This is a genomic window from Streptomyces sp. NPDC111802 (assembly GCF_055634335.1).
Map to the genome: position 1 here is coordinate 1 of NZ_JBVKCZ010000042.1, position 88,816 is coordinate 88,816.

Annotated in this window: 94 protein-coding genes, 1 rRNA gene and 1 pseudogene; 43 read left to right on the forward strand and 53 right to left on the reverse strand. The window is 70.1% G+C overall.

Annotation, left to right across the window (positions count from 1 at the left end; translation table 11 throughout):
* Both rrf and ACZ7NC_RS35065 read left to right on the forward strand, forming a co-directional pair.
* Positions 1-95, forward strand: a 5S ribosomal RNA gene (gene rrf / locus ACZ7NC_RS35060); the annotation flags it as partial.
* A gap of 60 nt (positions 96-155) precedes the next feature.
* A complete protein-coding gene (locus ACZ7NC_RS35065) occupies positions 156-701 on the forward strand; it encodes a GNAT family N-acetyltransferase (protein ID WP_471494380.1) in 546 nt (181 codons plus the stop codon).
* 37 nt (positions 702-738) lie between these two features.
* Here the strand turns inward: ACZ7NC_RS35065 and ACZ7NC_RS35070 are convergent, their stop codons facing one another.
* From ACZ7NC_RS35070 to ACZ7NC_RS35100, 7 genes are all read right to left on the reverse strand, one after another.
* Positions 739-2,310 carry a type IV secretory system conjugative DNA transfer family protein gene (locus ACZ7NC_RS35070; protein WP_471494382.1) on the reverse strand — a complete coding sequence of 524 codons (1,572 nt, stop codon included), beginning with the start codon at positions 2,308-2,310 and terminating at the stop codon, positions 739-741.
* Positions 2,311-2,319: 9 nt separating this feature from the next.
* Positions 2,320-3,735 (reverse strand): ATP-binding protein, encoded by a 1,416-nt coding sequence (locus tag ACZ7NC_RS35075; RefSeq protein ID WP_471494385.1) that lies wholly within the window; start codon positions 3,733-3,735, stop codon positions 2,320-2,322.
* A gap of 6 nt (positions 3,736-3,741) precedes the next feature.
* On the reverse strand, positions 3,742-5,298 hold the full coding sequence (locus ACZ7NC_RS35080) for an SCO6880 family protein (RefSeq protein WP_471494387.1): 1,557 nt from the start codon (positions 5,296-5,298) through the stop codon (positions 3,742-3,744).
* Complete coding sequence (locus tag ACZ7NC_RS35085; RefSeq protein WP_471494389.1) at positions 5,295-6,623, reverse strand: hypothetical protein; 1,329 nt, start codon at positions 6,621-6,623, stop codon at positions 5,295-5,297. Before ACZ7NC_RS35085 ends, ACZ7NC_RS35080 begins: the two co-directional genes overlap by 4 nt.
* Positions 6,613-7,443: a DUF8175 domain-containg protein gene (locus ACZ7NC_RS35090; RefSeq protein WP_471494391.1), complete on the reverse strand. Its 831-nt coding sequence runs from the start codon at positions 7,441-7,443 to the stop codon at positions 6,613-6,615. The genes ACZ7NC_RS35085 and ACZ7NC_RS35090 overlap by 11 nt, the downstream gene beginning before the upstream one ends.
* A 190-nt stretch (positions 7,444-7,633) precedes the next feature.
* On the reverse strand, positions 7,634-7,942 hold the full coding sequence (locus ACZ7NC_RS35095; protein WP_003991275.1) for a hypothetical protein: 309 nt from the start codon (positions 7,940-7,942) through the stop codon (positions 7,634-7,636).
* A gap of 399 nt (positions 7,943-8,341) precedes the next feature.
* Positions 8,342-8,809 carry a MarR family winged helix-turn-helix transcriptional regulator gene (locus ACZ7NC_RS35100; RefSeq protein WP_471494393.1) on the reverse strand — a complete coding sequence of 156 codons (468 nt, stop codon included), beginning with the start codon at positions 8,807-8,809 and terminating at the stop codon, positions 8,342-8,344.
* 184 nt (positions 8,810-8,993) lie between these two features.
* Here ACZ7NC_RS35100 and ACZ7NC_RS35105 point away from each other — a divergent pair, with 184 nt between their 5' ends.
* Entirely contained in the window at positions 8,994-9,986 is a 993-nt protein-coding gene (locus ACZ7NC_RS35105) for an alpha/beta hydrolase (RefSeq protein WP_471494395.1), read from the forward strand.
* Positions 9,987-10,011: 25 nt separating this feature from the next.
* On the opposite strand, the gene ACZ7NC_RS35110 is transcribed toward ACZ7NC_RS35105, so the two are convergent.
* Positions 10,012-10,614: a TetR/AcrR family transcriptional regulator gene (locus ACZ7NC_RS35110; protein ID WP_471494397.1), complete on the reverse strand. Its 603-nt coding sequence runs from the start codon at positions 10,612-10,614 to the stop codon at positions 10,012-10,014.
* Positions 10,615-10,704: 90 nt separating this feature from the next.
* Between ACZ7NC_RS35110 and ACZ7NC_RS35115 the strand changes: the two genes are divergently transcribed.
* Positions 10,705-11,655 carry an oxidoreductase gene (locus tag ACZ7NC_RS35115; protein WP_471494400.1) on the forward strand — a complete coding sequence of 317 codons (951 nt, stop codon included), beginning with the start codon at positions 10,705-10,707 and terminating at the stop codon, positions 11,653-11,655.
* A 319-nt stretch (positions 11,656-11,974) separates the two neighbouring features.
* On the opposite strand, the gene ACZ7NC_RS35120 is transcribed toward ACZ7NC_RS35115, so the two are convergent.
* Positions 11,975-12,391, reverse strand: coding sequence for a hypothetical protein (locus ACZ7NC_RS35120; RefSeq protein ID WP_471494402.1), 417 nt, complete (start codon positions 12,389-12,391; stop codon positions 11,975-11,977).
* Between the two features lie 129 nt (positions 12,392-12,520).
* Here ACZ7NC_RS35120 and ACZ7NC_RS35125 point away from each other — a divergent pair, with 129 nt between their 5' ends.
* Complete coding sequence (locus ACZ7NC_RS35125; protein WP_471494404.1) at positions 12,521-13,285, forward strand: PIG-L family deacetylase; 765 nt, start codon at positions 12,521-12,523, stop codon at positions 13,283-13,285.
* A gap of 23 nt (positions 13,286-13,308) precedes the next feature.
* Here ACZ7NC_RS35125 and ACZ7NC_RS35130 read toward each other — a convergent pair whose 3' ends face one another.
* The 3 genes from ACZ7NC_RS35130 to ACZ7NC_RS35140 form a co-directional block, all read right to left on the reverse strand.
* Entirely contained in the window at positions 13,309-13,656 is a 348-nt protein-coding gene (locus tag ACZ7NC_RS35130) for a DUF1330 domain-containing protein (RefSeq protein WP_471494406.1), read from the reverse strand.
* Positions 13,657-13,753: 97 nt separating this feature from the next.
* Positions 13,754-14,536 (reverse strand): SDR family NAD(P)-dependent oxidoreductase, encoded by a 783-nt coding sequence (locus ACZ7NC_RS35135; RefSeq protein WP_471494408.1) that lies wholly within the window; start codon positions 14,534-14,536, stop codon positions 13,754-13,756.
* A gap of 90 nt (positions 14,537-14,626) precedes the next feature.
* On the reverse strand, positions 14,627-15,946 hold the full coding sequence (locus ACZ7NC_RS35140) for an RNA polymerase subunit sigma-70 (RefSeq protein ID WP_471494410.1): 1,320 nt from the start codon (positions 15,944-15,946) through the stop codon (positions 14,627-14,629).
* Between the two features lie 57 nt (positions 15,947-16,003).
* On the opposite strand from ACZ7NC_RS35140, the gene ACZ7NC_RS35145 reads away from it, so the two are divergent.
* The 3 genes from ACZ7NC_RS35145 to ACZ7NC_RS35155 all read left to right on the forward strand — a co-directional run bounded on the left by ACZ7NC_RS35145 (position 16,004) and on the right by ACZ7NC_RS35155 (position 18,746).
* Positions 16,004-16,789, forward strand: a complete 786-nt coding sequence (locus ACZ7NC_RS35145) for a trypsin-like serine peptidase (RefSeq protein ID WP_471494412.1) — start codon at positions 16,004-16,006, stop codon at positions 16,787-16,789.
* A 36-nt stretch (positions 16,790-16,825) separates the two neighbouring features.
* Positions 16,826-17,833: a C40 family peptidase gene (locus tag ACZ7NC_RS35150; protein WP_471494414.1), complete on the forward strand. Its 1,008-nt coding sequence runs from the start codon at positions 16,826-16,828 to the stop codon at positions 17,831-17,833.
* Between the two features lie 196 nt (positions 17,834-18,029).
* Positions 18,030-18,746 carry a phosphatase PAP2 family protein gene (locus ACZ7NC_RS35155; protein WP_471494416.1) on the forward strand — a complete coding sequence of 239 codons (717 nt, stop codon included), beginning with the start codon at positions 18,030-18,032 and terminating at the stop codon, positions 18,744-18,746.
* A 33-nt stretch (positions 18,747-18,779) separates the two neighbouring features.
* Here ACZ7NC_RS35155 and ACZ7NC_RS35160 read toward each other — a convergent pair whose 3' ends face one another.
* The 3 genes from ACZ7NC_RS35160 to ACZ7NC_RS35170 all read right to left on the reverse strand — a co-directional run bounded on the left by ACZ7NC_RS35160 (position 18,780) and on the right by ACZ7NC_RS35170 (position 22,256).
* Positions 18,780-20,354, reverse strand: a complete 1,575-nt coding sequence (locus tag ACZ7NC_RS35160) for an FAD-binding oxidoreductase (protein WP_471494419.1) — start codon at positions 20,352-20,354, stop codon at positions 18,780-18,782.
* Positions 20,355-20,629: 275 nt separating this feature from the next.
* Positions 20,630-21,628, reverse strand: a complete 999-nt coding sequence (locus ACZ7NC_RS35165; RefSeq protein WP_471494421.1) for an inorganic phosphate transporter — start codon at positions 21,626-21,628, stop codon at positions 20,630-20,632.
* A gap of 7 nt (positions 21,629-21,635) precedes the next feature.
* The gene (locus ACZ7NC_RS35170) at positions 21,636-22,256 is read right to left on the reverse strand and encodes a DUF47 domain-containing protein (RefSeq protein ID WP_030951199.1); all 621 of its coding nucleotides are present in this window, start codon (positions 22,254-22,256) and stop codon (positions 21,636-21,638) included.
* A gap of 236 nt (positions 22,257-22,492) precedes the next feature.
* Between ACZ7NC_RS35170 and ACZ7NC_RS35175 the strand changes: the two genes are divergently transcribed.
* Positions 22,493-22,873 (forward strand): metal-sensitive transcriptional regulator, encoded by a 381-nt coding sequence (locus ACZ7NC_RS35175; RefSeq protein WP_471494423.1) that lies wholly within the window; start codon positions 22,493-22,495, stop codon positions 22,871-22,873.
* Between the two features lie 23 nt (positions 22,874-22,896).
* On the opposite strand, the gene ACZ7NC_RS35180 is transcribed toward ACZ7NC_RS35175, so the two are convergent.
* Together ACZ7NC_RS35180 and ACZ7NC_RS35185 are read right to left on the reverse strand one after the other, a co-directional pair.
* The gene (locus ACZ7NC_RS35180; protein WP_471494425.1) at positions 22,897-23,076 is read right to left on the reverse strand and encodes a hypothetical protein; all 180 of its coding nucleotides are present in this window, start codon (positions 23,074-23,076) and stop codon (positions 22,897-22,899) included.
* 110 nt (positions 23,077-23,186) lie between these two features.
* Positions 23,187-24,023 (reverse strand): SCO4651 family lipoprotein, encoded by an 837-nt coding sequence (locus tag ACZ7NC_RS35185; RefSeq protein WP_471494427.1) that lies wholly within the window; start codon positions 24,021-24,023, stop codon positions 23,187-23,189.
* Between the two features lie 124 nt (positions 24,024-24,147).
* On the opposite strand from ACZ7NC_RS35185, the gene ACZ7NC_RS35190 reads away from it, so the two are divergent.
* Entirely contained in the window at positions 24,148-24,327 is a 180-nt protein-coding gene (locus ACZ7NC_RS35190) for a hypothetical protein (protein ID WP_471494429.1), read from the forward strand.
* Positions 24,328-24,443: 116 nt separating this feature from the next.
* Here the strand turns inward: ACZ7NC_RS35190 and pstB are convergent, their stop codons facing one another.
* From pstB to mshD, 12 genes are all read right to left on the reverse strand, one after another.
* On the reverse strand, positions 24,444-25,220 hold the full coding sequence (gene pstB / locus ACZ7NC_RS35195; RefSeq protein ID WP_471494431.1) for a phosphate ABC transporter ATP-binding protein PstB: 777 nt from the start codon (positions 25,218-25,220) through the stop codon (positions 24,444-24,446).
* A gap of 47 nt (positions 25,221-25,267) precedes the next feature.
* A complete protein-coding gene (gene pstA, locus ACZ7NC_RS35200; protein WP_471494434.1) occupies positions 25,268-26,326 on the reverse strand; it encodes a phosphate ABC transporter permease PstA in 1,059 nt (352 codons plus the stop codon).
* Positions 26,323-27,327 (reverse strand): phosphate ABC transporter permease subunit PstC, encoded by a 1,005-nt coding sequence (pstC, locus tag ACZ7NC_RS35205; RefSeq protein WP_471494437.1) that lies wholly within the window; start codon positions 27,325-27,327, stop codon positions 26,323-26,325. Before pstC ends, pstA begins: the two co-directional genes overlap by 4 nt.
* A gap of 104 nt (positions 27,328-27,431) precedes the next feature.
* Entirely contained in the window at positions 27,432-28,556 is a 1,125-nt protein-coding gene (pstS, locus tag ACZ7NC_RS35210) for a phosphate ABC transporter substrate-binding protein PstS (RefSeq protein WP_471494439.1), read from the reverse strand.
* A gap of 246 nt (positions 28,557-28,802) precedes the next feature.
* On the reverse strand, positions 28,803-29,225 hold the full coding sequence (locus ACZ7NC_RS35215; protein ID WP_471494442.1) for an NUDIX hydrolase: 423 nt from the start codon (positions 29,223-29,225) through the stop codon (positions 28,803-28,805).
* A gap of 16 nt (positions 29,226-29,241) precedes the next feature.
* A complete protein-coding gene (locus tag ACZ7NC_RS35220; RefSeq protein WP_471494444.1) occupies positions 29,242-30,399 on the reverse strand; it encodes a CHAD domain-containing protein in 1,158 nt (385 codons plus the stop codon).
* On the reverse strand, positions 30,380-32,617 hold the full coding sequence (locus ACZ7NC_RS35225; protein ID WP_471494447.1) for an RNA degradosome polyphosphate kinase: 2,238 nt from the start codon (positions 32,615-32,617) through the stop codon (positions 30,380-30,382). The genes ACZ7NC_RS35220 and ACZ7NC_RS35225 overlap by 20 nt, the downstream gene beginning before the upstream one ends.
* A 336-nt stretch (positions 32,618-32,953) precedes the next feature.
* Entirely contained in the window at positions 32,954-33,874 is a 921-nt protein-coding gene (locus tag ACZ7NC_RS35230; protein ID WP_471494449.1) for a hypothetical protein, read from the reverse strand.
* Entirely contained in the window at positions 33,871-34,869 is a 999-nt protein-coding gene (locus ACZ7NC_RS35235) for an ABC transporter permease (RefSeq protein ID WP_471494451.1), read from the reverse strand. Before ACZ7NC_RS35235 ends, ACZ7NC_RS35230 begins: the two co-directional genes overlap by 4 nt.
* On the reverse strand, positions 34,866-35,753 hold the full coding sequence (locus ACZ7NC_RS35240; protein ID WP_471494453.1) for an ABC transporter ATP-binding protein: 888 nt from the start codon (positions 35,751-35,753) through the stop codon (positions 34,866-34,868). Before ACZ7NC_RS35240 ends, ACZ7NC_RS35235 begins: the two co-directional genes overlap by 4 nt.
* Positions 35,750-36,136, reverse strand: a complete 387-nt coding sequence (locus tag ACZ7NC_RS35245) for a GntR family transcriptional regulator (protein ID WP_148000112.1) — start codon at positions 36,134-36,136, stop codon at positions 35,750-35,752. The genes ACZ7NC_RS35240 and ACZ7NC_RS35245 overlap by 4 nt, the downstream gene beginning before the upstream one ends.
* A 116-nt stretch (positions 36,137-36,252) precedes the next feature.
* Positions 36,253-37,179 (reverse strand): mycothiol synthase, encoded by a 927-nt coding sequence (mshD, locus tag ACZ7NC_RS35250; RefSeq protein WP_471494456.1) that lies wholly within the window; start codon positions 37,177-37,179, stop codon positions 36,253-36,255.
* 145 nt (positions 37,180-37,324) lie between these two features.
* Between mshD and ACZ7NC_RS35255 the strand changes: the two genes are divergently transcribed.
* The 4 genes from ACZ7NC_RS35255 to ACZ7NC_RS35270 all read left to right on the forward strand — a co-directional run bounded on the left by ACZ7NC_RS35255 (position 37,325) and on the right by ACZ7NC_RS35270 (position 45,564).
* Positions 37,325-39,148, forward strand: a complete 1,824-nt coding sequence (locus ACZ7NC_RS35255) for a bifunctional metallophosphatase/5'-nucleotidase (protein WP_471494459.1) — start codon at positions 37,325-37,327, stop codon at positions 39,146-39,148.
* A gap of 106 nt (positions 39,149-39,254) precedes the next feature.
* Positions 39,255-40,514 carry an LmeA family phospholipid-binding protein gene (locus tag ACZ7NC_RS35260; RefSeq protein WP_471494462.1) on the forward strand — a complete coding sequence of 420 codons (1,260 nt, stop codon included), beginning with the start codon at positions 39,255-39,257 and terminating at the stop codon, positions 40,512-40,514.
* A gap of 113 nt (positions 40,515-40,627) precedes the next feature.
* Positions 40,628-40,936, forward strand: a complete 309-nt coding sequence (locus ACZ7NC_RS35265) for a trypco2 family protein (protein ID WP_471494464.1) — start codon at positions 40,628-40,630, stop codon at positions 40,934-40,936.
* 26 nt (positions 40,937-40,962) lie between these two features.
* Positions 40,963-45,564 (forward strand): trypsin-like peptidase domain-containing protein, encoded by a 4,602-nt coding sequence (locus tag ACZ7NC_RS35270; protein ID WP_471494466.1) that lies wholly within the window; start codon positions 40,963-40,965, stop codon positions 45,562-45,564.
* Between the two features lie 49 nt (positions 45,565-45,613).
* Here ACZ7NC_RS35270 and ACZ7NC_RS35275 read toward each other — a convergent pair whose 3' ends face one another.
* The 11 genes from ACZ7NC_RS35275 to ACZ7NC_RS35325 all read right to left on the reverse strand — a co-directional run bounded on the left by ACZ7NC_RS35275 (position 45,614) and on the right by ACZ7NC_RS35325 (position 55,471).
* Positions 45,614-46,381: a carbonic anhydrase gene (locus ACZ7NC_RS35275; RefSeq protein ID WP_471494468.1), complete on the reverse strand. Its 768-nt coding sequence runs from the start codon at positions 46,379-46,381 to the stop codon at positions 45,614-45,616.
* A gap of 265 nt (positions 46,382-46,646) precedes the next feature.
* A complete protein-coding gene (locus ACZ7NC_RS35280) occupies positions 46,647-47,237 on the reverse strand; it encodes a TetR/AcrR family transcriptional regulator (protein ID WP_471494470.1) in 591 nt (196 codons plus the stop codon).
* Between the two features lie 95 nt (positions 47,238-47,332).
* A complete protein-coding gene (locus ACZ7NC_RS35285; RefSeq protein WP_471494472.1) occupies positions 47,333-48,346 on the reverse strand; it encodes an NADP-dependent oxidoreductase in 1,014 nt (337 codons plus the stop codon).
* Positions 48,343-48,639: an alpha/beta hydrolase fold domain-containing protein gene (locus ACZ7NC_RS35290; protein WP_471494474.1), complete on the reverse strand. Its 297-nt coding sequence runs from the start codon at positions 48,637-48,639 to the stop codon at positions 48,343-48,345. The genes ACZ7NC_RS35285 and ACZ7NC_RS35290 overlap by 4 nt, the downstream gene beginning before the upstream one ends.
* Positions 48,640-48,658: 19 nt before the next feature.
* Positions 48,659-49,474 carry an oxidoreductase gene (locus tag ACZ7NC_RS35295; RefSeq protein WP_471494476.1) on the reverse strand — a complete coding sequence of 272 codons (816 nt, stop codon included), beginning with the start codon at positions 49,472-49,474 and terminating at the stop codon, positions 48,659-48,661.
* Positions 49,475-49,771: 297 nt separating this feature from the next.
* Positions 49,772-51,277, reverse strand: a complete 1,506-nt coding sequence (locus tag ACZ7NC_RS35300) for a HAMP domain-containing sensor histidine kinase (protein ID WP_471494479.1) — start codon at positions 51,275-51,277, stop codon at positions 49,772-49,774.
* Complete coding sequence (locus tag ACZ7NC_RS35305; protein WP_471494481.1) at positions 51,274-52,011, reverse strand: response regulator transcription factor; 738 nt, start codon at positions 52,009-52,011, stop codon at positions 51,274-51,276. Before ACZ7NC_RS35305 ends, ACZ7NC_RS35300 begins: the two co-directional genes overlap by 4 nt.
* An 84-nt stretch (positions 52,012-52,095) precedes the next feature.
* On the reverse strand, positions 52,096-52,284 hold the full coding sequence (locus ACZ7NC_RS35310; RefSeq protein WP_471494483.1) for a hypothetical protein: 189 nt from the start codon (positions 52,282-52,284) through the stop codon (positions 52,096-52,098).
* 27 nt (positions 52,285-52,311) lie between these two features.
* Positions 52,312-53,373, reverse strand: a complete 1,062-nt coding sequence (locus ACZ7NC_RS35315) for a S1C family serine protease (RefSeq protein WP_471494485.1) — start codon at positions 53,371-53,373, stop codon at positions 52,312-52,314.
* A 168-nt stretch (positions 53,374-53,541) separates the two neighbouring features.
* On the reverse strand, positions 53,542-54,564 hold the full coding sequence (locus ACZ7NC_RS35320; protein WP_471494487.1) for a LacI family DNA-binding transcriptional regulator: 1,023 nt from the start codon (positions 54,562-54,564) through the stop codon (positions 53,542-53,544).
* A 127-nt stretch (positions 54,565-54,691) separates the two neighbouring features.
* A complete protein-coding gene (locus ACZ7NC_RS35325; RefSeq protein WP_471494489.1) occupies positions 54,692-55,471 on the reverse strand; it encodes a response regulator transcription factor in 780 nt (259 codons plus the stop codon).
* A gap of 182 nt (positions 55,472-55,653) precedes the next feature.
* On the opposite strand from ACZ7NC_RS35325, the gene ACZ7NC_RS35330 reads away from it, so the two are divergent.
* From ACZ7NC_RS35330 to ACZ7NC_RS35365, 8 genes are all read left to right on the forward strand, one after another.
* Entirely contained in the window at positions 55,654-56,523 is an 870-nt protein-coding gene (locus ACZ7NC_RS35330; protein WP_471494491.1) for an alpha/beta hydrolase, read from the forward strand.
* 79 nt (positions 56,524-56,602) lie between these two features.
* The gene (locus tag ACZ7NC_RS35335; RefSeq protein ID WP_383414364.1) at positions 56,603-56,857 is read left to right on the forward strand and encodes a MoaD/ThiS family protein; all 255 of its coding nucleotides are present in this window, start codon (positions 56,603-56,605) and stop codon (positions 56,855-56,857) included.
* A 1-nt stretch (position 56,858) separates the two neighbouring features.
* Complete coding sequence (locus ACZ7NC_RS35340) at positions 56,859-58,238, forward strand: hypothetical protein (protein WP_471494493.1); 1,380 nt, start codon at positions 56,859-56,861, stop codon at positions 58,236-58,238.
* A 158-nt stretch (positions 58,239-58,396) separates the two neighbouring features.
* Positions 58,397-59,134 carry an LmeA family phospholipid-binding protein gene (locus ACZ7NC_RS35345; protein WP_471494563.1) on the forward strand — a complete coding sequence of 246 codons (738 nt, stop codon included), beginning with the start codon at positions 58,397-58,399 and terminating at the stop codon, positions 59,132-59,134.
* Between the two features lie 240 nt (positions 59,135-59,374).
* The gene (locus ACZ7NC_RS35350; RefSeq protein WP_350751515.1) at positions 59,375-59,455 is read left to right on the forward strand and encodes an Ms5788A family Cys-rich leader peptide; all 81 of its coding nucleotides are present in this window, start codon (positions 59,375-59,377) and stop codon (positions 59,453-59,455) included.
* Positions 59,456-59,581: 126 nt separating this feature from the next.
* Complete coding sequence (locus ACZ7NC_RS35355; protein WP_471494495.1) at positions 59,582-60,421, forward strand: sulfurtransferase; 840 nt, start codon at positions 59,582-59,584, stop codon at positions 60,419-60,421.
* A 60-nt stretch (positions 60,422-60,481) separates the two neighbouring features.
* Positions 60,482-60,769 carry a DUF1416 domain-containing protein gene (locus ACZ7NC_RS35360; protein WP_003991226.1) on the forward strand — a complete coding sequence of 96 codons (288 nt, stop codon included), beginning with the start codon at positions 60,482-60,484 and terminating at the stop codon, positions 60,767-60,769.
* Positions 60,770-61,040: 271 nt separating this feature from the next.
* Positions 61,041-61,307, forward strand: a complete 267-nt coding sequence (locus ACZ7NC_RS35365; RefSeq protein ID WP_471494497.1) for a DUF3099 domain-containing protein — start codon at positions 61,041-61,043, stop codon at positions 61,305-61,307.
* Here the strand turns inward: ACZ7NC_RS35365 and ACZ7NC_RS35370 are convergent.
* Positions 61,301-61,663, reverse strand: coding sequence for a DsrE family protein (locus ACZ7NC_RS35370; RefSeq protein ID WP_471494499.1), 363 nt, complete (start codon positions 61,661-61,663; stop codon positions 61,301-61,303). The two genes, ACZ7NC_RS35365 and ACZ7NC_RS35370, sit on opposite strands and share 7 nt — an antisense overlap.
* A 103-nt stretch (positions 61,664-61,766) precedes the next feature.
* Here ACZ7NC_RS35370 and ACZ7NC_RS35375 point away from each other — a divergent pair, with 103 nt between their 5' ends.
* The 6 genes from ACZ7NC_RS35375 to ygfZ all read left to right on the forward strand — a co-directional run bounded on the left by ACZ7NC_RS35375 (position 61,767) and on the right by ygfZ (position 66,477).
* A complete protein-coding gene (locus ACZ7NC_RS35375; RefSeq protein WP_471494501.1) occupies positions 61,767-62,540 on the forward strand; it encodes a hypothetical protein in 774 nt (257 codons plus the stop codon).
* The gene (locus ACZ7NC_RS35380; protein WP_471494503.1) at positions 62,537-63,373 is read left to right on the forward strand and encodes a hypothetical protein; all 837 of its coding nucleotides are present in this window, start codon (positions 62,537-62,539) and stop codon (positions 63,371-63,373) included. Before ACZ7NC_RS35375 ends, ACZ7NC_RS35380 begins: the two co-directional genes overlap by 4 nt.
* On the forward strand, positions 63,370-64,245 hold the full coding sequence (locus tag ACZ7NC_RS35385) for a hypothetical protein (RefSeq protein ID WP_471494506.1): 876 nt from the start codon (positions 63,370-63,372) through the stop codon (positions 64,243-64,245). Before ACZ7NC_RS35380 ends, ACZ7NC_RS35385 begins: the two co-directional genes overlap by 4 nt.
* Positions 64,246-64,472: 227 nt before the next feature.
* Positions 64,473-65,048: a heme-binding beta-barrel domain-containing protein gene (locus ACZ7NC_RS35390; protein WP_471494508.1), complete on the forward strand. Its 576-nt coding sequence runs from the start codon at positions 64,473-64,475 to the stop codon at positions 65,046-65,048.
* Between the two features lie 16 nt (positions 65,049-65,064).
* Complete coding sequence (locus ACZ7NC_RS35395) at positions 65,065-65,502, forward strand: Fur family transcriptional regulator (RefSeq protein WP_471494510.1); 438 nt, start codon at positions 65,065-65,067, stop codon at positions 65,500-65,502.
* A 9-nt stretch (positions 65,503-65,511) separates the two neighbouring features.
* A complete protein-coding gene (gene ygfZ / locus ACZ7NC_RS35400) occupies positions 65,512-66,477 on the forward strand; it encodes a CAF17-like 4Fe-4S cluster assembly/insertion protein YgfZ (protein WP_471494512.1) in 966 nt (321 codons plus the stop codon).
* Positions 66,478-66,489: 12 nt separating this feature from the next.
* Here ygfZ and dtd read toward each other — a convergent pair whose 3' ends face one another.
* Positions 66,490-66,915 (reverse strand): D-aminoacyl-tRNA deacylase, encoded by a 426-nt coding sequence (gene dtd / locus ACZ7NC_RS35405; protein WP_471494514.1) that lies wholly within the window; start codon positions 66,913-66,915, stop codon positions 66,490-66,492.
* Between the two features lie 191 nt (positions 66,916-67,106).
* Here dtd and ACZ7NC_RS35410 point away from each other — a divergent pair, with 191 nt between their 5' ends.
* Both ACZ7NC_RS35410 and ACZ7NC_RS35415 read left to right on the forward strand, forming a co-directional pair.
* Positions 67,107-67,730 carry an RsiG family protein gene (locus tag ACZ7NC_RS35410; RefSeq protein WP_471494516.1) on the forward strand — a complete coding sequence of 208 codons (624 nt, stop codon included), beginning with the start codon at positions 67,107-67,109 and terminating at the stop codon, positions 67,728-67,730.
* A 133-nt stretch (positions 67,731-67,863) separates the two neighbouring features.
* Positions 67,864-69,123 carry a GNAT family N-acetyltransferase gene (locus tag ACZ7NC_RS35415; protein WP_471494518.1) on the forward strand — a complete coding sequence of 420 codons (1,260 nt, stop codon included), beginning with the start codon at positions 67,864-67,866 and terminating at the stop codon, positions 69,121-69,123.
* Between the two features lie 176 nt (positions 69,124-69,299).
* Here the strand turns inward: ACZ7NC_RS35415 and ACZ7NC_RS35420 are convergent, their stop codons facing one another.
* The gene (locus ACZ7NC_RS35420) at positions 69,300-69,479 is read right to left on the reverse strand and encodes a hypothetical protein (RefSeq protein ID WP_471494520.1); all 180 of its coding nucleotides are present in this window, start codon (positions 69,477-69,479) and stop codon (positions 69,300-69,302) included.
* 150 nt (positions 69,480-69,629) lie between these two features.
* Between ACZ7NC_RS35420 and ACZ7NC_RS35425 the strand changes: the two genes are divergently transcribed.
* A complete protein-coding gene (locus ACZ7NC_RS35425) occupies positions 69,630-70,547 on the forward strand; it encodes a winged helix-turn-helix domain-containing protein (protein ID WP_471494522.1) in 918 nt (305 codons plus the stop codon).
* 39 nt (positions 70,548-70,586) lie between these two features.
* On the opposite strand, the gene ACZ7NC_RS35430 is transcribed toward ACZ7NC_RS35425, so the two are convergent.
* Entirely contained in the window at positions 70,587-70,775 is a 189-nt protein-coding gene (locus tag ACZ7NC_RS35430; protein WP_383414318.1) for a hypothetical protein, read from the reverse strand.
* 154 nt (positions 70,776-70,929) lie between these two features.
* On the opposite strand from ACZ7NC_RS35430, the gene ACZ7NC_RS35435 reads away from it, so the two are divergent.
* Both ACZ7NC_RS35435 and ACZ7NC_RS35440 read left to right on the forward strand, forming a co-directional pair.
* The gene (locus ACZ7NC_RS35435) at positions 70,930-71,808 is read left to right on the forward strand and encodes a winged helix-turn-helix domain-containing protein (RefSeq protein WP_471494525.1); all 879 of its coding nucleotides are present in this window, start codon (positions 70,930-70,932) and stop codon (positions 71,806-71,808) included.
* Between the two features lie 29 nt (positions 71,809-71,837).
* Entirely contained in the window at positions 71,838-72,557 is a 720-nt protein-coding gene (locus ACZ7NC_RS35440) for an HAD family hydrolase (RefSeq protein WP_471494527.1), read from the forward strand.
* Here the strand turns inward: ACZ7NC_RS35440 and ACZ7NC_RS35445 are convergent.
* Positions 72,548-72,730 carry a hypothetical protein gene (locus tag ACZ7NC_RS35445; RefSeq protein ID WP_471494529.1) on the reverse strand — a complete coding sequence of 61 codons (183 nt, stop codon included), beginning with the start codon at positions 72,728-72,730 and terminating at the stop codon, positions 72,548-72,550. The genes ACZ7NC_RS35440 and ACZ7NC_RS35445 overlap by 10 nt on opposite strands.
* A 176-nt stretch (positions 72,731-72,906) precedes the next feature.
* Here ACZ7NC_RS35445 and ACZ7NC_RS35450 point away from each other — a divergent pair, with 176 nt between their 5' ends.
* Entirely contained in the window at positions 72,907-73,794 is an 888-nt protein-coding gene (locus tag ACZ7NC_RS35450) for a winged helix-turn-helix domain-containing protein (RefSeq protein WP_471494531.1), read from the forward strand.
* A 3-nt stretch (positions 73,795-73,797) separates the two neighbouring features.
* On the opposite strand, the gene ACZ7NC_RS35455 is transcribed toward ACZ7NC_RS35450, so the two are convergent.
* Positions 73,798-74,646 carry an HAD family hydrolase gene (locus ACZ7NC_RS35455; RefSeq protein ID WP_471494533.1) on the reverse strand — a complete coding sequence of 283 codons (849 nt, stop codon included), beginning with the start codon at positions 74,644-74,646 and terminating at the stop codon, positions 73,798-73,800.
* 118 nt (positions 74,647-74,764) lie between these two features.
* Here ACZ7NC_RS35455 and ACZ7NC_RS35460 point away from each other — a divergent pair, with 118 nt between their 5' ends.
* Positions 74,765-75,880, forward strand: coding sequence for a phosphotransferase family protein (locus tag ACZ7NC_RS35460; RefSeq protein ID WP_471494535.1), 1,116 nt, complete (start codon positions 74,765-74,767; stop codon positions 75,878-75,880).
* 103 nt (positions 75,881-75,983) lie between these two features.
* Positions 75,984-78,155, forward strand: a complete 2,172-nt coding sequence (locus ACZ7NC_RS35465; protein WP_471494537.1) for a phosphotransferase — start codon at positions 75,984-75,986, stop codon at positions 78,153-78,155.
* Positions 78,156-78,180: 25 nt separating this feature from the next.
* On the opposite strand, the gene ACZ7NC_RS35470 is transcribed toward ACZ7NC_RS35465, so the two are convergent.
* Positions 78,181-79,020 carry a nitroreductase/quinone reductase family protein gene (locus ACZ7NC_RS35470; RefSeq protein ID WP_471494539.1) on the reverse strand — a complete coding sequence of 280 codons (840 nt, stop codon included), beginning with the start codon at positions 79,018-79,020 and terminating at the stop codon, positions 78,181-78,183.
* Positions 79,021-79,211: 191 nt separating this feature from the next.
* Here ACZ7NC_RS35470 and ACZ7NC_RS35475 point away from each other — a divergent pair, with 191 nt between their 5' ends.
* Positions 79,212-79,748: an HAD domain-containing protein gene (locus ACZ7NC_RS35475; RefSeq protein ID WP_471494541.1), complete on the forward strand. Its 537-nt coding sequence runs from the start codon at positions 79,212-79,214 to the stop codon at positions 79,746-79,748.
* Here ACZ7NC_RS35475 and ACZ7NC_RS35480 read toward each other — a convergent pair.
* Positions 79,717-80,634 (reverse strand): NAD(P)-dependent oxidoreductase, encoded by a 918-nt coding sequence (locus ACZ7NC_RS35480; protein WP_471494543.1) that lies wholly within the window; start codon positions 80,632-80,634, stop codon positions 79,717-79,719. The genes ACZ7NC_RS35475 and ACZ7NC_RS35480 overlap by 32 nt on opposite strands.
* A 50-nt stretch (positions 80,635-80,684) precedes the next feature.
* On the opposite strand from ACZ7NC_RS35480, the gene ACZ7NC_RS35485 reads away from it, so the two are divergent.
* Positions 80,685-81,032, forward strand: coding sequence for a winged helix-turn-helix transcriptional regulator (locus ACZ7NC_RS35485; RefSeq protein ID WP_471494545.1), 348 nt, complete (start codon positions 80,685-80,687; stop codon positions 81,030-81,032).
* A gap of 136 nt (positions 81,033-81,168) precedes the next feature.
* On the opposite strand, the gene ACZ7NC_RS35490 is transcribed toward ACZ7NC_RS35485, so the two are convergent.
* Complete coding sequence (locus ACZ7NC_RS35490; protein WP_471494547.1) at positions 81,169-82,107, reverse strand: NAD-dependent epimerase/dehydratase family protein; 939 nt, start codon at positions 82,105-82,107, stop codon at positions 81,169-81,171.
* A 100-nt stretch (positions 82,108-82,207) separates the two neighbouring features.
* On the opposite strand from ACZ7NC_RS35490, the pseudogene ACZ7NC_RS35495 reads away from it, so the two are divergent.
* Positions 82,208-82,492: pseudogene (locus ACZ7NC_RS35495) on the forward strand (alpha/beta fold hydrolase); the annotation flags it as partial.
* Positions 82,493-82,632: 140 nt separating this feature from the next.
* Positions 82,633-82,833 (forward strand): hypothetical protein, encoded by a 201-nt coding sequence (locus ACZ7NC_RS35500; protein WP_471494549.1) that lies wholly within the window; start codon positions 82,633-82,635, stop codon positions 82,831-82,833.
* Between the two features lie 31 nt (positions 82,834-82,864).
* On the opposite strand, the gene ACZ7NC_RS35505 is transcribed toward ACZ7NC_RS35500, so the two are convergent.
* Positions 82,865-83,008 (reverse strand): hypothetical protein, encoded by a 144-nt coding sequence (locus ACZ7NC_RS35505; protein ID WP_471494551.1) that lies wholly within the window; start codon positions 83,006-83,008, stop codon positions 82,865-82,867.
* Positions 83,009-83,098: 90 nt separating this feature from the next.
* The gene (locus ACZ7NC_RS35510; protein WP_471494553.1) at positions 83,099-83,674 is read right to left on the reverse strand and encodes a dihydrofolate reductase family protein; all 576 of its coding nucleotides are present in this window, start codon (positions 83,672-83,674) and stop codon (positions 83,099-83,101) included.
* A 175-nt stretch (positions 83,675-83,849) separates the two neighbouring features.
* Here ACZ7NC_RS35510 and ACZ7NC_RS35515 point away from each other — a divergent pair, with 175 nt between their 5' ends.
* The 3 genes from ACZ7NC_RS35515 (at position 83,850) to ACZ7NC_RS35525 (ending at position 85,786) form a co-directional block, all read left to right on the forward strand.
* Positions 83,850-84,497 carry a helix-turn-helix domain-containing protein gene (locus ACZ7NC_RS35515; RefSeq protein WP_471494555.1) on the forward strand — a complete coding sequence of 216 codons (648 nt, stop codon included), beginning with the start codon at positions 83,850-83,852 and terminating at the stop codon, positions 84,495-84,497.
* 116 nt (positions 84,498-84,613) lie between these two features.
* Positions 84,614-85,312 (forward strand): hypothetical protein, encoded by a 699-nt coding sequence (locus ACZ7NC_RS35520; RefSeq protein WP_471494557.1) that lies wholly within the window; start codon positions 84,614-84,616, stop codon positions 85,310-85,312.
* 141 nt (positions 85,313-85,453) lie between these two features.
* Positions 85,454-85,786: a DUF2516 family protein gene (locus ACZ7NC_RS35525; protein ID WP_471494565.1), complete on the forward strand. Its 333-nt coding sequence runs from the start codon at positions 85,454-85,456 to the stop codon at positions 85,784-85,786.
* Between the two features lie 33 nt (positions 85,787-85,819).
* Here the strand turns inward: ACZ7NC_RS35525 and ACZ7NC_RS35530 are convergent, their stop codons facing one another.
* Positions 85,820-87,121, reverse strand: coding sequence for a PP2C family protein-serine/threonine phosphatase (locus ACZ7NC_RS35530; RefSeq protein ID WP_471494559.1), 1,302 nt, complete (start codon positions 87,119-87,121; stop codon positions 85,820-85,822).
* Between the two features lie 283 nt (positions 87,122-87,404).
* Positions 87,405-88,502 carry a C40 family peptidase gene (locus tag ACZ7NC_RS35535; protein WP_471494561.1) on the reverse strand — a complete coding sequence of 366 codons (1,098 nt, stop codon included), beginning with the start codon at positions 88,500-88,502 and terminating at the stop codon, positions 87,405-87,407.
* Between the last annotated feature and the right edge of the window lie 314 nt (positions 88,503-88,816).

The following is an 88,816-nucleotide window of genomic DNA, read 5'->3' on the forward strand; positions in this document are numbered from 1 at the left end:
AAACGCCCGGTTACATTCCGAACCCGGAAGCTAAGCCTTACAGCGCCGATGGTACTGCAGGGGGGACCCTGTGGGAGAGTAGGACACCGCCGAACGATTTTTGGAAAAGGCCCACGCCATTTGGCGTGGGCCTTTTTGCGTTTAAGCTCGGGCGTATGAACTACGTGATCCGATCCATCCGTGCGGATGAATGGCCCGCCACGAAGGAGCTGCGGCTCGCGGCGCTTCAGGACCCGGTCGCGCACCTCGCGTTTCTGGAGACCTACGAGGACGCCCTGGCCCAGCCCGACTCCTTCTGGATGGGACGGGCCGCTCGGGCCTGTGAAGGTGCTGACAAGGCGCAGCAGATCATCGCCGAGGCGCCGGGCGGGCGGTGGGTCGGGACGTTGACCGTGCTGATCGAGGAGCCGGGGACGACCGACTGGGCCGGGTATGCGGTGGAGCGGATACAAGGGCATGTCGTCGGTGTGTTCGTGCGGCCCGAGGAGCGGGGCGGTGGGCTGACCGAGGTGCTGTTCGACGCCGGCCTGGAGTGGGCGTGGGGGCGGGGCGCCGAGAGGGTGCGGCTCATCGTGCACGAGGAGAACGGGCGGGCTCAGCGGTTCTACCGACGGATGGGATTCGTGCCGAGCGGTCTTGTGGTGCCGTTGACCGATAAGCCGGAGGAGAAGGAGCTGGAGTTCGTCCTCGAGCGGCCGTAATCGGAAAACGGGCGGGTTCGGTGGGGAACCCGGCCCGCTACACCGGGAGTTCGTCGTGCGGCCAGCGGGAGCGGGCCTGTTCCCGGGACCGGAGCAGGGCCAGGATCGGCATGCCCCGGTCCGCTCCGGTGGCCAGCAGCTCCGGCAACTGGGGAAGCGGAGCCACGGCGGCGACGTCGTCCAGGACGAGCGTCAGTGGTGGGTCGAGGCGACCGGAGGATGACCGTTCGGCCATGCGCCGGCCGCGCTCGACCACGCTTGCGGCGAGGGCCGTCAGGAGTGGCATGGCGCCAGGGTTGGCTCGGGGATCCTCGATGGATTCACCCACCACATAAAGCGTGCCCCCTTCATGGACGAAGGAATCCAAGGTGAGGGCATCGGTTCGGTTTGGAGTGCAGGACTCCCGGATGTTGACCATGGAGAGCGCGGAGAGCGCCCTGGTGGTCAACTCCTGAGCCATGTCGCGGCGTTCGGGGTGGGCCGTGAGGGCCGCTTCGAGTTCGCCGGCCGAGCCCGGGGCCGCCTTGGGGCTGGTACGGAGGATACGTACGGCGTCCTGGATCTGGGTGCCCTGGGACCAGCGGTGGACATGGCGGATGGTGCGGCCGTCGATGGCGGCGGCGTGGAGGTAGCTGCGCAGGAGCGTTTCGGCCGTGTCGCTGACCGCTTGGTCGAGGCGGGAGGTGGGACGGACCGGGGTCAGCAGCGCGCTCGCCCTGGTCGCCGCCGTTTCCTTGTCCTCACAGGCCGTTGTGGGTGACCAGTGGAGGCGGGCCGGGGTGTCGCAGAGGTGGGTGGGGTCGTAGAGGAGGACCGGGCCCAGTTTTCCGCGGGCGTCTTTGGTGTCCTGCCAGACGGCGGGGTTCGACGTGACCACGAGGGTGGGGCCCTCCGCGTCGCGTACTGCCTGGGTGGCGGTTTGCCGGCGGTCTTCCTTGGGGGCTACGAGGATTCCTTCGCGTCTGCCGACCGGTTCGGCGAGCGGAGGGGTGGGGGGCTCGGCAGCGGCCGGCATCGTCGCTTCCTGCGGCTGATATCGACCGTCCCGTGCCTCTGCCGGCTCCGGCTCCGGCTGCGCACCCCGCCAGTCGCCCGTCGGCTCCGACTCCTTCCGTGGCGCCGGTACTTCGGCTCGTACCGGTACCGCGCGTTCCACCGGCGCGGGAAGCGGCTCGGGGTCCGCGGACCCCGGATCTGCCGCACCGTCCGCCTTCCCCGCGCGCCGTCCCGCCCTGACCGCCCGCCACCGTGCCACCGTCCCCAGCACGAACACTGTCAGCACGACGAGGACCATCAGCTGGCCGATGAACAGGCCCCAGAACAGGCCGTAGCCGGACAGCTGCCCGGCCGGGGTCTCCGGCCAGGCTCCCTGGATGTCGTGGGGCTCGGCGATCAGGGAGCGCATCGCGAGCGGTGTGCGGGCGAACGTGACTCCGGTCGGCCAGGTGCCGTGCGTGAACAACGCCGCCAGGCCCGTCGCCGTCCAGACCAGCAGGGTCATGCCGAGGAGGAAGGCGAGTATGCCGATCAGCAGGCCGTCAGGGATGCCTCCCTGGCCGTCCCGGTGTTCCCGGCGGTCCCGGTACTCCTGGCCGCGGTCCGGTCTCACGCTGCCTCCCTACGCCACCGTCGATTCGGAGTCGCCCAGGTGTTGTTCCACGAAGGCCGCGGCCCGCTCCTCCGCCTCCAGCTCGGCGGCGCGCAGGGCGTCGTCGGCCAGGTCGTGGTCGGCGGACGACTCGGTCATCGCGCGGTCGGTGAAGACGAGGGGGCGTTCGGTCTCGGTGATCAGGTGTTTGACGACCTGGACATTGCCGTTGACGTCCCACACCGCGATGCCGGGGGTGAGGCTGGGGATGATCTCCACCGCCCAGCGCGGGAGTCCCAGGACGCGGCCCGTCGCTCTCGCCTCGTCGGCCTTCTGGGCGTAGATCGTCCTGGTCGAGGCCATCTTCAGGATCGCGGCGGCCTCCTTCGCCGCCGCGCCGTCCACGACGTCCGAGAGATGGTGGACCACCGCCACGAACGAGAGACCCAGGCGCCGGCCGAACTTCAGCAGGCGCTGGAAGAGCTGGGCCACGAAGGGGCTGTTGATGATGTGCCAGGCCTCCTCGACCAGGAAGATGCGCTTCTTCCGGTCGGGGCGGATCCAGGTGTGTTCCAGCCATACGCCGACGATCGCCATCAGGATCGGCATGGCGATCGAGTTGCGGTCGATGTGGGACAAATCGAACACAATAAGGGGCGCGTCGAGGTCGATGCCGACCGTCGTGGGGCCGTCGAACATGCCCCTCAGGTCACCGTCGACCAGCCGGTCGAGCACCAGCGCCACGTCCAGGCCCCACGCCCGTACGTCGTCTATGGCGACGTTCATCGCCTCGGCCGACTCCGGCTCGGGGTGCCGTAGCTGCTCGACGATGTCGGTCAGCACCGGCTGGCGTTCGACGACCGTCTCGTTGACGAACGCGTGCGCCACCTTGAGCGCGAAGCCGGACCGCTCGTCCAGGCCGTGCCCGAGAGCGACCTCGATGATGGTCCTCAGCAGCGCGAGCTGGCCCGTGGTCGTGATCGCGGGGTCCAGGGGGTTGAGGCGGATGCCGTGGTCCAGCGCCGCCGTCGGGTCCAGGCGGATCGGAGTTATCCCCAGCTCCTGCGCGATGAGGTTCCACTCGCCGACCCCGTCCTCGCCCTGTGCGTCGAGGACGACGACCTGGCGGTCGCGGAAGCGCAGTTGACGTAGGACATACGTCTTCTCGAGCGCGGACTTGCCGTTTCCGGACTCGCCGAGGACCAGCCAGTGGGGGGCGGGGAGCTGCTGGCCGTAGAGCTGGAAGGGGTCGTAGATGTAGCCCTTTCCGGAGTACACCTCGCGGCCGATGATGACGCCCGAGTCGCCGAGGCCGGGGGCGGCGGTGGGGAGGTAGACCGCCTGGGCCTGGCCCGTGGACGTGCGCACCGGCAGCCGGGTCGTCTCGACCTTCCCGAACAGGAAGGACGTGAAGGCGTCGGTGAGGACGGACAGCGGGTCCCGCATCAGGTCCTACCTCCGAATGCCGGTGGCGAAGGGGAGTGTGTTGACGAATGCCCGGTGGTGCTCGCGGTCGCACCATTCCAGCTTCAGATACGACTTTCCGGCTGACGCCCGGATGGTCCGCTTGTCGCGTGCGAGGGCCTCGGGGGAGCGGGAGGAGACGGTGATGTAGCCGACCAGGTTGACCCCGGCGGCCCCGCTCGCGAGGTCCTCTCCGCGCTGGTCGAGGCGGGTGTGGGCGGCGACGTCGCGCGGGTCGACGGTGCGGTTCATCTTGGCGGCGCGGCTCGCCTCGGCCTCGTCGTTGGTCTTCTCGGTGAGCATGCGCTCGATGGCGACCTCGGTGGGTTCGAGGTCCATCGTGACGGCGACCGTGCGGATGACGTCCGGGGTGTGGACGAGCAGGGGCGCGAGGAAGTTGACGCCCACCGGGGTCATCGGCCACTCCTTCACCCAGGCGGTGGCGTGGCACCAGGGGGCGCGGGTGGAGGACTCCCGGGTCTTCGCCTGGAGGAACGTCGGCTCCATCGCGTCCAGCTCGGCCGGCCAGGCATTGCGCTTCGTCATCGCCTGGATGTGGTCGATCGGGTGGTCCGGGTCGTACATGGAGTGGATGAGGGAGGCCAGCCGGCCCTGCCCCAGGGGCTGGCGGACACGGATGTCCGCCTCCTGGAGGCGCGAGCAGATGTCGGTGAGCTCGCGGGCCATGACCACCGCGAGGCCCGAGTCCCGGTCGGCCTTGCCGCCGTGCGGACGGGCAGCGCGGGCCATCGCGATGGCCTCGGCGGCCAGTTCGCGGGTGTAGTGCATGCAGGCGACGAGGTACGCGCGGTGCTGCTCGCTGCTCGTCGACACCATGGACTGGAGTTGGTCGTACGACTGCTGCAGCCAGGCCGGGGCGCGCTCGTCGCCGCGTACGGCGACGTCCTTGGCGTGTGCGTCCGGGTCGGCGGGCAGGGTGCGCGCGAGCATCTGCAGGCGGGTCACGAAGCCGTCCCCGTTGGCGACGTGCTTCAGCAGGGTGCCGAAGCGGTCGACGAGGGCTTCCTGGTCCTCGGAGTCGCGCAGACCGACGCCGGGACCCTCGATCTCGATCGCGGCGGTGACGGTTCTGCGGTCCGCGTGCAGCAGTACGGCGATCTCGTCGGGCCCGAACGGGGCGGCGAGCCAGGAGATGCGGCCGATGCCGGGCGGGGGCCCGATCTCGATCTCGCGCCCGTCGATGCCGGTGCCGGCCTCCATGACGCCGGAACGGTATGTGGTGCCCTGGCGGAGGGTGCGCTTGTAGCTGCGGTTGATCTCGAACCACTTGTAGAGGGTCCGGTGCTTGTACGGCACGTAGACCGCGGCCAGCGCGACCATCGGGAAGCCCGTCAGCAGCACGATGCGCAGGGACAGGACGGGCACGAGGAGTCCGCACATCATGCCGAGGAACGCGCCCGCGATGATCAGCGCGATCTCGCCGGTCTCGCGGTTGCGTCCGACGATGGCGTTCGGCCGGGCACGGCCGATCAGATATGTACGGCGGGGCGTGACCGGATGGGACACGTGGGACTGCGTCGTCAACGCCCGTCACCTCCTGAACGGTTGCTGTTGCGGGTGTTGCTGGCGTGCGGGGTGTTCACCGGGCTGCTCGAGCGGGGTGCGGGTGCGGCGGTGGGGACGGATCCGCCGCCTGCGTTCGAGGCGCGCGCGCTGTGTGCGGCGACGCCGCCGGAGGCGGGGTTCGAGGGGCGGGGGGAGCTCGACTGGCCTCCGCCGCCGTTGTTGTCGGCGCGGGAGCTGTGTGTCTTGATGCCCTGGGCGACGAGGGTCGCCGGGGAGCTGATGACGGCGGCGGCCTTGCTCTCGGCGCCGCTCATGATGCGGTTGTTGCGGGAGCCGGCGATCTCGTCGCCGAAGCCCGGGACGAAGCGGTAGATCATCGCGCTCGCGAAGATGGCGAGCAGGATGATGGCGAGGCCGGAGACGACCGCCGAGAAGGCGTTCGGGCCGTCGTCGGCGGACAGCGCGCCGGCCAGGCCGAGGACTATCACGATGACCGGCTTCACCAGGATGACGGCGATCATGATGCCGGCCCAGCGGCGGACATGGCCCCAGAGGTTCTTGTCGACCAGGCCGGCGTAGACGACGGTGCCGAGCAGGGCGCCGACGTAGAGCAGGGCGGCGCGGATGACGAGCTCCAGCCAGAGGATGCCGGCGGCGAGGATGCTGACCAGCGAGACGACGATCAGCATGATCGGGCCGCCGCCGATGTCCTCGCCCTTCTCCAGGGCGCCGGCGAAGGTGCCGAAGAAGGTGTCCGTCTGGTCGCCCGTGGTTTTGGCCAGGACGTCTGTGACGCCGTCGGTGGCGGATACGACCGTGTAGAGGATCAGCGGGGTGAACGCGGAGGCGAGCACCGTCAGCCAGAGGAAGCCGATCGCTTCGCTGATGGCCGTGGTGAGGGGGACGCCGCGGACGGCTCGCTTGGCGACGGCCAGCAGCCACAGGAGGAGCGTGAGGATCGTCGACGCCGCGAAGACGACTGCGTACTGCTGGAGGAACTTGGCGTTCGTGAAGTCGACGTTCGCGGTCTCCTTCACCGCCTCGCTGAGCTGCTTGACGGTCCAGGAGGCGGCGTCGGCGCAGCCCTTGGCGAGGGAGGAGAGGGGGTCGAGGGCGGAGGTGGGGTCGGTGAGGGAGCGGCCGCCGCCGGTGCGGCCGGAGCCGCCGTTGTCTTGTTCGCAGTAGTCCTTGGCGGGGCCGACGATGAGGTCGCAGTTGTCACCCGACGGGGTCGGTGACGGGGTGGGTGCGGCGGCGGCACGCGTGGCCAGCAGTACGACCGTGGTCTGTACGGCGGTGAGGGCGGCGGCGACCTTGAGTACGCGGCGCGGGTTATCGGGCATACGTGAACCCTCCGTACTCCTCGACTGCCTTGGCCATCTCGTCGGCGCTGGACGCCTTGGTGTCTCCGGGGACGGGTGCGGGGCCGTCCTTCTGGGAGAAGCTCTCGACCTTCCAGTCGCTGTTTGCCCAGCGAAGCTGGAGCGTCATGGTGAACCAGTCGCTGCTGGCCGGATTGGTCGCGCTCTCCCCGGCCATGCCGAACACGCCGGTGCACCACACCTCGACGGTCGCCGCGGAGGCCGCGTGGCTCGTGACCTTGGTACCGATCGGCACGGTGCGTGAGACGTAGGTGTTGCCTGCCGCCGCGTTGCCGTTCTCGTCCAGGCCGATGCTGCTCAAGAACTCCTTGGAGTACGCCTTGTCGAACTTGGCCGCGAGCTCGGCCTGCTTGTCGGCGACGAAGACCTGCTGGACGATCTCCGCTCGGCGGTCCGGCTGGAGGATGTCGGCCGAGACCAGCGTCACCGCATAATTCGCCGCCGCGCTCTCCGCCCCCTGCTCATCCCGCGCGAACCCCCCGGGAATCCCCGCCGCCTTGCCGTCCACCGGGCGGGTCCCGGTCGCTGCTGTCGTTGAGGATTTCGGCTGGTTTTCGTCGCCGCTCTTGGAACCGGAGTCGTCTCCTCCGCGGTTCGCGAAGGCGATCGCGGCGATGAGGAGGACCACTACGCCGACGACGGTGACCAGGCTCCGGGACGACGAGCGGCCGCCTCGCCGCGCGCCGCCGTATACGTCACCGCTGCTCTCGGGCAGCCGCGTGCGGGTCTGACCGGTGCCTCCGTACCCGCCGGAGGACTCCCGTTCGTCTCCGAGACTCATGCCGCGTACGCCCCCTCGACGTCGGACAGAAACACGTTGGAGTACGACGGTAGCCGTGCTGGTTCCCGCGTGGGCGCGGTGTGGTGACTCGACATCAGGGAAACGCAACCTCAGCCGGTGGGCACGACGGGTGGGTGGGGGACTGGGGGGGACCGGGCGTGCCCGGAGCGGACGGAGGAGAGGGAGGCGGCTAGACCGCCATGCCGTACACGATGGTGAACAGCGTGCCCAGCGAGCCGATGATGAAGACACCCGTCAGGCCGGCGATGATCAGGCCTTTGCCCTGCTCGGCACTGAAGGTGTCGCGCAACGCCGTCGCGCCGATGCGCTGTTTGGCCGCGCCCCAGATGGCGATGCCGAGGCAGAGCAGGATGGCAACGGCCATCACGACCTCGATCATCACCTTCGCCTCGTTGCCCAGGCTGCCGAAGGGGCCCCAGTCCGGAGCGATCCCGCCGATGATGGTGTTGATGTCGCCCTTGTCGGCCGCAAACAGCATGTAAGTCACCGCCCCTGTTGGGTAGTTCCGCAGTCCCCTGCGGTGCGCAGAGGTCAGACCTCATTCTCGCCGACAATGCTGCCGTCGTATGTCGACTTGACGTCATTGATAGGCGGGATTCGTACGAATAGCTCGTACGGTCACTCTGTGTATCACGGCAGGTCACGCCGGGCAATGAGGCCTGAGCGGAACCTGTGGTGTGGTTGCGTCGTTAGCCCTCTTCACGCCGGGGGCCGTTTCTGACGGCCGGTCGGGTGAGTGGTCGTGCCGGTGTTCTGCGGGTGAAGGCTATCTCGGGATGGTGAACGGGCCGTTGCTGGGGCGCTGTCGAACCCGTGGGCGAGCGTGCCGGGCCGTCGGGGGGCGGTGCCCGCTCGAAGGCGGCTTGGTGACGGAGTGTCAGCGGTGCAGGTCCTCGGCGACGTTCGTCGTGATCAGGCGCAGTAGCTGTTTGGCCAGGGCGTCCTGCTGCGGGGTCAGGCCCATCGCGTCGCCGATGGCGAGCGGGACCCTGGTCGCGCGGTCGCGGAGTTCCGCGCCGGCCTCGGTGAGGCGCAGGGCGACCGAGCGCTCGTCGTCGGGGCGGCGTTCACGGCGCAGCAGTCCGGCCGCTTCGAGGCGTTTGAGCAGCGGTGACAGGGTGCTGGATTCCAGCTGGAGTGCGGTGCCCAGGTCGCGTACGGAGATCGCGTCCTGTTCCCAGAGGGTCAGCATGACCAGGTACTGCGGGTAGGTCAGGCCCAGCTCTTCGAGGAGCGGGCGGTAGCGCGCGGTCACGGCGCGGGAGGCGGCGTAGAGCGCGAAGCAGAGCTGGTCGTCGAGGAGGAGGGAGCCTCTCGGGGGCGGCGGTTCGGCGGCTGGGGTCATGAGGGGCTCCTGGTTCTTCGGGGGGTGTCCGGATTCTATCGAGAGCTAACTCATCGAGCACTAATCAGTTGTGCGCGACTAAGTTGCGCGCTATTTTCTTCGTGTGCCGCCGAACCCGGCGAGACCAGCCGGGTGGCCTGCCCGCGTGTGCGGGGTGTGCGGCACCCGATCCGAGGAGATCGCCATGACCGACATCGGCATCGACATCGACGTCGACACCACCACCCCGGTCCGCCCTGTCCTGGAGCCCGCCGCGCAGGCCTTCGCCGAGGCCACCGCGAACCCGCCGTACCTGTTCGACCTGGGGCCGGCCGAGGGGCGCAAAACCGTGGACGAGGTGCAGTCCGGGGAGATCGCCAAGCCGGACGTCGAGGAGGAGTGGGTGACCGTGCCCGGCGGGCCGACGGGTGAGGTCAGGGCTCGCGTCGTCCGGCCGGCCGGGGCCACCGGGACGCTCCCGGTGATCATCTACATCCATGGCGCGGGCTGGGTCTTCGGCAACGCCCACACCCACGACCGGCTAGTGCGCGAGCTCGCCGTCGGCACCGGTGCCGCGGTCGTCTTCCCCGAGTACGACCTCTCGCCCGAGGCGCGCTACCCGGTCGCCGTCGAGCAGAACTACGCCGTCGCGCGCTGGATCGTCCGCGAGGGGGCGGGCAACGGCCTGGACACCGGCCGTATTGCCGTGGCCGGCGACTCGGTCGGCGGCAACATGGCGGCCGCGCTGACCCTGATGGCCAAGGAGCGCGGGGACGTGCCGCTGGTGCAGCAGGTGCTCTTCTACCCGGTCACCGACGCGTCGTTCGACACCGGGTCCTACCGGCAGTTCGCCGAGGGGTACTTCCTGCGGCGGGACGCCATGCGGTGGTTCTGGGACCAGTACACGACCGACGAGGCCGAGCGGGCGCAGATCACCGCGTCGCCGCTGCGGGCCGGTGTGGAGCAGCTGGCCGGGCTGCCGCCGGCGCTCGTCATCACCGCCGAGGCGGATGTGCTGCGGGACGAGGGCGAGGCGTACGCGAACAAGCTGCGGGAGGCCGGGGTGCCGGTCACCGCGGTGCGGTACCAGGGCATCATCCATGACTTCGTGATGCTGAACGCGTTGCGGGAGACGCGGGCCGCAGAGGCTGCGATCGGGCAGGCTGTGAGTGTGCTGCGGGGGGTGTTCGAGGGCTGAGCCTGTCTCAGGGGCGCGTGGCGCGTCAGCGGGGCTTCAAGCCGTGCAGCAGGTGGTGGACCAAGCCCTCCACGCCCGCCAGAGCCGCCTCCGGCGTCAGCCAGCCGGCCGCGATGAAGGCGGCCATGCCGTGGAGTGCGGCGCCCGTGACGAGGTTGAGTTCCTCGGGGTCGCCCTCGATGATCGCGCCTCGTTTCTGGGCGTCCGCGAGGACGTGTTCGAGGCTGCCGACCGTCCGCTCGACCGCCGTGGCCATCTGCTCCGAGGCGTCCGGGTCGTGCTTGCGGGCGTACATGAGCTCCAGGAGCTCGGCATTGTCGATGGCGAAGCCGAGGTAGGCGCGGGCGAGGGTGGTGAGCCGGGGTTCCAGTGGGAGCGCGGGGTCGTCGGCGGCGTTCAGTGCCCGGCTGAGCCGCTCGTACCCGGCCAGGGCCAGGGCGTTGAGCAGGGCCTGCTTGTCCTTGAAGTGCCGGCCGGGGGCGGCGTGGCTGACGCCGACGTCGCGGGCCAGCTCGCGCAGTGAGAGGGCTCCGACGCCCTTGTCGCGCAGGGTGCGTTCCGCTGCCGCGAGCAGGGCGGCGCGCAGGTCTCCGTGGTGGTAGGGGCGGCTCTCGGGCATGCGCACCATCGTAGCTTGATGTTGTCGTTGCCATCTTTGTTGGCGTCGTCAGCATTGTTGTCATTGACAGCATTGTTGGCGACGCCTACATTCGGTTGTATGGCTGACAACACGAAGACCAAGACATGGGACGCGACCCGCCTCCCCGACCTCACCGGCCGCACGGCCGTCGTCACCGGCGCCAACAGCGGCATCGGCCGTACCGCGGCCGACGCGCTGGCCCGCGCGGGCGCGCACGTCGTGTTCGCCGTACGGGATCTGGAGCGCGGGCGGGCAGCGGCGGCGACGGTGCACGGCAGCACCGAGGTGCGGCGCCTGGACCTGGCGGATCTGTCGTCCGTACGGGAGTTCGCGGACGCCTGGCAGGGGCGGCCGCTGGATCTGCTGATCAACAACGCGGGCGTGATGATGGTGCCGGAGCAGCGGACCGCGGACGGCTTCGAGATGCAGTTCGGCACGAACCATCTCGGGCACTTCGCGCTGACGAACCTGCTCCTGCCCCATGTCACGGACCGGGTCGTGACGCTGTCGTCCGGTGCTCATCGCTGGTTCGACGCGCGGATCCGCTTCGAGGACCTCGACTTCACCTCCGGCTACAACCCGAACCGCGCGTACGCGCAGTCCAAGCTGGCGAACCTGCTGTTCACGCTGGAACTCCAGCGCCGGCTGGAGCAGGCCGGTTCCTCGGTGCGCGCCCTCGCGGCCCACCCCGGCTATGCGGCCACCAACCTCCAGAGCCACGCGGGCAACCCGGTGATGCGCGGACTCATGAAGATCGGCAACCGGTTCTTCGCCCAGGACGACAGGGCGGGCGCGCTGCCGACGCTGTACGCCGCCACGCAGGACCTTCCCGGCGCGAGCTATGTCGGGCCCGACGGGTGGGGCGAGATGCGGGGCGGACCGACGCTGGTGGGCCGGAGCGCCGCGGCGAGTGACGTGGAGGTCGCGCGGCGGTTGTGGACGGTGTCGGAGGAACTCACGGGCGTGAGCTGGGCGTTGGACGCTGGAGAGCGGGGCGGGGCCCGGGACCGGGTGGGGGCCGAGCGCTGAAGTGTTCCGCCGTCGGTCCGGCACGGCCTATGGCTCCGCCGGGGTGGGGGCTGGGCGCTGATGCGTTCCGTCGCCGGTCCGGCCCGGCCCGGCTTATGGCTCCGCCGGGCTCATGACTCCGGCTGGGTCACCGTCAGTGCCCACCGGATATCGTCCGCGGAAGCGTCGACGGCGATGTGGAAGGAGCCGGGAAGGACCACGCCGGGTCCATGGCCACCGAGTCCGGTCGGGCCCGGGGCCGGGTGGCGGCCGGGCGCTGAAGTGTTCCGTCGTCGGCCCGGTACGGCTTATGGCTCCGGTCGGGCTCACGACTCCGGGCTCATGACTCCGGCTGGGTCACCGTCAGTGCCCACCGGATGTCGTCCGCGGAAGCGTCGACGGCGATGTGGAAGGAGCCGGGGCGGACCACGCCGGGGTCCAGGGCGAGCGAGCCGACTCCGGCCTCTCCGGCCGGGCAGTCGACCGAGAACGCGGCGACCTCGGTCTCCTGCGACATCGTCACCCGCACCTCGCCGCCCCCTTCGCACGCCACCGTGAGCACGGTCGGCAGCCCCTCCCATGCGCCGCCGGACACGAGTCCGCCGTCTCCGGTCCGCTCGTCCACCCACACCAGCCCCTCCGGACCGGGGTGGGGCAGCAGGACATCGGTGGTCGCGGCGGCGGGGCCCGCTGCCGCACCGGTCAGCGCGCAGGCCACGAGTGCCGTCACGGCAAGGGCGCGGCTGGTTCGTCTCACGATCGTTCCCCCTGAAGTCGGCTTGCTCACCGGCCAGTTGGCCGGGCGGGGCACAGTCTGCCGTGCCGGATGACCTCGTGCCTGAGTTCTCGTACTCAGGGGTAGGCCGTATGCGGAGGTGGACGATCGATGCCGACGCCGATGTCGAGTCTGCTCGGGGTGTTCGCGCACCCCGACGACGAGTCCCTGTTCTCGGGCGGTGTCCTGGCCCGGCACGCGGCCGCCGGCGCGCGCACCGCCGTTGTCACGGCGACCTGGGCCCCCGACACGCGGCGTGGCGCCGAGCTCGCCGAGGCGCTGCGGATCTTGGGCGCCGGCGAACCGAGGATGCTGGGCTACGCCGACGACCGCGTGCCGCACTCCGCCCCGGGCAGCCCACGCCTGTGCGCCGCGCCGCTGGACGAGGCGGTGGGCCGACTGGTCGCCCACATACGGCGGTTCCGCCCGGAGGTCGTCGTCACCCACGACGCCTACGGCGGCCTGACCGGGCACCCCGACCATGTGCACACCCACCGCCTGACCACGCTCGCCGTCCAGGCGGCCGGCCTCGAACGGCTCTACCCAGACACCGGGACCCCCTGGCAGCCGAGCACCCTCTACCTGGCCACGCACCCGCACTCGGCCCTGGCCGCGCTCAGCGAACTGGCCCGAGCGGGCAAGGGCATGAACACCGTCCCGGACGAGCGCATCACCGCGACCGTGGACGTGCGCCCCTGGCTGGAGCGGAAGTGGGCCGCCGTACTGGCCCACCGCACCGAGGTGGAGCGAGGAGCCGTACCGGGCCTCCTCGCCGGTTTCCCGGAGGACGTCCGGACGGGGATCCTCGGTACGGAGTGGTACATCCGGCAGGACGTGCTCTCCCGTGTGTCGGGCGAGACCGGGCTGACCGTGTGACGAACTCCCGGCAGTGCTGAGGGCTATTCGGCGGGCAACGCCTCCCGCAAGGCCTTCGCCGTGGTCGTCGGGTCGTAGCCGTCCGGGACGCCCTCGACCAGGATGATGTCGCCCTCGATGTGCCGTGAGCGCAGGGGCGCGATCTCCTGGTAGGCGGGCGAGTCCCACCAGGCCCGTGCCCGCGCGATGTCCGGGAAGCCGATCACCACGACGTGGCCGGGCCAGTTGCCCTCCTTCGTCTCGTGCGGGGTGGCATGCACCAGGAAGCGGCCGCCGTACGGCTCGAAGGTGGCCGTGATGCGCTCGATGTACTCGGCGATCTCCGGGTGCGGGGCGGCGTCCCGGAGGTGGGCGATGGCGTAGGCGGTCATGGTGTCCTCCCTGTCGGTCGGGGTCGGTCCCTCTGCCGAGGATCGTGTCAGGCGGGGCGGGCGCAGGGCGATGACCTCACAGGTAACGTCGGTGAGGTCAGCTGGCGAACATGCCCGCCGTCGCGTTGATCCACGTGCCCGTGACGGCGGCGGCCGCGTCGGAGGCCAGGAACGTCGCCAGCGCCGCGATGTCAGCGATCCGCGGTGACCGCTTCGTCATGCGCAGGCTGTCCAGGTGGGAGCGGATGCCCTCCACCGCGGCCTCGTCCAGGCCGGGGGCGCCCGTGGACGCCAGCTTCTCGGGGGTGAGGCTGTCGGTGACGCCGGCGGTCCAGATCCCGCAGACCCGTACCCCGGCCGGTCCGACCTCCTGCGCGAGCTGCCGGATCAGCGCGTCGATCGCGCCGTCGGCCGCGGCGGTGCCGCCCATCATCGGGCTGCCGTTGGCGGACCCGCTGTCCAGGGAGAGGATCACGCCAGAGCCCTGTGCGGCCATACGACGAGCCGCCGCACGGGCGGTGATGAACTGGCAGGCGATGCCCTGCACCACCGGCCGCGTGTACTCCTCGACCGACATCTCGGTCAGCGGTACGCCGTGCCAGTCCCCGCGCGGCACGAGGTTCACGGAGATGTCGATCCGGCCCGCCCGCTCGACGACGGACGTCGCATGCGCCTCGACGGCCTCCTCGTCCCGCGGGTCGAGCACGTCGTACTCGGCACCGGCCTCGGCGGCGGCCTCCGCGAGCGTGGCCTCCGTGCGGCCGGTGAGGAAGACCCGTGCGCCGGCGTCCGCGTAGGCCTTCGCGACACCGGCACCGAGGGAACCGGCACCGCCGTGGACGACCGCGACCTTGTTCTGGAGAAGGGAGTTGCTCGGCATGGTTCTTCGCCTCCTGGATGGGGGCGCCGTGTGCGCCCGTCACCCATGAGACGTGCCGGAGCGGCGGACTCATCGCTCCTCGCGGTGCCGTCACAGCGTCATCGGGAGTCCGAACGCGGGGAACAGGTGCGGTTCGAAGGTCGTGATCTCGGCGATCCGCCCCTCCGTCACCCGCAGCACGTCGATGAGCTGCGCCCGGAACACGCTGGTCCCGGGCCGCTGGAGATAGCCCGCGACCGCCAACTGGCCGTTGGCGCGCACCGGAAGGTGCCGCCAGTGCCCGACGAACATCGGCGACGCCGGGTCCAGGCTGGGCCGTACGAACGCGACCATCGCCTCGCGCGAGGTGAACCAGAACGGGTTCGGCGGCATCGTGAGCACCACGTCCTCCCGCACCAGCGCGGCCATGGCGTCGAAGTCGGCGCGGGCGGCCGCGTCCATGTACCGCTGGAGCAGGGCGAGGTCCTCGGCGCCGGGCTCGGCCGCCGACCAGTCCTCGCGCCGCCCCGGCAACGCCTGCCGCAGGGCCGAACGCCCCCGCTGCACGGCGCTGTTCGCCGAGGCCACGCTCGTGTCCAGCAGATCGGCGGTCTCCTGGGCCGACCAACCGGCCACATCACGCAGGATCACGGCCGCGCGCTGCCGGGGCGGCAGCTGCTGGATGGCGGTCAGGAAGACGAGCTCCAGCGTCTCGCTCGCCACGGTCTCGGCGTCTGGCTGCCGCTGAGGGGAGGCGGGGGCGTCGGGCAGCTGGTCGTCCGGGAAGGGCTGCAGCCATGGCACCCGCGCGGGTGGCGGGCCGTCGCCGGAGTCCATGCCGGGGACGGGCTCGTATGTGCTGGGGCGCCGGTTGTGCTTGCGCAGGAAGTCCAGGCACGCGTTCGTGGCGACCTTGTACAGCCATGCCCGCGGGTTGTCGACGCCGTTCAGGCTCTCGCGGGCCCGCCAGGCCCGCAGGAACGTCTCCTGGGTGAGGTCCTCGGCTTCGTCGTACGAGCCGAGGAGGCGGTAGCAGTGGACGCGCAGTTCGCGGCGGTGGGCCTCGATGAGGTGGGTGACGGCGTCCGCACCGGATTTCGTCACGTCGGCGGGTGTGACGATTTCGGAGCCCCTGGCATCATCCCGACCGTCCTGCCGTGCCTCGCGGGCGAGTCGGCGCAGCTGGGCGACCCGGGTGGACAGGGCCTCGACGTCGGCGTGGAAGGCGAGTGCGGGTTCGACACGCAGCCGCGCCAGCCGGGTCCCGATGTCGGACACCAGCTCCCTGACGGGGATGCCGCCCGGCCGCCGCCGCTCCCGATACGCCCGCTGCCGGCAGGCCTGCGAGCAGTACGAGGCCGTACGCCCCGGGCCGCCGGCGCTCTCGATCGGGCGCCCGCAGCCCTGGCAGTGCCGCACTGGTCCGGTCACACGTCCTCCAGCCGTCATCTGACGCTTCTCTCACCTTCGTCGGCCAGAGTGGCCCCGATGCTCCCGACACAACACACCTCACGCCTGCATCTGTACGCCACCGCCGTCCTCCTCGCTCTCCCCTCGGCCTCCGCCGCGGCCGCCGACGCCGGCACGGGGCCCTTCGGGGTGACCGTCGCCGCGGCGCCGACCGCGCAGAGCGTGCGGACCGGGGCCCTGTTCGCGGCCGACCGCCGTGCGCACCTTCGCGGTGGCCACTTCTGCACCGCGTCCGTCGTGCACAGCCGCCACCACGACCTCGTCGCCACCGCCGCCCACTGCCTGAACGGAAAGACGGAGGAGCTCGTCTTCGCGCCCGGCTACCGGGACGGCGTGGCGCCGTACGGGGTGTGGCGGATCCGGAAGTGGTTTCTGGCGGACGGGTGGGCCGCCGGGAGGCGGGACGAGGACAGCGACGTGGCGTTCGCGGTGGTGGACCGGCAGGGCGGGCAGGGCGTCGAGGACGTCGTCGGCGGATACCGGTTCGCCGACGGCACGGCCACGGGGGCTACGGCGGTCACTCTCTTCGGATACCTCAACTCCCGTGAGGAGCCGATAAGTTGCACCAACAAGCCCCGCCCGCACACCCATATGCAACAACGTGTCTCCTGCCCCGGCTTCGGCGGCGGTACGAGCGGCAGTCCGTGGGTGAACGGGAACGGGCAGGTGGTGGGTGTGCTCGGCGGGCACGACAACGGCGGGACGACGGCGGACGTGTCGTACAGCGTGGTGTTCCGGGGGGAGGCGGCCGCCCTGTACCGCGAGAGCGCCGGTTGCGAGGAGTCTCATGTGGGAAGCTCCTAGACTGGCGCGGGCGGACTCCCGGTGGGTGAGGGGCGGTTGACGGTGCGTAAGGCATGGATCGTGGCGGGTGCCGCCCTTGCGGTGGGGCTCAGCTTCGTGATGCTGCTCGTCATCGGGGTCTACATCGTCGCCGGGAACCTCGCGGGCGGTATGGGCGGCGCGTCCAAGGCGCTGGCCAAGGGGGCCGTGCCGGCCGCCTACGCGGACATCGTGCGCAAGTGGGGCAACCTGTGCTCCGCCATCAACCCCGCGCTCCTCGCCGCCCAGCTGTACCAGGAGAGCGGCTTCAACCCGAAGGCCCGGAGTCAGGCGGCCGCGCAGGGCATCGCGCAGTTCATCCCGGGGACCTGGGCCACGCACGGGATCGACGGCGACGGCGACGGCGACCGTGACGTATGGGATCCCAAGGACGCGATCCCGTCGGCCGCCTCGTACGACTGCAAGCTCGCCTCGTATGTGAAGGACGTACCCGGCGACCCGACGAGGAACATGCTCGCGTCGTACAACGCGGGGGCGTACGCGGTCATCAAGTACGGGGGCGTACCGCCGTACAAGGAGACCCAGAACTACGTGAAGACGATCACGACGCTTCAGGAGAGCTTCGCCGCGCCCGTCAACCGGGTGGATCCCAGCAAGCAGGCCGCCGGCGCCATCTACTACGCGCAGAAGAAGCTGGGCACGCCCTACCTATGGGGCGGGGAGGGTTCCGCCGCGGACGGTGGGCGGTTCGACTGTTCGGGGTTGACGCAGGCCGCGTACGAGAGTGTCGGGATAACGCTGCCCCGCGTGGCCAACGACCAGTGGAACGCCGGGCCGCATCCGGACAGGGCGGAGCTGCTGCCCGGGGATCTGGTGTTCTTCTCGGACGACCTCGACAACTCCCGGGCCATCCGGCATGTGGGGATTTATGTCGGTGGCGGGTACATGATCGACGCGCCGAGAACGGGTGCTGTGATCCGGTTCGACCCGATCGACACCCCCGACTACTTCGGGGCCACCCGGGTGACCGAAGATGGCGCGAAAGCGCTGCCCACCACCGTGTAGACGGAGCGTGAACCCACGCCCTGAGCTGCGGCGATGGGTCTCTCTTCGATAACGTCTGCGTGATCATTCAGTGGAGTGTGGAACGTATCAACAGGGGCCGTGCGTTCCTGGTGTCGTAGCCGGATCTACAACCACGGGGGTGGGCGGAACGGCGTACGCACAATGCGCCGAGAGACGATGAAGGGGCCGCGGCATCATGGCTGGACTCGCAGCATCCGGGTCGAACCCCGACGTCGAGCTGCTCTACGACATCAATGGCCTGGCCAAGGACGCACCGCGCTGGTTCGACCGGGTCATGGAGTACGTCGGTGAGTACGGGCTGCTGCTCGGCCTGGTGCTCCTCGTGGTGTGGTGCTGGTGGTCCGTGCGACGGCGGGGCGAGGATGACGCCGCCGCGTCCGTGGCCGCGCTGGTGTGGGCGCCGCTGGCCGCCGCCGTCGCGGTGCTGGTGAACGTGCCGATACGGGGGTTCGTCGAGCGGCCCCGGCCGTTCAACGACCACCAGGGACTCGACGTCCTCGTGACCGGCAAGACCGACTACTCGTTCGTGAGTGATCACGCGACGATCGCCATGGCCCTGGGGGTCGGGCTCTTCGTCGCGAACCGGAAGTTCGGGCTCATCGGTATCGGGCTGGCGCTGCTCGAAGGTTTCTGCAGGGTCTACATGGGTGTGCACTACCCGACCGACGTCGTCGGCGGCTTCGCGCTCGGCACCGCCGTCGCGCTGCTGCTGTCGCCACTGGCCACGGCGCTGCTGACGCCGCTGACGGCCGCGATCGAGCGGTCGTCCAGGGGCGGGTGGCTGATCAGGGCGCGAGGGCGGTCCCGGGCGGGTGAGCAGGAGGCGCTGATCCCCGGCGCTCGGAAGGAGAGCGCGGGGGCGGGCGCCGAGGAGCGGGATCTGGCGGCTTAGCGGGATCCGGGCGGTGGTCTTAGGGCTACAGCGCTACAGCGCCTGGGGGTACGTGAAGAAGCCCTCCGGGTCGTACTGCTTCTTCAGCGTCGTCAGGCGGCTCGCCGCATCCCCGTAGTACGCCTTGCGCCAGTCCCGCAGAGCCGGGTCGGGGTAGTTCTGGTACGCGGCGCCCGAGGCGTGGGGGCGCATCGCGTTGTGGGCGGACGTCAGCCAGGCCTGGGCCGCGGAGCCTGTCGTACCGGCCCGCCACGAGGCGATGTACTGGGCCAGCATGCGGGAACGGCGGTGCACGAAGGCCGTCGCGGTGGGGGAGACGCGGTTGACGGCGCCGCCGAGGGCCGTGAGCGCGATGCTGCCGGAGCCGCCGCGGACCGACTGCATCTGCTTCAGCAGCGTCTGGATGCCCGCCGCCGAGATCGAACGGTCGAAGAAGTCCGACTTCGCCGTGTACGTCTCGCGGCCCAGCGCGCCCTGCGGGGAGCGGCCGGGTGTCGAGCCGGGCAGATGGCACTGCGCGTCCGAGGTGAAGGACGAGCACCCGGCGTACAGCTCCATCGACTCCTCGTAGGAGCGGCGCTTGAGCGTGACGCTGCTCGCGGGGCCGGGGCCGCCGGGGCGGTCCGCGAGGCGGTCCACCGCGTTCTGGAGCTCGCGGTAGGTGCCCAGGGAGAACGCGGCGACGGAGATCGTGGGGGTGCCGCCGACGTGGTTGGCCAGGTGCAGGGACGACCAGATCTCGTCGGGCTGGTCCGGGCCCCACTCCTGCCATGCCTTGATCAGCGCGGTCGCCTTCGACCAGGGCCAGGTCATGTACGCCGTTACGGCCTGGGGGGCGGGGTGGGTCCTGAAGTGCAGTTCCGTCACGATGCCGAAGTTGCCGTTGCCGGCGCCGCGCAGGGCCCAGAACAGGTCCTTGTTGGTGGTGGCGTTGGCGGTGAGCTGCTTGCCGTCGGCCGTGATGAGCGTGGCCTGGGTCAGACTGTCGCAGGTCAGGCCGTAGGCGCGGGAGGTCACGCCCTGGCCGCCGCCGAGGGTGAGGCCGGAGACGCCGACGGTGGGGCAGGAGCCGGCGGGGATGGTGGTGCCCTTCGCGGCGAGGGCTCGGTAGACGTCGATGAGCTTGGCGCCGGCGCCGACGACCGCGGTGCTGCCGGTGGCCCGGATGCGGTTGAGCTTGGAGACGTCGATGATCAGGCGGTTGTTGCCGGAGGACCAGCCGGCGTAGGAGTGGCCGCCGTTGCGTATCGCGACCTGGAGGTGGTGGGCGCGGGCGTAGGCGAGGGTGGTGCGGATGTCGTCGGGGTGGGCGACGTAGGCCACCGCTGCGGGCTTCAGGGTGTCGAAGCGGGTGTTGTAGAGCTGGTGGGCCGACTTCCAGTCGGTGTCGCCCGGGCGGATGAGACGGCCGTCGAGGTCTCGGGCGAGGGCGGTCCAGTTGGCGGGGGCGGCGGCGCCGGCGGCGGATTTGCCGGTGGTTCGGGTGCGGGTGGCTGTGCCTGTGCCGGTGTCCGCGTCACTGGCGCTGCTCTCGCTGCCGTTGCAGGCGGTTGCCGTCAGGGCGGTGAGGGCTGCTGCGGTGCCGCCGATGAAGGTACGCCGTTCCATGTCGCCTCCTGGAGGTTGCATGGAACGAGACGGGGTGGTGAGGGACGGGGTTCCATGGCACGGCCGCGGGTTGCCCCGACCTGAGGTTTCTCGCCCCCGCCGCCCCTACCCGTCCCATCCCTGGGGGCTGCCGCCCCCAGACCCCCGCTGTCGGCCCTGAACGGGCCTCGTCCTCAAACGCCGGACGGGCTGAGATTGCCTGGACCGGCGTGCAGAAACGATTCCCCTGAAGTGCCGTCCACCGCCTCACGGCAACAGACCGCCGCCCCGCACCCCTACAGAAACGCCAGATTCACGACCCCGAACGCCCCCGCCGCCACCAGCGCCGCCGCCGGCATCGTGATGAACCAGCCCAGGACGATGTTCTTGGCCACACCCCAGCGCACGGCGTTCACACGCTTGGTCGCGCCCACGCCCATGATCGCGGAGGTGATGACATGGGTCGTGGAGATGGGGGCCTTGAAGAGGAAGGCCGTGGTGAACATGATCGACGCGCCGGTCGTCTCCGCGGCGAAGCCCTGTGGGGGATCGAGCTCGATGATCTTGCGGCCGAGGGTGCGCATGATGCGCCAGCCACCGGCGTAGGTGCCGAGGGACAGCATCACGGCGCACGCGATCTTCACCCACACCGGGATCGGGTCGCCGTAGTCCTCGACGTCGGCGATGACCAGTGCCATCACCACGATGCCCATCGTCTTCTGGGCGTCCTGGAGGCCGTGGCCGAGGGCCATGCCGGCGGCCGAGACGGTTTGGGCTATGCGGAAGCCGCGCTTGGCCTTGTGCGGGTTCGACCGGCGGAAGATCCACATGATCGCCGTCATGACCAGATAGCCCGCGCACAGGCCCACGATCGGTGACACGAACATCGGGATGACGACCTTCTCCAGTACGCCGTCCCAGTACACGGTCGTTCCGCCGGCCAGCGCCGCGCCCACCATGCCGCCGAACAGGGCGTGGGACGAGGAGGAGGGCAGGCCGAAGTACCAGGTGATCAGGTTCCAGGTGATCGCACCGACCAGCGCCGCGAAGAGGATGCTCATCCCCTTCGAGCCCTCGGGTGTCTGAATCAGGCCCTCACTGACGGTCTTGGCGACACCGGAGCCGAGAAAGGCACCGGCGAGATTCATCACCGCGGCCATCGCCAGCGCGGCCCGCGGAGTCAGGGCCCGCGTCGACACGGACGTGGCGATGGCGTTCGCCGAATCGTGGAAGCCGTTGGTGTACGTGAAGAAGAGCGCGACCGCGATGGTCACGACCAGGGCAAAGGTGTCCATGTAAGGGTCAGGACTCCTTGACGGCGATGGTCTCCACCGTGTTCGCCACATGCTCGAAGGCGTCCGCCGCTTCCTCCAGCACATCCACGATCTGCTTGAGCTTGAGGACCTCGATGGCGTCGTACTTGCCGTTGAAGAGGTGGGCGAGGAGCTTGCGATGTATCTGGTCGGCCTGGTTCTCGAGCCGGTTGACCTCGATCCAGTACTCCGTGAGGTTGTCCATCGTGCGCAGGTTCGGCATCGCCTCGGCCGTCAGGTCGGCCGCGCGCGCCAGCACCTCGATCTGCTGCTCGACACCCTTGGGCAGTTCCTCCACGTTGTAGAGGACGACCAGGTCGACGGCCTCCTCCATGAAGTCCATGATGTCGTCGAGGCACGAGGCGAGGTTGTAGATGTCCTCGCGGTCGAACGGCGTGATGAACGAGGAGTTCAACTGGTGGAAGATCGCGTGCGTGGCATCGTCACCTGCGTGTTCCGCGGCCCGCATACGCTCTGCGATCTCGGCCCGGCCGGCGGTGTCCGCCCCGAGCAGTTCCATCAGGAGTTTCGAGCCCGTGACGATGTTGTCCGCGGATGCGGCGAACATGTCGTAGAAGCTCGTCTCCCGGGGGGTCAGACGAAATCGCACGTGGGGTCCTCAAGAAGCATCGGTTTCGGTCAGGCTGATGCTAAGTGCATCATCCGGCCACGGCTAATGGGCCGTCCTCCAGTGTCGCCCATCAGGCACAGTGGTCGGCACGGGGGCTGCCCAGTGGTCCAGTCCAGCGGCCGTTCACGGCATCGGCCACAGGCCCTATACCCAGCAAAGTTCGATACGATATACCCAGTAGGGGTATATGAAGCGGTTTACGTCTGGAGGACGCGATGACGACCACCGAGGCCGGCGCCGGTACGCCCTCCGCCGCTGACCAGACCGCGGCTGACACGGATGTCACGGAGGTCGTGACGGACCACGACCGGGGCATCCACGGCTACCACAAGCAGAAGGACGAGCACCTCAAGCGGCTGCGCCGGATCGAGGGCCAGATCCGGGGCCTGCAGCGCATGGTCGACGAGGACGTCTACTGCATCGACATACTCACGCAGGTGTCCGCCTCGACGAAGGCCCTGCAGTCCTTCGCCCTCCAGCTCCTGGAGGAACACCTGCGTCACTGCGTCGCCGACGCGGCCCTCAAGGGCGGTGCGGAGGTCGACGCGAAGGTCGAGGAGGCCACGAAGGCGATCGGCCGGCTCCTGAGGACCTGACCGCCGCGGCTGTGAGGAGCGGCTCACTCACGTGCCGATGTGTTCCGTTCCTCCGCGACCCGCAGCACCTCGTCGATGCTCTCCAGGCTGAGCCGGTCCTCGCCGGCGGCCGAGGCCGCGATGATCAGCTCTCCACACAGCTCGATCTCGGCGAGGGCCACGTGGTCCTGAACTGCCGGACCGCCGACCGGAGCCACGCGCATCACCTCTTCTCTGCCGTTACCGACTTCCTAGAGTAGGGAGCGGCCTACACACCGCGCATGGCACGGACGGGCTAGTTCTTGACGCTCGTCACGCGCGTATGCACCGACCCTCACCGCTCGGCGATCTTGCCGGCGTAGATGTCGTCGCCGTCCGGCAACCGTACGTCGACGGGTGCCCCGAAGTCGTACAGCAAGGTCGTCGACGCTACGGCGACGGCGTCCTTCTGCTGGCCGTTGACGAAGCTGAAGCGGTGCCGGACCTTGCGGATCCGTCCCTCGTCGTCGAGGAAGACGTCGAACGGTACCTGATCCGTGGCGAACCCTTTCGCCGCCGCCGTCAGCGACTCGGCGTTCCCCTCGGAGGCCTCACGCGCGGCAATGCCCAGGTCAGCGGTGCCGCGGTAGTGCCGCACCGGCGTACCGGCGATCTCCTCGTCGCCGATCAGCCGCGCCGTCCGCGCCCCGCGCAGCACCTCGGCGGCGGCGTACGGATCGGTGGCGCCGCCGGTGACGAGGTTTCCGTCGGACAGCGACCTCGTGTCGACGCGTACCCACTTGTCGGAGGGCACCCCGGCACCGCGGTTCTTCATGAACAGCGCCCCGGGAGCCAGCAGCTCCATGATCGGCCGATGCGCCGTCGCGCCCGCCGGATCCTGCGGCAGCAGCACTCTCAGCCGCCCGATCTGCTTGCGGAAGTCGTACACGCCCTCGCCGCGGATGGTGACACGGGTGCCGCCGGTGGCCATCTCCATGGAGGTGGTGGCCTTGGAGCTCCGGGCCCCGACGAGCACGTCGGCCGAGCGCCGCACCATCTCCACGGCGCCGTCTCCCCGCCCGTCCTCGGCGGCGGCCCCTCTCTCCGCGCACCCGCTGCCGGCCAGGCAGAGACACAAGACCCCAGCCGCGACGTCCGCCCCTCGCCTCCTGCGCTGCTGCCGCTCCGTCATCGCCTGCCTACCCCCAGCGGTACGTCCGTCACGGGCCCCCTGTCGTTCCGGTTAACGACGGGTAGGTGCCCTCGTCACGCACGCCGGGGAGTGGCCCTTACTTGCCTTGGGTAACGTTGTCACTGTGGCAAAGCAGGACGGACCAAGCTCCCCCACCAAACAGGCCGGACTCTCCGACCACCGCACGTCGACGGTGGAGAAGGGCCCGTTCTGTACGGCCCACTGCACCTGCGGCTGGCGGGGCCCGGCGAGACGCGCCCGAAGCTTGGCCAGGACCGATGCGGCGATGCACGTGCGGGCGTGAAGCCAGGTGGCTTCCACCCCTCCACATACAGAGACGGGCCCGCCCCCCGGTAGCCGGGGGGCGGGCCCTTTATCTGCCTCGCGGTGGCACCGCCATGCAGCACCGCGAGGGGTCTGTCAGCCGAAGCGGCCGGAGATGTAGTCCTCGGTGGCCTGGACCGACGGGTTGGAGAAGATGCGCTCCGTGTCGTCGATCTCGATCAGCTTGCCGGGCTGGCCGACGGCGGCCAGGTTGAAGAAGGCCGTGCGGTCCGAGACACGCGCCGCCTGCTGCATGTTGTGCGTCACGATGACGATCGTGAAGCGCTCCTTCAGCTCACCGATCAGGTCCTCGATGGCGAGCGTGGAGATCGGGTCCAGGGCCGAGCAGGGCTCGTCCATGAGGAGGACGTTCGGCTCCACCGCGATCGCCCGCGCGATGCACAGACGCTGCTGCTGACCACCGGAGAGGCCCGAACCGGGCTTGTTCAGGCGGTCCTTGACCTCGTTCCAGAGGTTCGCGCCCTTGAGCGACTTCTCCACGATGTCGTCCAGCTGCGACTTCTTGTACGAGCCGTTCAGCTTCAGACCGGCCGCCACGTTGTCGTACACCGACATCGTCGGGAACGGGTTCGGCCGCTGGAAGACCATGCCGACCTCACGCCGCACGGCCACCGGGTCTATTCCGGCGCCGTACAGGTTCTCGTCGTCGAGCATGACCTTGCCCTCGACCCGTCCGCCCGGCGTGACCTCGTGCATGCGGTTGAGGGTGCGCAGGAACGTGGACTTGCCGCAGCCGGACGGGCCGATGAAGGCCGTCACGGAGCGCGGCTCGACGGTCATCGAGATGTCCTCGATGGCGAGGAAGGAGCCGTAGTAGGCGTTGAGGCCGCTGACATCAATTCGCTTGGCCATGGGAATCACTGCTTCTTTCGGGTCGCTGACTGTCGTCAATGGCCGCGTCAGCGGCCCGTCTTCGGGGCCTTCCAGCGGGCGATGCCGCGGGCCACCAGGTTGAGGATCATCACGAACGCGATCAGCGTCAGCGACGCCGCCCACGCACGGTCGTAAGCCGCGACCTCGCCCGATCCGTACTGCTGGTAGATGTACAGAGGGAGCGACGCCTGCGCGCCTTCGAAGGGGTTGGAGTTGATGAACTTGCTGCCGAACACCAGCAGCAGCACGGGCGCGGTCTCACCGGCGATACGGGCGATGGACAGCATGATGCCGGTGATGATGCCACCGAGCGAGGTCGGCAGGACCACCTTCACGATGGTGCGCCACTTGGGCACGCCGAGCGCCAGCGAGGCCTCGCGCAGCTCGTTCGGGACGAGCTTGAGCATCTCCTCCGTGGAACGGACGACGACCGGCATCATCAGGATCGCGAGAGCGAGCGAGCCGGCGAAGCCGAAGGGCTCCATCTCGAACATCAGCATGATGCTGAGGATGAACAGGCCGGCGACGATCGACGGGATGCCGGTCATGACGTCGACGAAGAAGGTGACGGCCCGAGCGAGGTTGCCGCGCCCGTACTCCACCAGGTAGATCGCGGTGAGCACGCCGATCGGCGCGGCGATCAGCGTGGCGAGGCCGACCTGCTCCAGCGTGCCGAGAATGGCGTGGTAGATGCCGCCGCCCGGCTCCGAGTCGGCGATCACACCCATCGAGTGGCTCAGGAAGTAGCCGTCGAGGACCTTCGTGCCGCGTTGGACGGTCGACCACACCAGCGAGGCCAGCGGCACCACGGCGAGCAGGAACGCGACCCACACCAGCGAGGTGACCACGCGGTCCTTGGCCTGGCGGCGGTTCTCGACCCGGGCCGCGATGACGTATGTACCGAGGATGTGGAGGATCGCGGCGATCAGCGCCCACTGGATGTTGCTGTGCAGGCCGGCGGCGGCGCTGATGCCGACGCCGAGGGCGACGGATCCGGCGGCGATGGCCCACGGGGCCCACTTGGGCAGCCGGCCGCCGCGCAGGGTGCTGGGGCGCTTGTTGGCGAGGGAGGGTGCGGTGCTCATGCGTTGGCCCCCGAGTACTCCTTGCGGCGGGCGATGATCGCGCGGGCCGCGCCGTTGACCAGCAGGGTGATGACGAACAGGACCAGACCCGACGCGATCAGCGCGTCACGGCCGAACTCGGTGGCCTCGCTGAACTTGCTGGCGATGTTCTGGGCGAAGGTACCGCCGCCCGGGTCGAGCAGGCTGGCGTGGATCAAGAAGTCGGGGGAGAGCACGGTGGCGACGGCCATCGTCTCGCCGAGGGCGCGGCCGAGGCCGAGCATCGAGGCGGAGATCACGCCGGAGCGGCCGAAGGGGAGGACCGACATGCGGATCACTTCCCAGCGGGTGGCGCCGAGGGCCAGGGCGGCCTCCTCGTGCGTCTGCGGAACCTGGCGGAAGACCTCACGGCTCACGTTGGTGATGATCGGCAGGATCATGATCGCGAGCAGGATGCCCACGGTGAGCATGGAGCGCGCGGCGCCGCCCTGCCAGGAGAAGATGCCGGTCCAGCCGAGGTAGTCGTTCAGCCAGCCGAACAGGCCGCCCAGGTGCGGTACGAGGATCAGGGCGCCCCACAGGCCGTAGACGATGGACGGCACGGCGGCGAGCAGGTCGATCACATAGGCGATGGGGCCGCTCAGCCGGCGCGGGGCGTAGTGAGTGAGGAACAGCGCGATGGCGACCGCGACCGGGACCGCGATGACCATGGCGATGATCGAGGAGACGATCGTGCCGTAGGCCAGGACCGCGATGCCGAAGTCCGGCGGGGTGGCACCGGTGTTCCACTCGAAGGTGGTCAGGAAGTTGCTGTTGTCCTTGCTGATGGCGAGCACGGCGCGGTAGGTGAGAAAGCCCGCGATCGCGGCCATGATCACCAGCAGCAGAATGCCCGACCCACGAGAGAGACCGAGGAAGATCCGGTCTCCGGGCCGGGTGGCACCACGGGCCGCGCGCTTCTGCTCGGCCGTGGACGGCTGGGGGGTGGGGGGAGGTGCGTCAGCTATCTGTGTTGTGTCCATCGGGATCTCCGGTCTGCGGAGCCGAACGCGTTGTGCGGCTCCTGGCGGCGGTGCACCGGACGGTGCGGTCCGGTCCCGCAGGGGAACCGGACCGCACACTCAGGTCAGCTCAGGCTCTCGACGGTGGTCCGAACCTTGGCGATGATGTCTTCGGGCATGGGCGCGTAGTCGTTCTCGGCGAGGACCTTCTGGCCGTCCTCGGAGGCCGCGTAGCGCAGGAACGCCTTGACGGCGGGCAGGGTGTCGCTCTTGTTGCCCTTGTCGCAGACGATCTCGTACGTCACCAGGATCATCGGGTAGGCGGACTCGGCCTTGGTCGCGTAGTTCAGCTCCAGGGCGAGGTCCTTGCCGGTGCCGACGACCTTGGCGTCCGCGATGGCCTTGGTGGCGTTGTCGACGGACGCCTCGACCGGCTTGCCGGCGCCGGTGTCGAGGGCGACGGTCTTGATGCCGTCCTTGGCGTACGACAGCTCGAAGTAGCCGATCGCGCCCGCGGTCTGCTTGACCTGCGCGGCGACGCCGGAGGACTGCGGAGCGGACTGGCCGCCCTTGGCCTGCCAGGCCTTGCCGCCCTCGTACGGGAAGTCGCTCTTGGCGGTGGCGATCAGGTACTTGGTGAAGTTGTCCGTGGTGCCGGACTCGTCCGAGCGGTGGAACGCCTGGATCTTGAGGTTGGGCAGCTTCGCGTCGGGGTTCAGCTTCGCGATCGCCGGGTCGTTCCAGTTCTTGATCTGGTCGTTGTAGATCTTGGCGATCGTCGGGGCGTCGAGGACGAGGTTGTCCACGCCCGGGACGTTGTAGCCCAGAGCGATCGGGCCGCCGACCATCGGCAGGTCGATGCCCTGGCCGCCGGAGCAGATCTTCTTGGAGGCCTCGACCTCTTCGGGCTTCAGCGCCGAGTCCGAACCGGCCCACGGGACCTGGCCCTGCGTGAACGCGGTGACACCGGCACCGGAACCGCCGGCCTTGTAGTTGATCTCAACCTTGCAGGCGGCCGAGAACTGCTTGACCCAAGCGTCGACCGCGTTCTTCTGCGCGGAGGAGCCGTCGGCGAGTACCTGGCCGGAGGCGTCGTCGCACTTGATGTTGCTGGCATCGGCGCTCGCCGAGGCGTCGCCGCCATTGCCGTTGCCGGTTTCATCGGAGCCGCACGCCGTGAGGGCCAGGGCGCCGGAGACGGCGAGGGCGCCGAGAGCGAGGACGCGCCGGTTCTTGCGCTGAAGCTTCACTTGAGGGAGTTCCTTCCAGGAGCCGCCGTCCTGAAAATCGGCGGCGTGCGAAGAATGGGCGATGCGGACGCGTCCACCGAGGTGCGGCCCGTCATCTTGCACGGCCGAAATTAGGCAGAAGAGGTGAAGGCGCCGAAGGCCGTAAATGAACGAGGGGTGAACCCCTGGGGACGGTGCGGTGAGGTAACGGAACGCTCACGTTGAGGACACGGGTGTATTCCGAGGCTTTGTCAGAGTTGGTTCGGACTATGCCAGCCGGAGCGACTCCAGCAGGGCGTCCACAAGCGACCGATCCCTCGGTTGGGTCAGACGGGCCCGGGCGGCCGCCGGGGGCAGCCACAGCAGCCGGTCCACCTCGTCGTTCGGGGCGAAGGAGCCGGGGCCCGCCTCGGCCGCCCAGTAGCGGACCTCCTTGGGCCGGTCGTTCGCGAGATACCGCATCGTCGGCAGCTGGGCACCCGGCTCCGCGGAGTGTCCCGTCTCCTCCGCCACCTCGCGCAGCGCGCCGGCGAGGGGGGCCTCGCCGCGCTTCAGCTTGCCCTTGGGGTGGGACCAGTCGTCGTACTTCGGTCGGTGCACGAGGCATATCTCCAGCTCACCGTCTACCGGCGAACGGCGCCACAGGACGCAGCCGGCCGCCTGCACGGTGAGGTTCTCCGAGTGAGTCACCGGGGGTACGCCTCCTTCAGCGGGTACCTACCGTCTGCATCTGCCAGGACTGCTGGAACGCGAACCGCGCCGCCTCCACCTCGTGCCGCTGGTCGGCGTGCAGCACGCCCAGGGCGTACGCCGTCGCCGGGGCGATCCGCGGGGTGCGGGCCGCCTGGGCCGCGGCGGCCGCCGCCTCGGAGGCGTCGCGGTGCCGGTTGAGGGACTGGCCGGCCGTGAGCAGCCGTACGTCCATCGGAGGGTTGTCGCTGTGGAGGACCTCACGGGCGTAGCGGTGCAGGCGCAGCAGCAGGCGGACCTGGTGCCAGGGTGCGTCCTGCGGATGCGGGGCCGGGTCCGGGGACAGGCCGTGGATCAGGGCCTCGGCGTTGTACGGGCTGCCCGCGGTCACCAGCGGGAGCGCCGTCACCGCGTCGGTGAGCCGCTCCTCGGCGGCGGCCGCGAGGGGGCGCAGGTCGGCGGTCGCCGCGGCCGGGGTGAGGGGGACCTCGCTGGCCAGTAAGGCGATGTTGTCGGCGACGGCGTGGAAGCGGCTGCTGCCGAGGGCCTGGAGGGCCGTCGAGTGAGCCCGGGTCCGGGCCAGGGTCAGCTGGCGTTCGAGGAGGGCGCCCGCTTTGGCCGCGCCGACGGTGAGGTTGCCGCGTTCCGACGTGGCCGCCGGGTGGGCCTGGGGGCCGGTGTCGGCGGCCGCCGCCCCGGCGGCACGGCTGCCATCGGTACGCCCGCTCGCGGCCATGTCGGCGGACATGCCGGTCACACCCGGCTGCGTGGGCAGCACCGTCGCCCCCGACAGCCGGTGCAGCGCCAGCAGCAGGCGTTCCAGGCGGCCCGCGTAGGCGTGTTCCATCGCGAGCGTGCCGGAGAGCCAAGCCAGTTCGGGGCGGATGGCCTCGGACCAGTCGGCCTCCAGCAGCGGACGGAACGTATGCAGGCTGGCGCTGATACGGCGGGCCGAGCGGCGTAGCGCCCGTGCCGCGTCGACGGACTCCTCCGAGCCGTTGTCCCCCGCGCGCGACTTCGTCCGGGCGGGGGTACCCGCGTCGCCGCCGGTCTCCCGGTGCAGGCGCAGGGCGCGGAGGAACTCCGTGGCCTGGGCGCGCAGGTAGCCCGCGAGGGCGTCCCCTGACACGACCTGGGCCGTGGGGTCCGTCGGATCAAGGTGTTGCTGTGCCACGCCGGCGCCTCCGGGCGTCTATGAGCATCTCCTGGACGTTGCGCAGGGGCTGGCCATCCGCGTCCGTCGCGTGCCGGGTCCACTCGCCGTCCGGGCCCAGGTGCCAGGAGGCGGTGGTGTCCGACATACCGGTCTCCAGGAGCCGGTTCAGCGCGGCGCGGTGGGCCGGGTCGGTGACCCTGACCAGGGCCTCGATACGGCGGTCGAGGTTGCGGTGCATCATGTCGGCGCTGCCGATCCACACCTCGGGCTCGCCGCCGTTGCCGAAGCCGAAGACCCTGGAGTGTTCGAGGAAGCGGCCGAGGACCGAGCGGACGCGGATGTTCTCCGACAGTCCGGTCACGCCCGGGCGGATCGCGCAGATGCCGCGGACCCAGATGTCGACCGGTACGCCCGCCTGGGACGCGGCGTAGCAGGCGTCGATGATCGCCTCGTCGACTATGGAGTTGACCTTTATGCGGACATGGGCGGGACGTCCGGCACGGTGATGCTGGACCTCCTTGTTGATCCGCGAGATCAGACCGTCGCGCAGGGACTTGGGGGCCACGAGCAGACGGCGGTACGTCTCCCGGCGCGAGTAGCCGGACAGCCGGTTGAACAGGTCGGACAGGTCGGCGCCGACCTGCGGGTCGGCCGTCAGCAGGCCCAGGTCCTCGTAGAGCCGTGCCGTCTTCGGGTGGTAGTTGCCGGTGCCGACATGGCTGTAGCGCCGTAGCGTCTCGCCCTCCTGGCGGACCACCAGCGACAGCTTGCAGTGCGTCTTCAGGCCGACGAGGCCGTACACCACATGGCAGCCGGCCTCCTCCAGCTTGCGCGCCCACTTGATGTTGGCGTGCTCGTCGAAGCGGGCCTTGATCTCGACCAGCACGAGGACCTGCTTGCCGGCCTCGGCGGCGTCGATGAGCGCGTTGACTATGGGGGAGTCGCCGGAGGTGCGGTACAGGGTCTGCTTGATCGCGAGGACGTCCGGGTCGTCGGCCGCCTGCTCCAGGAAGGCCTGCACGGAGGTGGAGAACGAGTCGTACGGGTGGTGCAGCAGCACGTCCCGGTTGCGCAGCGCGGCGAAGATGTCCGGCGCGGACGCCGACTCGACCTCGGCGAGATCGCGATGGGTGCCCGCGACGAACTTCGGGTACTTCAGCTCGGGCCGGTCGATGGAGGCGATACGGAAGAGACCGGTGAGGTCCAGGGGGCCGGTCAGCGGGTAGACCTCGGCCTCACTGATCTTCAGCTCACGCACCAGCAGGTCCAGGACCTCCTGGTTGATGTTCTCCTCGACCTCCAGGCGCACCGGCGGTCCGAAGCGGCGCCGCATGAGCTCCTTCTCCAGGGCCTGGAGAAGGTTCTCCGCGTCGTCCTCCTCGACCTCCAGGTCCTCGTTGCGGGTGACCCGGAAGGCGTGGTGCTCCAGGACCTCCATGCCCGGGAACAGCTCCTCCAGGTGCGCGCCGATGACGTCCTCGATCGGGACGAACCGGCCGGGGGAGGCCTCCAGGAAGCGGGAGAGCAGCGGCGGCACCTTCACCCGGGCGAAGTGCGGCGTGCCGGTGACGGGGTTGCGTACGCGCACGGCCAGGTTCAGGGACAGGCCGGAGATGTACGGGAACGGGTGCGCAGGGTCGACCGCCAGCGGGGTCAGGACCGGGAAGATCTGGTGCCGGAAGAGCGTGAAGAGGCGGGCCTGCTCCTTCTCCTGGAGTTCGTTCCAGCGGACCAGGTGGATGCCCTCCTCCGCGAGGGAGGGGGCGACGTCCTCGTGGTAGCAGGCGGCGTGCCGGGCCATCAGCTCGCGGGAGCGGGCCCAGATCATCTCCAGGACCTCGCGGGGCTGGAGGCCGGACGCGGACCGGGTGGCGACACCGGTCGCGATACGGCGCTTCAGTCCGGCCACCCGGACCATGAAGAACTCGTCCAGGTTGCTCGCGAAGATCGCCAGGAAGTTCGCCCGCTCCAGGAGCGGGGTGTTCGGGTCCTCGGCGAGTTCGAGGACCCGCTCGTTGAACGCGAGCCAGCTGCGCTCCCGGTCCAGGAAGCGGCCCTGGGGCAGCTGGACGCCGTCGATCTCGGAGACCTCGTACGCGTCGAGGTCGGCGTCGATGTCCGGTTCCAGTTCGGAGACCACCGCCGAGTTGACCGTGTGCGGGCGGTGCGCCGCAATGGAGCCCACGGAGGGCTGCGCGTGCTGGACCGATGCCTGGGCGTTCGTGGACTGGCTCATATGCCCATTGTTCCGCGCGTCGCGGTTTATGGGCGCGTCGGAGCGCGCAGGTGGGAGCGTGGCGGGGAGGCGTCGGGCGTCCCCGTTCCTCGCGCTCCCCTCCAGGGGCTGCGAAGGCTCTGGCACGGCGGCGGTCATTGGCCGAGCCTCGCAAGTCCGTCTGAACCAATGGTTACGGAGACATGGCGTGTGGGATAGCGGGGGGCGGCTCGCGGACGTCTACGTGTCCGTACATCTGTCCATCACCGGTCCAGCATCGGTCCAGCACCGGTCCAGAGAGCACGTCCCTCCCTCCCCTCCCCTCCCCTCCCCCGCGGAGGGACGTGCGGTCGGTTCTCAGGGGGTGCGGCGGCGGAGCACAGCGAAGGCGGTGAGTGTCGCGGCGGCGGCCAGGGCGAGAAGGAGGCCGGTTTCGACGGACTGGAGCGGCCAGAAGTGCGACGGGGGGTGGTACGTCACGCTGATGTGCCGGACGCCGTCCGTGGTCGAGGTGTGCCGGTCCGCGACGAAGGCCGAGCGGGGCAGCTCCAGGGCGCCGGTCGCGTTGCGGGTGGCCTTGGGCCAGAGGTCCTCGCGGAGGCGTTCCAGCGCGTTGTAGAGGACGAGCGACGCCGCGAAGGCCACCCCGGCGGCGGGCAGGGCCCGGCGCAGCAGCAGCCCGGCGAGCGCGCCGAGCGCGAGGCCCGCCAAGGGGTACGCGACGGCGGTCGGGCCGGTGGCGATGAAGACGTCCGGGTAGTACCAGTCCCCGACCAGGTTGGGATCGTCGTTCTGCCGCGCCCAGAGGCTCACCAGCGCGACCGTGCCTGTCCCGGCGGCGAGCAGCACGGCCGGGACGGCGAGCTTGGCGGTCAGCCACTTGGCCGGCGTGACCGACTGGCTCCACGCCAGCTGTGCGGTGCCGCTCTCCAGCTCGCGTCCGACGAGCGCGCCGCCCGCCCAGGCGGCCACCGGGAAGATCGCGTACGACAGGGCCGCGGCGATCAGCGCGAGGGAGGCGCGGTAGGTGTCGTCGGCGGTGATCGCCTCGACCGAGGCGCAGGAGGGCAGGCCGTCGGCGGCGGCCGGCTCGGCGCACGCGCTCATGCCCCGGCGAGCCGTGTCGCCGATGGCGTACGTCCAGATCAGCACGGCCGTCGCGGCCGTCAGGGCCAGCCCCCAGAAGACCAGTGCTGTGCGGTGCACCCGCAGGACGGTCCAGGTCAGGCCGCGGGGGCCGCGGGCCGCCCGGCGCGTGGTGGGCAGGGCGATGGTCATACGGCGGCGCCGGTACGGCGGTTCAGCAGCCGGAAGGCGACCACCACCGCCAGGGCCGCCACCGCGAGGACGATGCCCGTCTCCACCAGCTGAAGGGGCCAGAAGTGGGAGGAGGGGTGGTAGTCGCGGTAGAAGCCGGCGATGTCGTGCTCGGCGAGGCACTTGGCGTCGTCGACGCAGATGGGGTCCGGGATGCGGGCGCCGGTGGAGGTGAGCGCGCCCTCGCCGAGGACCATGCCGATGTACTCGGGGTACCCGTGCTTGTTCGTGAGCGTCTCCACCGGCCACAGGTGCGGGCGCAGGCTGACGAGCGTGGACGTGAGCACCGCCGTGCCGACGACCGCGGTGGCGAGCGCGGGAAGGGCGCGGCGGTGAAGCAGGCCGGCGAGGACGCCGACGGTGAGGCCGAGCAGGGCGTAGGCGGTGGCGAGGGTGCCGTTGGCCTCGAAGGTGGCGTCCTGGTACCAGTCCCGCGAGCCCATCGCCAGGCGCAGCGAACCGTCCGACCACATCAGGCGGTGCAGCAGTGTGAGCGCCAGCGTGCCGGTGGCCAGCAGGGCGGCCGGCACCGCGAGCTTGGCGGCCAGCCAGCGGGCCGGGGTGACGGACTGCGTCCACGCCAACTGGGCCGTGCCGTTCTCCAGTTCGCGCCCGATCAGCGACGCGCCCGCCCAGGCCGCGGCGAGGAAGGGGACGAGGCCGAGCACTCCGGCGCCGAGGGCGCTCGCGGTGTCGTACCGGGTGTAGGCGGAGCCGATGTCGTCGCAGCCCAGGATCGGCTGCCCCGAGTCGCAGCCCATCCTCCGGAACTCGGCCCAGGCGGCGTCCGCGCCCGGACCGTACGCCCACAGCAGCGCTCCCGCGCCGAAGGCCGCCAGCAGCACCCAGAACCACAGCGCCGAGCGGTGCACCCGCAGCATCGTCCAGAGCAGTCCGCGCGGGCCCCGGGAGGACGCGGCTGCGGTGGACGTCTCGATGGTCGTCACGGCGGTCATACGGCGGCCTCCCGCGCGTCGTCGAGGCGGAGGGCCGGGGCCTGCGGGGCGCGCAGATGCGCCAGGACCAGCTCCTCCAGGGTCGGGGTGGTGGTCTGCCAGGCGTCGTCGAGGGGACCGTCCGGCCGTACGAGGGCGGTGAGTTGACGGCCCGTGGTGCGGGACTCGATCACGGTGTGCGGGTCCAGCGACGTGTCGGCCCGGCCGGTGACGAGCCGGTGTGCGGCGAGCACGTCGTCCAGCGGTCCGGCGAGACGGACGCGGCCGGCGCCGAGCAGCAGGAGGTGGTCGCAGGCGCCCTCCAGTTCGGCCACGACGTGCGAGGACATGACAACCGTGGTGCCGTGCTCGGCCGCGTCGGCCATGAGCGCCGCCATCAGCTGGTGCCGGGCCAGTGGGTCGAGGTCGGCCATCGGCTCGTCCAGCAGCAGCAGTTCGGGGCGCTTGCCGAGGGCGAGGGCGAGCGCGACGCGGGTGCGCTGGCCGCCGGAGAGTGTGCGGATCTTCGCGTCCGGGTCGAGTTCGCCCTCGTCCACGATCCGCTCGGCGACTCGGTCGTCCCACCGGCCGGGGTTCAGCTCGCGGCCGAAGCGCAGGGTGTCGGCGACGGTGAGATGGGGGTGCAGGGGCTTGTCCTGGGCGACGTACGCGAGCCGCTCGCGCACCGCCGCCGGGGCCTGACCGAGGACGGTGATCGTGCCGTCGGTCGGGCGCAGCAGCCCGGCGGCGAGGGAGAGCAGGGTGGACTTGCCGGCGCCGTTCGGACCGACGACGGCGCACACGCTGCCCGCCGGCAGCCGGAAGGCGCACCCGTCCAGTGCCGCCTTGCGCCGTCGCCCGAACGTCCTGCCCAGCGCGGCCGCCTCCATGGCGGTCTCGGTCATGACTCGTCCCCCTTGAAGTGCGTGTCCAGTACGGAAGTGAAGAGAGCGTCCACGTCGTCGCGGTCCAGCCCGGCCTCGCGGGCCCGTGCGGCCCACGCGTCCAGTTCGGCGCGCAGCGGCGAGTCGGCCGGCGCGGTGTTCAGCCCGCGCCGCACGAACGTGCCCAGCCCCCGCCGTGCCTCGACCAGTCCTTCGCGTTCCAGTTCGCGGTAGGCCTTGAGCACGGTGTTGGGGTTGATGGCGGTCGCCTCGACGACCTCGCGGGCCGTCGGCAGCTTGTCGCCCGGTTCCAGCAGGCCCAGGCGCAGGGCCTGTTTGGTCTGCTGGACGATCTGCACGTAGGTGGCGACGCCGGAGCGCCGGTCGATGCGGTACTCGACCATCCGTTGCACCACCCTTTCACTAATTGAGTAGTGAAAGGGTGGTGCAAGAGAAGGGGCGGCGTCAAGGTCACCGCCCCTTAAGGGAGTTATTTCAGGTTTTGAGTCGGGCTTCCGGGTCAGGTTTCCGTGCGGTACATCAGGTCCGTCTCGTACGTGGTGAACCCGAGCCGTTCGTACACCGACACCGCCGCCTTGTTGTCCGCGTCGACATAGAGCATCGCCGTCGGCAGCCCCTGTGCCGCCAGATGCCGCAGCCCGATCGTCGTCAGGGCCTTGCCCAGGCCGCCGCCCTGCGCGCCCGGTCGCACGCCGAGGACGTACACCTCGCCGAGCCCCTGCTCGGCGTGGACCTTCGTCCAGTGGAAGCCGATGAGTTCGCCGTCCCGCTCGGCGAGGAAGAACCCGGCCGGGTCGAACCACGGCTCGGCCATGCGGTCGTCGAGGTCGCGCTGGGTGAGGGAGCCCTGCTCGGGGTGGTGGGCGAAGGCGGCGGCGTTCACCGCGAGCCAGGCCGTGTCGTCCTGTCCCGGCACGAAGTTGCGGACCGTGACGCCCTCGGGGAGCACCGGGTCCGGCAGGTTCAGATCCGCCAGCGGGCGGCGCATCTGGCGCAGTTCGCGGAACAGGGTGAGGCCGAGGACCTGCGACAGATGGCGGGCGGCGGAGTGGCCGCCGTGGGCCCACACCCGCAGCCGCTTGCCGGACGCGCCGAGCAGGGCCGAGCCCAGCGCGCGGCCGTGGCCGTGGCCGCGGTGCGAGGGGTGGACGACGAGTTCGGCGGCCGGGGCCTCGACCGGGTCGGTGTCCTCCAGCTGGGCGTAGCCGACGAGTTCGCCGGCGACAGTGAGCAGCAGATGCGAGACGCCCTCGCGCTCTCCCCCGCGCAGTTGCAGCCGCCCCTGCTCGGACACCGCCTGCTGCCCGTCGTTCCGGGCGGCCTCCGCCAGCAGCTCCAGTACGGCCTCGGTCAGCTCGGGGGAGAGCGCGGAGTAGGTCTCGATGGAACGGGCGGGGAGGGAGCGTGCGGTGTCGTCGCTGGTCATGCGTACGAGGGTAAGGGGCGGTTCGGACAAAGTCCTGGCACAGAAGCAATCAAGGTGTAACCAGGAACCCCCTGTCGCGCTACGCGCGTTGACTCTAGGCTGCCGCCGGACAGGGGCATGTCACTTACGACTCACAGGGGGGCGGATGTCAGCCACATCCCACCAGCAGCACCGCAGACGCCGTACGTACGCACTGGTCGCGGGTGCCGCCGCGCTCGCCACCGCGGGCGCGCTGGCCGCGGCGCTGCCCGCGACGGCATCGGCGACGGCGTCGGCGGGGGAGAGCTCCCAGACGTACGGCGGTCACCAGTTCAGCCGCTACCAGGACGTCCAGCTGCTGTCCTTCAACGACCTGCACGGCAACCTTGAGCCGCCGGCGGGCTCCTCCGGCCGGGTCACCGAGCTCCAGCCGGACGGCACGACGAAGACCATCGACGCGGGCGGCGTGGAGTACCTGGCCACCCATCTGCGCCAGGCCCGCGAGGGCAAGAAGTACTCCATCACCGCGGCCGGCGGCGACATGGTCGGCGCCTCCCCGCTGATCTCGGGCCTCTTCCACGACGAGCCCACCATCGAGGCGCTGAACAAGCTCGACCTGGACGTCACCTCGGTCGGCAACCACGAGTTCGACGAGGGCGCCAGGGAACTGGCCCGCCTCCAGAACGGCGGCTGCCACCCCACCGCCGGCTGCTACACGGACGAGGAGTTCCAGGGCGCCGACTTCCCCTACCTCGCCGCGAACGTCCTCGACGAGAAGACCGGCAGGCCGATCCTCAAGCCCTACTGGGTGTGGAAGAAGAAGGACGTCAAGGTCGGCTTCATCGGCGTGACCCTGGAGGACACCCCCGGTGTCGTCTCCGCCGAGGGCGTCAAGGGCCTGAAGTTCAAGGACGAGGTCGAGACGATCAACAAGTACGCGCGCGTGCTCCAGGCACAGGGCGTGAAGTCGATCGTCGCCCTGATCCACGAGGGCGGGGCCCCGGCGTCCGGCGCGTACAACTACGACTGCGACTCCGCCGGCGCGGGCAATGGCATCTCCGGCCCGATCGTCGACATCGCCAAGAACATCACGCCGTCGGTGGACGCGCTGGTGACGGGTCACACGCACGCGGCGTACGTCTGCACGATCCCCGACCCGTCGGGCAAGCCCCGCATGGTCACCTCGGCCGCCTCCTTCGGCCGCCTCTACACCGACACCACGCTGACGTACGACCGCTTCACCGGCGACATCGCCCGTACGGCCGTGAAGTCCGCGAACCACGTGGTCACCCGGGACGTCCCCAAGGCGCCCGACATGACCGAGCTGATCAGCAGGTGGAACACCCTCGCGGCGCCCATCGGAAACCGTTCGATCGGCTACATATCCGCCGACATCGCCAACAGCGGCACCGAGTCCCCGCTCGGCGACCTGATCGCCGACGCGCAGCTGGCGTACGGCAAGGAGCTGGACCCGGAGACGGACCTGGCGCTGATGAACCCCGGCGGCATCCGGGCGCCGCTGACCTTCGCCGCCAAGGGCGCTGAGGGCGACGGCGTGGTGACGTACGCCGAGGGCTTCACGGTGCAGCCGTTCTCCAACACCCTGAACCTCCAGGACCTCACCGGCGCGCAGCTGATCCAGGTGCTGAAGGAGCAGGTGAGCGGCACGAACGCGGCCTCGCCGAAGGTCCTTCAGATCTCCTCGGGCCTGACGTACACCCTGGACCTGACGAAGTCGGGCGCGGACCGTGTGGTGACGGACTCGATCAAGCTGAACGGCGCGGCCATCGACCCGACGGCCACCTACCGCGTCGCGATGAACAACTTCCTCGCGGGCGGCGGCGACGGCTTCCCGACGCTGGGCCAGGGCACGAACGACCTCGTGGGCACGGACGACCTGACGGTGCTGGAGAAGTACCTGACGGCCAACTCCTCGGCCACGAACCCGATCGCGCCGCCGGCGGCGAACCGGATCACCGTCGTGAAGTGAAGCGGTGAGGTAGTTCAACGCGGTAGTTCGTGAACTGACGTGAACTAGATCGCAAACCCCCGGTAGAGGTTGCGGGTGGGGGGCGTGCGCATGGTCGGATGGGCCGATGCGTTCCCCCCACCACATAACGGCGCATCCCTATACAAACCCCTACGAGGAACTCGGCAGTCTGGACCACAGTCCGCTGGATGAATTCCTGGTCGAGGACACAGAGGACAGGCAGGACAGGCAGGACAGGCAGAACGGGCAGGACGGGCAGGACGAGCGGGAAGAGGCGGAGGCCCGGGACGATCCCTGGGCCCCGCCCAACCACCGCCGCAGCGGCCGGCGCAAGCGGCGCGGCCGGCTGGCGGGCCTGCCGTTCGCGATGAAGGCCGTGGTCGGCCTGCTCGTCCTCGCCGCCTTCCTCAGCCTCGCCGACCGCTGGGCCCTCCTCTATGCCGAACGCAGAGCGGCGGCCACCCTCAAGACCCGTCTGAACCTCGCGGCGGCGCCCGAGGTGGAGATCGGCGGCTTCCCCTTCCTCACCCAACTCGCCGACGAGCGGCTGGACTCGGTCAAGGTGACCGTCCCCGACGTGGCCGCCGACCGGGTCTCGCTGGCCCAGGTGACGGCGACGGCGACAGACGTACGGCTGGACACCGACGGCCCCGCCTCGGTGCGCGGCGCCGACGTCCCCCATCTGGAGGGCGACGTCCTGCTCTCCTTCGCCGACCTCAACCGTGAACTCGGCGCATCCCAGGTGACGTTCACCGGAGAGGGCCGTGACCGCGTCCGGGCGCGCGGCACCCTGCCGGTCGCCGGGCACGACCTCCGGCTGCGTGCCGAGGCCCGCATCCTGCGCGACGGCGATCGCGGCATCGCCACCCACATCGGCGGAATGCGCCTGGACATAGGGGACCTGGCCACGTACCGCCCCGGGGCCCGCGCGGCTCAGGGCCTGCACCTGAGCCGGGCGTCGGCGGCCCGGCTCGCACACGAGACCCGCAAGGCGAAGGCACTGCTGTCCATCCCGTCGGTGGTACGACGCCTGGGAGTGCCCGACTCCCTCGTCCGCGAGGCGCTGCGCAACGAGTCCAAGCTCACCGACCTGATCGGCACCCCCCGATTCGTCCGCCAGGCCATGCGCCTGAACCTCATCGACCTGGCCCTCGACCACCCTCAGCTCCTGGCCCTGCTGGGCTTCGACCCCGCCCTCCTCGACGCCCTGCCCCGCCTCACCCGCCCGGTCCTCGTCGACCAACTCTCCCTGGCCTTCCACCTGCCCGAGCCACCGAGCGGACAGCTGCGGTTGCGGGATGTGCGGGTGGAGAAGGACGGGATCAGGGTGCGGTTGGAGGGGGCGGGGTTGGCGGTGGGGCACTGAGCGGCCCCAACTGCCCTTGCCAGGAAGCCAAGCCCACTGTCATACCGTGCACTTACGATGCGTTGCAGCAAGTGAACGCGTGCCTGGGCAACGGCCCGGAGGGGGAGGCGACCATGGAGATCAGACTCGCGGACGCGCTGAAAGCGTTGCGGGACGAGCTGGCCGAGGCCACGCTCCAAGCGCAGGGCCAGCCGGTCAGGCTGCATGTTGACAACGTCAATCTGGATCTTCAGGTGATGGTCACCCATGCCAGGGAGAGCGGCGGTGGTGTGAAGTTCTGGGTGCTGTCGGCGGATGGAAAGGCGTCCGGGAGCACGGCCACCACCCATACCGTGTCGCTCCAGCTGAAGGCGGAGACGCCCAACGGCGGCCGGGTTCTCACCGGTACGGACGGGGCTGACCCCGTAGCCATGCCGGACTGAGTCCCGAGGGCTGACGAGTGTCAGGCATGACGGGTGGGTACGAGCGCGTCGCGCAGGTCGTCGGTACGGGAGGAGACGGGCCGCCGCGGCTGATGGGGTCCGGTTTCCTGCTGGTCGGCGATCTGGCGATCACCGCCGCACACGGGGTACGGGACGAATCCAGACGCTATGAGATACGGACCGCGGCGTCGGCCGGCCGTGCCGCGGTCCGGCGAGTGGTTGCGCACGCCGGTCGTGACCTCGCCCTGCTGGTGCTGGACGCGGAGCGGAATTTGCTGCCACCGGTCCGGTTCGCCGGCCTGCCGTGCGACATCGGCCAGATCGAGGTGCACGCGGTCGGCTTCCCCCGGTTCACGCTGGAGGACCAGCCGCGCAGCCATCAGATGAACGCAACCATCCAGCTCGGGTCGGACCGCACCGACCATCAGATTCAGTTGGCCGTCCGCACCAGTGATCCGTGGCCGTCGACCGCTGTTGAATCGCCATGGGCGGGATACTCCGGAGCCGGCATCCTCACCGTGCGGGAGGGGCTGCTGGCCGGGGTCGTCACCAGCCATCGCCCCGCTGGTGACCGCAGGGTTCTGACCGGAACCGACCTGGGTGACCTGCGGGATCCCGAGTTCCTGAGGGTCCTCGCCGAGCACGGTGTCGAGACGTGGCCGCTCCCGGCCAGGCAGGTCAGCGTCCCTGCCACTTCGCTCCCGCACTGGCTGCCACCCGGTGTCCGCGCGCTGCTGGACCGTCAGCGGGCAGAGGCGGATGAGCTTCCGTACCGCTTCCGGCAGGACCGCCGTCCGCGTCGGCTGACCGCTGTGTACGTCCGCCAGATGCTGAGCCGTCCGGAGGAGAAGGAGGCGGAAGGCTCCGCGGGGCAGGAGAACGCGGAGTACGGGCCAGGTGCCGGAGGTACGCCGACGGCCGGATCGCCGCGGCGGCTGGAGGACGTGCTGGCAGAGGTCATGGGCGGTGGCCCCGCCGGGCATCTGCTCGTCGAGGCCGGGCCCGGCGTCGGGAAGTCCACACTGCTGAACAGCTGCGCCCTGGACATGGGTGGTGCGGTCCTCGCGGCTCCGAGCGCGTCCGGCGGTCTCGTCCCTCTGCTGGTCAACGCCTCGCGGCTGGCCGGGGCCGAACACTCGCTGGAGAGCGCCGTCGCGCGGGCAACCGGCCTCGACACCGGGGATGGCAAACTGCCATGGCTGCCGTCCGGAGCCCGTTGGCTGGTCCTGGTCGACGCGTTGGACGAGGTGCACCACGACCAACGCGGCCGGTTCATCCGTCGCCTCGCCGACCAGGCCGGGAGCGATGCGCCCAGCGAGCTGTGCATGCTTGTCACCACCCGCCAGGATCCTGAAGCCAGGGGGGAGCTGAAGAAGGCCGGTTTCCATGCCTACACCCTGGATCCCTTCACCCGGCCGCGGCTGGAGGAGTTCGCCCACACGTGGTTCAAGGACTCCGGCCGCCCGGAGCTGACCAAGGACTTCCTCCAACAGCTCGACGAGGGCGGACTGAGCGACCTGCTGCGCAATCCGCTGTTGGCGACCGTCACCGCCATCGTCTTCGAGAACGCGCCCGGGACTCCACTGCCGGACAACCGCTGGGCACTGTACGAGCAGTTCCGGATGCAGTTGCTGGTTGCCAAGCGCGATCGGGCAGAGGACGGGTGGCGGCGACTGATGGCGCGGGCCGACGGTGTGCCGCGCGCCCGTAGCGCCGTGGTCTGGCTGAGGGAGCAGCTCGAGGAACTGATGCTCCATCTGGCCCACGCCCGGGTCGCCGGCGGCGCACAGGACCTACCGCGGACCGCGCTGCGCTGGTGGGAGGAGCACGCGACGGATGAGCGGGGCCGGCGATACGGCGCGGCCCCGCCTCTGGACGGTTGGCCCAACGCCGTCATGGACGCGCTGCTGGCAACGGGGCTGCTGGTTCGGGACGGCAGCGGCGTGGAGTTCCTGCACACGACATTCGCCGAGCATCTGGCGGCGGAATTGCTCGCCAGGGGTCTTCCGGAGGCCTTCGATCTCCGGGACGAGAGATTGCGTACGAGCCTGCTGGCAGCCTCGGGCCACACCGGCCATCCGCTCAGCGAACTCCACCGTGACGCACTCGTCCACTACTGCCACCGTCACCGGAGCAGCGGACGACGGTTGCTGGAATGGCTGTTGGCGGACGCGCACGGAAGCCATGAGCTGGCCGGCGCACTGCTGGCGGGGCGATGCCCGGCCGAGGACAGCCACTATCAGCGATTTCTGGAGATCGCCGAGGCCGGCTCCGACCCCGCCGTCTGGCTGACGCTGTCCCGCATTCGGCACCCCGCGGTCCAGGCGTACCTCCATGACCAAGCGCATTGCGCCGGTGCGTCGTACCGGTTGAAGGCTGCCGAAGCCCTGATGGCCCACGCTCCAGCGGATGCCGCGCGGGCCCTTGTGCAGATCTCCGCAATGCCGAACGCGGACATGTTCCACCTGCGGCGTGCGGCAGGCGTCCTGGTCGAGGGCCATCCCGAGCACGAGGAGGAGGCCGCAACGGTTCTCCGTACCGTCCTGGCCAACCGGCGAGCCGACGATCACGATCGGGAGGCAGCTGCCCGGGCCCTCGCCGAACTCGGCGACGACCATGCCGCTCAGGCCGCACGGATCCTCGCCCGGATCGCCGAAGACCCCCTGCTGAGCGGGGGTCGCCGCCTGTCCGCCGCGATTGTGTTGGCGCAACTGGGCGAGGAGCACCGCCCGGTCGCGGTTCAGGTCATTCGGGACCTGATGACCGACCCCCTGAACACTCGGTATTTCCGCCGGGGCGTGGCGATCATCCTTTCCAGAGTCGATGAGGCGTACGCCGAGGAAGCCGCGCGGATACTCCAGGACATCGCCGCCGACCCGGACGCCGATCTTTACGGGGAACGGATACGGTCCGCCATGGAGCTGACCCACTTCGCTCCCGAGTACCGGGAACACGCGGCCTGCGCCTGCAGGGCGATCATGGACGACGTCGCTGTGGATGCCGACCACCGCCTCTACGTCGGGCAGTATCTGGTGCGGCTGGGTGGCGCGTACGCGGAGGAGGCACGTCATCGGGCGCAGCGCATCCTGGAAGCGCGCCACATCAGCAAACGGGCCCGCAGGGCGGCGCAGCAATTCATTGCCAACGTGCCCAAGGACACGCTGGAGGAACAGCTGACGGCTTTGCGGCGCATCTTGGACCACCGCCGGGCCCACCCGTCACTGCGCCTGCACACCGCCACCCGCATGGCGAAGGCCGGAAGCGGTGTCGCCGACGAGGTGGCGCGTGCGCTGTACGGCGTGCTCGTCGACCGGTCCAGCAGTGCCAATGTGCGGGCAGGTGCTGCGACGGCGCTGCGCAGGCTCGGCGCGCCGGAAGTGGAGACGGCCGCCCGGAAGATCCGATCCCGGCTCTTGGACACCGGAATGCCGCGCAAGGATCGCCTCGTCGCGGCACAGGCATTGCTCGCGATCCAGGTGCCTCTGCCGGTGAACGATCCGGCGTTGTGGCAGGAACTGGTGGCGGGCCGTGACGTCGACCCGGGTGACGCGAACAATGCGGTGGAGGCCCTGCGCAGAACCCGTGGTGGTCGGATCGAGGAGACGGCAGCCGCCCTGCGCCGCCGATTGAGTGATCCACGACTGGGCGGCGAACAACGGGAGTTGGTCGCGCAGCGCTTCCACTCGCTCGGCGAACCTTGGCTGGACCTGATCGTGGCAGGGCTGCGGGCCGACCTCGACGGACCTGGCAGCGACCGCAAGCGTCGACGGACCGCCGCACGAGCGTTGCTGGCCCTCGGTGGCACGCATGTGCCCACGGATCCGGCGGTCCTGTTCGCCCTCGTCACCGATCGTCGGGCCAGTGACAGCGAAAGGCTGCTGGCCGCTCGCGCCTTGCTCTGTGTCGACGGCGGACGGGCCCGAGAGGTGGCTCGCGCCGTCGGCGCGATAGCCGCTCGGCGCAGTTCCGGTGAGATGGACTGGAACACAAGTGGGAACAGGAGTCTCGCCGTAGACATCCTGGTCAGCCTGGGCGAGCCGTATACCGATGGCAGCGCACGAACCATCCGCCAAGTGGCCCGGCGGCCGTGGACCCGTGCTCGCGACGGTATCGCGCTGTCCGAGCTCTTGATCACGCTGGGAGCGAAGCATGAGCCCGCCGCGGCCAGGATCCTGAAGCGTCTCATCAGACGGCGCTCAGCATCGCGCGAGGACCGGGTGCGCGCGGCGAATGAACTGATCGGCCTCGGCGGCAGATACGTCGACGATGCGGTGGAGGCTTTCAAAGCATTCGCCCATGGTTGGCTGTTCGTCCATGGCGACCGCCGCGACCTGGCCCACCTCATGGCCACGGCCGGCGGCAGGTACCGGACGTCGGCCGCCGAGATTCTGGCCGGCCTCATCACCAGTCCATGGACGACAGCCGAGGATCGCCGCCGGGACGTCAAGGCCTTGGTCGCCCTCGGCTCGGAGTTCCGGCCGGAGGCCATGCGCCTGCTTCGTGCCGTGATCGATGGAGACGGCTACGGCCCCGAAGCCGAGCAGGGCGCCGAGAAACTGCTGACCTGGCTGACTTCGGATGCGCGCGTAGTTCTTGACGGGGGCGACCCTGTGGAAACTCGCGGGTAGTTCCTCTCCAATTCTCAGGGCCTTTATAGATGCCTCGGTTGCTGCTACGTCAGGCCAGGCGGTGGACGAGCTGGGTGGTGAGTTCGTAGCGGGCGCCGACTATGGCCAGTTCGCCGCTGGTCACCTTCGCGGCGAGGTCCGGTTCGGCGGCGAGAGCGGTGCGGACGGACCGTACGTTGGCGTCGATGGTCGAGTCGACGCGGGCGTCGCCCTCCTTCGTGCGGTCTATGTTCGGGGCTATCCGGTCGGCGATGTACTGGATGTGCGCCGGCAACCGCTCGCCGCTCTCGTCCGCCGCGACGGCGGCCTTCACGGCACCGCACGACTGGTGCCCGAGCACCAGCACCAGCGGGATGTCCAGTTCGAGCACGCCGTAGGCGACGCTGCCGAGTACGGCCTCGTCCAGGACCTCTCCGGCGGAGCGCACGGTCATCAGGTCACCAAGGCCCTGGTCGAAGACCAGCTCCGGCGGCACCCGGGAGTCGATGCAGCCGAGGACGAGGGCGAAGGGGTGCTGACCCGACGTCAGGCTCTGGCGCACGGCGGGCGATTCGTCCGGGTGCCGCTCGCGGAAGGTGCGCCAGCGCCGGTTGCCCGCGGCCAGCTCGCGCAGGGCTTCCTCGGGGGTGCCGGGCCGGTGCCGGGTGGTCGTGGGGGTGGCGGAGGCGGGGGCCGTGCCGAGGGCGGCGGTGGCCCCCAGTGCCGCGGCCCCGGTCAGCCCGGCCCGCAGGAGTGCGCGGCGGGCGGGAGAGGGGAGGGCGACACGCTTGAGTGCGGATGCGGTCGGCTGGGCGCCGACGGCTCTGTCTGAGTTCACGGGACGGAACGTACGCTCGAAGGACAGGACAAACGTTCGCGTTACTGAATCATGGCCGATCGCGGGGAACTCATGATCGAGCGTTGGTCAGCTCTTGGTGTTCTCCCGCGCCCGCCCGCTGACCGCGATACGGAGGACGTCCGCGAGGCATTCTGTGGCCCGGGTACGTGCGATGCGCACCGCGCGTTCGCACGCCTTGGCGTCGGCCAGGATGGAGCGTGGTGTGGAGCGGCTCGTCGAGGCTGCCGGGTGGTGCTGCGGCGGGTCAGCGGGACTCCTGTACGCCGAGCAGAGTGAGGGCGTTGCGGATGCCCTCGTCGAGGAGTTCGTCGGAGAGTCGCCGGTCGGCCAGGGCGCGGGAGAGCTGCAGCGTTCCGACCATCATGGCGTAGACGCTGAGGGTCTTCGTGTGCACCGAGCGCGGATCGGCGGGCGCCAGGCGAGCGGCGATACCGTCGATGACGGCGAGCACGCCGTCGGTGTACGCCTGCTTGGTCTCGTCCGCGCAGCGCCCGATCTCATCGAGGAGTGCCGCGGAGGGGCAGCCGTCGTCGGGACTGTCTCGGTGCTGGGGCGACAGATACCGCCGTACGATCTGCTCGAGTCCGGCGATGCCGGGGGCCGCCTGCTCGATGACGTTCGCGTACTGGGCGCTCAACTGGTCCGCGACCGCGGTGGCCACGAGGTCGTCCTTGGATGCGAAGTGGGCGTAGAAGGCGCCGTTGGTCAGTCCGGCGTCCGCCATCAGCGTCGAGATGCCCGAGCCGTCGATACCGTCCCGCTTGAACCGGCGGCCGGCGGTCTCGATGATCCGCTGCCTCGTCGCCTGCTTGTGCTCTTTCCCGTAACGCGCCACGCGCTCGCTCCTTTGTGCGCCGGATGATGGGTCACCTGCCCTCCGGCGGCTTCGCTCATCGTATTGGATTGCGAACGTACTCCAATGGTGTGGGTTCAGTCGTTGTCGGGCGCCATCGAGATCACGACCTTTCCGGCCGTGGTACGGCCCTGCTCGACGTACGCCATCGCCTCGAGCGTCTGGTCGAAGGGGAACGTTCGGTCGATGACCGGGCGGAGCTGTCCGTTGTCGTACAGGGCGCCGAGTTCACGGAGCTGGGAGCCGCTGGCCTGCATGAAGAAGAACTGATAGCGCACGCCCAGGGCCTTGGCCTGCTTGCGCACCTTGCGACTGAGCGCGGTCATGACCACGCCGATGAACGAGGGGGCGTCGAGTTGCCTGGCGAACCCGACGTCCGGCGGGCCGACGACACCGATGGCCAGGCCGCCCGGCTTCAGCACTGTCAGCGACTTCTCGAGGTTCGCCCCGCCCAGGGAGTCCAGCACCAGGTCGTAGCCGGACAGCACCTGCGAGAAGTCCTCCTTGGTGTAGTCGACGACGATGTCGGCGCCGAGGCTCCTGACCAACTCCTCGGTGCGGCTGTTCGTGGTCGTCGCCACCGTGGCACCGAGGTGCTTGGCGAGCTGGATGACCGTCGATCCGAGGCCACCGGCACCGGCGTGGACGAGAACCTTCTGACCCGGCTTCACCTGGGCACGGTCGACGAGGATCTGCCGGGCGGCCAAGGCCACCAGCGGTACCGCGGCCGCCTCGCGGAGGGTGAGTGACTCCGGCTTGGGTGAGACGTCGTCCTGGTCGATCGCAATGAACTCGGCGAAGCCTCCGATCCGCAGGTCGCGGGGACGTGCGTAGACCTCGTCGCCGACGGCCACGTCGCGCACGGCGGACCCGACCTGCGTCACGACGCCGGCGACGTCGTGGCCGAGCACGAAGGGCAGCTTGTACTTCAGGAGTCGTTTGAACTCCCCGTTGCGGACCATTTTGTCCAGCGGGTTGATGCTGGCGGCGCTCACTCGGACCAGGACGTCGCTGTCCCCGACGGTGGGCTCGGGAACGTCTGCGGCGCGTACGCCGTCCTTGCCGTACTTCTCGACGATGAATGCCTTCATGGCAGCCGTCCTTTGCGTGATCTTCTCGGGATCTCGGCGTCGTCCATCTGCGCCGGGTGGGGGTGCTCGGGCGCCAGGCGGAAGCCCACGACGAGTGAGCGGGCTCCGGCCGCCTTGGCGATGTGGCCGGCGGCCTTGTGGTCCGATGGGATCGAGGCGGTGACCGATCCGCCGAAGTGGAAGTGGAGCAGCGCCCTGTCGGGGTCGGCGCCCTCGGGGATGGCCCACAGGGCGGGGACGCCGTCGACGTTCAGGAACTGCGCGAACTGCTGTGCTTCCGCACTGATTCCCATGGTGAGACCGGGTGCGACGTCAGCCGGGCATCCGGTTGAATCTGCGGATCTGCTTGTCGAAGATCCCGGCGGGGACGAGGCGTCGCGCGGTGGTGATGCGTGAGGCGAGCGGTCCGGCGGTGTAGCGCAGCTTCGGCTTCGGGGCGGTGGCTGCAGTGACGATCTCCTTGGCGACGACGGCGGGGTCGTCGCCGGCCTCCATCGCCGCGGCGACCACCTCGTCGAAGGCACGCCGCCGCTCCGCATACAGCGGCAGCGGCGTGTCGGGCTGCGCGGCATTGGCGTCGAAGGCGGTCCGGGTGTAGCCGGGCTCGACGAGCAGGACGCGGACGCCGTGCTCGCGGACCTCGTGGTCCAGGGACTCGGAGTAGCCCTCGACGGCGTGCTTCGCCGCGACGTAGAGGGCCATGTAGGGCTGCGGGATGACGCCGAGGACGGACGAGAGGTTGACGATGCGGCCACGGCCCTGGGCGCGCATGTGCGGCAGGACGGCCTTAGTCATGCGGACGAGGCCGAAGAAGTTGAGGTCGAAGAGGCGCTGGGCCTGGGCGACGGAGTTCTCCTCGGCGGCGCCGGCCGAGCCGAGACCGGCGTTGTTGACGAGGACGTCGATCCGACCGAACCGTTCGATCACTTCCCGTACGGCGGCGGTGACGGATTCGTCACTGGTCACGTCGAGGTCGAGGAAGGTCACACCGGCGGGCGGGGTGAGCCCCGAGGTGTTCCGCCCGGTTCCGATCACCTCGAACCCGGCTGCGACGAAGGCGCGAGCGGTTGCGTTGCCGATCCCCGATGACGCCCCCGTTACGAGTACTACCGGCCGATCTGTCGCCATCACAGACTCCCTAAGTCATTGAATTACGATCGTTTAACTTACGATCGTAAGGCTATAGCGGGGCGGTGCGGATGGCAAGGAGCGGCTCCGGCGATCTCCGGGAACCTGCGGCTTGGTGCGGGAGGGGAGAGCAGGGGGGGCGAGGGAGGCGGCAGGCCAGCGACCCCAAGGGGCCGTGCATCCTGTACTTCGACGACGGCTACGGGTGGCTGCTCTATAGCTTCAATCGGCGCTTCGAGAATCCGCAGATCCTGGTGTACGAGGTCTTCTGGCAGGAAGCCGACCCGCTTGAGCTCCCTACACCGCCTCCGGCGGCGGAGTAGGCGCCCCCGGCAGCCGTACCGTGGCCACCGTCCCGCCCCCCTCCGCGCGGGTCAGCGTCACCTGGCCGCCCGCCTGCTGCACCGTACGCGCCACGATCGACAGGCCCAGGCCCGATCCCGGCAACGCGCGTGCGCTCGGGGAGCGCCAGAAGCGGTCGAAGACGTGGGGGAGTTCGTCGGCGGGGATGCCGGGGCCGTGGTCGCGGACGGTCAGGACGCCGTTGTGCAGGGCGACCTCGATCGTGCCGGCCTCGGGGCTGAACTTCACGGCGTTGTCGAGGATGTTGACAACGGCGCGTTCGAGGGCCGCCGGTTCCGCCCGTACGTACCAGGGCTGGATGTCGGCGGTGATCGTCAGCTCCGGGCCGCGGAGCCGGGCGCGGCGCAGGGCGGACTCGACCGTGTCCGCCAGTGAGATGACCTGGACGCGCTCACCCCGCTGGCCCTCCGAGCGGGACAGCTCCTGCAAGTCGCCGATCAGGGCGCCCAGTTCGGTCATCTGCGCCTTGACGGAGGCGAGCAGGGCCTTGCGGTCCGCCTCGGGGATGGGGCGGCCGGTCTCCTCGCTGCGGGTGAGGAGTTCGATGTTGGTGCGGAGGGAGGTGAGGGGGGTGCGCAGTTCGTGGCCGGCGTCCGCGATGAGCTGCTGCTGGAGTTCGCGAGAGCTGGCCAACGCCGAGGTCATGGAGTTGAAGGAGCGGGAGAGGCGGGCGACCTCGTCCTCGGCTTCGTCCTCGACCGGGATGCGGATGTTCAGGTCCTCGGTGCGGGCGACGTGTTCCACGGCATCGGTGAGCTTGTCGACGGGGCGCAGCCCGGCACGGGCCACGGCGAGGCCGGCGGCGCCCGCACCGATCACTCCTACGCCGGAGACGAGGAGGAGGATGAGGGCGAGGTCGTTGAGGGTGGACTGGGTGTTCTTGAGAGGGACCGCGACGAGGAGCGCGGTGTCCGGGTAGAGCTGAGGGGGGCTCACCGGGCTCTGGCTGACGACCAGCGGCGCGGTGAACACGCGTACGGCGTTGCCGTCCGAGTCGGTGCCGTTGCGGATGACCCCGTCGAGAGCCCCGTCGAGGGCGTTTCCGCCGCTGCTGCTGTTCGCTTCCTTAATCACATCCTTGTCGGCGCTGGTGACCTTGACGGTGCCTGCCGAGGTGGAGGAGACGCAGGGCGTTCCGTCTGCCTTGACCAGTTGGATGTAGGTGCTCTGCGTCCGCAGGCCGTTGATGCCGGCCTGGTCGGTCTGGTTCGTCTGGACACTCTGGGGGCAGGCGTCGAGAAGGTCCACGACCTGGCTGTACCGCTGGGGCTGCGACATCTTCCTGAGGTCGGCGTTGAGCTGCTCGTACAGCTTCCCCTGCACGATGAACCAACAGGTAACCGAAACCGCCGCCACCGCGAACGCCACCGCCGCCGCCACCAGCAGCGCCAGCCGTGACCGAATGGGCAGCGACCGGAACCGGCGTAGTACCTTCCTCACTCCGCCCCGCCCTGTCGCAGCACATACCCCACGCCCCGCACCGTGTGCACGAGCCGCGGCTCGCCGCCGGCCTCGGTCTTGCGGCGCAGGTACATGACGTACACGTCCAGCGAGTTCGACGAGGGCTCGAAGTCGAAGCCCCACACGGCCTTCAGGATCTGCTCACGCGTCAGGACCTGGCGCGGATGCGCCATGAACATCTCCAGCAGCGTGAACTCGGTACGGGTCAGCTCCACCGGCCGCCCACCCCGCGTGACCTCCCGCGTCGCGAGGTCCATGCGCAGATCGGCGAAGGTCAGCGCCTCGTCCTCCTCCGCCGCGCCCGCGCCGGCCGCCGCCGCGTAGGAGCTGCGCCGCAGCAGCGCGCGGACCCGGGCGAAGAGTTCGTCCAGTTCGAAGGGTTTGACCAGGTAGTCGTCGGCGCCCGCGTCGAGGCCCGTCACGCGGTCGCCGACCGTGTCGCGGGCGGTCAGCATCAGGATCGGTGTCGTGTCGCCGGCGCCGCGGATGCGGCGGGCGGCGGTCAGGCCGTCCATACGCGGCATCTGGATGTCGAGGACCACCAGGTCGGGCCGGTAGGCGGTCGCCTTCTCCAGGGCGTCCGCGCCGTCGACCGCGACCTCGGTGTCGTACCCCTCGAAGGCGAGGCTGCGCTGAAGTGCTTCACGCACCGCCGGCTCGTCGTCGACGATCAGGATGCGCTGGGGGTCACGGTCGCCGTCGGCGGGGCTCATGGGCTCGGATCCTCGGGTGCGGTGGGAAAGGGGGCTGGCCGGGGGAGGGCTGAGCGGGCGGAACGCCTTCAGCCTCGCACGTTCTCAGCCGCGTACGGTACGGCGACGGCCGCGGGCGGCGGCGGTACGGCGGCCCGCGCGCGAGTCGGCGGTCGCCAGCTCGGGCGCCCGGGACGCGGCCGTCGGGGCGTGCAGGGCACCGGCGACGGCGAGGGCCAGGGCGAGGTCGGCCGGGCCGACGCCGGTCGCGGTGTGCTCGATCTGCTGGATCATGGTGCGCTCCCGCTTGCGTCTCGTGGTTCAGTCGGTGGAGCCGGCCCGCAGCTTCGCGAGGTCGGCCTTGACGGTGTTGATCGGGATCGCGAAGCCGAGGCCCACGCTGCCCGCGTCGGACGAGCTCGAACCGGCGGCCGAGTACATCGCCGAGTTGATGCCGATGATGTTGCCGTTCATGTCGATCAGCGCGCCGCCGGAGTTGCCGGGGTTCAGGGACGCGTCGGTCTGGAGGGCCTTGTACGTCGTCGTGGACGAGCCGGTGTCGCCGTTGAACTGCTGACCGCCGAACTCGAACGGCCATCCGCCGCCCTGCTGTTGCTGCCGGCCCTGGCTCTCGTCCGTCGAGACGGTCACGTCACGGTTGAGCGCGGAGACGATGCCGCTGGTGACGGTGCCGGTCAGGCCCTCGGGCGAGCCGATCGCCACGACCTGGTCGCCGACCTGGACCCCGTCGGAGTTGCCGAGGGTGGCCGTCGTCAGCCCGGAGGCGTTCTGGAGCTTGATCAGCGCGAGGTCCTTGCTGCTGTCGGTGCCGACGACCTCGGCGGTGTACTCCTTGCCGTCGCTGGTCGTCACCTTGACCGAGGAGGCGCCGGAGACGACGTGGTTGTTGGTGATGATCTCGCCGTCACTGGTGATGATCACGCCCGAGCCGGTGGAGGAACCGGCGTTGGACTGGGCATTGATCTCGACGATGCTCGGACTGACCGCCTTGGCGACCCCGGAGACCGTGCCCTTCTGGCTGGAGGGGACGACGTTGGCGCTGGTGGAGCTGGAGGTGGCGACGGTGTCGCTGCCGGTGAGCTCCTGGATGCCGTACGCCGTACCGCCACCGATCGCCGCGGCGACGATCGCCACGGCGGCGAGCAGGGCGACGGGTCCACGGGGCCGGCGCCGCGACCTCGGCGGGTGGGCGACGGGCTCGGTGAGGAGTGCGGTGGGGGCTTCGCCGCCCGGCTGGACCGTCGGCTCGTGCGCCGGCGGGGGCGGCCACTCGGGGTTCATGGGGGAGGAGGCGTGCTGCTGGGCGTACCCGGACTGGTACGGGTTCTCGTGATCGCCGCTGCGGCGGAAGCTCTCGGTCATGGCAACGAGCTTGTCGCCCGACCATGAGAGCTTCCTGAGTGCCGACTGAGAAGCCCGGCAGAAGGTCGTATGCCCGATATAAAGGCGGTTCTGGAAGGGTGGCGAGCTCTCTCAGACAAGCTTCAGAGAGTTGCCCTCAGCGCTCAGGCGCACCCTCAGACGCACCGCTCAGGCGCACCCGCACGACCGGCGCGCGACCAGCCGCGAGGGAAACACCTTCAGCCGCTCCCGCCGCGACCCGGCGACCCGCAACCCGTCGTCGAGCACAAGATCCACCGCGGCCCGAGCCATCGCCGACCGGTCCGACGCGACGGTCGTCAGCGGAGGATCCGCCAGCGCCGCTTCCTTGATGTCGTCGAACCCGGCGACCGCCAACTCCCCCGGAACATCGATCCGCAGCTCGCGCGCCGCCCGCAGCACGCCGATCGCCTGGTCGTCGGTGGAGCAGAAGATCGCGGGCGGGCGGTCCGGCCCGGCGAGAATGTCGAGCGCTATGCGATACGCGTCGTAGCGGTTGTACGGCGCCTCGAAGAGCCGCCCCTCGGTGGGGATCCCCGCCTCGGCCATCGCGCGCCGCCAGCCCTCGACGTGGTCGGAGACCGGGTCGCCGACCGCCGGGGTCTCCGCGGTGCCGCCCATACAGGCGACGTACTCGTAACCGTGCTCGATGAGGTGGCGTACGGCGAGCTGGGCGCCGCCCAGGTCGTCCGTCACGACGGCGACGTCGTCGATGGCCTCCGGGCGCTCGTGGAGGAGCACGACCCGGGCGTCCCACGCCTCGATCTCGGCGGCGGCCAGGTCGTTGAGCGCGTGGGAGACGAGGATGAGCCCCGAGACGCGCATACCGAGGAAGGCCCGCAGGTAGTGGACCTCGCGCTCGCCGACGTAGTCGGAGTTGCCGACGAGGACCATTTTTCCGCGCTCGGCGGCGGCCCACTCGACCGCGTGCGCCATCTCCCCGAAGAAGGGCTGGCGTGCGTCCGGCACGATCAGGCCTATGAGATCCGTACGCCGCGACGCCATCGCCTGGGCGACCCGGTCGGGGCGGTAGCCCAGCTCCTTGATCGCGGCGAGGACACGCTCGCGCGTGGCCGGGGCGACCGGCCGGGGTCCGTTGTTGATGACGTAGCTGACGACGGCAGTGGAGGTACCTGCAAGTCGCGCGACGTCATCGCGAGTCACCTTGGCCACGCGCGGAGTCTACGCGGATGGACCCGCTCTGGGCAGGGCGTGAAGGAGGTCCCTTGCCGCCCGGCCGTCACCCTTCTGCGCGAAAGTTGCGCCGGTGACGCCCCGCCCGAGCGTCCGCTGTGCCTTTCTATGCCTCGGCCGTGACCTCGACGCCGTCCAGGGCGCCCGCCTCGTCCGTATCCTCCGGCTTTGCCTGACCGGCCTTGGCCTTGGCCTCGTCGCCGGACCGGTCGCCCTTCTCCGGGGTAACGAATCGATAACCGACGTTCCGGACGGTCCCGATCAGTGACTCGTGCTCGGGGCCGAGCTTCGCGCGCAGACGTCGTACGTGGACGTCGACCGTCCGGGTGCCGCCGAAGTAGTCGTAGCCCCAGACCTCCTGCAGCAGCTGTGCGCGCGTGAAGACGCGGCCCGGGTGCTGGGCGAGGTACTTGATGAGCTCGAACTCCTTGAAGGTGAGGTCGAGGACCCGCCCCTTGAGCTTGGCGGAGTAGGTCGCCTCGTCGACCGACAGGTCGCCGTTGCGGATCTCCATGGGGGAGTCGTCGTTGACGATCTGCTGGCGGCCCATGGCGAGCCGCAGTCGCGCCTCCACCTCGGCCGGGCCCGCGGTGTCCAGCAGTACGTCGTCGATGCCCCAGTCGGCGGTGACGGCGGCGAGGCCGCCCTCGGTCACCACGAGGACGAGCGGACAGCCGGGGCCGGTCGACCGCAGCAGCTGGCACAGGCTGCGGACCTGCGGCAGGTCGCGCCGGCCGTCGACGAGGATCACGTCGGCGCCCGGGGTGTCGACGAGGGCGGGGCCCTCCGCCGGAGCCACGCGCACGTTGTGCAGCAGCAGGCCAAGTGCCGGGAGCACCTCCGTCGACGGCTGGAGGGCATTGGTCAGGAGCAGCAGTGAACTCATACGTCTGGTTCCTCCTCGGTCCCTGCGAGGACGTGTTTGGTACGTCACCTGCTCTGCGATCCCGGGGAGCTCGTACACCTGCGGTCACCTGGAGTTTCCCGCTTCGTATACAACGCGTCCGAAAGCACAAAAGGACCCGGGGGCTACGCTGCCCGAGTCCTCTGTCCAGCAGAATAGCCGACATGGGCGCTGGTACGGCAGGTCATGTGGCACGATCGACGGTTCGTCCGAACTTTGAGACGGTCAGACGTACACCTTTGCGGACGATTCTGGCCGCCGATGACGGGGTGGCGATCGATTCCGTATACGACCCGGGCACGGTCGTATACGACGCCTCGCGTTCATCCACCGGTGACCTGGTCTTCGTCGTCGCCCACGGCTTCACGGGCGACGTGGACCGGCCGCATGTACGACGGGTGGTCGCCGCCCTCACCCGGCACGCCGCCGTCGTCACCTTCTCCTTCCGCGGGCACGGTGCCTCGGGCGGGCGCTCGACGGTCGGCGACCGCGAGGTGCTCGACCTGGCGGCCGCGGTGCGCTGGGCCCGCGAGCTCGGGCACACACGCGTGGTGACCGTCGGCTTCTCCATGGGCGGCTCGGTGGTGCTGCGGCACGCGGCGATGTACGGCGAGAGGGAGGGCGGGGCCGGAGCGGACGGGGCGCACACGGACGCGGTGGTGTCGGTGAGCGCGCCGGCGCGCTGGTACTACCGGGGCACTCCCCGCATGCGCCGGCTGCACTGGCTGGTGACCCGGCCCGAGGGACGTCTGGTGGGCCGCTACGGATTCCGCACCCGGATCCATCACCGCGGGTGGGACCCGGTGCCGATGTCCCCGGTGGAGGCCGTCCCGAGGATCGCGCCCACACCGCTGCTGATCGTGCACGGCGAACTGGACGGCTACTTCCCCCTCGACCACCCGCGCATGCTGGCCGACGCGGCCGGTGACCATGGCGAACTCTGGCTGGAGCCCGGCATGGGGCACGCCGAGCACGCGGCCTCCGAGGGACTGCTGGCCCGGATCGGGGACTGGGCCGCCGGCCGGGCGGGCTAGCCTGGTCGATGCTCACCGCCCTTGCTTCCTGACGTCCTGACTTCCTGGCGGTGATCACGTCAATCGATTGAGGAACCAGATGGCAAAGGTCACGGTGCGCTACTGGGCCGCCGCGAAGGCCGCCGCCGGGGTCGCCGAGGAGCCGTACGACGCGGACACGCTCGCCGAGGCGCTCGACGCGGTGCGTGCGCGACACCCCGGGGAACTGACGCGCGTACTGCGGCGATGCTCGTTCCTCATCGACGGTGACCCCGTGGGTACCCGCGGACATGAGACGGTACGGCTGGCCGACGGCGGCACGGTCGAGGTGCTCCCGCCGTTCGCAGGAGGGTGAGATGACCAACCAGCCGTATGAGGGCGGGACCCCTTATCAGGGGAACCAGCAGGGTCACGAGGGATACGACCCGTACCAGCGGCAGACGCCGCCGCAGGGGTGGCCCGCACAGCAGCAGCCGTACGACGATCCGCAGGCCGCCCAGCAGTACACGCAGCAGTGGCAGGGGCAGACCTGGGAGACCCAGATGCAGCCGCCGGTCCCGCCGGCCGCGGCGCCGGAGACGGCCTACGTGCCGCCGCAGACGGGGGCGGCGGCGGGGCCTTATGTCACCGGGTACCAGGACTCGGCCGGGTACCAGGACCAAGTCGGCTACCAGGACCCAGCCGGGTACCGGGACCAAGGGGCTGCCTCCTCGGAGTACCGGGGCGGGCATGCGCCGGGGTATCAGGCGGGGGGCTGGGACGGGGTGCCGTCTCAGGGGCACGCGCAGGCTCAACCTCAGCCTCAGGTGCAGGGGCAGACCGGGCAGTCGTATGCCCAGCCCCGTCCGCAGGCACAGGCACAGGCGCAGGCGCAGCAGGTTCGCGCCCAGGCGCCCCGGTCCGGCGCGGAGGCGGAGGCTGACGCTGAGGCCGAGCAGGGGGACGGCCCCTCCTACGGGCCCGCGACCGTCGCCGGGAACTCCCGTATCACCGACGCCCAGCGGGCGCGGCTCGAGGGCCGTTCCCCGATCATCGGGCCGGGGATGCAGCCGGCCGGGCTCACGGCGCTGCTGGGGCTGCTGCTCTCAGTGGCGGCTGCCATCGGGTCGTACGCCCTGCTCGTACCCCTCGTCGCCCTGCAGGCGGTGACGGCGGCGGGCTGGTTCCGGCTGAACGGCATGTGGCCCGCCCGGCAGGGCATCGCGCTGGCCTTCGCGGGGGCGCTGACGGCGGACGTGGCGTTGCTCGCCGCGGACCGTGCGCCGGCGGCGATCCTTGGCACGCTGGGTGTCTGGGTGCTGCTGGCGCTGGTCCTCCAGCTGCGGTCGCACGCGGATCCGGATGAGCGGATGTACGGGCTGATGGCGGCGGTGGCGTCCGCGGCGCTGGCGATCGTCGCCTCGGGGTACCTCGCGGCGGAGGCGGACGCGGTGACGGTGGGCGCGGCGGCGGTCGCTGTCGCGGTCGTGGTGCGGGCGTTGCCGTTGCCCACGGTGGCGTCCGTGGCGGCCGCGTTGCTCGCGGGTGTCGGTGCGGGTGCCCTGGTCGGTGCGATCACCGGGGTGGGGGCCGGTGGGGCGCTGCTCGGTGGGGGCGCGGCGGTGTGTGCGCTGATCGGGCACCGGGTGGCGAGCTACGACTATCCGTCTCGGTTCGTTCACTTCACCGCGGGCGTGGCGCTGCCGTTGGCTGCCGCGGCGCCGGTGGTCTATGTGCTGGGGCGCGCGCTGGTCTGAGGCGCCGGGGGTTCCTCGCCGGTGATCCCTCACCTGTCACAGCTGATCGACAATCCCGCCGTCTCCCGCCACGCCAGGGTTACCCTCGCGCTGGACGGCCACCCGGTCGTCGGTGACCGTCGTCGTTGATGACCGTTCAGGTGGGGGAACACCACAACATGCGCGCCCTGCGGATACTGCTGATAGTCGTCGTGATCCTGGGCGGACTCTTCGTGCTGGCCGACCGGCTCGCCGTCGGGTTCGCCGAGGACGAGGCGGCCGGGAAGCTTCAGGCCAGCGAGAGCCTCGCCGACGCCCCGGACGTGTCCATCAAGGGCTTCCCGTTCCTCACCCAGGTCGCGAGCGGCACGCTGGACGACGTCGAGGTCGGCATCAAGGACTACGAGGCCGCCGCCGGCCCCGACGGCAAGACGATCAGGATCGACGACCTCAAGGCGAACATGAAGGGCGTCGACTTCTCCGGCGACTACAGCTCCGCGACCGCGGCCAGCGCCACCGGCACCGCGTCCGTCACCTACGCCGAACTGCTGAAGACCGCCAAGTCCGAGCCCACCCAGGTCGCCCCCGGCGTCACCGCGAACGTCGTCGGCCTCTCCGACGGCGGCAACGGCAAGATCAAGGTCGCCGTCGAGGCCACCGTCCTCGGCACCAAGCTGCCCAACCCGGTCTACGTCCTCAGCTCGGTCACCGCCCAGGGCGACACCGTGCGGGTGAAGGCCGACACGCTGCCGAACTTCGGCGGCGCCGACATCGCCGAGAACCGGGCCCGCGCGATCACCGACTTCGAGCAGAAGATCGACGGCCTCCCCGGCGGCATCCAGCTCGACAGCGTCCAGGCGGCGAAGGACGGCGTCGAGATCACGGTGAAGGGTTCGAACGTCCGCCTCGCCGGGTAGTACGGCGGCGGGCGGAGCCCCTGGGCTCGTGGGTCCGTTGGCTCGTGGCTCCGTGGAGTGTCTCGCGTCCAATTGGCGAGACGGCGTCGTCCGTACCGTAGATGTGACGCGAGACGCATGCCTCAGGAGACTGCGTAACGGCCAACCCGAAGGCTCTCCCTTCCCACATCCCGGACGATCGTGTCTCAGAATGCGACACGCCGGTGACACGCCCGCCTGTCTCTCCCTACGATCGAGGCCATGAAGCGACAGGCGGATCTCACGAAGCGGCGGGCAGTGGACCTCTGCCGCGTTGCCGCCATGCTCTGTCGCCCCTTCTGAGCGGAAGCTTCGACTTCTGCGTTTCCCCCTGCCCTGACCAGGGCACAGGTGCGCCGTCTCGGCATGATCCCGCGCACCCCCTCACACTCGCACGCCCCGCCGCAACTGCCCCGGAGGAGAGAAGAGATGAGCCGCAGCGACGTCCTCGTCGACGCCGACTGGGTCCAGGAGAACCTGGACGACCCCAACATCGCGATCGTGGAGGTGGACGAAGACACGTCCGCCTACGAGAAGAACCACATCCAGAACGCGATCCGCATCGACTGGACCAAGGACCTGCAGGACCCGGTCCGCCGCGACTTCATCGACCAGGAGGGCTTTGAGAAGCTCCTGTCGGCGAAGGGCATCGCCAACGACACGCTGGTGATCCTCTACGGCGGCAACAACAACTGGTTCGCGTCCTACGCCTACTGGTACTTCAAGCTCTACGGCCACGAGAACGTCAAGCTTCTCGACGGCGGCCGCAAGAAGTGGGAGCTGGACGCCCGCGAGCTGGTCGAGGAGGTCCCGGAGCGCCCGGCGACCGACTACAAGGCCAAGGCGCAGGACAAGTCCATCCGTGCCTTCCGTGACGACGTCGTCGCCGCGATCGGCTCGCAGAACCTGGTCGACGTCCGCTCCCCCGACGAGTTCAGCGGGAAGCTCCTGGCCCCCGCCCACCTGCCGCAGGAGCAGTCCCAGCGTCCGGGCCACGTCCCGTCCGCCCGCAACATCCCGTGGTCCAAGAACGCCAACGACGACGGCACCTTCAAGTCGGACGAGGAGCTCAAGGAGCTCTACGCCGAGGAGCAGGTCGACCTGGCGAAGGACACCATCGCCTACTGCCGTATCGGTGAGCGCTCCGCGCTGACCTGGTTCGTCCTGCACGAGCTGCTCGGCGTGGAGAACGTCAAGAACTACGACGGCTCCTGGACCGAGTACGGCTCCCTCGTCGGCGTTCCGATCGAGCTCGGCGCCAACAAGTAAGACCCACCCGTAGATCCCGACCGGCCTTCCTTCCGGTCAGACCCCAATCTGGAGAAAGACATGTGTGGAGCGAAGGCCGGCGGCCCCGACGCCTCGACGATCAAGCCCGGTGAGACCACGATCCAGGGTCAGGTGACGAAGGACGGCGAGCCGGTGGTCGGTTACGTCCGACTGCTGGACTCGACCGGCGAGTTCACCGCGGAGGTCCCCACCTCCGCCACGGGCCAGTTCCGCTTCTACGCGGCCGAGGGCACCTGGACCGTCCGCGCCCTGGTCCCCGGCGCCACCGCCGACCGTACGGTCGTCGCCCAGCAGGGCGGCCTGGCGGAGGTCGCGATCGCGGTCTGAGACGCCTCGGTCCCTGAAGGGCCGCATCCCACGGGTTGGACACCTGGGATGCGGCCCTTCGGCATGCCGGGACGGCAATCGGACCTACGCTGGAAGCACGCGGGCACGGCGACGGCATCTGGCCCCTCTTTGACGCGTCCCTTGCACTGCTTCGCAGGCTGCGGGGCGCTGCGCCGGACTCCGTCCGTCGGCTCGTGGCGGCCCTGTCCGCTCGCGTGGGGCGTGCTTTCGGGGTCGCGCTGAACCGGCTGCCCGGACCTACGCTGGAAGCATGTACGCACGGCGACGGCACTTGTACTTCGCCATGATGGGGACCTGTATCGCGCTCTTCGTCCTGGCCTGGGCCGTCGTGCGGCTCTGGTCGATTCCGGCGGCCGTGGCCATGTGTGTGGTCGCCATGGTCATCCCGCCGCTCGCCGCGATGGTCGCCAACCGGCGGGGCCCGGAGGACCGCTGGTGGGACGACCCCTCCGGCGACCCGAAGTCCGACGAGTGGTGGGACGAGCTGGACGGCAAGAAGCGCCCGCGGTCTCAGTAGACGAGCGCCTGCGTCTCGTCCCCGAGTGCCTCCTGCACGAAGACCTGCGCGCCCGCGATGCGTACGCCCTCGATGACGTCCTTCTCCGTGATGTCCCGGCGGGCCGCGCACTGGGTGCACAGTGTGAGGCGCCCGCTCGCGAGGACGGAGTCGATCAGGTCGGGGAGCGGGGCCGCGTGCGGGAGTTCGAACTCGGCGGCCTGGCCCGGGAGGGCGAACCAGGCGGACTCCCCGGTCAGCCACACGGAGACCTCGACACCGCTCGCCACGGCCACTGCCGCCACCGTGAACGCCTGTGAGCAGCGTTCGGGGGCGTCCGCCCCGGCCGTCACCTTGATCACCAGCTTTTTCGCCATGGCCGAATCGTAATCAAGTCCCCTACAACCCCGTGTGCAGGCCATGGGTCTCCTGTGCGCACGAATACGGAATACAGACTTCACGTTCTGTTGGGGGGACGTTTTGGAAGAACCCGAACCCATACGCGAGGTGCCCGGCCCGGAGCCCACCGATCCGCCCCGCCCGCCCCGTCCGCGGCGCCGCGGACGGACCGCGGCGCTGATCGCCGGTGCCGCCGTGCTGGGGCTGGTGGCCGGGACCTGCGCCGGATACCTCGTCCAGGCCGACCGCGAGCCCACCAAGCTGCCGCCCCTGTCCCAGCCCGTGGTCAAGCAGGCCAAGGGTGAGGCCGAGCCGCTGTCGGCCGCCGAGGACCGCCGGCTGCGGACCGACGGCGACCTGCGCAAGCTGCTGCTCCAGCGGCCCAAGGGCGCGCGCGACTCCGAGGTCGAGGTCGGCACGGACGGCTGGATGGACCTCGGCGAGTTCGCGGACACCTACGAGGAGCCGGACGAGGTCTTCGGCGACCTCATCAGCGACGAGTTCCGCCGCGCCGCCGTCACCAGCTGGCGGGTGGGCAGCACGTACACCGTCGAGATCCGGCTGGTGCAGTTCCGCCAGCAGCAGGCCCTGGCCGCCGCCGAGCACGCCGACGACGGGCACTACTGGGCCGAGGAGGAGTCCCGCACCCGCAGCTGGGCCATCCCCGGCACGGGCGACGGCATGGCGTACGTGCACGACGGCCTCCAGCAGGAGGCCGGCTACGTCCCGCTGTACGGGGCCGAGGCGCACGCCTGGCGCGGTGACATCGCGATGGACATCTGGGTCTACGACACCAAGCCGGTCTCCAAGAAGAAGATCATGGATCTCGCCGAGCGGCAGGTGGGACGGCTGTGAACGAGACGCCCGAGATACCTGAGACACCCGAGATCGTGCAGAGCCCCCCGAGCCCCCCGAGCCCCGCGCGCAGGCGCCCACGGCCCGGGCGTATCGCCGCCGTCGCCGGGATCGTCCTGCTGCTCGGTGCCGTTGTCGCCGGTGCCGGGTACACCGTGGTGACCGTCCAGGACGCCGACCGGGACCCGGGCCTGCCCAGCTGGAAGTTCCCCAAGCCGGCCGCGGCCGACGGCAAGGCGGACGGCAGGACCGACCAGGCGGCCTCCGGGCTGCGCGGGCTGCTGCTGCCGTACGACGAGAAGGGCTACACCCGGGGTCCCGACCTCGGGGAGTTCGGATCCGACGCCGAGCTCAGCGGCCGTCAGGCCACGGCGCTGCGCGAGGAGTCCCTCAAGGACCTGCCCCGCAGCGACCGCCGGCAGCTGCAGAAGGAGCTCGACAAGCAGCCCATCAAGGGCATGGTGATGCGCAGCTACTACAACGCGGACAGCTACGCGATCTACCACAAGACGGCCTTCGACGTGAGCGTCACCCTGGCCCGGCTGAAGAGCCGTGACGCCGCGCGGAACGTCGCGACGTCCCAGAACGAGTTCCTGTCCGACCTGGGCATCTTCCGCAAGGGTCCAAAGCTGCGGGGCCACAGGAACGGCCAGTGCTTCCTGACGCCCAAGGGCCTCGACGAGAAGCTCGACCGCGTGTACTGCACGGGCTACTCCGGCGACCTGCTGATCAGCGTGACGGCGTCCGGCGTCAGGCCGGTCGACCTGAACAGCATCGGGATGTTCGTCACCGCGCAGCTCGACCGCATCGACGACCCGGGGAAGGCCGTATGACCGAGCAGCAGCCCATCGCGACGGTGCCCCCGGCGGACGTACTACCGCCGATGCCCGAGGCGCCGCCCGCCGTGGCGCCCGTGGTGGACGCCGCGGCGCCGGTGAAGAAGGACCGCCGCGTCCTGCGGGCCGTCCTGCGCTGGACCGCGGCCGTCGTCGTCCTCGCCGCGGTCGGCGCCTCCACGGCGTACGGCATCACGCGGATGGAGCGCACCGACGTGCCCGGTCTGGCGACCGAGACGGACGGCCGCTGGACGTACCCGGAGATCACCAAGCCGCCGCTGCCCTCCGGCAGCCCCGCCCCGTTCGCCGAGGCCAACGCGGCCTCCGCGCACTACGCCGACCTGCGCGCGCTGCTGCTGCCGGCGCCCGAGGGGGCCAAGGCCGACAAGGCGCTCGCCGGACGGGACGGCTGGCTGGCGACGAAGGACTTCCTGTCGGCGTACGCGTCGAAGGAGGACCGCGACGACCTCGGCCAGGTGTTGAAGGACCACGGCCTGCGGCACGTCGCCGCTCGAGGCTGGACCACCCAGGACGGCACGCACACCCGGATCTACCTGCTGCAGTTCGACTCCGGCCAGGTCGCCGACGTGCTCCAGCAGGACCACCTGACCAGCTACGACTCGCCCAATCACGCGCTGCGCGGCGCCGCCGAGGTGCACACGGACGAGGAGTTCCCGAGCGAGGCGCTGGTCATGAACGTGCGGCACTACTCCTACACCGAGGCCAAGCCCTACGGCGCCGAGCAGTTCCGCCAGGCCTACCTGGTGTCGGGCGACGTCGTGGGCCTGGTGGTGCAGTCCCGCAAGGGCGGTGCGGCGGCCGTACCGTTCCAGCAGACGGTGATCCTCCAGAGCCAGTTGCTGGACTGACCCCGCGAGGGCGTACCTCACGGGGAGGGCCGGTCCCCGGCCGCGTAAGCTGGGGGCCGGCCCTGTGCACGTACCGCTCAACCTCCGCTCAATCGAGGAGCACCCCGTGGAGATCTTCTTCGAAGCCCTGCTGGTCCTGGTCTGCGTCGGCGTCCTCGCCTTCGCCGGACTGACCGTGAAGAAGCTGTACCAGGGCCAGCGCTGACCCATACCAGGAATCCAAGCTCATGATCGAGATCCCGTCCGACCTCCACAAGGACCTCGTCCCCCTCGCCTTCCTGCTCGGCAACTGGGCGGGTGCGGGTGTGCACGACTTCCCCGGCTCCGAGAAGTGCAACTTCGGGCAGGAGGTCACCTTCACCCACGACGGCCGGGACTTCCTCGAGTACCAGTCCCACACCTGGGTGCTGGACAACGAGGGGAACAAGGTCCGGCCCCTGGAGTCCGAGCACGGCTTCTGGCGCATCGACGCCGACCGCAAGGTCGAGGTGACCATGGTCCGCGACGACGGTGTCGTCGAGATCTGGTACGGCGAGATGGCCGCGAAGAAGCCGCAGATCGACCTGGTCACGGACGCGGTGGCCCGCACGGCGGCCTCGGGCCCGTACACCGGCGGCAAGCGGCTGTACGGCTACGTCAAGAGCGATCTGATGTGGGTCGGCGAGAAGCAGACCCCCGAGGTCGAGCTGCGCCCCTACATGTCGGCCCACCTGAAGAAGGTCGTCAGCCCGGAGGAGGTCGAGCGCTGGGCCAAGGCCCTGCCGGACGATCTGCCGGACGACGGCATCGCCTTCTTCAAGTAGACCTAGACTCGTCGGTGTGGTGAGCACCGACTGGAAGAGTGACCTCAGGCAGCGCGGCTACCGGCTGACGCCGCAGCGGCAACTCGTGCTCGAAGCCGTGGACACCCTGGAACACGCGACCCCCGACGACATCCTCGGCGAAGTGCGCAGGACGGCGTCGGGGGTCAACATCTCCACCGTCTACCGCACGCTGGAGCTGCTGGAGGAGCTGGGCCTGGTCAGCCACGCCCACCTCGGCCACGGCGCCCCCACCTACCACCTCGCCGACCGCCATCACCATCTGCACCTGGTGTGCCGCGACTGCGAGAACGTCATCGAGGCGGATGTGACGGTGGCCGCGGACTTCACGGCCAAGCTGCGCGAGCAGTTCGGGTTCGACACCGACATGAAGCACTTCGCGATCTTCGGCCGCTGCAAGGAATGTTCCCTGAAGGGTTCAAGTACCACGTCGTAGGCTTGCCCCATGAAGAGCCCCCTGCTGACCCTGCCCGGCGCCGTGCCCGCCGAGGGCGTGGACGAAGGCGTCGCCGCCCACTACGGCGATCTGTTCCGCGAGCAGCGCGCCCTCGCCGACGGCGCCGGTTTCGTCGACCTGTCGCACCGCGGTGTCATCGCCGTCTCCGGCGACGACCGGCTGAGCTGGCTGCATCTGCTGCTCACCCAGCATGTGAGCGACCTGCCGACGGGTGAGGCCACCGAGGCGCTGATCCTCTCGGCGCACGGCCACATCGAGCACGCGCTGTATCTGGTCGACGACGGTGCGACGGTCTGGGCCCACGTCGAGCCCGGCACCCAGGAGGCGCTGATCGCGTACCTGGAGTCGATGAAGTTCTTCTACCGGGTCGAAGTCGCCGACCGGACCGAGGACTTCGCGGTCGTGCAGCTGCCCGCCGGCTCGATCGCCCAGGTGCCGGAGGGCGTCGTCGTACGCGAGACGGCGTACGGCCGTGACCTCTTCCTCCCCCGGGCGGACCTGGAGTCGTACGCGGAGAAGGCCGGCCCGCCGGCCGGGATCCTCGCCTACGAGGCGTTGCGTGTCGAACAGCACCGCCCGCGGCTCGCCTTCGAGACCGACCACCGCACCATCCCGCACGAGCTGGGCTGGGTCGGCACGGCGGTGCACCTGCAGAAGGGCTGCTACCGCGGCCAGGAGACGGTCGCCCGCGTGCAGAACCTCGGCAAGCCCCCGCGCCGCCTGGTCTTCCTGCATCTGGACGGCAGCGAGGTCCATCTGCCGACCCATGGCACCGAGCTCCACCTCGCGGACGAGGGCCCCGACGGCCGCAAGATCGGTTTCATCACGACATCCGTACGGCACCACGAGCTGGGCCCGGTCGCACTCGCGCTGGTCAAGCGGAACGTGCCGGTGGACGCGCGGCTGGTGGCGGGGGATACGGCGGCGGCGCAGGAAGTGGTCGTGGAGCCGTAGCTCCTCGGCGCTCTAGACGTCGATGAGGACGGTGAAGGGGCCGTCGTTCGTCAGGGACACCCGCATCTTGGCGCCGAACCGGCCCGTGGCCACCGTGGCGCCCAGGGCGCGCAGTTGGGCGACGACCTCGTCGACGAGCGGCTCGGCGACCTCGCCGGGGGCGGCGGCGTTCCAGGTGGGCCTGCGCCCCTTCCGCGCGTCGCCGTAGAGGGTGAACTGGCTGATGACGAGGAGCGGGGCGTCGATGTCGCCGCACGACTTCTCGTCGTTCAGCATGCGGATCGACCAGAGCTTGCGGGCGAGTTGGGCCGCCTTCTCCTTGGTGTCCTCGTGCGTGACCCCGACGAGCACGCACAGCCCCTCGCCCGTGATCTCGCCGACCGTCTCACCGTCCACGACGACGCTCGCGCCGTCCACTCTCTGCACCACTGCTCGCATGCCGCCATCATGCCGTGCGCGGGGAGGTGACCGGGACGGGCGTCTCGGCAACGTGCCGGGGACCTCTTTGGGGGCTTCTTTTTGATCCTTAACCCCCCATCTGGGCCTGTTCATGGGCACTCGGTCACATAGCGGCCAGTTGGAGTGGCACGATGCTTCCCACACGCGGGTCGAGGGGACGGTTGAGGCAGATGAGCACACCGAGTACCGAGCAGCCGCCCGGGGCTGTCATGTGGACACACGCGGGCCAGCTGGAGGGTCTCAGGCCGCCCACACAGCGCACCGCGGACGATCCCGGCCCGGGCCCGCACGCGCCGCTGCCCGTGCAGCCGTCCGAGCAGGACCTGACCCTGCTGAGTCTGCCCGAACTGCGCACCCTGCGGCGGGACGCCCAGCGTGACGAGGCGGACCTGAGTTATGTACGGCGACTGCTGCAGGGCCGGATCGACATCCTGCGGGCGGAGCTCGCGCGGCGCTCCCCGGCGGGCGCGGCGTCCGTGGTGGACCGCCTCCCGGAGATCCTCACCGACGCCCCCGCCCGCCACCGCTCCTCGGCCCGCCATGTGACCCTGGGCACCCCGCAGAGCGAGGAGTACCGACGGCTCGCGGCCGAGATGCTGGCCGAGGTGGAGCTGTCCGACCTCCAGGCCCGCACGGACACCGAACTGATCACCGCGATGGGCCGCCTCGTCCGCTACGAGCAGCAGGTATCGGGCCGCCGTCAGCGCTTGCAGCAGACGGCGGACGAGTGCGGGACGGAGATCACCCGCCGGTACCGGGAGGGCGAGGCGCAGGTGGACGATCTGCTGACGTAGCGCACCAGAGGCCCGTTCAGGGCCGACAGCGGGGGGTCTGGGGGCGGCAGCGGGCGGCAGCCCCCGGAAAGCACCCGGCGGGGGCGGGGAAAACGCGGCGACACCGCCACGCCCGCCCGCCTACCGTGGCCCCATGAGCCGTCCCGAACCCCACATCGACGTCCGCCCCATCGACGAGGCCGACATCCCCGACTGGATCCGGGCGCTGAACACCGGATTCCTGAGGGCTCCCGGCGTCGAGGAGACGGAGATCGCGGACCGGGCGTCGTACATCGTCCCGAACCGCACCCTCGGCGCCTTCGACGTCGGCCGCTGCGTCGCCACGTTCCGATCCTTCGCGCAGGAAATCACCGCCGTAGGCGGCACTCCCGTCCCGGCCGACGCCATCTCGAACGTCACCGTCACCCCCACCCACCGCCGCCGCGGCCTGCTCACCCGCATGATGGCCCACGACCTGGCGGCGGCGAAGGACCGCGGAGACGTCGTGGCGACCCTGATCGCCGCCGAGTACCCGATCTACGGCCGCTACGGCTTCGGCCCCGCCACCTGCACCGCCCAGTGGACCATCGACGTCCCCCGCACCGGCCTGGACCCCAGATGGGCGGGCCCCGAGGACGGCGGTCGTATCGACCTCGTGGACGGCGCGGACGTACGCAAGATCGGCCCGGAGCTGTACGAGCGGGTGCGCCGTGCCCAGCCCGGAGCCGTCGACCGGGGCGAGCGGTGGTGGCAGGTCGTCACCGGCGCGCTGCGACTCGACAGGTCCGCGTGGACCGAGCCGTTCTTCGCCGTGTACCGCTCGGCCGCCGGCGAGGTCGAGGGACTGGTGTCGTACAAGGCGGACGAACACTGGGGCGACGGCAAGCAGCCGCTCAACACGGCGACCGTCAACTGGCTGGACGCCTCGACCCCGGCCGCCGAACGCGCCCTGTGGCGCTACCTGTGCTCCATCGACTGGATCACGACGGTGAAGAGCGGCTGGCGGGCCCCCGACGACCTGCTGCCCCACTTCCTGCCCGACCCACGGGCCGCGCGGATCACGACGCTGGCGGACTGGCTGTGGGTGCGGATCCTGGATGTCGTACGGGCTCTGGAGGCGCGTACGTACGGCGGACAGGGCACGCTGGTGATCGAGGTCGTGGACGGCGCCGGGCTGACCGGCGGCCGGTACCGGCTGGAGGCGGCCGGGGACGGGGCGTCCTGCACGCCGACCACGGCCACCGCCGAACTCACCCTGGACGTGGCCGACCTGGCCACTCTCTGGCTCGGCGACGAGTCCGCCGTACGGCTCGCCGCGCTGGGACGGGTGCGGGAAGAACGAGCGGGCGCCGCCCGGTCGGCCGACGCCCTGCTGCGTACGTCCAGGCGACCTTGGTGCCCGGACATCTTCTGAGACCTCCTCTCGGCCGACGACAGATCGCTCATCCGTAGCGAGCTTTCAGTTGTGGTTGTTCTTCAGTTGTGGCTGTGCGAGCGCTATTCGGTTGTCGCTGTGAAGTTGTGACTGTGCGGACTGAACGGGCTCCCGGCTCCCCTCCGGAAGGGAGCCCGGCCAGCCGAACCTGGTCCCTAGTGGGCGAGCAGCATGACGAGGATCACCGCGCCGATGCCGCCGATCATGGTGTTCTTGGCCTTGATTCCGATGGACAGGGCGAGAAAGGCGATGATGCCCATCGGCCCGTACTTCCACTGGACGAGTTGTTCGAAGCCAATGACGAGCGCGGCGACGGCGAGGTAGATGAGCGGCATGCCGTTCTCCTCCCGGGACGAGCCAACCTTCTTGAAGTTTGGCCATGTTGCCTAAGTTGGCGACCAACTTCACTGTACTTATGACCGCTTGGAAGCGTCTCATAACCACCTTCCCCTGAACTGCCTAAAGATGGCGGGAAGTTGTAGTGTTTGGTCGTGGAGCCGAAACACGCCTCCGCCAATGGGCGGAAGAGGTCACAGCGGCCACAGAAGTCACATCGGGAGGTGGCCGACGAGCTGCGCGCCCGGATCCGCTCGGGCGAGTTGCGGCCCGGCCAGCGCATGCCCACCCAGGCCAAGCTGGCGGACGAGTTCGGCGTCGAGCGCGGAGCCGTACGGCAGGCGTTGCGCATCCTGCAGTCGGAGCACCTGCTCACCAACGTGTCCAAGGGAGCTCCGGCCACCGTCGCCGCCGACGTCGGCAAGGCGCTGACCGGCCCCGGAGCCCCGCCGGCGCCCACGATGGTCGCCCTCGCCCCGCGCATCGCCTCCGCCTTCGCGGCCCCGCACGTCGAGATCGACGCCCTGTGCCTCACGGCGGTCTCCCTCACGCTGGCCATGGGTGAACCGCTCCGCCAGATCCACGCCGGACGGCTGAAACCGGCCAAGGTCGACGTCCGTGTCCTGCTGCCGAGCCGGGACATCCCGCTCGCCTTCCCGACCCCGGTGGACGACTCGCCGGACGACGCCGACGAACAGCTGCGTCGCCGCTGGCTCGCCCAGCGCAACGCCCAGGGCCAGGTGCTCCGGCACAATCTGCTGGCGCTGCGCGCCACGCACGGCATCGACGTGGGGATCACCTTCCGGGCCCTGCCGTTCACCCCGCCGGTGAAGCTCTACCTGCTGAACGGCGTGGAGGCGCTCTTCGCCTACTACACGCTCAGCCGCCGCGAGGTGGAGATCGGGCAGCGGCATCTGGAGATGTACGACGCTCCGGGCGTCCGGTCCACGCTGTTCGCCTTCGAGCAGGGGGCCGGGCTGCGGGACATGACGTTCGTGGAGCAGTCCCATGTGTGGTTCAACGCGCTGTGGGAGACGATCAGTTCGGAGCTGCAGCTCACGAGCTGATCATCCCCCACAGCCTTTGACCCGCGTTTTCATAGCGGCTCACAGGGCCGGTCCCGAGACCAGGATCGCGAGGACCACGGCCCCTATGGAACTGACGGTCGGGCTCTTGGCCTTGATGCCTATGGTGAGCAGCAGCAGGCCGATGATGCCGGTGGCGCCGTACTTCCACTGGAGGGTCTGTTCGACGCCGACGACGAAGACGGCGGAGAGGAGTGCGAGGACGGGCATCGGTGTTTCCCCCTTCGGGCTCCTGGGAATGGAAGGATTACTTCCGCCAACTCAACCAACTTGACGCCAACTCTGACTAAGTTGTCCCCACTTGGCACCTACTTTGAAACAAGCTACAAACAACTCCCACTAGATGGATGCGAGTTGTAGCGTTTTGGTCGTGACCCAGGAGAACGTGGCAGTGAACGGCAGCAGGAGACTCTCTCCGCAGGAGATCGCCGACATCCTGCGGGAACGCATCCGCGTAGGAGACCTCAAGGCGGGCGACCGCCTGCCCACCCAGGCCGAACTGGCCGAGGAGTTCGGCGTGGAGCGAGGCACCGTACGCCAGGCCCTGCGCGCGCTCCAGGAGGACGGGCTGCTGACCAATGTGAGCAAGGGGAGTCCGCCGCGGATCGCCCTGCCGACCCCCACGAGGGGCGCTCCCCAGCCGACGATGGTCAGCCTGGCTCCCCGCCTGACGGAGGCCTTCGCGGCCCCGCACGTGCGCGTGGACGTCGTATGCCACACCTCCGAAACCCTGATGCTGGCCCTCGGCGAACCGCTGCGCCTGATCCACGAGGGCTCGATCCACCCCGAGACCATCGACGTGCGGATCCTGCTGCCCTCCCGGGACATCAACCTCGCCTTCCCGGTGCTGGTGGAGGGGCGCGGAGAGGGCGATCCGGTGCACGACCGGTGGCTGGGGATGCGCAACGCACAGGCTCACGTGCTGCGCCACAACCTCTACGCCCTGCGCTCCACGCACGGCATCGACGTGCGGATCACCTTCCGCGCCCTGCCGTTCACCCCTCCCGTGAAGCTCTACCTGCTCAACGGCGACGAGGCGCTGATCGGCTACTACGTCCTCACCGAGCGCCAGGAGGAGTACGAGAGCCAGACCCTGGACATGTACGACGCCCTGGGCTCCAAGTCCCTCCTCTTCTCCTTCGTCCAACAGGCCGGACAGCGCGATGCCGCGTTCGTGGAGGAATCCCAGAAGTGGTTCGACGCCCTCTGGGAAACCATCACCACTGACCTGACACTCTCCTAGTGACTTCTGATACGACGCAGACTGAACCCGTGACCGCAGAGACCGAGAACGACACGGAACAACTCCGGGAACTGATCACGCGCGCCAGCGTCGTGCTCTGGGACTTCGACGGACCGATCTGCCGGCTGTTCGCCGGGCACTCGGCGGAGCGGGTGGCGACCGACATGGTGGAGTGGCTGGAGGGGCGGGGCCTGCACGGACTGCTCACGGAGGACGAACGGGAGTCGCTGGACCCGCATGTCGTCCTGCGGGCCGTCGACCGCCGGCACCCCGGCAGCGACCTGGTGGCGGAACTGGAGGAACGCCTCACCCAGGAGGAACTCCGGGCGACCTCCTCCGCGATGCCCACCGCGTACGCCGACCCGCTGATACGCACCTGGCGGGCGGTCGGATCCCGGTTGGCCATAGCCACCAACAACTCCCCCCGAGTGGTCCGCGCCTATCTGACCAGCCGCGGGCTGCTCTCCTGCTTCAGTCCCCACATCTACGGGCGCACCCAGGACCTCCACCAGCTCAAGCCGGACCCGCACTGCCTCAACCGGGCCCTGAGCGCCATGGGTGCCGCCCCCTCGTCCGCCCTGATGATCGGCGACACGCCCTCGGACCTCGTCGCCGCGAGCAGCGCCGGTGTCCCGTTCCTGGGCTACGCGCGTAACGGCCACAAGGAGAAGCTGCTGCGGGAGGCCGGGGCGACGTCCGTCGTCGCTTCGCTGAGCTCGGTGCTGCCGCTGGTCCGGGCTCAGGCCTGACTCATCAGGAACACGAACACCACGACCGCCCCGACCGCGAGCCGGCTGTGCCGGGCCCGGATCCCGATGAAGACGGCCGACAGGACGACCAGTCCTGTGGCCCCCAACTTCGCCTGCGCCATCAGACTCAGCGTCAACTCGGTTAATGCGCACAGCGCCTGAGAAAGCACCATGTCCCCCACCCGCACCCTTCGAATCATCGGGCCCCACCCAACTGCCTTGCCAATTGGGCTGGTTGGCCTGAGATTGGTCTTCCCTGGCCGCTAGATCCCTTAACTGGACCGGTAGTTGGACTGCCGACTTGACTGAAATTTGTGTGCCGGTGGGCGAGAAGCGGTACGGTCGGCATGTGGGTGGACAGCGGGCCGCCGAGGGAGGCGGCAAGGAGTTCGAGCGGGTGCTGGACGCACTCGTCCTCCGTATGTCCGACGGGACCTACCCCCTGGGCTCCCTGCTGCCGCCGCAGCGCGAGCTGGCCCAGGATCTGGCGGTCTCCCGGGACACCGTCCAGCGGGTGCTCAAGGAGCTCTCGGAGCGGGGGCTCGTCGAGTCACGGCAGGGCAGCGGATCCCGGGTGATCGGATCGCCGGTGCCCCAGGAGGCCCAGCAGCCCGCCGGACGCGTGGAACGGCGGGGCCCCACCACCCTGGGACCGCACATAGCGAGGGCGTTCGAGCAGCCCGAAGTCTCCCTGGACGTCTTCACCTTCACCTCCGAGTCCCTGGCCGGGCACATATGGCTCCAGGTCGAGCGGATCCGCACCAGGGAGATCGCCCCGCGGCGGATAGCCCTGCGCATGCTGCTGCCCTCGGAGGACATGCCGTTGCCCTATCCGCGGGCCATCGCCGACCCGGAGGACCCCCGGCCGCTGGAGCGGCTGCGCGACATCACCCGGCGCAACACCCAGTCGCTGCGGCTGACCCTCGGGGAGCTCAAGGCCGAGAAGCTGGTGGGAGAGGTCGACGTCGAGGTCCGGTGGGCACCGCTCACCCCGACGTTCAAGCTCTACCTCTTCAACGGCACCGAAGCGCTGCACGGCATGTACAAGGTGGTCGAACGCCCCATCGTGCTGGGCGAGGGGACGATCCCCGCCATCGACGTCGTCGGGCTCGGCGCCGTCCTGGAGCACTTCGTGGCGGGGGACGACCCGGACTCGCCGGGCTCCGTGGTCGTGACCGAACGGCAGACGTGGTTCGACTCGGTCTGGGACCATCTGGCGACCCAGTCACCGCGGTGACGCTCAGCAGGGCAGGGGCGTCGAGAGCACACGCGCGACCGGTTCGAACGAGCCGACCACGCCCCGAGCGCCCCGGCGCCGCATCTCCGCCGCCGTCTCCTCGTCCCGTGTGAAGCCTAGGAACGGCACCTTCGCCGCCCGGGCCGCCGCGAGGTCCGTGAGCTGGTCGCCGATCAGCAGGGTCCGGGACGGGTGCGGGTCGCCGAGCTCGGCCAGGGCCCGGCGTACGACGTCGGGGTGCGGCTTCATCAGACGGGGGTCGTACGGGTCGCGGCCGCACACGGCTGTGAAGTGCCCCAGGAGGTCCCGCCGTTCGAGGTACTCGCGCACCGGGCCCTCGGAGTTGTTGCTCGCGACCAGCAGGGTCTTGCCGAGCAGCGCCAGCGCGCCCACCAGCTCGTCGGCGCCGGGCGTGGCAGCCGCCCGGCGCACGGCCCGGTACTCGTGCCGGGTGACGATGCCGTCCGCCCAGTCCAGCCGCGTCCCGCCGGGGCCGTCAGCGCGTCGTACGGCCATCTCGGCCAGGCGGCGCAGCACGCCGTGGGAGTCGGCGCAGTCCTCCACACGGGGGTCGAGCCGCCCCCACTCCCGCCGGGCCCGTTCCTTGACCTCGTCGGCGATGTACGCCGTGCAGGCGCCGCCGAACAGGTCGCACACGGGGCCGTCGAAGTCGAGCAGTACGGCGTCGGCCCGGCCGAGGACGCGGCGCAGTGTGTCCGCGTCGCCGTGGCCGCCGTAGGTGGCGCATGTCGTCATCACCGGCACAGTGTGCGGCGGCGCGACCGGGCGCCGGGCGCCGTGGACGGGGGTGTCGGCGGCCTCGGCGCTCGTACGGGTCAATGGAACGCTCACCCGACTCAGGGGTTCTGCGCGAACGGACGAATCACTTCTGGCACGATGCGCACTCACAGGGGGATGCCGTGCAACACTTCCCCGCCACTGACGCGGGGAACGGTCGAGAGAGCGGGCGATGTCAGCCGAAGGGGTGTCCCCGACACGGGAACGAGCCGTCCATTTGAGCGGCGGTGATGCGAGCGCGGTCGAAGGACCGCTCAAGGGCTATCACCACGAGACCTATGTGATCCCCCTGCCCGAGGCGCCGGGTGAGGAGGACGAGGAGGACGGGGAACCCGTCCGGGCCAAGTGCAGAGCGCCGCGCCGTGGGCTGCTGTGGTTCGACCGGCGCTGCTTCGTCTCGGAGGAACAGCTGCTGGAGGCGCTCCAGGGCCGGATCACCGGTATCCCGGAACTCATCGAGGTGGGTGACATCCGGCTCCAGCGGTTCATCGAGGGCCGGACGCTGGGCTCGCGGTACGCCGCCGGGCGGATGGTCCCCGAGCGCGTACTCGACCAGATCCTGGATTTGTTCCGGCAGTTGATCCGGATCTCGCCGGGGTCCCTGACGGCCGAACGGCGCTGTGTGCGGGAGGACCGTGCCGAGGACGGGGACTGCGCGGGGTTCCTGGAGGGACTCCTCCGGTTCGCCGAGGAGCGCGTCTACCGGGACAACCTCGCGGACTTCGAGGACCTCTTCGGTGCGCTGGGCGTGGACGAGGACTGCTTCCGGGCACTGCGCAAACACGTCGTGGTCCCGGGCCTGGCGGAACGTCCCTTCAGCCTGCTGCACGCCGACCTGCACCGCGAGAACTTCGTGCTCGACCCGGCCGCCCGGCTGTGGACCATCGACTGGGAGCTGGCCATGCTGGGCGACCCGCTCTACGACCTCGCCACGCACCTCTATCTGATGCGCTATCCGGCCGAGCAGGAAGGCCGGTTGATCGAGCGCTGGTGTGCGGTGGCCGAGGAGATCAGGCCCGGCAGCACCGAGGGCTGGCAGGACGACCTGCCGAGGCTGCTGGACTTCAAACGGGCCCAGAGCGTGTTCACCGACGTCGTCCGGGCGACCCAGATCCTGGACAACGGCAGGGCGTTCAACTGGCGGCGATGGCCGGCCGAGGCCCGAAAGGTGCATCGGGTGCTGGCCCGGGCGGCCGTACCGCTGGGGCTCGACGACGTGCCGAGCCTGCGGACCGTGGCCACGTCGCTGCTCGAGTGGTACCGACTCCGTGAGCCGCGCAACCCATAAGGTCGACAGAACGACTTCGGCCCGCGCGCTGCCCCCATGTTGCTCTACAGTCTCGACAAGGCTGTTCTCCCTCCCTCAGGAACGCGCAGCACAGGAACGCCATTTGAACGCACGACTCGCACGACCGCCCACCGTGTACGCGGAGTTCGTCCGGTACGCCGAGGAGAGCGGACAGCCGCTCCAAGGGCATCACCACACCAACTACCGCGCGCCGCTCACCCCGGAAATGGCGTCACTCCTGCGACTGCCCGCGGGAACATCCGTACTGGTGCGGATACCCCGCCCCGACACCCTGCGTGTCGTGTTCAAGACCTGGGACGACGAGGCCGCGGTCCTCGATGCCATCAGGGGCACGGTGCACCACGCTCCGGTCTGCCTGGCCCACGACTGGATGAGCTCGGCCGTCCACACGTATGTGCCGGGCGTGGCGCTGTCGCGGACCTGCGACGACGTCGCGAAGGTCGACCGCTCGCTGATCGCGGCCATGGCGGAGGGTCTCGCCCGGCTGACCCGGGTCGACGGCGACGCCGTTCCGCCGCTGCCGCCGGAGTGGCCGGAGCCCCCGGACAGCCGGGAGTTCCTGCGCAAGGTCGTGGAACTGACGGACCGGGACGTCAGGGAGCCCAACTGGGACTACTTCGGTCAGATCTTCGAGCGGCTCGGGGTGCGGCGCGGCGCCCTGATGAAGCTGGCCGACCGAGTGCCGCGGATGACCAGGCGGCCCTTCAGCCTCCTCCACTGCGACCTGCACCGCGACAACGTCATCGTGCACCGCCACCGATACCCGCCGCTGGTCTTCGTCGACTGGGAGCTCGCCTCGTTCGGCGACCCGCTGCACGACCTCGCCGTCCACCTCGTGCGCACGGGGCACACCCCGGCCCAGCGGGACGCGGCGATCACCGCCTGGACCAAGGCCGTCCGGCAGCGGCGGCCCGAGGCCGCGAAGGGACTGGCCGACGATCTGAAGCACTACATCGCCTACGAGAAGACGCTGTCCGTCTTCCCGGACGTGATGCGGACCCTGCGCTCCCTTGAGCGACGCCCCCCGAGCGAGCAGCAGCTGCGGGCGGCCACGGTCCGGGTCCACGGCGCCCTGACGGCCGCCGCCGAGCGGCTCGACATCGACCCCGTCCCGTCCCGGACCGAGATCCGGTGGGTGCTGGAGCGCTGGACGGGGTTCGCCCACGGCGCCCCGATCGACGACACCCGCCGGGTCCCCGTGCAGTGGACCCCGGACCGGGCGCATCCCGGGCGCCCCGACTTCCGCGCCCTGTCCGTGGCCAAGGCGCTGGCCGACGAGCGCCGAGCCCCCGAGAGCCGGCTTCGGCGCGGCACGGCGCACATCAACGCGGTGGTCGTGGTGCGGGTCGGCAAGGCCGACGTCCCGGTCGTCGTACGGCGCCGGGTCGGGCGGCCGGAGCGCCGCGGCGAGCCGGGCAGGCTGGACGAGCACACGGTGCTGCGGGTCCTCGAACAGGAGGGCGTGCCGGTCTCGGCGCCGCGTGTGCTGGCGCTGGGGCGCGGCGGCGGCTACCCCGGCGCCTTCGCCGTGCACACCTACCTGGGCCCGGACGACGGGTCGCCGGCCGAGCACCCGGAGGACGGCCTGCGTCCGCACGAGGCCGAGAGCGTGGTCGACCAGCTGCACAAGCTGACCAGGGTGGACTATCTGGCCCTTGACCCGACGGCGGGCGCCGACGGCTTCTACGGGCGGCTGATCGATGAGCTCGTCGCCATCGTCCGGCGGCTGCCCGACGAGGTACGGGCCCTGGCCGAGAGCCTCGGCCTGCCCGGACCCCGGAAGCTCCGCGGGATCCTGTCGCAGTACACGGTCGAGCGCCGCACGCCGACCCTGCTGCACGGCGACCTGCACCCGTGGAACCTGGTCCGCACCTCCGACGAACGCTTCGGCATCGGCCTCATCGGCTGGGACCGGGCCAGGGTGGGCGACCCGCTGTACGACCTGGTGCGGCACACCTACCTGGCCCGGACCGACGACCGTCGCAAGCACTTCATGAAGCGCCACTGGGAACGCAAGCTGGCCCGCCACTACACCCGGGGCTGGCTGTCCGACTGGAGCAAGTACGAGCGCCTGGAGATCGTCCGAGCCGCCTACGAGGACCTCGACAACCTGGTCACGGGCCGGCACCGGGACGTCCCCCGCGTCCGTACGGCCGTGGAGTCCTACGCCTGGACCCTCCAGGCCGCCCTGGCCGAGCTGAACCTCGAGCCCCGCAGCGACAACCCCTACCTCCTGCGCGCCCTGCCGCAGTAGCCGCCGGTACCGGCCCGACGCTCCGCTAGGCCGCGTCCAGCACAGGTATCAACTGCTCCTCCTCATACGTAAGATGCGCCTCCAACTCCGCCGACAGCCGCTCCACCTCCGCCCGGGCGACACCGGGCTCCAGGTGCTCGGCGTTCACGGTGCGGCGCAGGGCCTCGACCAGGCCGGCGATGTGCTCGTGTTCCTCGCGGAGGCGGGCCAGAGCGGGGGCGAGTCCGGGATGGCGGTCGGCCAGGAACGGGAACATGGCCAGGTCCTCGCCGGTGTGGTGGTTGTGGAGTCCGGCGCAGAAGGTCAGGCAGTTGACGCGGAGTTGGGCACCGAGCGCGGTGCCGTCCTTGGCCATCTCCTGGCGGATCAGGGCGAGTTCGCGGCGGAAGGCGTCGTGGACGACCTTGATGGCCTCGCCCATGGAGGAGGCGTTGATGTTCGGGGGGCCGCCCTGCGCGATCTCGTACAGGGCGATCACGGGGATCACCCGCTCGGTCTTCTCCTGATACGCCGCCCAGCCCTCGTCCGCCTGAACGGCCCGCGCGAAGGCCCGGTCCCGCTCCTCGCCGTCGAGTACGACCGCCCGCGCCTCGTAGGTGAACGCGCCGCTCTCCACGGTGACTTGCGGGTTCGCCACGAGGTTGTGGAACCACGCCGGGTGTTTGGGGGCGCCGGCGGCCGAGGCGATGACCAGGACGCGGTCGCCGCCGTCGGGGAGGTAGCCGACGGGGGTGGTGTGGGGGCGGCCGGTGCGGGCGCCGGTGGTGGTGAGCAGCAGGAGCCGGGCGCCTTCGAAGTAGCCGCCGACGCGGCCCTTGTTGGCGCGGAACTCCTCGATGACCTGCTGATTGAAGTCGTTGGGCATGCTCTGCTTTCTCTGTCTCTTTCTCGTCGCTGGTTTGTGAAAGGCGAAGAGAAAGAGGCGGACCCCTGGTCCGCCGCCACGACCTCACTCAGAGGCCGGGCAACACCCAACTCGCTCACGGCACAAGGCCGACCCGGCAGTCATGGAGCCGACAGTAGCGCAGACCGCCGCCGGGGGAGATCCTGATTTCGATGCTCCTCTTCCTCGACGTCGACGGAACGCTCATCCCCTTCGGGGCCAAGCGGCCGTACCCCGTGTACGAACCCCCCGCCGCGCTCCAGGGGCCCCCGGCCCACCCCCTCCTCACCCGCGTCGACCCCGCGCTCGGCGCTCGGCTGAGCCGGCTCGCCGAGCTCGGCTGCCGACTCGTGTGGGCCACGACCTGGATGGACGAGGCGAACAGCGTCGTCGCGCCCTGGCTCGGCCTGCCCCAGCTGCCGCTGGTCGACTGGCCGGACGAGGGCGCGGAACCCTCGCTCGGGCCCCGCGCCCGGCACTGGAAGACCCGGCCGCTCGTGACCTGGGCGGCCGGCCGCCCCTTCGCCTGGGTCGACGACGAGATCACCGACGTCGACCGCGACTGGGTGGCGGCTCACCACTTCTCGCCGGCCCACCGCCCCGCGCCCGCCCTCCTCCACCGCGTCGACCACCGCTGCGGACTCACCGAACGGGACTTCGCCGTCCTGGCGGAGTGGGTCACCGCCGTGCGCGGCCCAGCAGCTCGCTGACCCGCATGAAGCCGTCCGTCCCGTGGCCGAGCCCGACGACCCGGCGGGCCTGGCCCTCGGCCGAGCGCATCACGCCGGCTTCGATGCCGTGCGACTCGGAGGCCTCGACGATGTGGGCCATGGTGGAGACGGCGGAGGTGATCGGGTTGAGTTCGCCGGAGTAGCTGCCGTCGTCGACGTCTCCCGCGAACTCCTCGAAGAGCGGCGGCAGGATCGCGCCGATGCCCTGTGCGAAGGGGGCCAGCTCCCGCGCGGTGATGCCCTCGGCCCGGGCCACGGCCAGGGCGTGCGCGTAGCCGGCCATCGCCGTCCAGAAGATGTCGAGCAGGGCGATGTCGTAGGCGGCGGCCCGGCCGACGTCCGCACCGAGGTGGGTGTGGGTGCCGCCGAGCGTGTCCAGGACGGGCCGGTGCTCTCGATACAGCTCTTCGGGGCCGCTGAGCAGGAACACCGCGTCGGAGGTGCCGATGGTCGTGGTCGGCGTCATGATCGCGCCGTCCAGGTAGCGGATGCCGTGCGCGTCCGCCCATGCGGCCGTGTCCCGGGCCCGGTCCGGGGTGTCGGCAGTGAGGTTGACGACCGTACGGCCCTTGAGCGCGTCGGTGACGGCGTCCTGGCGCAGGACCGCGTCGGCGGCGTCGTAGTTCACCACGCAGACGACGGTCAGCGCACTGGCGGCGACCGCCTCCGCCGGGGAGGCGGCCGACGCGGCACCGCGGCCGACGAGCTCCCCCTCCCGCCCCGGAGTGCGGTTCCAGACGGTGACCCGCAGCCCCGCGTCCAGGAACGCACCGGCCAGGGCACGCCCCATCGGCCCGAGACCGAGGACGGTGACGGTGGCCTCCATGGGGCGACCGACGGCGGGATCGTGATGATGGGTGGGCATGCTCAACTCCCTGTAGAGTGGGGACGATTGATGACAAAAGGGGTGGGGATATGACGCGTCGGCGGCATGATCCGAACGTCTGCGGGGTGACCGCCGCGATCGCGGTGATCGACGGCAAGTGGAAGACGTCGCTGCTGTGGCTGCTGGAGTCCGGCCCGCACCGCCCGGCGGAACTGCGCCGGCTGCTGCCGGGCCTCAGCGAGAAGGTGCTGACCCAGGCACTGCGGGAGATGGAGACGGACGGTCTGGTGCACCGCGAGGTGTACGACGTACTGCCGCTGAAGACCGTCTACTCGCTGACCGGGTTCGGCCGCGACCTGGCCCAGGCTCTCGGCCCGCTCTCCGACTGGGGCCATCGCCGCCTGGAGCGGCTGACCGACGCCCAGCCGGCCTCCTGACCTGCACGCCACCTCCGTCCGTCGCCGCGTCGATCACCCCTCGTCGATCACCCCTCAAGGGTCGGACGGCGGGGGAGCGCTGCCAAGTACGCACAAATAAGTGGGTACCGTCCGGGGCCACTTCCCCACGACACGGCTACGACCGCCGCCCCAGTTCCTCCTTGAATCCCTGCCGCCAGGACGGATAACGCGGCTCCCAGCCCAGTTCCCGCCTGGCCTTGGCGTTGGAGAAGGCGCGCCCCTCGGTCATCATCGTCACCACCACGTCCCCGGCCAGCAGCCGGGCCAGCCACTTGGGCACCCGAAGCGGCGGCTTCGCCCCCGCGCAGGCGGCCAGATACGGCAGCCACTCACTGGCCGGCACCGGCTCGTCGTCGACGATGTTGAACACGCCCCGCGCCCCCTGCTCCGCGGCCAGGACGGTCGCGCTCGCCGCGTCGTCGAGATGCACCCAGGAGAAGTAGCCGGTACCGCCCCCGACCAGCGGAAACTGCCGCTTGCGCACAAGCTCGACCTGGTCGTCGGTGGCACCGGGCCCGTAGAAGCCGCCGTACCGCAGGACCGTGCCGTCGGCCTTGAGGACCGCGTCCTGGATGTGCCGGATGCCCTCCGCCAGCTCGCGCAGCTTCCCGCTCTCCACGGGCAGCGGATCCTCCTCGGTCTTCACCCAGCCGCCCTCCCGGATGCCGTTCCAGATGGCGGCGCTCTGTGCGATCAGGTGGGGGACGCCGGTCGCCTTCGCGGCGGCCAGCAGATGGTCGGTCCCCTCGGTGCGCAGCCGGTTGGTGGTGGCGAACCAGCGGTCGAAGTGCCTGATGTCGGGCTTGCCGGAGTGGGGCGCGGAGATCGCCGTCATCTGGTGCACGATCACGTCCGGCCGCGCCGCGGCCACCGCCTCCCCGACCGACACCCCGTCGAGCCCGTCCATCACCACCCCCTCGGCGCCCATCCGCCGCACCAGGTCGAGCTTGGCCGCGCTCGTCGTCGTGGCCGTCACCTGGTGCCCCCGCTCCACGAGCCGCGGCACCAGCCGCCGCCCGATGACCCCGGTCCCACCTGCCACGAACACCCGCATGACACTCACCGTCCCGAATCCGGAATAGGTCCTTCGTAACCTTGGACGAGCCGCCCCGCCCGTTTTGTGACACGGCTACGCCAAGGTCAACGGCCTGGAGATGTACTACGAGGTCCACGGCACCGCCCGCGACACCCGACGCCCGCTGGTGCTGCTGCACGGCGGCGTCACCACCGTCGGCCTGTCCTTCGCCGCCCTGCTGCCCGCCCTCGCGGCCGACCGGCACATCGTGGCCCCGGAGCTCCAGGGACACGGACACACCGCGGACATCGACCGCGACCTGACGGTGCCGAACCTGGCCTCCGACGTGGTGGCGCTGCTCGACGAACTCGGGATCCAGCAGGCCGACTTACTCGGGTACAGCCCCGGCGGTCTGACCGCGCTCGAGATCGGGATCAGGCATCCCGGCCGCGTGGGCCGGCTCGTGCTCGCCGCCGCCCAGTACCACCAGGAAGGCGTCCACGACGAGGTGCAGCCGGCGACTACGACTCGCCGCGGCTGCCCAGCGAGGCGGACTTCCGGGAGATGGCCGAGGCGTACGCGGCCTGCGCGCCGCATCCCGGCCACTTCCAGGACTTCCTCGCCAAGGTCTCGGTCGCGGCGAACTCCCCGCTGCCCTGGACCGCCGACGACCTGCGCACCGTTCAGGCCCCCACCCTGCTGGTCATCGGCGACACCGACTTCGTACGCGTTGAGCACGAGATGGTGCGCGAGTTCCTCGACTGAGCCGAGGCCGAGCGGCGGGCGATTCGGCGCGCTACAGCACGCGGAGGTTGGTGAGCGGGATGTTCCACTCGTTCCGCTCGATGTTCCCGTGGCCGTCCCGGGCCACGGCCGGCACCGCGACCAGCATCAGCCCGGCGACGACAGCGGCCAGGACGGCGACGACACGACGCTTCACGATGCCTCCTCGACTACGACAGTGCCGCCCACCTTGCTTCGTGCGGAAAGCCCGGCCGGGCGGACACGCCGCCCCGGCCGCCGAATTCAGTCAGTGGAGGGTGGGCCGGTAGACGAGCTCCTGGATGTGACCGTCGAGCGTCCGGTGCTCGACCAGCTCCAGGTCGAAGTCGGCGGCACCCTGGAAGACCGGGTCCAGCCCGGTCCGGCCGGTGATGACGGGGAAGAGCGTCACCTGGAGGCGGTCGACCAGGCCGGCGGCCAGCAGTGCCCGGTTCATCGACAGGCTGCCGTGCGAGCGCAACGGCACCTCGGACTCCTCCTTGAGCCGGGCGACGACGTCGACGGCGTCACCGCTCACGACGGTCGCGTTCGGCCAGTCGAGAGGGCCTTCCAATGTCGTCGACACCACCGTCGCCGGCAGGTTCCGCATCCGAGTGACCCATGGATCACGCACATCGGACTCCTCGGTGCCGGCGGCCAGCATCCGCGTGAACGCCCGATACGTGTTGGCCCCGAAGACCATCCGCTGCTCCGCGTCGTACAGGGCGAGGCGGTGGTCGAGCAGTTCCGGGCCCTGCTTGCCCCAGTAGCCGCTCCAGTCGCCGCCGGCGGCGCCGTAGCCGTCGAGGCTGGAGAAGACGTCGAAGGTGTAGGTAGCGGTCATGTCGTTCTCCTCGGATGCGTTTGGTTCCCGGCGACCGTCGCACCCGTAGACCCGGCACGCATCCGAAACTCATCGCCGTGGCGACCGCGAGCGGCCCTGGGCCGTCACAGTGGCGTGACGCACTTTTGCAAGCAGGTGCTTGCAAAAGTTAGCGAGGGTGCGGCAAGGTGGAGGCATGGCATCGCTCAACGTCGGCAATCTCGGTGAGTATCTGCGCGAGCAGCGGCGCAACGCGCAGCTGTCGCTGCGGCAGCTCGCCGACGCCGCCGGGGTGTCCAATCCGTATCTGAGCCAGATCGAGCGCGGGCTGCGCAAGCCGAGCGCGGAGGTGCTGCAGCAGGTCGCCAAGGCGCTGCGGATCTCCGCCGAGACGCTGTACGTCCGGGCCGGCATCCTCGACGCCGAGCGGGACCGGGACGAGGTGGAGACGCGCGCCGTCATCCTCGCCGATCCCACGCTGAACGAGCGGCAGAAGCAGGTGCTGCTCCAGATCTACGAGTCCTTCCGCAAGGAGAACGGATTCGGGATATCCCCCGAGGCCGACGAGGTGGATGAGGCGGGCGAGGTCGTGGTCGAGTCCGCCACCGCCGTCGGCTCGGACCAGGACGACCCACGGAGCGACGACCCGTCCGACGGCGCGGTGTACGCCCAGGACGGCGACGCCGATGTACGCCGCAGCCGTACGACCCGCGAGAACAGCACGGCCGACGACGGCCGCAAGTCCGCCGCGCGCCGTAGCCGCACGACCCGCACGACCCGTACGTCCGACGGCAGCGACGCCGACCCGGAGAACCCGACCGATCCGCGGCAGTCGGCCGGCTGACCATGTGCCGCCGTACGCGTTATGCGTACGGGCAGGCCGCAGTCAGTCGTCAGCCGTCCGGCCGACCGCGGGGACCCAGAACCCTCACTTCAAAAGCAACCGGGAGGACCATCACCATGGCCATCGCCGACGACCTGCGTAAGACCCTCAGCGACCCGACCCCGCTCTACTTCGCCGCCGGCACCGCCGACCTGGCCCTCCAGCAGGCCAGGAAGGTGCCCGGCCTGGTGGAGCAGCTGCGCACCGAGGCGCCGGCCCGGTTCGAGGCCGTTCGCAACACCGACCCGAAGGCGGTCCAGGAGAAGGCCACCACCCGCGCCAAGGAGGCGGGGGCCAAGGCCAAGGAGGCGCAGGAGACCTTCCAGACCAAGGTCAACGAGTTCGTCACCAGCCTGGACGCCGACATCAAGAAGTTCGGCAGCAACATCGACGCGGACTTCAAGAAGTTCGGCAGCAGCCTGGACGCCGACCTGAAGAAGTTCGGCGAGAGCGCCCAGGACTTCGCGCTGCGCACCCTCGGTGTCGCCGCCGAGTACGCCGTCAAGGCCCGTGAGACCTACGAGAAGGTCGCCGAGCACGGCGAGCAGACCGTGAAGACCTGGCGCGGCGAGGCGGCCGAGGAGATCGAGGAGTTCGCGATCGCCGTCGAGCCGAAGACCGAGCCGGTCGAGGTCAAGGAGGACAAGGCCGAGGCCAAGCCGGCCGCCGCCGAGCCCGCCACCGAGGCCGCTTCGGCGAAGAAGGCGGCCCCGGCCAAGAAGGCTCCGGCTCCCCGCAAGGCCACGGCCAAGAAGACGACCCCGCCCGCCAAGTAACACGGACGGGTGAAAAGGGACCGTTGGAAACGGGCCGGGCACTTACCGAGTGCTCGGCCCGTTGTTCGGGTAGCGGTCCTGGGGTTGCGGGTACGGTGACCGCGTAGGTACGAGCCGAATCAGGTGGTGGACGTTGTGTTGATGCAGGGCTTCGCGGGGTTCATGTGGCTGCTGAGCGTGGCCCTGATCCTCTTCAGCGGCTTCGCGCTGATCGACGCGGCCACGCGCCGCGACGACGCCTACCGCGCCGCGGACAAGCAGACCAAGCCGTTCTGGATGATCGTCCTCGGTCTCGCCTTCGTGGTGAACCTGATCTTCAACATCCTGTCGTTCCTGCCGATCATCGGCCTCATCGCGACGATCGTGTACATGGTCGACGTACGCCCCGCCATCAAGGGCCTCCCGGGCGGAGGCCGCGCCAGAAAGGGCTCCAGCAGCGACGGCCCCTACGGCCCGTGGAACGGCGGCCGCTGACCAACCCCTGAGGGACAGCTGCTCAGCCCCCGCTCAGACCCCCCGGTCCAGCAACAGCACAGCCACGTCGTCCGTCAGCTCGCCCCCATTGAGGTCCCGGACCTCATTGACGGCCGCCCGCAGCAGCGCCTCACCCTGCAAGCCCTCGGAGAGCTGGCGGCGGACCATCTCCACCATGCCGTCCTGCCCGAGCCGCTCGCGGCCCTCGCCGATCCGTCCCTCGATCAAGCCGTCGGTGTAGAGCATCAGGCTCCACTCCGCCCCCAGCTTCACCTCCATACGAGGCCACCGAGCGCCGGGCAGCAGACCGAGCGCGGGCCCGTTGTTGTCGTACGGCAGCAGCTGCGCCGGCCGTCCGGGCCGGGCAAGCAGGGGCGACGGATGGCCCGCGAGGCACAGCCCCGCGCGTCGGCCGTCCGGTGCGATGTCCACCGTGCAGAGGGTCGCGAAGATCTCGTCGTCGGCCCGCTCATGTTCGAGGACCTTCTGCAGCGTCCCCAGGAGCGCGTCCCCACACAGCCCGGCCAGCGTCAGTGCCCGCCAGGCGATCCGCAGCTCCACACCGAGGGCGGCCTCGTCCGGTCCGTGTCCGCACACGTCGCCGATCATGGCGTGGACCGTGCCGTCGGAGGTGCGGACCACGTCGTAGAAGTCACCGCCCAGCAGGGCACGCGAACGCCCGGGACGGTAGCGCGCGGCGAACCGCAGCGAGGAACCCTCCAGCAGCGGCGTCGGCAGCAGACCTCGCTCCAGGCGCCGGTTCTCCTGCACCCGGATACGACCCTCGGCGAGCCGTCGCTCGGCCGTGTCGGAACGTTTCCTCTCCACGGCGTACCGGATCGCGCGGCTCAGTAGCCGCCCGTCCAGCTCGTCCCGGAAGAGATAGTCCTGCGCGCCGACACGCACGGCCTCGGCGCCGCGCTCGGCGTCACCGGAGGCGGTGAGGGCGAGGACGGCGTGGCGGGGCGCGAGCTCCAGGACGTGCCTGAGCACGGCCAGCTCGTCGTCGTCGGCGGCCCGGCCGGGCGCCGGAAGCGCGAGGTCCAGCAGGATGCAGTGGACGTCGTCGGTGAGGAGCCGCTCGGCCTCGGTGAGGTTGCGGGCGGTGCGCACCCGGATCGGCTTGCCGGCCGAGTCGAGCAGCTCGGGCACGAGTACCGAGCCGCCGGGATCGTCCTCGATCAGCAGCAGAGTCAGGTTGGTAGGGGTGGTGTTATCGACCGTTTCTTCCTTGCGCGAGGCCACCTGCCTGGAGGGGCCGCCTGGGGACGCGGCCGGCGCCTGACCAGTCTCCACGGCCGGGATCGCTCTCTGCCGCGGTACGGGTACGGGCATCGTTTTGAATCCTTCCCTCCCCCCGAGGGCATGGTGGGAACGAGGGACCTCGATCCACCGACGGGGACCATAGCGGGTGTCGGCGCCGCAGCGGAATGGTGTGGCACACGCCGACTGTGCGCTCGCCGCTGTCATATGCCGCGTTCCCTACCGCAGTTGGACAGGCCGACGTAGCTGCGGGGATGACGAACGTCACGTCGGGGCTTGGTTTGGTGGCGATATGACGTGCCGTGGGTCACGTGGCGCGAGTCACGGCCCGCTCGGCGCAAGACGCCCTGAAACCTCATGCATCGGGTCGAACCACCCCGAGGATCGGCATCGACCCGGCCCCCGCGACCGTCACGGTCCGCCCGGGACGGGGCGCGTGGATGATGGCGCCGTCGCCGATGTAGAGGGCGACGTGGCTGGCGTCGTCGTTGTAGATGATGAGATCGCCGGGCCGCATGTCCTTGATGTCGATGCGGTCGAGCTGCTTCCACTGCTCCTGTGAGGTCCGCGGAATGCCGCTTCCGGCGTTCGCCCAGGCCTGGGACGTCAGACCTGAACAGTCATATGTCTTCGGGCCCTCGGCGCCCCATTCGTACGGTTTGCCCAGCTGGTCGGTGGCGTACTCGATGGCCTTGCGACCCTGCTCGGAGGCCTTGCCCTTGATGTCCTTCAGGACGCCGGAGTCCAGCCAGGCGGTCTGCGCCTTGTAGGCGGCCTCCTTCTCCAGCTCGGCGAGGCGCTCCTTCTCCTCCTTCTCCAGCTGGGACTCGAGCTGTTCGGCCGCCTCGATCTGCTTCTCGATCTTCTTCTGGGCGGCGGCCTTGGCCTTGCGGCCGGCCTCCAGCTTCCGCCACTGAGCGGAGGCGTCCTTGGCGTACAGCTCCAAGTCCTGCTGGGTGCGGGTCATTTCCGCCAGCAGTCCCTTGGTGGCGCGCTCGCCCTGGAGCACCCGCCCTGCCCCGTCGAGGAAGGCCCCCGGATCGTCGCTGAGCATCAGCTTCGCCTCGTCGGGCAGCCCGCCCGAGCGGTACTGGGCGGCGGCCGCGGCCCCGGCGCGCTTCTTCAAGTCGGCGAGCCGCTCCTGGCCTTTGACGATCTTCTTGGCCAGCGAGACGATCTCGGCGGACTGCTTCTCGGCCGCCTCCTCGGCGGCGTTGTACTCGTCGGTGGCGACCGCGGCGGAGTGGTAGAGCTTTTCGAGCTTCTCCCGGACCTCTTCAAGCTCCTTGTTCGACACGGGGGTCGACACGGGGGTCGGCGAGGAGGAAGGTGAGGCGCTCGGGGACGGGCCGGGGGAGGGTGCCGCGAAGGCCGTACCAGGTGCCGCCAGTACGGTGACCGCGCAGACGACGGTCACGGCCGCCGTGATCAGGCCGCGCTTGCGCGTACCCATATCTGTGCCCCCAAACTGATGTCTCGTCAGTAACATACGAGCGTCCGGGGGATCGTGCCACGACGGCGCGCAAAGTGACAGAGGTCTGCTTCCCCCCGCCCCCTCCCCGTCATGTCGATCTCCCCGCCTTTGTGACGTACGACTCGCAGAGATCGTTCCGTGATCCGTGGACGGCCGGGAAAACGAGAGGGAAAGGGCCGGGAACGAGACAAACGGTGACTAGTACTGCAACGGTGCTTGCCGTGACTGCTGGCCAGTTCGCTCGTTGGTGTGGTCATGGGTGGGGACCATGCTGGTGTCAGGTTGTGGGCGGG

Bases quoted from the DNA above. Each gene is read 5' to 3' on its own strand.
- ACZ7NC_RS35245 (WP_148000112.1), bottom strand. From the start codon at position 36,136: ATGGTCGAGTACCGCATCGACCGGCGCTCCGGCGTCGCCACCTACGTG.
- ACZ7NC_RS35515 (WP_471494555.1), top strand. From the start codon at position 83,850: ATGGCATCGCTCAACGTCGGCAATCTCGGTGAGTATCTGCGCGAGCAG.
- ACZ7NC_RS35260 (WP_471494462.1), top strand. From the start codon at position 39,255: ATGCGTTCCCCCCACCACATAACGGCGCATCCCTATACAAACCCCTAC.
- ACZ7NC_RS35125 (WP_471494404.1), top strand. From the start codon at position 12,521: ATGCCGACGCCGATGTCGAGTCTGCTCGGGGTGTTCGCGCACCCCGAC.
- pstB (WP_471494431.1), bottom strand. From the start codon at position 25,220: ATGGCCAAGCGAATTGATGTCAGCGGCCTCAACGCCTACTACGGCTCC.
- ACZ7NC_RS35325 (WP_471494489.1), bottom strand. From the start codon at position 55,471: ATGAGTTCACTGCTGCTCCTGACCAATGCCCTCCAGCCGTCGACGGAG.
- ACZ7NC_RS35470 (WP_471494539.1), bottom strand. From the start codon at position 79,020: ATGCCCAACGACTTCAATCAGCAGGTCATCGAGGAGTTCCGCGCCAAC.
- ACZ7NC_RS35360 (WP_003991226.1), top strand. From the start codon at position 60,482: ATGTGTGGAGCGAAGGCCGGCGGCCCCGACGCCTCGACGATCAAGCCC.
- ACZ7NC_RS35155 (WP_471494416.1), top strand. From the start codon at position 18,030: ATGGCTGGACTCGCAGCATCCGGGTCGAACCCCGACGTCGAGCTGCTC.
- ACZ7NC_RS35410 (WP_471494516.1), top strand. From the start codon at position 67,107: ATGAGCACACCGAGTACCGAGCAGCCGCCCGGGGCTGTCATGTGGACA.
- ACZ7NC_RS35145 (WP_471494412.1), top strand. From the start codon at position 16,004: ATGCTCCCGACACAACACACCTCACGCCTGCATCTGTACGCCACCGCC.
- ACZ7NC_RS35095 (WP_003991275.1), bottom strand. From the start codon at position 7,942: ATGCTGTTTGCGGCCGACAAGGGCGACATCAACACCATCATCGGCGGG.
- ACZ7NC_RS35185 (WP_471494427.1), bottom strand. From the start codon at position 24,023: ATGACGGAGCGGCAGCAGCGCAGGAGGCGAGGGGCGGACGTCGCGGCT.
- ACZ7NC_RS35475 (WP_471494541.1), top strand. From the start codon at position 79,212: ATGCTCCTCTTCCTCGACGTCGACGGAACGCTCATCCCCTTCGGGGCC.
- ACZ7NC_RS35065 (WP_471494380.1), top strand. From the start codon at position 156: ATGAACTACGTGATCCGATCCATCCGTGCGGATGAATGGCCCGCCACG.
- ACZ7NC_RS35445 (WP_471494529.1), bottom strand. From the start codon at position 72,730: ATGGTGCTTTCTCAGGCGCTGTGCGCATTAACCGAGTTGACGCTGAGT.
- ACZ7NC_RS35230 (WP_471494449.1), bottom strand. From the start codon at position 33,874: ATGACCATCGCCCTGCCCACCACGCGCCGGGCGGCCCGCGGCCCCCGC.
- ACZ7NC_RS35305 (WP_471494481.1), bottom strand. From the start codon at position 52,011: ATGAGCCCCGCCGACGGCGACCGTGACCCCCAGCGCATCCTGATCGTC.
- ACZ7NC_RS35485 (WP_471494545.1), top strand. From the start codon at position 80,685: ATGACGCGTCGGCGGCATGATCCGAACGTCTGCGGGGTGACCGCCGCG.
- ACZ7NC_RS35285 (WP_471494472.1), bottom strand. From the start codon at position 48,346: ATGAAGGCATTCATCGTCGAGAAGTACGGCAAGGACGGCGTACGCGCC.
- pstA (WP_471494434.1), bottom strand. From the start codon at position 26,326: ATGAGCACCGCACCCTCCCTCGCCAACAAGCGCCCCAGCACCCTGCGC.
- ACZ7NC_RS35100 (WP_471494393.1), bottom strand. From the start codon at position 8,809: ATGACCCCAGCCGCCGAACCGCCGCCCCCGAGAGGCTCCCTCCTCCTC.
- ygfZ (WP_471494512.1), top strand. From the start codon at position 65,512: ATGAAGAGCCCCCTGCTGACCCTGCCCGGCGCCGTGCCCGCCGAGGGC.
- ACZ7NC_RS35295 (WP_471494476.1), bottom strand. From the start codon at position 49,474: ATGGCGACAGATCGGCCGGTAGTACTCGTAACGGGGGCGTCATCGGGG.
- ACZ7NC_RS35240 (WP_471494453.1), bottom strand. From the start codon at position 35,753: ATGACCGAGACCGCCATGGAGGCGGCCGCGCTGGGCAGGACGTTCGGG.
- ACZ7NC_RS35255 (WP_471494459.1), top strand. From the start codon at position 37,325: ATGTCAGCCACATCCCACCAGCAGCACCGCAGACGCCGTACGTACGCA.
- ACZ7NC_RS35370 (WP_471494499.1), bottom strand. From the start codon at position 61,663: ATGGCGAAAAAGCTGGTGATCAAGGTGACGGCCGGGGCGGACGCCCCC.
- ACZ7NC_RS35130 (WP_471494406.1), bottom strand. From the start codon at position 13,656: ATGACCGCCTACGCCATCGCCCACCTCCGGGACGCCGCCCCGCACCCG.
- ACZ7NC_RS35075 (WP_471494385.1), bottom strand. From the start codon at position 3,735: ATGCGGGACCCGCTGTCCGTCCTCACCGACGCCTTCACGTCCTTCCTG.
- ACZ7NC_RS35385 (WP_471494506.1), top strand. From the start codon at position 63,370: ATGACCGAGCAGCAGCCCATCGCGACGGTGCCCCCGGCGGACGTACTA.
- ACZ7NC_RS35085 (WP_471494389.1), bottom strand. From the start codon at position 6,623: ATGCCCGATAACCCGCGCCGCGTACTCAAGGTCGCCGCCGCCCTCACC.
- ACZ7NC_RS35265 (WP_471494464.1), top strand. From the start codon at position 40,628: ATGGAGATCAGACTCGCGGACGCGCTGAAAGCGTTGCGGGACGAGCTG.
- ACZ7NC_RS35330 (WP_471494491.1), top strand. From the start codon at position 55,654: ATGGGCGCTGGTACGGCAGGTCATGTGGCACGATCGACGGTTCGTCCG.
- ACZ7NC_RS35175 (WP_471494423.1), top strand. From the start codon at position 22,493: ATGACGACCACCGAGGCCGGCGCCGGTACGCCCTCCGCCGCTGACCAG.
- ACZ7NC_RS35490 (WP_471494547.1), bottom strand. From the start codon at position 82,107: ATGCGGGTGTTCGTGGCAGGTGGGACCGGGGTCATCGGGCGGCGGCTG.
- ACZ7NC_RS35110 (WP_471494397.1), bottom strand. From the start codon at position 10,614: ATGGTGCGCATGCCCGAGAGCCGCCCCTACCACCACGGAGACCTGCGC.
- ACZ7NC_RS35350 (WP_350751515.1), top strand. From the start codon at position 59,375: ATGAAGCGACAGGCGGATCTCACGAAGCGGCGGGCAGTGGACCTCTGC.
- ACZ7NC_RS35165 (WP_471494421.1), bottom strand. From the start codon at position 21,628: ATGGACACCTTTGCCCTGGTCGTGACCATCGCGGTCGCGCTCTTCTTC.
- ACZ7NC_RS35460 (WP_471494535.1), top strand. From the start codon at position 74,765: ATGTCAGCCGAAGGGGTGTCCCCGACACGGGAACGAGCCGTCCATTTG.
- ACZ7NC_RS35420 (WP_471494520.1), bottom strand. From the start codon at position 69,479: ATGCCGCTCATCTACCTCGCCGTCGCCGCGCTCGTCATTGGCTTCGAA.
- ACZ7NC_RS35345 (WP_471494563.1), top strand. From the start codon at position 58,397: ATGCGCGCCCTGCGGATACTGCTGATAGTCGTCGTGATCCTGGGCGGA.
- ACZ7NC_RS35340 (WP_471494493.1), top strand. From the start codon at position 56,859: ATGACCAACCAGCCGTATGAGGGCGGGACCCCTTATCAGGGGAACCAG.
- ACZ7NC_RS35235 (WP_471494451.1), bottom strand. From the start codon at position 34,869: ATGACCGCCGTGACGACCATCGAGACGTCCACCGCAGCCGCGTCCTCC.
- dtd (WP_471494514.1), bottom strand. From the start codon at position 66,915: ATGCGAGCAGTGGTGCAGAGAGTGGACGGCGCGAGCGTCGTCGTGGAC.
- ACZ7NC_RS35310 (WP_471494483.1), bottom strand. From the start codon at position 52,284: ATGATCCAGCAGATCGAGCACACCGCGACCGGCGTCGGCCCGGCCGAC.
- ACZ7NC_RS35530 (WP_471494559.1), bottom strand. From the start codon at position 87,121: ATGCCCGTACCCGTACCGCGGCAGAGAGCGATCCCGGCCGTGGAGACT.
- ACZ7NC_RS35225 (WP_471494447.1), bottom strand. From the start codon at position 32,617: ATGAGCCAGTCCACGAACGCCCAGGCATCGGTCCAGCACGCGCAGCCC.
- mshD (WP_471494456.1), bottom strand. From the start codon at position 37,179: ATGACCAGCGACGACACCGCACGCTCCCTCCCCGCCCGTTCCATCGAG.
- ACZ7NC_RS35160 (WP_471494419.1), bottom strand. From the start codon at position 20,354: ATGGAACGGCGTACCTTCATCGGCGGCACCGCAGCAGCCCTCACCGCC.
- ACZ7NC_RS35135 (WP_471494408.1), bottom strand. From the start codon at position 14,536: ATGCCGAGCAACTCCCTTCTCCAGAACAAGGTCGCGGTCGTCCACGGC.
- ACZ7NC_RS35520 (WP_471494557.1), top strand. From the start codon at position 84,614: ATGGCCATCGCCGACGACCTGCGTAAGACCCTCAGCGACCCGACCCCG.
- ACZ7NC_RS35365 (WP_471494497.1), top strand. From the start codon at position 61,041: ATGTACGCACGGCGACGGCACTTGTACTTCGCCATGATGGGGACCTGT.
- pstC (WP_471494437.1), bottom strand. From the start codon at position 27,327: ATGGACACAACACAGATAGCTGACGCACCTCCCCCCACCCCCCAGCCG.
- ACZ7NC_RS35335 (WP_383414364.1), top strand. From the start codon at position 56,603: ATGGCAAAGGTCACGGTGCGCTACTGGGCCGCCGCGAAGGCCGCCGCC.
- ACZ7NC_RS35355 (WP_471494495.1), top strand. From the start codon at position 59,582: ATGAGCCGCAGCGACGTCCTCGTCGACGCCGACTGGGTCCAGGAGAAC.
- ACZ7NC_RS35500 (WP_471494549.1), top strand. From the start codon at position 82,633: ATGGCCGAGGCGTACGCGGCCTGCGCGCCGCATCCCGGCCACTTCCAG.
- ACZ7NC_RS35535 (WP_471494561.1), bottom strand. From the start codon at position 88,502: ATGGGTACGCGCAAGCGCGGCCTGATCACGGCGGCCGTGACCGTCGTC.
- ACZ7NC_RS35180 (WP_471494425.1), bottom strand. From the start codon at position 23,076: ATGCGCGTGGCTCCGGTCGGCGGTCCGGCAGTTCAGGACCACGTGGCC.
- ACZ7NC_RS35415 (WP_471494518.1), top strand. From the start codon at position 67,864: ATGAGCCGTCCCGAACCCCACATCGACGTCCGCCCCATCGACGAGGCC.
- ACZ7NC_RS35270 (WP_471494466.1), top strand. From the start codon at position 40,963: ATGACGGGTGGGTACGAGCGCGTCGCGCAGGTCGTCGGTACGGGAGGA.
- ACZ7NC_RS35315 (WP_471494485.1), bottom strand. From the start codon at position 53,373: ATGACCGAGAGCTTCCGCCGCAGCGGCGATCACGAGAACCCGTACCAG.
- ACZ7NC_RS35510 (WP_471494553.1), bottom strand. From the start codon at position 83,674: ATGACCGCTACCTACACCTTCGACGTCTTCTCCAGCCTCGACGGCTAC.
- ACZ7NC_RS35105 (WP_471494395.1), top strand. From the start codon at position 8,994: ATGACCGACATCGGCATCGACATCGACGTCGACACCACCACCCCGGTC.
- ACZ7NC_RS35115 (WP_471494400.1), top strand. From the start codon at position 10,705: ATGGCTGACAACACGAAGACCAAGACATGGGACGCGACCCGCCTCCCC.
- ACZ7NC_RS35090 (WP_471494391.1), bottom strand. From the start codon at position 7,443: ATGAGTCTCGGAGACGAACGGGAGTCCTCCGGCGGGTACGGAGGCACC.
- ACZ7NC_RS35430 (WP_383414318.1), bottom strand. From the start codon at position 70,775: ATGCCCGTCCTCGCACTCCTCTCCGCCGTCTTCGTCGTCGGCGTCGAA.
- ACZ7NC_RS35525 (WP_471494565.1), top strand. From the start codon at position 85,454: ATGCAGGGCTTCGCGGGGTTCATGTGGCTGCTGAGCGTGGCCCTGATC.
- ACZ7NC_RS35290 (WP_471494474.1), bottom strand. From the start codon at position 48,639: ATGGGAATCAGTGCGGAAGCACAGCAGTTCGCGCAGTTCCTGAACGTC.
- ACZ7NC_RS35390 (WP_471494508.1), top strand. From the start codon at position 64,473: ATGATCGAGATCCCGTCCGACCTCCACAAGGACCTCGTCCCCCTCGCC.
- ACZ7NC_RS35480 (WP_471494543.1), bottom strand. From the start codon at position 80,634: ATGCCCACCCATCATCACGATCCCGCCGTCGGTCGCCCCATGGAGGCC.